The sequence below is a fragment of the Pseudoalteromonas sp. B62 genome (assembly GCF_037162565.1).
In the GTDB taxonomy this organism is placed as follows: domain Bacteria; phylum Pseudomonadota; class Gammaproteobacteria; order Enterobacterales; family Alteromonadaceae; genus Pseudoalteromonas; species Pseudoalteromonas fuliginea.
In genome coordinates this window covers 2,940,032-3,055,374 of the sequence record NZ_JARLVB010000002.1, presented here as the reverse complement: position 1 = coordinate 3,055,374, position 115,343 = coordinate 2,940,032, and the positions used below count along the sequence as shown (strand labels likewise).

112 protein-coding genes and 16 pseudogenes (2 of these 128 running past the window's edge) are annotated in these 115,343 nt (G+C 39.3%); 74 read left to right on the top strand and 54 right to left on the bottom strand.

The genetic code is table 11. The features are described from left to right. From bioB to htpX, 7 genes are all read left to right on the top strand, one after another. On the top strand, positions 1-795 hold the 3' portion of the coding sequence (gene bioB, locus P4S71_RS18300; protein WP_442961696.1) for a biotin synthase BioB. Its footprint begins 120 nt before the window's first position; only the last 795 of its 915 coding nucleotides appear in the window; its start codon lies off the left edge, out of view; it ends in the stop codon at positions 793-795. Continuing rightward, on the top strand, positions 792-920 hold the full coding sequence (locus tag P4S71_RS23195) for a hypothetical protein (protein ID WP_442961695.1): 129 nt from the start codon (positions 792-794) through the stop codon (positions 918-920). The genes bioB and P4S71_RS23195 overlap by 4 nt, the downstream gene beginning before the upstream one ends. Before the next feature lie 12 nt (positions 921-932). Continuing rightward, positions 933-2,084 carry an aminotransferase class I/II-fold pyridoxal phosphate-dependent enzyme gene (locus P4S71_RS18295; RefSeq protein WP_337151231.1) on the top strand — a complete coding sequence of 384 codons (1,152 nt, stop codon included), beginning with the start codon at positions 933-935 and terminating at the stop codon, positions 2,082-2,084. After that, positions 2,081-2,944 (top strand): methyltransferase domain-containing protein, encoded by an 864-nt coding sequence (locus P4S71_RS18290; protein ID WP_337151230.1) that lies wholly within the window; start codon positions 2,081-2,083, stop codon positions 2,942-2,944. The genes P4S71_RS18295 and P4S71_RS18290 overlap by 4 nt, the downstream gene beginning before the upstream one ends. A gap of 28 nt (positions 2,945-2,972) precedes the next feature. Continuing rightward, positions 2,973-3,656, top strand: a complete 684-nt coding sequence (bioD, locus tag P4S71_RS18285) for a dethiobiotin synthase (RefSeq protein ID WP_337151229.1) — start codon at positions 2,973-2,975, stop codon at positions 3,654-3,656. A gap of 121 nt (positions 3,657-3,777) precedes the next feature. Next, positions 3,778-5,337, top strand: coding sequence for an FAD-dependent oxidoreductase (locus tag P4S71_RS18280; RefSeq protein ID WP_337151228.1), 1,560 nt, complete (start codon positions 3,778-3,780; stop codon positions 5,335-5,337). 212 nt (positions 5,338-5,549) lie between these two features. Next, positions 5,550-6,413, top strand: a complete 864-nt coding sequence (gene htpX, locus P4S71_RS18275) for a protease HtpX (RefSeq protein WP_007375793.1) — start codon at positions 5,550-5,552, stop codon at positions 6,411-6,413. A gap of 54 nt (positions 6,414-6,467) precedes the next feature. Here htpX and gloA read toward each other — a convergent pair whose 3' ends face one another. Then, positions 6,468-7,028 (bottom strand): lactoylglutathione lyase, encoded by a 561-nt coding sequence (gene gloA, locus P4S71_RS18270; protein ID WP_337151227.1) that lies wholly within the window; start codon positions 7,026-7,028, stop codon positions 6,468-6,470. A gap of 121 nt (positions 7,029-7,149) precedes the next feature. On the opposite strand from gloA, the gene P4S71_RS18265 reads away from it, so the two are divergent. From P4S71_RS18265 to P4S71_RS18240, 6 genes are all read left to right on the top strand, one after another. After that, the gene (locus tag P4S71_RS18265; protein WP_337151226.1) at positions 7,150-7,590 is read left to right on the top strand and encodes a GNAT family N-acetyltransferase; all 441 of its coding nucleotides are present in this window, start codon (positions 7,150-7,152) and stop codon (positions 7,588-7,590) included. Positions 7,591-7,681: 91 nt separating this feature from the next. Next, positions 7,682-8,185: a DUF421 domain-containing protein gene (locus P4S71_RS18260; RefSeq protein WP_337151225.1), complete on the top strand. Its 504-nt coding sequence runs from the start codon at positions 7,682-7,684 to the stop codon at positions 8,183-8,185. Between the two features lie 156 nt (positions 8,186-8,341). Then, the gene (locus tag P4S71_RS18255; RefSeq protein ID WP_337151224.1) at positions 8,342-8,980 is read left to right on the top strand and encodes an excalibur calcium-binding domain-containing protein; all 639 of its coding nucleotides are present in this window, start codon (positions 8,342-8,344) and stop codon (positions 8,978-8,980) included. Between the two features lie 413 nt (positions 8,981-9,393). Further along, on the top strand, positions 9,394-10,014 hold the full coding sequence (locus tag P4S71_RS18250) for a hypothetical protein (protein ID WP_337151223.1): 621 nt from the start codon (positions 9,394-9,396) through the stop codon (positions 10,012-10,014). 8 nt (positions 10,015-10,022) lie between these two features. Further along, positions 10,023-10,742, top strand: a complete 720-nt coding sequence (locus P4S71_RS18245) for a Kiwa anti-phage protein KwaB-like domain-containing protein (RefSeq protein ID WP_337151222.1) — start codon at positions 10,023-10,025, stop codon at positions 10,740-10,742. Then, complete coding sequence (locus tag P4S71_RS18240; protein ID WP_337151221.1) at positions 10,736-11,056, top strand: hypothetical protein; 321 nt, start codon at positions 10,736-10,738, stop codon at positions 11,054-11,056. Before P4S71_RS18245 ends, P4S71_RS18240 begins: the two co-directional genes overlap by 7 nt. Before the next feature lie 515 nt (positions 11,057-11,571). Here the strand turns inward: P4S71_RS18240 and P4S71_RS18235 are convergent. Continuing rightward, entirely contained in the window at positions 11,572-12,606 is a 1,035-nt protein-coding gene (locus P4S71_RS18235; protein WP_337151220.1) for an IS110 family transposase, read from the bottom strand. A 155-nt stretch (positions 12,607-12,761) separates the two neighbouring features. On the opposite strand from P4S71_RS18235, the gene P4S71_RS18230 reads away from it, so the two are divergent. Then, on the top strand, positions 12,762-13,736 hold the full coding sequence (locus P4S71_RS18230; protein ID WP_337151219.1) for a transposase: 975 nt from the start codon (positions 12,762-12,764) through the stop codon (positions 13,734-13,736). A gap of 245 nt (positions 13,737-13,981) precedes the next feature. Here P4S71_RS18230 and P4S71_RS18225 read toward each other — a convergent pair. Further along, positions 13,982-14,340: pseudogene (locus P4S71_RS18225) on the bottom strand (transposase); the annotation flags it as partial. A 608-nt stretch (positions 14,341-14,948) separates the two neighbouring features. Here P4S71_RS18225 and P4S71_RS18220 point away from each other — a divergent pair. Continuing rightward, positions 14,949-15,221: a hypothetical protein gene (locus tag P4S71_RS18220; protein ID WP_149605304.1), complete on the top strand. Its 273-nt coding sequence runs from the start codon at positions 14,949-14,951 to the stop codon at positions 15,219-15,221. Positions 15,222-15,437: 216 nt separating this feature from the next. Here P4S71_RS18220 and P4S71_RS18215 read toward each other — a convergent pair whose 3' ends face one another. Continuing rightward, the gene (locus P4S71_RS18215; protein ID WP_337151218.1) at positions 15,438-16,040 is read right to left on the bottom strand and encodes a thiamine biosynthesis protein ThiC; all 603 of its coding nucleotides are present in this window, start codon (positions 16,038-16,040) and stop codon (positions 15,438-15,440) included. 252 nt (positions 16,041-16,292) lie between these two features. Continuing rightward, positions 16,293-16,993 (bottom strand): annotated as a pseudogene (locus P4S71_RS18210) (metal-dependent hydrolase). Positions 16,994-17,298: 305 nt separating this feature from the next. Here P4S71_RS18210 and P4S71_RS18205 point away from each other — a divergent pair. The 4 genes and pseudogenes from P4S71_RS18205 to P4S71_RS18190 all read left to right on the top strand — a co-directional run bounded on the left by P4S71_RS18205 (position 17,299) and on the right by P4S71_RS18190 (position 23,016). Next, entirely contained in the window at positions 17,299-18,123 is an 825-nt protein-coding gene (locus P4S71_RS18205) for an ABC transporter ATP-binding protein (RefSeq protein WP_337151217.1), read from the top strand. After that, positions 18,123-19,571, top strand: coding sequence for an ABC transporter permease (locus P4S71_RS18200; RefSeq protein ID WP_337151216.1), 1,449 nt, complete (start codon positions 18,123-18,125; stop codon positions 19,569-19,571). The genes P4S71_RS18205 and P4S71_RS18200 overlap by 1 nt, the downstream gene beginning before the upstream one ends. Beyond that, positions 19,568-20,872 (top strand): DUF3526 domain-containing protein, encoded by a 1,305-nt coding sequence (locus tag P4S71_RS18195; RefSeq protein ID WP_337151215.1) that lies wholly within the window; start codon positions 19,568-19,570, stop codon positions 20,870-20,872. The genes P4S71_RS18200 and P4S71_RS18195 overlap by 4 nt, the downstream gene beginning before the upstream one ends. Before the next feature lie 33 nt (positions 20,873-20,905). Then, positions 20,906-23,016 (top strand): annotated as a pseudogene (locus tag P4S71_RS18190) (TonB-dependent siderophore receptor). 83 nt (positions 23,017-23,099) lie between these two features. Here the strand turns inward: P4S71_RS18190 and P4S71_RS18185 are convergent. Both P4S71_RS18185 and msrA read right to left on the bottom strand, forming a co-directional pair. Then, positions 23,100-24,014, bottom strand: a complete 915-nt coding sequence (locus P4S71_RS18185; RefSeq protein ID WP_337151214.1) for a 2OG-Fe(II) oxygenase — start codon at positions 24,012-24,014, stop codon at positions 23,100-23,102. Between the two features lie 227 nt (positions 24,015-24,241). Further along, a complete protein-coding gene (msrA, locus tag P4S71_RS18180; protein ID WP_337151213.1) occupies positions 24,242-24,841 on the bottom strand; it encodes a peptide-methionine (S)-S-oxide reductase MsrA in 600 nt (199 codons plus the stop codon). Positions 24,842-25,059: 218 nt separating this feature from the next. On the opposite strand from msrA, the gene P4S71_RS18175 reads away from it, so the two are divergent. Both P4S71_RS18175 and P4S71_RS18170 read left to right on the top strand, forming a co-directional pair. After that, complete coding sequence (locus P4S71_RS18175) at positions 25,060-25,254, top strand: CPXCG motif-containing cysteine-rich protein (RefSeq protein ID WP_007586729.1); 195 nt, start codon at positions 25,060-25,062, stop codon at positions 25,252-25,254. A gap of 237 nt (positions 25,255-25,491) precedes the next feature. Beyond that, positions 25,492-26,670, top strand: a complete 1,179-nt coding sequence (locus tag P4S71_RS18170; protein WP_050484169.1) for an IS4 family transposase — start codon at positions 25,492-25,494, stop codon at positions 26,668-26,670. A 194-nt stretch (positions 26,671-26,864) separates the two neighbouring features. Here P4S71_RS18170 and P4S71_RS18165 read toward each other — a convergent pair whose 3' ends face one another. After that, positions 26,865-27,065, bottom strand: coding sequence for a hypothetical protein (locus P4S71_RS18165; protein ID WP_002962626.1), 201 nt, complete (start codon positions 27,063-27,065; stop codon positions 26,865-26,867). 105 nt (positions 27,066-27,170) lie between these two features. Here P4S71_RS18165 and P4S71_RS18160 point away from each other — a divergent pair, with 105 nt between their 5' ends. The 3 genes from P4S71_RS18160 (at position 27,171) to P4S71_RS18150 (ending at position 29,339) form a co-directional block, all read left to right on the top strand. After that, positions 27,171-27,653, top strand: a complete 483-nt coding sequence (locus tag P4S71_RS18160) for a GNAT family N-acetyltransferase (protein WP_337151212.1) — start codon at positions 27,171-27,173, stop codon at positions 27,651-27,653. A gap of 162 nt (positions 27,654-27,815) precedes the next feature. Beyond that, a complete protein-coding gene (locus P4S71_RS18155) occupies positions 27,816-28,427 on the top strand; it encodes a MarC family protein (protein ID WP_033039113.1) in 612 nt (203 codons plus the stop codon). Between the two features lie 30 nt (positions 28,428-28,457). Next, positions 28,458-29,339, top strand: a complete 882-nt coding sequence (locus P4S71_RS18150; protein WP_337151211.1) for an alpha/beta hydrolase — start codon at positions 28,458-28,460, stop codon at positions 29,337-29,339. 787 nt (positions 29,340-30,126) lie between these two features. On the opposite strand, the gene P4S71_RS18145 is transcribed toward P4S71_RS18150, so the two are convergent. Further along, entirely contained in the window at positions 30,127-31,335 is a 1,209-nt protein-coding gene (locus tag P4S71_RS18145) for a porin (RefSeq protein WP_337151210.1), read from the bottom strand. Positions 31,336-31,963: 628 nt separating this feature from the next. On the opposite strand from P4S71_RS18145, the gene P4S71_RS18140 reads away from it, so the two are divergent. From P4S71_RS18140 to P4S71_RS18120, 5 genes are all read left to right on the top strand, one after another. Then, positions 31,964-33,553, top strand: a complete 1,590-nt coding sequence (locus P4S71_RS18140) for an ABC-F family ATPase (protein WP_337151647.1) — start codon at positions 31,964-31,966, stop codon at positions 33,551-33,553. Between the two features lie 151 nt (positions 33,554-33,704). Continuing rightward, positions 33,705-34,187: a 5-(carboxyamino)imidazole ribonucleotide mutase gene (purE, locus tag P4S71_RS18135; RefSeq protein WP_002962540.1), complete on the top strand. Its 483-nt coding sequence runs from the start codon at positions 33,705-33,707 to the stop codon at positions 34,185-34,187. A gap of 2 nt (positions 34,188-34,189) precedes the next feature. Beyond that, complete coding sequence (locus tag P4S71_RS18130; protein ID WP_149605294.1) at positions 34,190-35,341, top strand: 5-(carboxyamino)imidazole ribonucleotide synthase; 1,152 nt, start codon at positions 34,190-34,192, stop codon at positions 35,339-35,341. 112 nt (positions 35,342-35,453) lie between these two features. Beyond that, entirely contained in the window at positions 35,454-36,617 is a 1,164-nt protein-coding gene (locus P4S71_RS18125) for an endonuclease/exonuclease/phosphatase family protein (protein ID WP_008135168.1), read from the top strand. A gap of 123 nt (positions 36,618-36,740) precedes the next feature. Continuing rightward, entirely contained in the window at positions 36,741-39,245 is a 2,505-nt protein-coding gene (locus tag P4S71_RS18120; protein ID WP_337151209.1) for a S9 family peptidase, read from the top strand. An 88-nt stretch (positions 39,246-39,333) separates the two neighbouring features. Here P4S71_RS18120 and rrtA read toward each other — a convergent pair whose 3' ends face one another. After that, complete coding sequence (rrtA, locus tag P4S71_RS18115; RefSeq protein WP_337151208.1) at positions 39,334-39,951, bottom strand: rhombosortase; 618 nt, start codon at positions 39,949-39,951, stop codon at positions 39,334-39,336. A gap of 64 nt (positions 39,952-40,015) precedes the next feature. Here rrtA and ggt point away from each other — a divergent pair, with 64 nt between their 5' ends. The 3 genes from ggt (at position 40,016) to P4S71_RS18100 (ending at position 44,504) form a co-directional block, all read left to right on the top strand. Beyond that, positions 40,016-41,788 (top strand): gamma-glutamyltransferase, encoded by a 1,773-nt coding sequence (gene ggt, locus P4S71_RS18110; RefSeq protein ID WP_337151207.1) that lies wholly within the window; start codon positions 40,016-40,018, stop codon positions 41,786-41,788. A gap of 141 nt (positions 41,789-41,929) precedes the next feature. After that, positions 41,930-43,624: an NAD-dependent malic enzyme gene (locus P4S71_RS18105; protein ID WP_337151206.1), complete on the top strand. Its 1,695-nt coding sequence runs from the start codon at positions 41,930-41,932 to the stop codon at positions 43,622-43,624. A 154-nt stretch (positions 43,625-43,778) separates the two neighbouring features. Continuing rightward, positions 43,779-44,504 (top strand): SIMPL domain-containing protein, encoded by a 726-nt coding sequence (locus P4S71_RS18100; RefSeq protein WP_337151205.1) that lies wholly within the window; start codon positions 43,779-43,781, stop codon positions 44,502-44,504. A 134-nt stretch (positions 44,505-44,638) separates the two neighbouring features. Here P4S71_RS18100 and P4S71_RS18095 read toward each other — a convergent pair whose 3' ends face one another. Continuing rightward, on the bottom strand, positions 44,639-45,985 hold the full coding sequence (locus tag P4S71_RS18095; protein WP_337151204.1) for a DUF2254 domain-containing protein: 1,347 nt from the start codon (positions 45,983-45,985) through the stop codon (positions 44,639-44,641). 157 nt (positions 45,986-46,142) lie between these two features. Here P4S71_RS18095 and P4S71_RS18090 point away from each other — a divergent pair, with 157 nt between their 5' ends. The 5 genes and pseudogenes from P4S71_RS18090 to P4S71_RS18070 all read left to right on the top strand — a co-directional run bounded on the left by P4S71_RS18090 (position 46,143) and on the right by P4S71_RS18070 (position 49,840). After that, complete coding sequence (locus P4S71_RS18090; RefSeq protein WP_149605286.1) at positions 46,143-46,514, top strand: MAPEG family protein; 372 nt, start codon at positions 46,143-46,145, stop codon at positions 46,512-46,514. 14 nt (positions 46,515-46,528) lie between these two features. Next, positions 46,529-47,221 carry a sulfotransferase gene (locus P4S71_RS18085; protein ID WP_337151203.1) on the top strand — a complete coding sequence of 231 codons (693 nt, stop codon included), beginning with the start codon at positions 46,529-46,531 and terminating at the stop codon, positions 47,219-47,221. After that, positions 47,209-47,780 (top strand): annotated as a pseudogene (locus P4S71_RS18080) (tRNA-(ms[2]io[6]A)-hydroxylase). The gene P4S71_RS18085 and the pseudogene P4S71_RS18080 overlap by 13 nt, the downstream one beginning before the upstream one ends. Positions 47,781-48,109: 329 nt before the next feature. Next, positions 48,110-48,562, top strand: coding sequence for a response regulator (locus P4S71_RS18075; protein ID WP_337151202.1), 453 nt, complete (start codon positions 48,110-48,112; stop codon positions 48,560-48,562). A gap of 453 nt (positions 48,563-49,015) precedes the next feature. After that, the gene (locus tag P4S71_RS18070; RefSeq protein ID WP_337151201.1) at positions 49,016-49,840 is read left to right on the top strand and encodes an alpha/beta fold hydrolase; all 825 of its coding nucleotides are present in this window, start codon (positions 49,016-49,018) and stop codon (positions 49,838-49,840) included. Positions 49,841-50,208: 368 nt separating this feature from the next. Here P4S71_RS18070 and P4S71_RS18065 read toward each other — a convergent pair whose 3' ends face one another. Beyond that, positions 50,209-50,487: a hypothetical protein gene (locus tag P4S71_RS18065; RefSeq protein WP_064666337.1), complete on the bottom strand. Its 279-nt coding sequence runs from the start codon at positions 50,485-50,487 to the stop codon at positions 50,209-50,211. A gap of 234 nt (positions 50,488-50,721) precedes the next feature. Here P4S71_RS18065 and P4S71_RS18060 point away from each other — a divergent pair, with 234 nt between their 5' ends. The 17 genes from P4S71_RS18060 (at position 50,722) to P4S71_RS17980 (ending at position 59,418) form a co-directional block, all read left to right on the top strand. Beyond that, positions 50,722-50,985 (top strand): hypothetical protein, encoded by a 264-nt coding sequence (locus tag P4S71_RS18060; protein WP_337151200.1) that lies wholly within the window; start codon positions 50,722-50,724, stop codon positions 50,983-50,985. 946 nt (positions 50,986-51,931) lie between these two features. Further along, on the top strand, positions 51,932-52,141 hold the full coding sequence (locus tag P4S71_RS18055; protein WP_064666244.1) for a hypothetical protein: 210 nt from the start codon (positions 51,932-51,934) through the stop codon (positions 52,139-52,141). Between the two features lie 172 nt (positions 52,142-52,313). Beyond that, positions 52,314-52,457: a hypothetical protein gene (locus P4S71_RS18050; protein WP_337151199.1), complete on the top strand. Its 144-nt coding sequence runs from the start codon at positions 52,314-52,316 to the stop codon at positions 52,455-52,457. Then, entirely contained in the window at positions 52,454-52,879 is a 426-nt protein-coding gene (locus P4S71_RS18045) for a hypothetical protein (protein WP_337151198.1), read from the top strand. The genes P4S71_RS18050 and P4S71_RS18045 overlap by 4 nt, the downstream gene beginning before the upstream one ends. Continuing rightward, a complete protein-coding gene (locus tag P4S71_RS18040; RefSeq protein ID WP_337151197.1) occupies positions 52,845-53,495 on the top strand; it encodes an ATP-binding protein in 651 nt (216 codons plus the stop codon). The genes P4S71_RS18045 and P4S71_RS18040 overlap by 35 nt, the downstream gene beginning before the upstream one ends. A 3-nt stretch (positions 53,496-53,498) precedes the next feature. Continuing rightward, on the top strand, positions 53,499-53,756 hold the full coding sequence (locus P4S71_RS18035; protein WP_337151196.1) for a hypothetical protein: 258 nt from the start codon (positions 53,499-53,501) through the stop codon (positions 53,754-53,756). Between the two features lie 357 nt (positions 53,757-54,113). After that, complete coding sequence (locus tag P4S71_RS18030) at positions 54,114-54,923, top strand: major capsid protein P2 (protein ID WP_337151195.1); 810 nt, start codon at positions 54,114-54,116, stop codon at positions 54,921-54,923. Between the two features lie 9 nt (positions 54,924-54,932). Then, entirely contained in the window at positions 54,933-55,298 is a 366-nt protein-coding gene (locus tag P4S71_RS18025; protein WP_227008914.1) for a hypothetical protein, read from the top strand. Continuing rightward, on the top strand, positions 55,298-55,420 hold the full coding sequence (locus P4S71_RS18020) for a hypothetical protein (protein WP_264373506.1): 123 nt from the start codon (positions 55,298-55,300) through the stop codon (positions 55,418-55,420). The genes P4S71_RS18025 and P4S71_RS18020 overlap by 1 nt, the downstream gene beginning before the upstream one ends. After that, positions 55,420-55,596, top strand: a complete 177-nt coding sequence (locus P4S71_RS18015) for a hypothetical protein (RefSeq protein WP_337151194.1) — start codon at positions 55,420-55,422, stop codon at positions 55,594-55,596. Before P4S71_RS18020 ends, P4S71_RS18015 begins: the two co-directional genes overlap by 1 nt. A gap of 4 nt (positions 55,597-55,600) precedes the next feature. Further along, complete coding sequence (locus P4S71_RS18010; protein ID WP_337151193.1) at positions 55,601-55,873, top strand: hypothetical protein; 273 nt, start codon at positions 55,601-55,603, stop codon at positions 55,871-55,873. Positions 55,874-55,952: 79 nt separating this feature from the next. Then, positions 55,953-56,858, top strand: a complete 906-nt coding sequence (locus P4S71_RS18005; RefSeq protein ID WP_337151192.1) for a hypothetical protein — start codon at positions 55,953-55,955, stop codon at positions 56,856-56,858. A 2-nt stretch (positions 56,859-56,860) separates the two neighbouring features. Further along, entirely contained in the window at positions 56,861-58,279 is a 1,419-nt protein-coding gene (locus P4S71_RS18000) for a hypothetical protein (protein ID WP_337151191.1), read from the top strand. Continuing rightward, complete coding sequence (locus P4S71_RS17995) at positions 58,279-58,743, top strand: virion protein (RefSeq protein WP_337151190.1); 465 nt, start codon at positions 58,279-58,281, stop codon at positions 58,741-58,743. The genes P4S71_RS18000 and P4S71_RS17995 overlap by 1 nt, the downstream gene beginning before the upstream one ends. Then, on the top strand, positions 58,736-59,116 hold the full coding sequence (locus tag P4S71_RS17990) for a hypothetical protein (protein WP_337151189.1): 381 nt from the start codon (positions 58,736-58,738) through the stop codon (positions 59,114-59,116). The genes P4S71_RS17995 and P4S71_RS17990 overlap by 8 nt, the downstream gene beginning before the upstream one ends. Positions 59,117-59,119: 3 nt before the next feature. Next, complete coding sequence (locus P4S71_RS17985) at positions 59,120-59,269, top strand: hypothetical protein (protein WP_167542967.1); 150 nt, start codon at positions 59,120-59,122, stop codon at positions 59,267-59,269. Further along, positions 59,263-59,418 carry a hypothetical protein gene (locus P4S71_RS17980; protein WP_167542968.1) on the top strand — a complete coding sequence of 52 codons (156 nt, stop codon included), beginning with the start codon at positions 59,263-59,265 and terminating at the stop codon, positions 59,416-59,418. Before P4S71_RS17985 ends, P4S71_RS17980 begins: the two co-directional genes overlap by 7 nt. Before the next feature lie 51 nt (positions 59,419-59,469). Here P4S71_RS17980 and P4S71_RS17975 read toward each other — a convergent pair whose 3' ends face one another. The 7 genes and pseudogenes from P4S71_RS17975 to P4S71_RS17945 form a co-directional block, all read right to left on the bottom strand. After that, positions 59,470-59,982, bottom strand: a complete 513-nt coding sequence (locus P4S71_RS17975) for a DUF3653 domain-containing protein (protein ID WP_301562227.1) — start codon at positions 59,980-59,982, stop codon at positions 59,470-59,472. Positions 59,983-60,328: 346 nt separating this feature from the next. Further along, positions 60,329-61,288: a sugar-binding transcriptional regulator gene (locus tag P4S71_RS17970; protein WP_002960874.1), complete on the bottom strand. Its 960-nt coding sequence runs from the start codon at positions 61,286-61,288 to the stop codon at positions 60,329-60,331. Positions 61,289-61,536: 248 nt separating this feature from the next. After that, a complete protein-coding gene (locus P4S71_RS17965) occupies positions 61,537-62,538 on the bottom strand; it encodes an ABC transporter ATP-binding protein (protein WP_337151188.1) in 1,002 nt (333 codons plus the stop codon). A gap of 10 nt (positions 62,539-62,548) precedes the next feature. Further along, the gene (locus P4S71_RS17960) at positions 62,549-63,379 is read right to left on the bottom strand and encodes a carbohydrate ABC transporter permease (RefSeq protein ID WP_337151187.1); all 831 of its coding nucleotides are present in this window, start codon (positions 63,377-63,379) and stop codon (positions 62,549-62,551) included. 2 nt (positions 63,380-63,381) lie between these two features. Continuing rightward, positions 63,382-64,254, bottom strand: a complete 873-nt coding sequence (locus tag P4S71_RS17955) for a carbohydrate ABC transporter permease (protein ID WP_002960879.1) — start codon at positions 64,252-64,254, stop codon at positions 63,382-63,384. Between the two features lie 146 nt (positions 64,255-64,400). After that, positions 64,401-65,706 (bottom strand): annotated as a pseudogene (locus P4S71_RS17950) (ABC transporter substrate-binding protein). Positions 65,707-65,859: 153 nt separating this feature from the next. After that, the gene (locus P4S71_RS17945) at positions 65,860-67,188 is read right to left on the bottom strand and encodes a hypothetical protein (RefSeq protein ID WP_337120368.1); all 1,329 of its coding nucleotides are present in this window, start codon (positions 67,186-67,188) and stop codon (positions 65,860-65,862) included. Positions 67,189-67,716: 528 nt separating this feature from the next. Between P4S71_RS17945 and P4S71_RS17940 the strand changes: the two genes are divergently transcribed. From P4S71_RS17940 to P4S71_RS17920, 5 genes are all read left to right on the top strand, one after another. Beyond that, entirely contained in the window at positions 67,717-68,100 is a 384-nt protein-coding gene (locus tag P4S71_RS17940; RefSeq protein WP_007377149.1) for a response regulator, read from the top strand. 13 nt (positions 68,101-68,113) lie between these two features. Then, complete coding sequence (locus P4S71_RS17935; RefSeq protein ID WP_149614160.1) at positions 68,114-69,019, top strand: AAA family ATPase; 906 nt, start codon at positions 68,114-68,116, stop codon at positions 69,017-69,019. 128 nt (positions 69,020-69,147) lie between these two features. Then, on the top strand, positions 69,148-70,011 hold the full coding sequence (locus P4S71_RS17930; RefSeq protein ID WP_337151186.1) for a DUF58 domain-containing protein: 864 nt from the start codon (positions 69,148-69,150) through the stop codon (positions 70,009-70,011). Continuing rightward, entirely contained in the window at positions 70,011-71,981 is a 1,971-nt protein-coding gene (locus tag P4S71_RS17925; protein WP_337151185.1) for a transglutaminase family protein, read from the top strand. The genes P4S71_RS17930 and P4S71_RS17925 overlap by 1 nt, the downstream gene beginning before the upstream one ends. 8 nt (positions 71,982-71,989) lie before the next feature. Then, positions 71,990-73,312, top strand: coding sequence for a Na+/H+ antiporter family protein (locus tag P4S71_RS17920; RefSeq protein ID WP_337151184.1), 1,323 nt, complete (start codon positions 71,990-71,992; stop codon positions 73,310-73,312). 272 nt (positions 73,313-73,584) lie between these two features. Here the strand turns inward: P4S71_RS17920 and P4S71_RS17915 are convergent, their stop codons facing one another. From P4S71_RS17915 to P4S71_RS17905, 3 genes are read right to left on the bottom strand one after another with little or no spacing between them, the layout of a single operon-like run. Further along, the gene (locus P4S71_RS17915) at positions 73,585-74,016 is read right to left on the bottom strand and encodes an acyl-CoA thioesterase (protein ID WP_002960891.1); all 432 of its coding nucleotides are present in this window, start codon (positions 74,014-74,016) and stop codon (positions 73,585-73,587) included. A 5-nt stretch (positions 74,017-74,021) separates the two neighbouring features. Beyond that, the gene (locus P4S71_RS17910; protein WP_007377144.1) at positions 74,022-74,840 is read right to left on the bottom strand and encodes a M23 family metallopeptidase; all 819 of its coding nucleotides are present in this window, start codon (positions 74,838-74,840) and stop codon (positions 74,022-74,024) included. Further along, positions 74,833-75,690 carry a 6-carboxytetrahydropterin synthase gene (locus P4S71_RS17905; protein WP_096793082.1) on the bottom strand — a complete coding sequence of 286 codons (858 nt, stop codon included), beginning with the start codon at positions 75,688-75,690 and terminating at the stop codon, positions 74,833-74,835. Before P4S71_RS17905 ends, P4S71_RS17910 begins: the two co-directional genes overlap by 8 nt. Before the next feature lie 203 nt (positions 75,691-75,893). On the opposite strand from P4S71_RS17905, the gene fabA reads away from it, so the two are divergent. Beyond that, positions 75,894-76,409 carry a bifunctional 3-hydroxydecanoyl-ACP dehydratase/trans-2-decenoyl-ACP isomerase gene (gene fabA / locus P4S71_RS17900; RefSeq protein WP_002960896.1) on the top strand — a complete coding sequence of 172 codons (516 nt, stop codon included), beginning with the start codon at positions 75,894-75,896 and terminating at the stop codon, positions 76,407-76,409. Positions 76,410-76,474: 65 nt separating this feature from the next. On the opposite strand, the gene rmf is transcribed toward fabA, so the two are convergent. Next, entirely contained in the window at positions 76,475-76,645 is a 171-nt protein-coding gene (gene rmf / locus P4S71_RS17895) for a ribosome modulation factor (protein WP_002960897.1), read from the bottom strand. 410 nt (positions 76,646-77,055) lie between these two features. On the opposite strand from rmf, the gene acuR reads away from it, so the two are divergent. From acuR to P4S71_RS17880, 3 genes and pseudogenes are all read left to right on the top strand, one after another. Beyond that, positions 77,056-77,691: an acrylate utilization transcriptional regulator AcuR gene (gene acuR / locus P4S71_RS17890; protein WP_033029609.1), complete on the top strand. Its 636-nt coding sequence runs from the start codon at positions 77,056-77,058 to the stop codon at positions 77,689-77,691. Positions 77,692-77,740: 49 nt separating this feature from the next. After that, positions 77,741-78,733 (top strand): acrylyl-CoA reductase (NADPH), encoded by a 993-nt coding sequence (acuI, locus tag P4S71_RS17885; RefSeq protein ID WP_337120362.1) that lies wholly within the window; start codon positions 77,741-77,743, stop codon positions 78,731-78,733. Positions 78,734-78,805: 72 nt separating this feature from the next. Next, positions 78,806-79,221, top strand: a pseudogene (locus tag P4S71_RS17880) (VF530 family DNA-binding protein). A gap of 98 nt (positions 79,222-79,319) precedes the next feature. On the opposite strand, the gene P4S71_RS17875 reads toward P4S71_RS17880, so the two are convergent. Next, positions 79,320-79,751: a DUF3859 domain-containing protein gene (locus P4S71_RS17875; RefSeq protein WP_007377140.1), complete on the bottom strand. Its 432-nt coding sequence runs from the start codon at positions 79,749-79,751 to the stop codon at positions 79,320-79,322. A 206-nt stretch (positions 79,752-79,957) separates the two neighbouring features. On the opposite strand from P4S71_RS17875, the gene P4S71_RS17870 reads away from it, so the two are divergent. Together P4S71_RS17870 and P4S71_RS17865 are read left to right on the top strand one after the other, a co-directional pair. Beyond that, positions 79,958-80,962 (top strand): YHYH protein, encoded by a 1,005-nt coding sequence (locus tag P4S71_RS17870; RefSeq protein WP_337151183.1) that lies wholly within the window; start codon positions 79,958-79,960, stop codon positions 80,960-80,962. A gap of 13 nt (positions 80,963-80,975) precedes the next feature. Beyond that, positions 80,976-81,506, top strand: coding sequence for a hypothetical protein (locus P4S71_RS17865; RefSeq protein WP_337151182.1), 531 nt, complete (start codon positions 80,976-80,978; stop codon positions 81,504-81,506). Positions 81,507-81,611: 105 nt separating this feature from the next. On the opposite strand, the gene P4S71_RS17860 is transcribed toward P4S71_RS17865, so the two are convergent. The 7 genes and pseudogenes from P4S71_RS17860 to P4S71_RS17830 form a co-directional block, all read right to left on the bottom strand. Then, positions 81,612-83,429 (bottom strand): protein kinase domain-containing protein, encoded by a 1,818-nt coding sequence (locus tag P4S71_RS17860; protein ID WP_337151181.1) that lies wholly within the window; start codon positions 83,427-83,429, stop codon positions 81,612-81,614. Positions 83,430-83,948: 519 nt separating this feature from the next. After that, a complete protein-coding gene (locus P4S71_RS17855) occupies positions 83,949-84,320 on the bottom strand; it encodes a hypothetical protein (protein ID WP_337151180.1) in 372 nt (123 codons plus the stop codon). 45 nt (positions 84,321-84,365) lie between these two features. Continuing rightward, entirely contained in the window at positions 84,366-85,025 is a 660-nt protein-coding gene (locus P4S71_RS17850; protein ID WP_337120357.1) for an NADPH-dependent FMN reductase, read from the bottom strand. A 163-nt stretch (positions 85,026-85,188) separates the two neighbouring features. Next, positions 85,189-85,425 carry a hypothetical protein gene (locus P4S71_RS17845; protein ID WP_008136419.1) on the bottom strand — a complete coding sequence of 79 codons (237 nt, stop codon included), beginning with the start codon at positions 85,423-85,425 and terminating at the stop codon, positions 85,189-85,191. A 72-nt stretch (positions 85,426-85,497) separates the two neighbouring features. Further along, positions 85,498-85,686: a DUF2914 domain-containing protein gene (locus P4S71_RS17840; protein ID WP_337151646.1), complete on the bottom strand. Its 189-nt coding sequence runs from the start codon at positions 85,684-85,686 to the stop codon at positions 85,498-85,500. A 111-nt stretch (positions 85,687-85,797) separates the two neighbouring features. Continuing rightward, positions 85,798-86,468 (bottom strand): annotated as a pseudogene (locus P4S71_RS17835) (DUF5924 family protein); the annotation flags it as partial. A gap of 178 nt (positions 86,469-86,646) precedes the next feature. Next, positions 86,647-87,395, bottom strand: a pseudogene (locus P4S71_RS17830) (spermidine synthase). Positions 87,396-88,024: 629 nt separating this feature from the next. Between P4S71_RS17830 and P4S71_RS17825 the strand changes: the two are divergent. Further along, positions 88,025-89,001: pseudogene (locus P4S71_RS17825) on the top strand (DUF1852 domain-containing protein). 78 nt (positions 89,002-89,079) lie between these two features. Continuing rightward, positions 89,080-90,141 carry a methionine synthase gene (locus P4S71_RS17820; RefSeq protein ID WP_337151179.1) on the top strand — a complete coding sequence of 354 codons (1,062 nt, stop codon included), beginning with the start codon at positions 89,080-89,082 and terminating at the stop codon, positions 90,139-90,141. Positions 90,142-90,229: 88 nt separating this feature from the next. Here P4S71_RS17820 and P4S71_RS17815 read toward each other — a convergent pair. From P4S71_RS17815 to P4S71_RS23190, 4 genes and pseudogenes are all read right to left on the bottom strand, one after another. Then, positions 90,230-90,654 (bottom strand): annotated as a pseudogene (locus P4S71_RS17815) (aspartyl protease family protein). A gap of 88 nt (positions 90,655-90,742) precedes the next feature. Continuing rightward, positions 90,743-91,336 carry a hypothetical protein gene (locus tag P4S71_RS17810; protein ID WP_337151178.1) on the bottom strand — a complete coding sequence of 198 codons (594 nt, stop codon included), beginning with the start codon at positions 91,334-91,336 and terminating at the stop codon, positions 90,743-90,745. A gap of 43 nt (positions 91,337-91,379) precedes the next feature. Continuing rightward, on the bottom strand, positions 91,380-91,643 hold the full coding sequence (locus P4S71_RS17805; RefSeq protein ID WP_337151177.1) for a hypothetical protein: 264 nt from the start codon (positions 91,641-91,643) through the stop codon (positions 91,380-91,382). Further along, a pseudogene (locus tag P4S71_RS23190) lies at positions 91,626-91,810 on the bottom strand (hypothetical protein); the annotation flags it as partial. The gene P4S71_RS17805 and the pseudogene P4S71_RS23190, both read right to left, overlap by 18 nt. A 143-nt stretch (positions 91,811-91,953) precedes the next feature. Between P4S71_RS23190 and P4S71_RS17800 the strand changes: the two are divergent. Then, a pseudogene (locus P4S71_RS17800) lies at positions 91,954-92,276 on the top strand (IS110 family transposase); the annotation flags it as partial. 28 nt (positions 92,277-92,304) lie between these two features. On the opposite strand, the gene P4S71_RS17795 reads toward P4S71_RS17800, so the two are convergent. From P4S71_RS17795 to P4S71_RS17790, 3 genes and pseudogenes are all read right to left on the bottom strand, one after another. Continuing rightward, positions 92,305-93,315, bottom strand: a complete 1,011-nt coding sequence (locus P4S71_RS17795) for a DUF4062 domain-containing protein (RefSeq protein WP_337151176.1) — start codon at positions 93,313-93,315, stop codon at positions 92,305-92,307. Between the two features lie 236 nt (positions 93,316-93,551). Then, positions 93,552-93,706 (bottom strand): annotated as a pseudogene (locus P4S71_RS23185) (transposase); the annotation flags it as partial. Positions 93,707-93,966: 260 nt separating this feature from the next. After that, entirely contained in the window at positions 93,967-94,941 is a 975-nt protein-coding gene (locus P4S71_RS17790; protein WP_337151175.1) for a transposase, read from the bottom strand. 155 nt (positions 94,942-95,096) lie between these two features. On the opposite strand from P4S71_RS17790, the gene P4S71_RS17785 reads away from it, so the two are divergent. Further along, positions 95,097-96,131: an IS110 family transposase gene (locus P4S71_RS17785; protein WP_337151174.1), complete on the top strand. Its 1,035-nt coding sequence runs from the start codon at positions 95,097-95,099 to the stop codon at positions 96,129-96,131. A gap of 402 nt (positions 96,132-96,533) precedes the next feature. Here P4S71_RS17785 and P4S71_RS17780 read toward each other — a convergent pair. Both P4S71_RS17780 and P4S71_RS17775 read right to left on the bottom strand, forming a co-directional pair. Next, positions 96,534-96,953: pseudogene (locus P4S71_RS17780) on the bottom strand (transposase); the annotation flags it as partial. A gap of 211 nt (positions 96,954-97,164) precedes the next feature. Continuing rightward, positions 97,165-97,551, bottom strand: coding sequence for a hypothetical protein (locus P4S71_RS17775; protein ID WP_337119309.1), 387 nt, complete (start codon positions 97,549-97,551; stop codon positions 97,165-97,167). A gap of 641 nt (positions 97,552-98,192) precedes the next feature. On the opposite strand from P4S71_RS17775, the gene ltrA reads away from it, so the two are divergent. Further along, a complete protein-coding gene (gene ltrA / locus P4S71_RS17770; RefSeq protein WP_337151172.1) occupies positions 98,193-99,548 on the top strand; it encodes a group II intron reverse transcriptase/maturase in 1,356 nt (451 codons plus the stop codon). A gap of 233 nt (positions 99,549-99,781) precedes the next feature. On the opposite strand, the gene P4S71_RS17765 is transcribed toward ltrA, so the two are convergent. The 7 genes from P4S71_RS17765 to P4S71_RS17735 all read right to left on the bottom strand — a co-directional run bounded on the left by P4S71_RS17765 (position 99,782) and on the right by P4S71_RS17735 (position 103,641). Next, positions 99,782-100,048: a hypothetical protein gene (locus tag P4S71_RS17765; RefSeq protein WP_337151171.1), complete on the bottom strand. Its 267-nt coding sequence runs from the start codon at positions 100,046-100,048 to the stop codon at positions 99,782-99,784. Between the two features lie 181 nt (positions 100,049-100,229). Next, entirely contained in the window at positions 100,230-100,658 is a 429-nt protein-coding gene (locus P4S71_RS17760; protein WP_337151170.1) for a hypothetical protein, read from the bottom strand. A gap of 119 nt (positions 100,659-100,777) precedes the next feature. Continuing rightward, complete coding sequence (locus P4S71_RS17755) at positions 100,778-100,996, bottom strand: DUF6500 family protein (protein ID WP_337151169.1); 219 nt, start codon at positions 100,994-100,996, stop codon at positions 100,778-100,780. Between the two features lie 160 nt (positions 100,997-101,156). Beyond that, positions 101,157-101,606, bottom strand: a complete 450-nt coding sequence (locus P4S71_RS17750) for a hypothetical protein (RefSeq protein ID WP_337151168.1) — start codon at positions 101,604-101,606, stop codon at positions 101,157-101,159. A 117-nt stretch (positions 101,607-101,723) separates the two neighbouring features. Then, positions 101,724-102,128, bottom strand: coding sequence for a hypothetical protein (locus tag P4S71_RS17745; protein WP_337151167.1), 405 nt, complete (start codon positions 102,126-102,128; stop codon positions 101,724-101,726). A 142-nt stretch (positions 102,129-102,270) separates the two neighbouring features. Continuing rightward, complete coding sequence (locus P4S71_RS17740; RefSeq protein WP_337151166.1) at positions 102,271-102,435, bottom strand: hypothetical protein; 165 nt, start codon at positions 102,433-102,435, stop codon at positions 102,271-102,273. A 369-nt stretch (positions 102,436-102,804) separates the two neighbouring features. After that, on the bottom strand, positions 102,805-103,641 hold the full coding sequence (locus P4S71_RS17735; protein ID WP_337151165.1) for a hypothetical protein: 837 nt from the start codon (positions 103,639-103,641) through the stop codon (positions 102,805-102,807). A gap of 249 nt (positions 103,642-103,890) precedes the next feature. On the opposite strand from P4S71_RS17735, the gene P4S71_RS17730 reads away from it, so the two are divergent. After that, positions 103,891-104,859: an integron integrase gene (locus P4S71_RS17730; RefSeq protein WP_096793066.1), complete on the top strand. Its 969-nt coding sequence runs from the start codon at positions 103,891-103,893 to the stop codon at positions 104,857-104,859. Between the two features lie 246 nt (positions 104,860-105,105). Here P4S71_RS17730 and P4S71_RS17725 read toward each other — a convergent pair. From P4S71_RS17725 to P4S71_RS17695, 7 genes and pseudogenes are all read right to left on the bottom strand, one after another. Then, positions 105,106-105,875: pseudogene (locus P4S71_RS17725) on the bottom strand (SDR family oxidoreductase). Positions 105,876-105,884: 9 nt separating this feature from the next. Continuing rightward, positions 105,885-106,784 carry a 3-hydroxyisobutyrate dehydrogenase gene (mmsB, locus tag P4S71_RS17720; RefSeq protein WP_337151164.1) on the bottom strand — a complete coding sequence of 300 codons (900 nt, stop codon included), beginning with the start codon at positions 106,782-106,784 and terminating at the stop codon, positions 105,885-105,887. A 10-nt stretch (positions 106,785-106,794) separates the two neighbouring features. Next, positions 106,795-107,946, bottom strand: coding sequence for an enoyl-CoA hydratase/isomerase family protein (locus P4S71_RS17715; protein ID WP_337151163.1), 1,152 nt, complete (start codon positions 107,944-107,946; stop codon positions 106,795-106,797). Further along, complete coding sequence (locus tag P4S71_RS17710; protein WP_337151162.1) at positions 107,946-108,737, bottom strand: enoyl-CoA hydratase; 792 nt, start codon at positions 108,735-108,737, stop codon at positions 107,946-107,948. Before P4S71_RS17710 ends, P4S71_RS17715 begins: the two co-directional genes overlap by 1 nt. Positions 108,738-108,747: 10 nt before the next feature. Beyond that, positions 108,748-109,905 (bottom strand): acyl-CoA dehydrogenase family protein, encoded by a 1,158-nt coding sequence (locus tag P4S71_RS17705; RefSeq protein WP_002961869.1) that lies wholly within the window; start codon positions 109,903-109,905, stop codon positions 108,748-108,750. 162 nt (positions 109,906-110,067) lie between these two features. Continuing rightward, entirely contained in the window at positions 110,068-111,558 is a 1,491-nt protein-coding gene (locus tag P4S71_RS17700) for a CoA-acylating methylmalonate-semialdehyde dehydrogenase (protein ID WP_337151161.1), read from the bottom strand. 125 nt (positions 111,559-111,683) lie between these two features. Further along, entirely contained in the window at positions 111,684-112,865 is a 1,182-nt protein-coding gene (locus P4S71_RS17695) for a thiolase family protein (protein WP_008135263.1), read from the bottom strand. A gap of 330 nt (positions 112,866-113,195) precedes the next feature. On the opposite strand from P4S71_RS17695, the pseudogene P4S71_RS17690 reads away from it, so the two are divergent. The 3 genes and pseudogenes from P4S71_RS17690 to P4S71_RS17680 form a co-directional block, all read left to right on the top strand. Next, positions 113,196-113,629 (top strand): annotated as a pseudogene (locus P4S71_RS17690) (MerR family transcriptional regulator). Positions 113,630-113,685: 56 nt separating this feature from the next. Next, positions 113,686-114,861 (top strand): isovaleryl-CoA dehydrogenase, encoded by a 1,176-nt coding sequence (locus P4S71_RS17685; protein ID WP_197113844.1) that lies wholly within the window; start codon positions 113,686-113,688, stop codon positions 114,859-114,861. Between the two features lie 10 nt (positions 114,862-114,871). Further along, a protein-coding gene (locus tag P4S71_RS17680; protein WP_337151160.1) for a carboxyl transferase domain-containing protein crosses the window boundary here: on the top strand, positions 114,872-115,343 show its start. Its footprint extends 1,136 nt past the window's final position; 472 of the gene's 1,608 nt are visible here — the first part of the coding sequence; it begins with the start codon at positions 114,872-114,874; its stop codon lies off the right edge, out of view.

Genomic DNA, 115,343 nt, shown 5'->3' with positions numbered 1-115,343 from the left:
AATGAAGTGCAAATTTCTACGTTGTTATCAATTAAAACAGGCGCTTGCCCAGAAGATTGTAAGTATTGCCCGCAGTCGGGCCATTACCGAACAGATTTAGAACGCGAACGCTTAATAGAAGTAGAAAAAGTAGTAGAGCAAGCACGCCTTGCAAAACAAAAAGGCGCTACCCGTTTTTGTATGGGTGCTGCATGGTCAGATCCAAAAGACAGAGATATGCCATACATTTCGCAAATGGTTAAAGAAGTAAAAGAGCTAGGGTTAGAAACCTGTATGACGCTGGGTAAACTCACAAACGAAAAAGCGCATGAACTTAGAGACGCTGGGCTTGATTACTACAATCACAACCTTGATACGTCACCTGAGTATTACGAGCAAATTATATCAACCCGTACTTTTCAAGATAGATTAAATACCATTGACCACGTACGCGATGCCGGTATGAAAGTATGCTCGGGCGGAATAGTCGGTATGGGCGAGCAAGCAAGCGACCGTTTTGGACTACTTATGCAACTAGCTAATTTGCCACAACAGCCAGAAAGTGTGCCTATTAATATGCTCGTTAAAGTTAAAGGCACACCGCTTGAAAACGTAGACGATTTAGATCACTTTGAATTTATACGTACCATAGCAACAGCGCGTATTATGATGCCACACAGCTACGTACGTTTATCGGCAGGGCGCAACGCCATGAACGAGCAAATGCAATCTATGTGCTTTTTGCAGGCGCTAACTCAATATTTTATGGCGATAAACTACTTACCACCGAAAACCCAGACGCTGATGCCGATATGAACCTAATTAAAAAATTAGGCATGAACCCAGAAAAGCGTCACGACTATTCAGACGAAGCAGTAGAAGCCTCGCTTTCATCGCAAGTAGCCGACAAAGCAACCTCTGAATTGTTTTACGAAGCGTAGGCTTTTATATCTATGCCTTTTGATTTTATAAAAACGCATCTGCAGGCTCGCCAGCAAGATGCACTGCTTCGTAAACGCCATGTAGTACAACACGCTACAGCGCGCACCATAACGATTAATAACAAAACCTACCTTAACTTTGCCAGTAACGACTACTTAGGTTTTGCAGATGAGGCTGTTAACCTTAATGACTCCAACGCATTAGGCAGTCACAGCTCAGCATTGGTTACCGGTTATCAGGCGCAGCAAAAATCGCTTGAGCAATACTTATGCGAGCAATTTGGTTATGGCGCAGGAATGCTATTTAACTCAGGGTTTAGCGCTAATAGCAGCGTAATTAAAGCGTTGTTTCAAGATAAAGCCGCTGCGCAAAACAGCGCTATTTTTCAAGATAAGTTAAATCATGCAAGCTTGATTGACGGTGCTATGCACTCTAACGCGGCTTTAGTTCGTTTTAATCACAACGACATGAACCATTTACGTTCACGGCTCGAAAAATCAAAAGCGCAAAACAAGCTTATTATAAGCGAAGGCGTATTTTCGATGGATGGCGATATAGCGCCTCTTAAAGAATTACTCGCACTTGCAAAACAGCACAACGCATGGCTAATGATTGACGACGCACACGGTTTTGGTGCATTAGGTAAAACTGGTTTGGGCAGTTGCGAAGCGTTTATTACTCAAACGCTGCCAGATATATTAGTCATTACCTTTGGTAAAGCAGTTGCCAGTAGTGGCGCGTGTGTATTAGGCAGTAAACAGTTTATTGATTACATGCTGCAATTTAATCGCGATTACACGTACTCAACCGCTATGTCGCCGCTTATGGCAAGCCACACACTTGCGCGTATTAAAAGCATAAAAACAGCTGATGATAAACGCGATAAGCTAAATGCCAATATTGCATTATTTAAGCAACTAGCTAAAAGCCATAATATTGCAGTAATGGAGTCAAACACAGCCATACAGCCCATTGCATTAGGCTGCGCTGAGCAAACGTTGCAAGCGGCCGATAAACTTAAACAACAGGGTATTTGGCTCACTGCAATTAGACCGCCCACGGTTGCACATAACACCTCGCGTTTACGCATTACTTTAACCGCCGCACATACCGAGCAAGACATAACGCACTTAGTTAAGCATTTAGTAGGTGCAATAGCATGACTGCTCAGCCAGTATTAAAAACAGACTTAATGCAAACACAACGAGTTAAACCGTGCCTAGTAAGTGGCGAGTTAAATAGGGAGTCAAATCGAGAGCTAAGCAAGGAGCTTAAAAAGTCTACACAAAGTAAGTTTTCAAAAGCGGCGGCGAGTTATAACACCCATGCAAATGTACAAAAACATGCTGCGAGCGATCTATTTGCGCTAATAAAACCAGGCATTAATAAAAATAAGCTTTGTGTTGATTTAGGCGCAGGCCCGCTTGTTAATACACAACGCTTACAAAGTATGTTTGCAAGCGTTATTGCCATGGATTTGAGCTTAAACATGCTGCAAAGTAGTGATTTAACCACACCCAAAATATGCGCCGATATGGATAACTTACCGCTACAAGCAAACAGTGTTGATGTTATTTACAGTAACTTTGCAGTGCAGTGGTCTGCTAATTTTTCGGCTTTAATGCAATCACTTTACAACATATTAAAACCAGGCGGGCGGGCGTACATAAGCACTGTGGTAGAGGGCTCACTTAACGAAATAAAAACAGCCTTTGCTGCGCTTGATTCTAACAGCCACATAAATACCTTTAATAGTGAACTGCATATAAACCAATCAGTCCAAAATGCAGGGTTTACTATTAATAGTGCTAAAAAACGTATTTACACCGATGAATACACAACACCTTTAAAAGCTATTGCTTCAATTAAGGCTATTGGCGCTACTACGCAAAATCATACCAATACGCGCCAAGGGTTACTTACCAAATCGGCTCTTAAACAAGTATGCAGTGCGTATCCGCTTATAAATAACAAAGCATGTGTGTCATATCATGTGGTGCTGTTATCATTAGAAAAACACTAAATAAGCCCAAAGACATTAAAGGCAACGCATGAAAGAATTTTTTATAACAGGCACCGACACCGATGCCGGAAAAACCCACGTTACCAGTTTGCTATTAAAGTTACTTGCCCAACACAAAAAACAAGCCATTGGTTTTAAGCCTCTAGCTGCTGGCTGCGAAATGGCGTTCGATCAACTAGTAAACGCCGATGCTCTCATACTAATGGAAAGTGCAACAGTGAGCGCTAAATACGATGTAGTAAATCCGTTTGCGTTTGCACCCCCTATTGCGCCGCACATAGCCGCTGAGCAAGTTGGAGTTAGTATTACTATTGATAAACTTAGTGATGCTTATAAAAACGTAAAACAACAGGGCGCTAATTACATACTTACCGAAGGTGCTGGTGGTTGGGCATTACCAATTAATAAAAACGATTATTTATACGACTGGGTTAAAGCAGAGCAACTGCCGGTAATACTCGTTGTTGGTATGAAACTAGGTTGCTTAAATCATGCGTTACTAACCGCTGTGCATATGCAAAGTATGGGTATAAACTGCGTTGGCTGGATTGCAAACCAAGTTGATAAAAACATGGACGAATACCAAGCAAACCTTGATTCACTTAAAGCACGTTTACCGTTTCCAATACTTGCTATAAGCCCATACAGCGAGCAAACTCCTAAGTTACAAATATACAAAAGCTTGCTTAGTGCGTTATCTATTAACACTTAAGTGGTTTTAAAAAAGTTACTTTTTTAGGTAAATCTTGAAATAGTCAGCCTTAGTACACATATAAACGTTTATAAATACATAGCTTGCTTAAAAACAATGTTACTAAGGACATAACGACTATATGACGCACCCATTTATTGAAAACTACGCCCCAGATGCGCACGTAAGCGCTGAGCCAAAAGCACTAAACTATGGCTTACCTAAAAAACGCGTAGGCATAATAGGTGGGGGCACAGCTGGCGCCACAATAGCCATTAGGCTTGCTGCGTTAGGGTTAGAGACTTATGTACTTGAAAAGAAAAAGTCGTTAATTGATGGCCCACCAATGTGCCATTTGCATGCAGGTGGCAACTTATATCGCGAAATACCCGACGAAGACTGCATAGATTTACTCAAGCAATGTATAGATATTGCGCGCCTTTATCCTCACACCATCGATGTTCGCCCCACAGTATTTGCAGTGCCTAAGCGCGATGACGACGCCCCGGAGGATTTATTTCCGCGTTTAAATAAATTAGTAAAAGCCTACAGCGAGCTTGTAGAGCAAGACAGCGCTAATAAAGTATTAGGCGAGCCAGAGCATTATTATCAGTTATATAGTTATGAGCAAATGCTGAAGCTTGCTAAACAAAAACAAGTAGCCAAGCCCACGTCGTTAGATGAGTGGATGATACCCGTGGCTAAGCATTTAGATTTAGATAAGTTAAAGTTCCCGCTCATAGTTGCACAAGAATATGGTTGGAATATATTTCGTTTATCGGCCAGTGCACAACTCGCCCTTGCACAGTACAAACACGCCCATGTTTTAACAAGCACCAGTGTTAAAAATGTATCGCCAGTTATAAATACCAATAAAGATAAGCAAACACATAAGTGGTGCATTGAATACCAATCAGAGCCAAGCCTTGATGAACAATCTGATACACAAACCATTGAGGTAGATTACCTAATTAATGCGTGTGGTTTTCAAACAGGTATTATTGACGACTTGGTCGGGGTAGATGTAAAACGTATGGTCGAATTTAAAGCCTCTTACATTACTCATTGGCAAGGTGCTGGTGGGCAAATACCCGAAATTATTATTTACGGTAACCGTGGTACGCCAGAAGGTATGGCGCAGCTAACCCCTTACCCTAATGGTTACTTTCAAATACACGGAATGACTAACAACATTACATTGTTTAATGATGGGTTATCTGATGCCACGCCAATGAGCGCACAACCTAAACTTCCTAATAAATACCTGCACTATATTAAAGATGGCTGGGATGAAGCAGCATTGCAAACACGCACCCAAACAGCAATTGATTATGTAGCCGAGTTTGTTCCTGCGTTTAAAACCGCTAAAACACAAATTAATGCCTTGTTTGGCGGACAACAAATCCCAGGGGATGACGACACTTTACGCGTAGCTGATGTAAGCTTATATTCTCATATTAGTTATGCACGGGCTGAAAATGTTAAAGCATCGTCAACGTTAATAGCGGCAGATCAAATAGTGGATGAGTTTATAAAATTGGGAATAATAAGCAGCGATCCTGCTGTAAATCATCACCGCAGTACCCATCAATGGTCGTACCTTAAACATAATTGCGGCGATAAAATTGACGAAGTTGCACGCATATTGGCACACGAGCGTGGTTTTCCAATTGATATGGCAGAGCTAAATAACAGCTTGTAATAAGCTGACTTATAAAGAAACTTTAGTCTTAAATTTGCTGTAAAACACTTCTTAAAAAAATTATCAATAAACACATAAATAACACTTGTGTTATGACATAGTTTGTCACAGAATAGCGTTAACGTTATGACATAGTGTGTCATGGCGCAGTGATTGCTTTAACCTAATTTAATTTTATGTTCGGTGATCAAACCTATTTTTGTGAGGACAATATGAAACGTATATTTTTGTTTTTATTAACTAACCTAGCGGTTATGTTGGTATTAGGTGTAGTGCTTTCAATAATAATGAGTGCGCTGGGCTTAAGCCATCGTAGCCTTGGCGGAATTTTACTTATAGCCACCGTATTTGGTTTTGGTGGATCGTTTATTTCGTTATTTATGTCGAAATGGATTGCTAAAAAATCAACAGGCGCGCATGTAATTACACAGCCCCGCAACGAAACCGAACATTGGCTTGTACAAACGGTATCTGCACAAGCAAAAAAAGCAGGTATTAAAATGCCAGAAGTGGCTATTTACGACAGCCCAGAAATGAACGCATTTGCAACGGGCCCAAGTAAAAACAACTCGCTAGTGGCAGTAAGCACAGGCTTAATGCACAACATGACCAAAGATCAAGCCGAAGCCGTACTTGCCCACGAAGTATCGCACGTGGCTAACGGCGACATGGTAACGCTTACGCTAATACAAGGCGTGGTAAACACCTTTGTAATATTTGCCGCAAAAGTACTGGCTGGCATAGTAGATAACTTTATTAATAGCGATGAAGAAGAGGGCGGCAGTAGCTGGACATACTTCTTATTCGATATGTTATTCCAAGTGCTATTTGGTGTACTAGCAAGCATAGTGGTTGCTAGTTACAGCCGTAAACGTGAATTTGCAGCCGACAGCGGCGCGGCAAAACTAGTTGGTGCCGATAAAATGCGATCAGCCCTTGAGCGATTAAAGCAAAACCATCCTTCGCAATTAGAAGGCTCTATGATGGCCTTTGGTATTGCAAGTGGCAAAGGTGTTGCTGAGTTGTTTTCATCTCACCCACCGCTTGATGCACGAATAGACGCACTACGTAAGTAATGTTTTAAGCATTACTTGCTACATACCCAAAGCCTGCTTTTTAGCAGGCTTTTTTTATCCGTAATATTTTAGCAATTGAAAAGAATAATTACTGAGAAAAATAATTTCAGTAATACCTTCGGCAGACAGTATTTCTATCCAGTAGCCGTCAGGATCTTTAATAAAGGCTAAGCCTTTCATTGAACCATCATCTGGCTTTTTCACAAATTCTACATCGTACTTTGCAAAGCGTTCACTGGCTGCGTATACATCGGGTACACTAATACCAATGTGACCAAAGCCTTTAGGTTCTTGGTTACCGCTGTGGTATCCCTCAAAGCTGTCGTCGTTTTCTGTGCCCCAGTTATGGGTAAGCTCAATGAGTGCAGGGCGACCAAATACCCATTTAGCTTTGGTTTTATCATCACCTTCTGGCTGCTCTGGCTCGTAGCCTAAAAAGTACAATGTAAACTTCATTTCAGGAAAGTCATACTTACCTAACAGCTTCATACCTAATACATTTTGATAAAATTCGAGCGACGGTTTGGGATCTTTAATACGCAACATAGTTTGCTGCATCACATAGCCTTTAGTGGCTTGTTCAATTTGTTCTGGAGATTCGTTATAGTTAGACATGGTGATCCTTTCAAAAATGATAAAGCGAAAATAGAGATATAATGCTTAAGTTATCATAATCAACCATAAGTTAAATTTAAACTGCCTAGGTCAAATCATATAATAAAAAACAAGGAATTTTATGGCTATAACTATAACCACAGGCACAATTGATGATGTAACCGCAGTGAGTGAATACGTCCCTGAACTGCTAACAACCATTGATAGTGACACTTTACGTAATCGTTTAGAAAACAAAAAAGCATTGATATTAGTAGCACATAAAGAAGATACATTAGTAGGTTTTAAAATTGGCTATGAGCTATCTAATACACAATTTTATAGTTGGCTTGGCGGAGTGCATTTTAACTATCGTCGATTAGGTGTTGCTAAAAAATTACTTGTTCAACAAGAAAAGTGGGCTTATGAACAAGGCTTTACCAATATACACGTTAAATCGATGAACCGGTTTCCTCAAATGCTGACTATGCTAATCACCAATGATTATCACGTTTGTGGCTACGTTGATAAACAAAGCACAGAGCAAAGCAAAATTAAGTTTGTAAAACAACTAACAAAGTAAATGCAGGCACTTTATTCATCGTTATTTAACTTAGCGCCATGAAGGGTTATAAGTAAAAGCTAATTGCCAACTTTAATAGCAAGGAACCACTATGTTTTATGATGATATGCAGGGGTTATTACGTGTACTTACAATAGGTGTACTGGGTTATGTAGCACTGGTGTTTTGGCTGCGTATATCGGGTAAACGTACGCTTTCAAAGTGGAACGTGTTCGACTTTATAGTCACCATTGCGCTGGGCTCTATATTGGCGTCTGTTATTATTTCTAAAAGTATCCCTTTAGCTGAGGGCATACTTGCCTTTGTCGTATTAATAGGGCTGCAATATGTTATTACGTGGTTTAGTGTGCGCTCGTCAAAATTTGCAGCGCTTATAAAAGCAGAGCCCACGTTTTTAATGAGTGATGGTGAATACTGCACCGCTGCACTTAAATTGCAGCGGGTAACAAAATCAGAAATTCGCGCCGCTATTCGTGGCGCAGGAATACTAGCCATTGAAGATGTAGCCGCAGTCGTGCTCGAAACAGACGGCAGTTTTAGTGTAATAGCGCACAATAACAGTGGCTCTAAAACTGCGTTAAGTGATGTTTTTTAGCTATTTAATCGGCTGACAAATACCAATAATTTGAAGATTTAAAATAACTGTAAATAATATTACTTGTTGCATGGTTTTAATTCTGGAACGTATAATAACAAGTGTTAACTAAATGGAATTTGCGTAAATTGCAGCTTAAGCAGAACAGGTGGATAAATGAACAAAGGATTGTTAAAGTCGTGGAAAACCGACAAAGGTTTTGGTTTTATTAAATCAGACACCCTAGAACACGACACGTTTATATACATATCAGCGCTCAAGCACATGAGCCGTAAGCCAAAAGTTGGCGACACTATTTACTTTGAAGTGGCAACACAGCCCGACGGTAAAACCAAAGCAATTAACTGCCGCATAGAAGGCGTTGCAGAGCTTAAATTACTTAAAGCACCTAACCAAAAAAACAATAACCAGCCGCATCGCATTGCCAAATCTAATTTTGCCAGTAGCTTTTTAGTCAAAGTTGCCTCAATTACGCTAATTGCAGCACTTTGCTTTTATGCGATTAATAAATACAACACTCACTCAAGCAGCCAAACACCTGTTATTACTAATGATTTAGCCACCAATGACGATTTAGCTACTTTTGATGAAAAATATCCTAAAGTCGTTATTCCTAAAATCATTATTCCTAAAAGCACGCAAAATTTTACCTGCGATGGTAGGCAATATTGTACTGAAATGCGCTCACGCGAAGAGGCGGTATATTTTATTAATAATTGCCCAAATACAAAAATGGATGGCGATAGAGATGGTAACCCTTGTGAGAGAGATACAAGATTTAAAAATGAATGGTAATTTTATAAATCGTTTACTTAAAGGTTTGGGTGAATAAAAAAAGAATTAATTAATGGCTGTGTATAAATACAGCCATGTAATTTTTGTCCCATAACATTATTAAAAGTCGTTTTGGGGTTAAATTACAAAAGCTACTGAGTAGCTATTGTAATTATCTATAATCTAGAAGCGAAAAAGTTCTCTAGGTGCGAGATATCAAAGGGGCAAAAGGCAATAGAGATAAATGACAAAGAAATAGTCGTTGTTGAAAAGTTAAGTGGGGGTTATTCGTTTTCTCCCAAAATTTGTACGGCAATACTTAAGCCTAACAAAAAGCTCAACAAAGACGCAGAAAAAAACTCTGCGCCTGTTAGCTAAGTGTTACACCTATATCATATTTCGCATAGTTTCATATTTTTAAAACAGGGATATTAATGATTAAACATAAACCAAAGGAGACGGCACCGGCATTGTGGTTAGAAGCAATTGTCTTTATGTCGTCATATTATCCTTTGTTCCTGATCTTATTTATTAGAGATGTTGATGAATCTACCGCTGGAATACAATTCGGACTAGATTCATGGTCGGTAAATGTTAGCTTTTGCGCATTAACATTACTAACAATATCATCTTTTTCTACATTAATTATCGGGCCGTTGATGAGGAAACTCCTAACTTATCAAGAAGGCGGGCATGCAATAAAAGTTGAAGACGCAAATCAGGTTCGGGGTGATATGTTGAATTATACCCTTCCATTTTTAATTGGATTATTTGCATTTGATTATAATAGTTGGCAGTCAATTTCATCGCTATTGATATTTCTCATGTTCATATTTTCATTTGTACATAAAGAGCAAATTTCTTTGCTAAACCCTATGTTTTTACTTATGGGCATTAGACTGTACAACATTAAATATAAAGAAGTTGGCAGAGAAAATTACAGTCAAAAAATCGTACTATGTTGGGGTAAGTTAGAAAAATCCGACATAAAAATAGAATTAAAAGAAACTGTAGGAATTCACTTTGTGTTTCCTGAGCTTAAACCAAAGGATTAAAAATATATATGCCAAGTACACAGACACAGCAGGTAGCTTTAGTTGAAGCTCAAATACAACTTGATCAAGCATCCCTTAACCACAAGTTACAAGCATTAAAAAATTTTGGGTTGGATGATGCTGTTGTTAATTTATATGTCACTAAAATTAGTACTTCAAATAAAGAAAAGCGCTTTGTGGAAGTGAAACGATTAAATGTACACAGTGATGACAAGCCCTTATTTAAAAATTATGTTACTGAGTGTATTGATGGAAATGATCATATCTGTGAATTGAAGTCTATTAATACAACTCAAGATAATCGATTCTTTTATGTAGAGAAATCAGCTACAGATTTTTCTCAAATGGAAGCTTTAGTAACGACAGGGCAAATAGACTTTGTAACAGAAAAATCTGAACTTAATAGTTTTAACTCCTACGTAATACAGCTTACATTTGGTGAGCCAGAACAAAGTATCTTTGCATTTAGGTATATAAGTGGCGCATGGTCAGCAAATAAAACATCAGGTAAGTTTTTTGGTTTCGATACTTTTAATAATGAACTGATTGTTAAGATTAAAGAAGATCCTCGTTTTCAAATTACTCCATACATTGATTTCTTACAATACGGTGATGACATTTTCATCGCTGATATTAAACAATTTGAAACAGCAATGAACTTTCACGAACGGTTGAAAGAGAAAAAGTTGAAGCGATTACCGCACTATGCGCTAGCTCTGCGATGTTAGAAGTAGCTAAAGAGCCACTAACAAGAGTTATAGGTAATGATAAATATTTAATGCGTCAATTGGCATCCGTACATGAAAAAGGGCATTTCACAGATGATATTTGGTTAGCGAAGTTAAAAATAAAGTCAGAAGAGGCTGGGAATTGGAAAATTAAATTTGATGAGTCAGGTAAAATAATAATTGATGAAACAAAAGATTATGTGAAAGAAGTTTTAACCCTTTTACAAAATAAACGAGTCATAACTGTTGTTGATGAGAAGATGTTTGATGTTGATGGAGAATTTATTACTCCTGATTTTACAACAACACCGTAATATAAAGCTTAAAATACGTGTAACAACACGCCCTGAGGTGGACGACTAGTAAAATTTAGCTATTAACTGCAAATTTTAACAAGTTAACAGTGACATATATGGACGCTCCCTTGAAGTCAAGACGAGCTAATGTATAAACATCAAAATTGATGTCTTTATTCTATTATCACGTATCTCATATCACAGTAATGATGCGTCACAAGCTTGCTAAAAAGCAAAGGTACTGACATATATTCGAGCTATGGTGTCATGATTATCATGCGCCATGCTCCTAATGAACTTCGTACCAAGGGACCTAAAAAATATTCACCCAAGCGAGATTAAATCTCGTGTCTTTATCTGGTTAACCTTGGTTAGCGTGCGCTTTTTATTTCATTATAAGTGAAGTACATACAGGATAAGTGTATGTTACGACTTAAGTGCCCAAACACCCACTCAGGTTTTAAAACCTATGTCATAACCAGGCTGTCTTAAGTCGTAAACTCGGGTGTGATTGGCGTGTAAAATACGCATAATTAAGCATCCTTCTGTGTATTTTGCACAAACTGAGGTGAATAGAGGGTTTGCTTGGTCAGCAATACCCACATCAGCCGCGCCAATCTGTGCGCGGTGGCAACCACCACACAATTAAAGTGTTTTTTCTCGCGTAATTGATTTACCCATTGGCTTAGCGCATCTGTCTTATGGTGACTTCTGGCGATAATGGCGCGAGCACCGTGAATAAGTTGTTTTCGTAAGTAACTGTTACCGCGCTTAGTAATGCCTGACATTTTACTTTTATCGCCTGACGCGTATTGTTTAGGTGTTAATCCTAGCCACACCCCGAGTTCTTTTGCATTCTTAAATGCCTGACCGTTCCCGATTGATGCCGCATAGGCTGAGGCATTGAGTACACCTACGCCAGGAATGGAGTGAAGTATTTTAGCGTTTGTATCCCGTTCAACGTGTGCAGTAAGCATCGCTTCAATGGCTTTAATGCGTTTAACAAGGGTTTTGTACTCAGTGTAAATATCACTCACCATTGTGCGCAGTATTGGGCGAAGCTCAGAATCACTTTCTAACGCAATGAGGCCTTGCTCAAATACCTTCATACCGACAGGAAATACATACCCAAAATCGACCAATAAACCGCGTAACTGGTTGGTTGCAGCAATCCTGTTTTGCAGAAGCCGCTCGCGTATTTTATGAAGCGTGAGTATTTCTTGCTGAGCTTCGGTTTTAATAGGAACGAATTTAATATTAGGGCGTAAGCTTGCTTCGTAGATAGCAAGGGCATCGTTACTATCGTTTTTATTACCGCGAACAAAAGGAGTAACGTGTTGTGCTGGAATAAGGTCAACGGTATGACCGTAAGACGTAAATACTCTCCCCCAATAGTGGGAAGAATAGCAGGCTTCCATCACGACGCGGCACGGTGGTGTATTTGCAATGAAGGCGTTGAGTTTAGGTCTGTTTAAGCGTTTATTGCATTCTCTTTTATGGTTAGAATTAAAGCCAGCGACTTGGAATACATTTTTTGCCAAATCAATTGATAATGTGCTAATTTTCATGGTGGACGTTCCCTTTAACTGAATGTGAGTTATAACCAGTTTGGCGCATTGACGCCGTTTTGGGGAGCGTCCATCTCATCACCCATCCTAAATTTTGCTCTTTTCAAAATAAAAGACTACGTTTTGATTAGTGCAAAAAATAAACAGGGTGTCTTATGGCAATTGCAAGAAAGCGCCAAGTAAGTTTGGTTGATACAAAGTACTACCATTGCATATCACGTTGCGTACGCCGTGCATTTTTATGTGGGGAAGACCACTTTACAGGTCAATCCAACGAGCATCGACGAGGCTGGGTTGAAGATAAGCTGCTTGAATTAGCTAAAGTATTTTGTATTGATATATGTGCTTATGCCGTAATGAGTAATCACACCCATTTAGTACTGTATGTAGATGATAAGAAAGTAAATAGGCTGAATGATAAAGCGATTGTTATTCGCTGGCATAAACTCTGTAAAGGCACAGTGTTAACGCAAAAATATGTACAAGGTGAAAAGCTAAGTAAAGTTGAACTCATCTTTTTCAACCAAACGGTTAAACAATACCGCGAACGCCTAGCAAGTATTAGCTGGTTTATGCGGTTGTTAAATGAAGACATTGCGCGCAGAGCAAATAAAGAAGATAACTGCACAGGTAGGTTCTGGGAAGGGCGATTTATGTCCCAAGCATTATTAGATGAAGCTGCACTTGCTGCTTGTATGGCGTATGTCGATTTAAACCCTATTAGAGCGAAAAAGGCTGATACGCCCGAAGAGTCAGACCATACCAGTGTACAAAAGCGCTTAACATGCGCGGCAGAGGGTAAACAGCCTAAACAGTTACTACGTTTTGCAGGCATGTCTCGTCAGGTTATGCCCAAAGGGCTGCCGTTTGAGGTTAAATCGTACCTTGAACTTGTTGAATTAACAGGACGTTGTATACGAGAAGACAAACGCGGTTATATTGATAGTATACACTTGCCTTTATTAGAAAGGGTGAATATATCTTTAGAAAACTGGTTAAAGCTTACAACCCAATTTACGCGCGTATTTCATGGCGCAGTTGGCAGGCCAGCCTCACAAGCAAGTTATTGTGAAAACTTAAAGCGAAAGCGGCGAGCGAATATCGGTAACTGCGAAAAGCTACTGACATAAAATTTAAACTACTCAGTAAAATTATTCAGTAATAAATCACAACTGCATCATGCAGTTATTACGATGCGTGTAATTTAGGTTTAAGTGTGATAATGAGTTATTTTATGGATAAAAAGTAAGTAACCGAGTAATAAAAGATAAATTCTTAACCTGAAGAGCGAATTTTTTGGCATTGTTTTGTTTGTTCAATTAAAGTGGCTGTCTAGTTTAGTTTGTTAAGTGGCTGTCTAGTTTAGTTTGTTTCTACACAGCAGACTAACTGGATAACGCTCTCGTTGATTTAACTTCTCGATTAACGAGAATTGTTCAGGGAGTCGGACATCAAGAGAGCGGTAGCCTTTTTTAATATATCCTTTTCTAATTCAATGCGTTGGATTTGCTTTTTAAGTTCGCGGATTTCAATTTGTTCGGGCGTCATTGGTGAAGCTGATGGTGACTGACCATTGCGTTCTAGCTTTAATTGAGTAACCCACTTACTTACGGTTGATTTACCCACCCCCATCGCTTTTGCTGCGTCTTCTTGCGTATAACCTTGGTCTACTACAAGCTGAGCCGTTTCTAATTTAATTGCCGCTGAATATGTTGCGCGTTTTAATTTCGTCATTTTTTCACCCAAATTTGTATGCTTAGTTAGCATAACATTTCTTTCTTAATGGGTGGCCAAAATCACTGTACCACTACACACTTACTACATTAGCAAATACTTCAGAATGTCATATTTATTGGTGGGTTATGGTCAGTGGTGCACTTGCATAATGAATTCGGGTTTAACGGATGAAATAAAGTGACCCAGTTATAAAAGATAAATTCTTAACCTGAAGAGCGAATTTTTTGGCATTGTTTTGTTTGTTCAATTAAAGTGGCTGTCTAGTTTAGTTTCTAACCTCTGAAAGCGCAGCGTCTCTTACCCTCTTTGTGAATCGGTCTTGAGAGAGTTCTTTGTATTTCGATCATGGTGGTTGATTTAGTCGTGTAAAAGTTGAGACATTTTAAGTGCATATGATGAAAAACTACTACGAGACAACAATTAGCTTTAATAGCATTGAATTTTTGCCATATGTGCTTTTTATAGTTATAAGTTTAATCTTTATTGGGAGGCTCAAAAAATTATACGATTTATATATTAAACGGTTTTTTAAGTTTAATTTCTTCGTCTTATTTTTTATTTTTATTCTTTACAATCTCGTTTCTATAACTTCTTTATATTCAAAAATGCAATATATAGCTAAAATAAAATCGCATGAGCAGAGAGTTGTAACAGGCGAAATTGAAAAATTAGTAGAAAAAGAAGGGGCAAGTCGAACACAGAGTTTTTCAGTGTCAGGAGTATTTTTTAAATATAATAACTATCAAACAGCGCCATATTTTTTTGCAAACCGGAAATATAACGATAAGGTTATTTTTGATGGAGGTTATGTTGAAATACATTATATCCAAGATAACGGCAAAAATTATATTACCAAGTTATTTATAAAAAATGATTGAGCATTTACATCTAAAGAAATCGTCTACCGATATAAACTTTGATTCAATCTATTATCCCCTCTAAAAGCGCAGCGCCTCATACCCACTTTGTGAATTAGTCTTAAAAAATAAGATGGCTGTCACATTAAACGTAAAACATCGGCGAATTAGCACTCTAATACACGCCGATGTTTATAACTTATTTAAGTAACTACATTACTAATAAGTTATTAAGCCTTAGTCTTGTTTACGGTAAAGGCTTATTAAGCATATCGCCAAAAGTAACGTTGCAATCATGCCCGAAGCGCCAGCAACACCTGATGGAAGGAATCCATCACGGCCAAAGGTTATTAAAATACCATTGGCCAACATTGCAACTCCGCCTGCTAGGGATGTAAGGCCACCAATTGCTTTGCCACCTTTAGCGATAAAAGACAGTCCAAAAACAAGTGCTGCTAATCCTAATAATACCTTGGCTGCGTAGTAAATCATGAATGACAAAGACACCACACCACTAATTAAAGGTTGTGCGCCTTCTACGGTACCCGCAACTTTTCCAAATGTAGAAAACAAAGTTAGGCCAATGCTTACCTGAACTATGTTAAGTACTGCGCTAAACGAGATAGCTGACCATCCCAGCTGAGAATTTTTTGCTTGCACCATGGCAGAACCCGCAAAGGCAACAAGTAAAGTAAAAACGAGTGCTTCTAGTCCCCAAGCGAACTGTCTTGAAAAGCTAATTTGAGCACTGTAAAGGGCAGAAAAAATAGCCTGTGATATCGCTAACACCAACAATAAAGATGCTGTAATTAGGATGGTGCGTTTATTCGTAAATTCCATTTGGACCTCTTATAATTTTATATTTAATGCTTTTAAAAGCTGTAATAGCTCTCATACTTGGGTAAAAGACAGGTAAAACGAGTTAATTATTTCACGTAAACCTATAAAAGTATTAATTAATAAAAAATAGCCTAAAGCTATGACTTTTTGAATCAAAATTTAATTGGCAAAATCGTTTTAATTCAAGCAATGTGTGGTCTAAAAGCGCAGCGCCTCTTGAGTATGTGGTTAAACGGCTTATTACTTAAAACGTTATGATAAAAACGTAAAATGAGACCAGTCACTTAACGCTGTAATAGTTTGCTTTGTAGGGGGGCAACATAGATTAAACCTGCAATGGCAATAATTGAAGCTAGCGTAATTAATTTATTATCAAAGTCAGCTATTTTTAAAGCAGTGCCGAAAGAGCGTTTAATGGTGACATTACTTAAATCGACACTGTAAATTTCATCCAGCAATAAATGAATTAACCCGCCGAGTAAAATAAACCCACCTGCTAACCAAGCAAAGACGGCTGCTTGTGTAGTTGATTGGTCATTTAGTTTCCATGTTACTTGAGTTGTTAATAGCGCGCATAACAGTATAAATAGTAAAGAGTGGCAACTACCTCTGTGTACTGTGATCCATTCAAAAATGGGTCTAATAATGTATTTCATAAATCCGTAAACCAATAAGGGCACTACGATTAACTCAACAAAGCTAATTTCAATAATGAGCTTGGTGGTTATGTAATGCAGTACCAGTAATACAGCGCTGAGTGCAAATAAGTTAAAAATAGTATCGAGTGACGTGGAGTTATCTGAATCTATGTCGGGTAATAAGCCGCCAATTGAGCCTAAAAACCATAACCAGAGTGCGCCCTTTAAATCAATATGGCCTGCAGATAATAAGGTGGCAGAGCATAAGCCTGTGATGATTACGGCAGTATTAAGATGAGTATTGAAATTTGCCATTGTATCTCTTGATAATAAAATAGGTGGGCATTCTAACAATTGAAAAGTTTATTGTTCACTATTCTTTATAGATTGGTCTTTAAATATGTTTTATCACTTTGATTAGTTGCTGCTTTTTACAATTTTTATTCTTTATCGTGCTTAGTTGTTCCACTAAATGGTAATTTTGGATAGAACAACTTTTCGTTAATTAAACCCAGCACGATGTATCTATTGTTAATTATTAATATGTTATAGTGTTGCAATTGGTGTTTGATATAGTATAACATTCACGGTATTCTAATTTCCCTTAATAGAGTTTGAATGTGACAACATCAACAGCAATTAATCAAACATCACCAATAGAACCTCAGCGTGTGGAACAAACACATAATAAAGCATCAAATACGACCCAAGCCACTAAAAACGAAGCGGTTATTGAAGTAGAATCGTTAAGTTTTGGCATTAAAAACAACACCATTTTAAAAAACTTAAGCTTCAGCGTGGCGGCAGGTGAGGTTTATGCGCTACTAGGGGGAAATGGCGCGGGTAAATCAACCACGTTAAAAACGTTACTTGGCTTTAATAAACCAACGCAAGGCTCTGTAAAAGTAGCGGGTAAAGAGGTGAGTAAAGCACTTGATTTTGTACGCGGTAAAACGGCGTACTTACCAGAGTCGGCTACGTTATACCCGCATTTAACAGCACGCGAAAACGTAGAATATTTTTTATCACTCGCTGATGTTAAAAAATCGTTTGAGCAAATTAACGTGGCTTTTAATCGTGTTGCATTGCAACAAGATGCATGGGATCGCAACATGCAAACTTATTCAAAAGGCATGAGGCAAAAAACAGCGATTGCACTTGCGATACTGCGTGAAGCACCGATATTTTTACTTGATGAGCCTACATCGGGCCTTGATCCTGTTGCTATTGATGAGTTTAACCAGCTAGTACGTGAGCTTGCATTAACGGGTGCCACTATTTTAATGGTTACACACGATGTATATGGCGCATGCCAAGTAGCAAACCGAATTGGTTTACTAAGAGCAGGTGAGCTGGTGGGCGAATTTGATGCACCTGAGAATGGGCGTATTAATACCGAACAAGTTCATGCTGCCTTTGGTGATTATAAGAGCCGAGGCAATTAATGAGTATAAATAACGTTTCAAAAGTAGTGCTAATAGCCAAGGATGAATGGCGTTATTGGCTACGCTCTAAATTGGCAGTCACTGTGCTTGCTATTGGTTTGATCCTTACACTTTCTTCGGTAGTTGTAACGGCCATTACCATGCTGGAATTAAGCCATACTAGGCACGAACTGCAAACAACAAGCGATAAAAGCTTTGTTGATCAACCCGACCGACATCCTCACCGAATGGTGCATTACGGGCATTATGCGTTTAGAACGCCTGCGCCGCTTAGTACGCTCGACCCCGGTATTGACGCTTACACAGGCAACTCTATATTTTTAGAAGGGCACAGACAAAATAGCGCAATGTTTGCAGATAGTCGCCAAGGGACTGCATTAACTAAATTAGGCAGTTTAACGCCTGCCTTTATAGTGCAAACATTAGCGCCGTTATTACTGATTTTAATTGGTTACAGCGGTATTAGCCGAGAGCGCGAATCGCAAACGCTTTCGTATTTGTTATCGCAAGGTACATCTGGTGTAACGCTAATTGCAGGTAAAGGATTAGCGCTACTTTCTGTTGTGGGTTTAATTTTGACTCCGCTTACGGTATCGGCTTTATTCACACTTGGTACAGGTGAAAGCTTACTGGCAGTTGTAAGTTTTGTTGTTGGCTACACTTTATATTTAACTGTGTGGGTATTACTTATTTTACTGGCCTCTAGTGTGTTTACTAAAAACAGTGGCAGTTTTACCGCACTTGCCTTTGTATGGATTTTACTGTGTATTGTTATGCCACGCGTAGCGAGTACGACAGCAGCTACAGTTGTGCCATCTGCCGGTAAAATAGAAACAGATTTTGCTGTAAAAGCCGAGCTTAGAAAGCTAGGCGATGGCCATAACACTAACGACCCTGCCTTTGAGCAATTTAAACAATCACTTCTTAAAAAGTACAACGTAAATAGCATTGACGAGCTGCCGGTAAACTTTAGAGGGTTAGTGGCAAGTGAATCAGAGGCTAAGCAAACTGAAGTACTTAATCAATTTGCCCAGCAACGTATGCAAGCTGAGCTTAAGCAAACGCAGGTATCGCGTTATTTTGGTTGGGTTTCACCAATGGTAGCGATTCGCTCGCTCTCTATGATTGTGGTTGGTACAAGTATAGAAACGCATCATCGCTTTTTACGCGAAACCGAGCAGCTACGTTTTGATTTTGTGCAAGGGCTTAACAAAGTTCATATTGAAGAACTTGATTACCAAGACGACATGAACCGCAATGCTGATGCCGCAGCCACTAAAAAAGCACGTGTTAGCGCTGATAATTGGAAAATACTGCAAAACTTTACCTTTCATAGCGATAGTGCGTTGGTGCGAGCCCAGCGAAGTACATCTGCATTTTTACAGCTATTACTGTGGATTGCAGTGTTGGCCGGCGGTATTAAGTTTGTAGGGAAACGTTTGTTATGAGCTATTTATTTTTACACCTCAAGCGAGAATTTGGCTTTTTACTTCGTCAAAAATATTTAGTGGTGCTTTTACTTTGTACATTTGCTGTGTCTGCCTTTGCCGTTATCAGTGGGTTGAGTGAAGTAAGTCAGCAACGCGAAACTATTGAACGTTTAAAATCAGCTGATTTAACCGAACGATTAAATGTGCAAACGCAGCAAACTGATGCAGGTATGTTGGCTTATTATACTTTTCATTTAACGTATTCAGCGCCTTCAAATTTAGCGTTTGCTGCTTTGGGTGAACGCGATATTTACCCATGGAAACACCGCGTAAACTTACTTGCTCTGGAGGGACAAATTTACGAAAGCGATGCGCAAAACCCTGAGCTAGCCCAAGCAGGTAAAATTGATTTTGCGTTTGTGTTAAGTGCTTTGGCACCGCTGATAGTGATTTTGCTGTTCCATGATTTATTTGCCAACGAACGTACCAGTGGTCGTTACGATTTATTAGTCACAACGTCGAGCTCTTACTTTGCTTTATGGGGCGCACGCATATTGGTGAGGTTTATTTTATTACTCGTGTGTTTAATGTTGCCATTCTATGGTGGCGCTTATGTAGCTGGTAGTTCAATTTATGATGTTTTATTGATAACAACTATGTGTGTTGCCTATCTAGTTTTTTGGGCTGCACTTTGTATTTGGATGGGCAAGCAAGCAAGTAGTGCGCCGCGTGTTGCCTCCGCTTTAATAGGTATATGGGTGCTAGTTGCTTTTATTATTCCTATTTTAGGTGATTTAGCGATTAACAAAATAGTGCATTCACCTAAAGGTGGCGAAATTGTACTTACTCAGCGAGAGGCGGTTAACGATGCATGGGACTTACCAAAACAAATTACAATGGACGCCTTTGTAGCTAATAATCCCGCATGGAAAGATCATGTTGATATGCAAAGCGAGTTTGAGTGGAAATGGTATTACGCCTTTCAACAAGTAGGGGATGAAAAAGCGGCTGAACTTTCGCATGCGTACCGCGATGCAGCACGCAAAAAGTATCAGTTAGCTGGAATGGTATCGTGGTTTTCGCCTGCATTATTGTTACAACGCAGCTTAACGCGAAAAGCCAAAACAGATGCAATAGCGGCATTTAGATACGAGCATCAAATACGAGGGTTTCATAAATGCCTAAGGGAATTTTACTACCCTTGGTTATTTATTAAAGGTGAGCCCACTAAAGCTGCGCTTAACAACATGCCTAGTTTTAGTAAAACAATACTGAATAAAAAGGATGAGCCTGAGGTCATAGGCGTTCAGTTAAAATAAAATTTATGAGTCAACTAATTAACAAGGTTTATAATGAATACTAATAAAAAAGGGCTGAAACTTACTTATTTAAGCACATGTTTAGTGAGTTTATTTAGCAGTCAGGTAATAGCAGCTGATAAAAGTGAGCAAGTTGATAGTGTAAATATGAGTGTTATTGAAAGGTTTGCTGTTACTGGAACACGCCAAGCTTATCAAGGAAATTTTAGCCCTTTAGAAACGCCGCAGTCAGAATTAAAAATAGATTTAGAAGCACTTGAAAACGCGGGTGCGATAAATTTAAATCAAGCGCTTGATTTATCGGCGTCGGTAGCGCGTCAAAATAACTTTGGCGGACTTTGGAATAGCTTTGCGCTACGTGGCTTTGTCGGCGATGAAAACTTACCAAGTAACTACCTTGTTAATGGGTTTAATGCCGGGCGTGGCTTTGGTGGCTCACGTGATTTGTCGGGTATTGAATCGGTTGAGGTGTTAAAAGGTCCACGTGCTGCTTTATTTGGCCGTGGTGAACCTGGCGGTACGGTAAACTTAGTAACTAAACGCCCAACGTTTGATACGAGCGGCGAGCTAAAGCTAAGCGTAGGAAGCTTTGATACCTACCGCGCTGATGTAGATTACACAACCCCCTTAATGACGACGTAGCAATTAGGCTGGTTGGTTTTTATGAAGATGCCAAAAGTTTTCGAGATACGATAGAAACAACAAAAAAGGGCTTTAGCCCTTCAATTACATGGAACATTAATGACAACAGCCAATTAATATATGAGCTTGAATACAGCGACCAAGAAGTTCCTTTTGATAGAGGCGTATTAGCAATAGATGGCGAGCTTGGGCTTATTCCTGAAAGTCGCTTTTTAGGTGAGCCAGGTGATGGTCCAATAGAGGCTGACGTACTGGGTCATCAATTGGAGTTTATTCATGACTTTAATGATAATTGGAGCGTATTACTGGGCGCTAACTACCGTGATACGTCGCTTGAAGGGTTTGCTACCGAAACCGGTTTTGCGGGTGTAGTTGATGCAGAGGTAAATCGCTTTAGACGTTTCCGTGATTACGATGCAAAATATCAGGTGTTTAGAGCAGAAGTGACGGGTAATTTAGAGGTTGCAGGATTAGAACACCGCTTAATAGTAGGTGTTGATTCTGATAAGTTCGAAAATGATCAATTTGTTCTTCGTGTTCGTGGCGATCAGTATATAAATGTTTTTAATCCTGTATATGGGGCGTATGAGTTACCTACGCCGACGGCCAATACCGATAAGTTAGAAGTGCAAGAGTCGTTAGGTGTATTTATACAAGACCAAATAAGCCTAACCGATAAGCTTGATATTCGCGTTGGTGTACGTTTTGATGATTACGAACAAACACTCAATAATCGTTTAGCTGATACGCAATCAAAACAAAATGAGTCACGTGTTAGCCCCCAGTTGGGTGTTGTGTATGAGGCGAGCGAGTTTGTATCTGTTTATGCTGCTTATGGCGAAAACTTTAGGCCTTTATCGGGCACTGATACAAATGGCGATGGGTTTGAACCAAATCAATCTACTTCAACAGAGTTGGGGGTTAAATTTACTTTAAACGATGGCGCTTTATTTGGCACCATTGCGATGTTTAAAGTGGAACAAGACAATATGCTGGTGGTTGACGATCCTACTGCATTTACTTTTGCTGCAATCGGCGAAGCACAAAGCAAAGGCATAGAAATTGATATAAACGGTGAGCTAACGGATGATGTAAGGCTATGGCTATCGTATGCGTATGTTGATGCAACTATTGAAAACTCATTTTTTGATGCTAACTTTGGCTATACCGTTGAAGCGGGTAGTTCTTTATTAAATATTCCTAAGCATCAACTCAGTTTACAGCTTGTTAAATCAGCCGAGTTATATGGCAAAGCAATTAAGTTTGGCGCAGGTTTAGTTTATGTAGACTCTCGAAACGGCTTTTTTGGTACCGATTTTGAGCTACCAAGCTATTCAACAGCACGTACATTTATAGATGTTGATGTAACCAAAGCAATTGGCTTGCGTGCAGAGGTAGATAACCTGTTTGATGAAACCTATTACACTAACTCATTTGCTGATGCGTGGGTTCAACCGGGCACCCCCAGAAGTGTAAGGCTATCTGCAACGTATAAATTTTAAACGTAAACTAAAACGATATTAACAAAAAGGCTGCTTAAATTAAGCAGCCTTTTATTTAGTTAAAAACTTAGTTAAAAACTCAATTAAAACGGTGCATAGCCGTCGTTAGTTTTTTTAGGGTTAATCCAGCGCTGTTTAGCATCAATAGGAATCCGTGGAGCCTCTTGTGCTGGTAATCGACCGCGCTTTCCATACAGCCACAATACAAAGTTAGTTCGCTCACCACTGGTAATAGGTTTAGCTGCGTGTGCAATATTGCCACGATGTAACATGGCAGTACCTGGCTTAAACGTAAGTGATTTAATGTCACCTGTGTACGGGTGATAAAAGTCAACTTCTGACCCTGTAAACTCTTCACTTGGTAAATTTAAGTTAATGTTAAGCGTTACAGCTGATGCGTCGGTATGTGGGCGAATTGACGCATCTGTACTTGGGTCGTAATAAATAGAAAAGCCAAATGTTTGTGTATCGTAGCCAATTATTTCAGGAAACAATAAGCGCGAAATAGGGCGCATATAAGTGTTTAGTATTTCGTTATAAAATGCCTGAAAGCTTGGCGCGGCTAAATAACCTTCTGATCGGCTATCAAGCATGGCACCACGGCGATTTAACACTATGCCGTATGGCGGGCGCATAGGAATTTGCGAATTCCATACTTGTTCTAAATATCCGCGTAATACTGCTAGGCGCTCAGGATCAAAAAATTGAAATTGAAACACATCAGGCGCTACTTCGTGTAATAACGCTTTTACGGCCAGCTCTTTGGATGGATCTTCCCATGCTTGTTTTACTGCTTCACGTAGGTTTTTATCAAGTAGCGTGTCGTCAAGCGTAAACGTTGAGCTATCTATTGATGTTGTTTCCCATTCGCTCCACGCGTTTGTAATTAGGTCGGTGTTGCTATTCCAAAAGTGTTGTACTGATTGTTCACGGTAAAGCATGGCTTGTCGTGTTGGTAATTCTAGAGCACGCGCTAGCTGTAATTGGTTGGCAAACATTTTGTGTCACTCCAGTTGTTTAATTTTGTTTATATCAATCTAGGGGTGCAATTTATTGCATTTGATTTAGTAGATAAACAGCCTGCTTTGGGAAACAGAATATACTATTTATTGATAATGAAGGTTTGTATACTTATTTGAAGCAGAGAAAGCTAGTTTTGTAGATAAGTAAAAGGCTGCACAATATGCAGCCTTTTGTTGGTGTAATTTAAGTTGCTTAATAAATACTAGTGAGTTGCTCTGTCGCCCCAAATTTCTTCTAGACGGTTGTCGCGACCACAACGCCAACGATAAGTGTTGTATCGGATTGGGTTGTTTTTGTAATAATCTTGATGAAAGCTTTCCCTACCTTTAATAGGGTAAAAGGTACTTGCGTTTAGTATAGGTGTAACCACAGTTTGATTAGGAAACTCGTCTACAACAGCTGCTTTTGTTTTTTCAGCTAATTTACGTTGTTCGTCGTTTTGTACAAATATAGCGCTTAAGTAACTAGGGCCTTTATCGCAAAATTGGCCTCTTGCATCAAAAGGATCAATATTTACCCAGTAATGATCAAGTATACCTTGATAGCTTACTATGGCCGGATCGTAAGTAATTTCTACGGCCTCGTAATGGCCTTTATGATTACCATTGTATGTCGGGTTTTTAAGTTTACCGCCAGTAAAGCCCGATATTACATCGGTTACGCCTTCTAGCTTTTCAAAATCACTTTCCATACACCAAAAACAACCTCCAGCTAGAACGGCTTTTTCGGTTTTAGCTGCATGAGTAAATGTGCTAAACAATATTGCGGCAGATGTTAATGCTAATGCGAGTGATTTTTTCATAAAATTATCCACCTGAAGTGTGAGTTTAAATACTTAAGAAGTTAGACCCGCTAAGTGCTAATACTATTTCGTGCTTTGACAAGTTATATGGTCACTATTTAAGTTAGTAGCACGGTTTAATTGGGTTAGCCAAGTATGCGTTATTTAATGGGGTGTTGAATTATGCTTACGTGTTCATTAAAGTGACAACATTCGTGATATAAATTAGCAGGTGATAAATGAACCAGTTAACAGAAACATCAATAAGCTGCCCTTATTGTGGAGAAAGTATAGAAGTATTACTTGATGCAGCAGATATTGATGAGCAATACATAGAAGACTGCCAAGTGTGTTGTAAGCCTATTTCGTTTGTGGTATTTGAAGATGAAGACGAGTTAAACGTTAATGTTTACAGCGAAGACGAAGCATTTTAACTAGTTAATTAAATACTAGGGTCTGTTGATCTTTCAAGGTTGAATTTGCAGCAGTCTGTTTGGTATTTAGGCAAGGCAGAGCCTATACAGTGTGGTTATTCCCCATAAATAGGCGATAACGTAGCATTAATGCCAAACAGGCGCTGCCCAAAGGGCTGACGAATCCCCAAAACGTGACAGGCACAGCAATTTATGATCTTATGTAAATCACCACAACCCACATAAGTCACAACTGCTATGCCTGACACATCAGTTTGCCATAAGTACTTTAAACATGCATTAGCGCCATTCAATAATGCCAGAGTAAAAACATTACTAAGCTGCAGTAATGCATTAATTTCGGGTAATAAACTTACCTTAACTGAAATCGGCAGAAATTTGTCTGGCGCTGTGGATGTAAAACATAAAATAAAACGCGTTGATCGCTTCTTAAAAAATACTCACCTCTACAATGAAAGGGTCGCTATCTATAAAGCATTAGCTCATCCTATTATCGACTCTTTACCAATGCTTGCAATTGCCGTTGACTGGAGCGGTGCCTGTGGTCACGACTATCACTTACTGCGAGCAAGCTTACTTGTGGATGGGCGCTCTATCGTGATTTATAACATGATTGTTGAGCAGAAGAATTTTGATAGCCCAGCAACCAACAGCCTGTTTTTAGATGAACTTTATGAAGTGCTTGGACGACATCCTAGTGTCTATATTGTAACAGACGGCGGCTTTCTTACGCCTTGGTATAGTAAAGTACGCGAACTTGGTTGGCATATGATAGGTCGATTAAGAGGCTCAATGAAGTGTAAACTAGCCATGCAATCACAATGGCATACATTAAAACAACTTAGGGCTGGTGCCAGCGATATACCAAAGGCGTTAGGTCAAGCAAGACTAACTCAGTCCAGCCCGACAGCATGCGATGCATTTTTACACGTATATCATGGAAAAAATAAAGGAAGAAAAGGAAAAAGCAGATTTACGAAAGATACAAAAATGTATCAAAACTTAGCGAAAGAGCCATGGTTACTCGCGACATCAGACAATACAATGACGAGTAAGCGAGTAGTTGGTTTATATAGTAAAAGAATGCAAATAGAGCAAAATTTCCGCGATGACAAAAGTTTGAGATATGGTTTTTCGTGGCGTTTTAGTAAAAGCACCGGCATAAATAGAATAGGAATATTATGCTTGATAGCCACAATAGCGAGCACTGCGTTATGGTTTATAGGGTGTGAAGCAGAAAAAAGAAAGTGGCATATAAAATTTCAAGCAAATAGTGTTAAGAATCGCCGAGTTCTTTCATTTTTAACCTTAGCCAAGCAAGTCATAAAGCTATGTAAGAGACGTATTACACAAAGCTATATAGAAAAAAGTTTAAAAAACTTTATTTCTAATTATCAAAAAGAGGCCGCTGGATAAAGTGGGGATCCCTCAGCCCAAAGGGTTCTTCCTAGGGGCTATTTACTCTTTGTTGCTCGGTTTTGACTTAGCCCACTAGGTTACAAACCTCGCGCCGCGATTAAATAACCCCTAGTTTGAACAAATTTCAATCCGCAAAGATCAACAGACCCTAGGCTGCAAAATTGCAGCCTTTTTACTGTGTATGTGTTTGGTTAGCTATTTTGCTCACGCGCTAATTGGTTAGGGAGAAGTTCTTCTACTATTTCGCGTGCTGGAAGTGTATAGCGTGTGCCGTCAAACATTACTGAGGTAAACTCGTTAATATTAGTAATGCCTGTTAAGGTCCAGCCTTCGCCGCGCTTTGGGCAATATACTGTGGTAGTGGGTTGTATTACTTTAAAATCGTCACTCATTACGTTATCCACTCTTTTTGCTTAAAGATAATGCTTGTTAATGGCGTATGGTAAGTTAATAATGCGTGCCCATAAAGAGCTAATTTAACTAACCACTTAAATAAAATGTTTAATACCACAAAGCTTGAACGCGTTACGCTGCGTTTAATTACCCACAAACACGCTGCGTGTTTATTTAATATTTTAAACCACCCACACGTGTCAGAATTTAACGACTACGAAACACCACTTAGCAAAACGCAAATCAAACAATTAATACAAGATGATATTAGTGCATACTACGAAGGCGAAGTGATTAGAGTCGCAATTGAACATAATACATCAGTGAAGTTAATGGGTACTTGTGGGCTTTATAATTTAACGCCGTGTAAAAGTAGTGCATTTATAGGATTTGAGCTGCACCCCGACTTTTGGGGTAAAGGCATAATGTTTGAAGTAGTGAGCGGTTTTATTGAAACCCTAGTTAAGGATATTGCGCTTAAACATTTGTCGGCCGAGGTGAGTGCACATAATGCACGTTCCCATAATTTACTTATTAAGTTAGGTTTTAGCTTAAGAGAAAATTCTATTTGGCATAAATCACTTTAACTCAAGACGGCAATTATAAGTGCTTATCTTTTTTTAATCCTCAATCCTTAAAGCTCAGTAAATAAAATACAAAAAATAGCGGCTTTCTATTATAGTTAAGCGTGAGCAAATGAATTTGTTACCCGTGTTTTATTAAACATTTACGCTTAACAAGGATTTTATATGCTAGATAAACTCTCTCAAGATGCGCTTGTAATTTGGGCGACCATTGACCCAATAGGCACTATGGCGCTGTTTGCCGCACTTACTTCTCATTTAACTGATCAACAACGTCGTAAAACTGCATTTAAAACGGTGCTTTATGCCGGGGGCGTATTATTAGGTTCTATTTTAATAGGACAACTAATACTAAATGCGATGGGAATTAGGTTGGTGTCGTTTCAGTTAGGGGGCGGAATTATATTATTTTTGTTTGGCCTGCAAATGATTTTTGGAAACGATTCTAACAAAGCTAAACAAGACCCCGATCACGATATTGCGGTGTTTCCGCTTGCTATACCTGCAACGGCGACTCCTGGCGCTATTTTGGCGGTAATACTACTTACCGATAACCACATACACCCAATTACTACTCAAATAGGCACAGCGCTTGTTACACTTGGTGTGTTGGGTATTACTTTAATACTGTTGCTGCTTTCGGGTAAAATTATTAAGCTAATTGGTACTGGTGGCGCGTCTATTTTAACGCGTGTGATGGGGATGATTTTAGCCGCGTTTTCGGTTGAGCTTATTATGACCGCGCTGGAAATAAAACAATGGGTTAAGCTCGATTAAATAACTCCTAAACATTGAAAGGAATGCCGCATGGCAATAAAAATAACAAAACACTATATTATTAATTTAAGTTTAGCCGTAGTCATTTTTGCTATTGGTATTTTAGCCATACGTTATTATAACCATTATGTATCGGCCTATACAGATGTAACAATTAACTCAAGCGTGCTTAATGAGTCGCGCAAAGTGTTTATAAGATTGCCCGCTAATTACAATCCTAAAAAAGCGTATCCGTTAATTATTAAAACCGATGGTAACTTTAATTTAGATACATGGGACAAAGCACTTACAAAACAAGCTAAGAGCGAAAAAGGGGATAAGGCTATATTGGTGTCTATTCCTAATTTGTTTTTTACAGATACACGTAATCGCGATTTAGTACCTCCTTATGCCCGCCAAGATGTAAATACACAAGCGCGTCCAGAGCATGAAACACTTATTGAACCAAATGGCGAAGCCGACAAATTTTTAGCGTTTATTGAAACTGAGTTACTCCCTTATTTATCAGCAAAATATAAGCTTAGTAATAACCGTGTATTAAGTGGTTTTTCGGCAGGTGGTAGCTTTGTACTTTATACACTGCATACAAAACCTGAACTGTTTAATGGCTACTTTGCATTTAGCCCAGCGGCTTGGTACGACGACATGACCGTAGTTAATAATGTAAAAGCATTTTTAACTACTCAAGCAAACAAAGTTAAGGTGCCTACTTATTTATATCTATCGGTGGGCGGGGCAGAGCATCCGTTAATGTTAAAAGCGTTTAATAATTTAGAGACCGCTTTAACAGCCAACCCTAATAATAACCTTGTGTGGCAAAGCGCTGTAAATGAAGGTGCTGAGCACTCAGATAATCCACCACTTAGTGTAGCTAAGGCATTAGCTGGTTATAGTACGTTTATTAAAAAGTAGATTAGATTGATTCAAAGTGTTAACTGTGTGTATATACAGTTAACGTTGTTCTGTGTATTTAGAATGCTTAATCAGCTTTATAGTACTTTACTTAGTTTAATATTATCAACGGCTTACAAAATCAAGCTGGTTTAAATTATTTTTGTCAGGAAATACGTGTACTGTGTTTATATACAGTACGCGGCTATTGAGTTAGAATGCAGTCAGTACCTATGAGCATAAACACATCTATTTGTTACTGCTTTTAATCAGCCTTTCGCCTTTGTGATCAGCAATAAGCAGTGTAAGTACTTTGCTATTTCAATATAGTTTCAGCATCTTTTTATACTCTTAATGGAGCCAATAGAAATTGGCTGGTGGCTTTTTATCAAAAGAACACATCATACCAATATTGTTATAATGCTAAACTTAGCAATAGAGTCAAATTAAAAAAAGTGATCAAAGAGGTAGTCAAAATAATAAAGCCTGCGATAACTACATCCACTAAAAATATAAATGCCGAGTAGTGGATTATGAGTGCTTAATTAAAGTTTTCCTCGCTCATAGTAATGGGCTGCAAAATGGTAAACGTAAAAATAGGGGCATCGTGAATGGTGCTATTACAAATTAAAAATCTGATAGCAATGCGGCTGTTAATGTATTTGTTGAAATAGCCTTAAATGCAAAATTCAGTATTGAAAAAAGTATGGCTGAATAAAAAAAGCCCAGTTAAAAAAGTTAAAAGGGCTAAAAGGGTTGTGCTTAGGGAAGTTGTAGTCTTTTTTAAACTTATATTTAGAGCTTATATTTAGAACTTATATCTAAAACCAAATGCTATACCGTCATCTTCCGACTGCTCCATTTGTGCTTGTTGCTCCTTGTTATCGCTTTGAAAGTCGCTAAAGTCTTTACGCGCTTCTACGTAGGCAATAGTGTCTTCGTCAATTAAGTAGTGAAGGCCAATAACAGCAAACTGACGCTTAAATATATCGTCTGGGTCGGCGTTAAAGTTTGGCTGAATTACGTAATCATCACCGGCATCAAACATGTTGTAGGCAATAAAAGGGCGAAAATCGTTATCAAAGCGGTAAGATGCAAATGTTTCTATACCGATTGCGTCTTTAATTAAGCGACCAATGTTATCTGTGTCGTGATTTTTGTTTTTATTTACGTTGGCAGCAATGTATAGGCCGGGCTTATCAATGTTGCCCCACATAATACCTGCACCATAAATTAAATCTTCAACATTGCGAGTAGAACCATCGCCAAACGTTAAATCAAACTCACCACGGTTAACACCTGCTGTAAGTGTTAGCATGTCAGTTGGGGTATAAGTTACAGACGCACCAAATGTGTAATTAAATTCAACTTCTTGGGCTGCACTATCGCCAGAGTTCCATAGCGCTTCACATTCTTCTTCTGAAATGTCGGTTACGTCACAGGTATAGAATTCGCTGTTTTTAAGCTGTGCTTGTACTGCAAAACTAAAATCGTTATAGCGATTGCGGTACTGCACTAATTTATCTCCACGGCCAGTGCCATTAACAGCGCCATCGTCTTTATTATAGGTGTAAACACCAGCCGCATTACCATCCCATACAAAGCTATTATTTGTGCCGTAAACCACGTCGTACCATGCACCCCATTGTTTACCAATAGTTAGTTGCCCGTACTTTTCGTGCGAAAGGCCTGCGTAACCTAAACGGTTATACAAAAACTCATCCTGAATAGACTCAAAACGATTGTTATAAATAATATCACTGCTGCCAACAGGGTTTACACCCCATTCCACGAGTGCAAGGGCAGTCCAGTCTTTCTTAAGCTTTCGGGTAAATCCAAAGTTGATGCGCGAAGTACCGTTAACAACTTCGGTTTCGTTTTGTGTATTAATTACACGTACATCAAGATATCCACCTACTTCAACAGTGTTTTTATTATCTTTGTATAACTCTACTGCCGAAACAGCGGGTGCGAATACAATACTTGCGCTAATAAGTGTTGCTAATTTTTTGCTCATCTTGTGTGTTGCCCTGTGTAAATTGGTCAGTTTTTTACGTAGGTAAAAATTCAGATTCAAAGGTTAACAAAGCAATAAACAGCTCAAAAGTGAAAAATACTCACTAAAATTAAGCGTTAAACTTAATAGATATTCACTAAAGGTTAATTTTGTTTTTCAAGTGTTGCTGAGGTTTGTTTTTTTAGTTGTTTTGTAGGGAAAAAGGATTGGTAATAAGTGGTGTGTTAAAATTATAATTTGAATTAATTTCATCTTGGTTAAAAAATAGTAACTAGTGCAAAAGCTCTAAAATCGTTTTATTTTCATAAATATAACTTTTTATTTTTATAGGTTGTAGCAAAATGAGTTAAGTAAACACACAAACACGTTAAAAGTGCTTTTACTCTAATCTGTATCCCTATTTCTAACCCCTCATGCCTGTTTATAAAAAATAATTTTTGGATTTTAATTTGCATAAAAATTAACGAAACCATTAAATCTAATCCGTTATTTTAGCTACCAACTACGTAGTCATAATAAATGGCTAAAACGTAGTGGTCTGCCTTTAAACTTTCATAGAAAAACAGGCCATTTTGGTTTAAACTGCGCGCAATTTAAATACATCATTACTCCTTTGGAGGGTAGCGCTATTATTAGTACAGCTAATGTCACCATGCAATTTGGTGCTAAACCATTATTTGAAAATATCTCAGCAAAATTTGGCGACGGAAACCGTTACGGTTTAATCGGTGCAAATGGTTGTGGTAAATCAACATTTATGAAGATTCTAAGTGGTGAGCTCGAAGCGTCTTCAGGTAATGTAAGTACTGATCCAAATGAACGTGTTGCTAAACTAAACCAAGACCAGTTTGCCTACGAAGAATACTCAGTAATTGATACTGTGATCATGGGTCACAAAGAGCTGTGGAAAATAAAACAAGAACGTGACCGTATTTACTCTTTACCAGAAATGAGTGAAGAAGACGGTATGAAAGTAGCCGATCTTGAAACTGAGTTTGCTGAAATGGATGGTTACTCTGCTGAATCTAAAGCAGGCGAGCTTCTGTTAGGCGTAGGTATTGGCACTGACCAACATTTTGGCCCAATGTCAGAAATTGCACCTGGTTTTAAACTACGCGTGCTACTTGCACAGGTGTTGTTTTCAGACCCAGATATAATGCTACTTGATGAGCCTACCAATAACTTGGATATTTACACCATCAAGTGGTTAGAAGACGTGTTAAACCAACGCGACTGTACCATGATAATCATCTCGCATGACCGTCACTTTTTAAACTCTGTATGTACTCACATGGCCGATATTGACTACGGTGAGCTACGGATTTACTCAGGTAACTACGACGAATACATGTTTGCAGCAACGCAAGCACGTGAGCAATTACTTAACGAAAACGCGAAAAAGAAAAACCAAATTGCTGAACTTCAACAGTTTGTATCTCGTTTCTCTGCTAACGCATCTAAAGCTAAGCAAGCAACATCGCGTGCTAAACGTATCGACAAAATCCAATTAGACGAAGTTAAAGCATCTTCACGCCAAACGCCGTTTATCCGTTTTGATCAAGAAAAGCAGTTATTCAGAAACGCACTTGAAATGACAAACTTAACACAAGGTTTTGACGACAATACGTTGTTTTCTGGACTTGAAGGTTTAGTAGAAGTTGGCGAACGTATTGCTATTATTGGTGAAAATGGTGTTGGTAAAACAACATTACTTAATACATTAGCAGGGCGCTTAGCCCCTAAAGCTGGTGAGTTTAAGTTCTCAGAAAACGCGAATATTGGTTACTACGCGCAAGATCACGCTGATGAGTTTGCAACCGACATGAACTTGTTTCAGTGGATGGAGCAATGGCAACAAGAAGGCGACGACGAGCAAGTGGTTCGTAGCTTCTTAGGTCGTATGTTATTCTCTCAAAACGATATTAAAAAATCAGTTAAAGTAATTTCAGGTGGTGAGCAAGGCCGCATGTTGTTTGGTAAAATTATGATGCATAAGCCAAACATATTGCTAATGGATGAGCCAACCAACCACATGGATATGGAATCTATTGAAGCGCTTAACTTAGCCCTTGAAGCTTATGAAGGTACATTGATGTTTGTCTCGCACGACCGTCAGTTTGTATCATCGGTTGCGACCCGTATTTGGGAAATTAAAGACGGTAAAGTTATCGACTTTAGAGGCAACTACGCAGAATACCTAGCGAGTAAAGAAGCTTAATTAGCTATTTACCCGTTAACTCTAAAAAGCCATGTTTAAACATGGCTTTTTTTGTTTTTGTGAGTCGCAATTAAACTTGGTTTGGGTATAATACCCGCCTAAAACCGGACATAAGTCCGCTATTTTTAAAATACATTACTGAGGAGTATTTATGACTGTTGGCATTATTATGGGTTCTAAATCAGATTGGCCAACCATGGAACATGCAGCACTTATGCTAGAGCATTTTGGCATTAAGTACGAAACCAAAGTCGTGTCTGCACACCGCACTCCTCAATTACTTGCTGATTACGCAAGTTCAGCCGCAGAACGTGGTATTAAAGTTATTATTGCTGGCGCTGGCGGCGCTGCGCATTTACCAGGTATGGCAGCTGCTTTTACATCGCTTCCTGTACTTGGCGTGCCTGTAAAATCAAAAGCATTAAATGGTGTTGATTCACTTTTATCTATTTGCCAAATGCCTAAAGGCGTTGCAGTAGGTACGCTAGCAATTGGTGAGCCGGGCGCAGCAAACGCGGGGTTATTAGCTGCACAAATTTTAGGATGTCAAAATCCAGAAATTTTTGCAAAAATTGAAGCGTTTCGTAAAGCGCAAACCGACACTATATTAGCTAATCCAAACCCTGCAGAGTAATAATGAATATTTTAATATTAGGTGCAGGGCAACTTGCACGTATGATGAGTCTTGCCGGCGCGCCGCTTAATTTAAACGTTGTGGCGTACGATGTAGGCAGCAAGCAAATTAAGCACCCACTAACAGGCGATGTTTATAGCACGTCGCTTGAGCAAGCTATATCAAACGCTGATGCCATTACTGCCGAGTTTGAGCATATTCCTGATGACGTACTAACACTTTGCTGTAACAGCAATAAGTTTTACCCAGGTAAAGCTGCAATTAAAACCGGTGGCGATCGCTCGCTTGAAAAAGCATTGCTTGATAAAACAAACGTAACTTGTGCGCCGTACCAATTAATTACTGAAAAAGCGCATTTAGAACTTGCCGTTAAAACCCTAGGTAAACCACTTGTAATTAAAACATGCCAAGCGGGTTACGATGGAAAAGGCCAATGGCGTTTAAAATCGGATGATCAAATAGACGAAATTTGGTCACAAATGGCTGATTTTATTGCATCAGGCACGCAGCTTGCGCCACATACGATAATTGCTGAAAAAATGATCCCGTTTGATCGTGAAGTATCTATTATTGGTGCGCGCGACAAACACGGTAATGTTGCTATTTATCCGCTAACAGAAAACGAGCACACCAATGGTGTATTGACGCTCTCTATTGCCGGTAAAAATAATCAAAATGTTGAAGCTCAAGCAAACAATGCATTTACAAAAATAGCAAACGAGCTTAACTACGTTGGCGTATTGGCTATAGAGTTTTTTGATGTTCAAGGCACATTACTCGTTAACGAAATTGCACCGCGCGTACATAACTCTGGCCACTGGACGCAACAAGGTTGCCATTGCTCCCAGTTTGAAAACCACATGCGTGCTGTTGCAGGTTTACCGCTTGGTAATACAGAACTTAAACACGTTACAGCAATGATTAATGTATTAGGACAATCAAGTATACCGAGTGAAATTTTACATATAGCGAATGTTACAAGTCATTGGTACGGAAAAACAGCAAAGCCAGGGCGTAAAATGGGCCATATAAATGTATCGGCTACAAATATAAATGAACTCGCCGATAAGCTTGGCGAACTTTCAGAATACCTACCTGAACAAGAGTACCCTGGTATTTTAAAAGCAGCTGCCAATTTAGTACTCAGTGAATAGTTATCATACCTTTATATAAATACCGGCTTAAGCCGGTATTTATTTGTCATAAAAATGGGCTTTGAATATGTAATACTGTTAAAGTCTAATTTTAAATTTGTGAAGTAAAACAATGAAACTAAAAACAATATCTGGCGTGCTAGCTATTACTGCATTATTTAGCTTAAATACATTTGCATCAGACTCTCTTCGTGTTGCTACTTTTAATGTAAGTATGGATGCAACTAATCACACACCTAAAGGCGAGCAAGTTAAAAGTGATGCCTTAGTTAACTCACTTAAAGCAAACCACCAGCAAATTAAGAACATAGCGGAAATTATTCAGCGTGTTCGCCCTGATATTATTTTACTTAACGAATTTGATTACATCCCAAAAGAGCAGGGCATTGAATACTTTAATAAACATTATTTAAATGTAGGTCAGCAAGAACAAGCCGCTATTAACTATCCTTACTCTTATATAGCCCCAGTAAATACAGGCCTAGCCACCGAGTTTGATTTAGATAATGATGGCAAAAAAAATGGCGTGATGGGCGATGCACAAGGCTTTGGCTTTTTTGAAGGGCATTATGGTATGGCTATTTTGTCAAAATACCCAATCGATTTTGATAAAGTAAGAACCCTTCAAACTTTTAAATATAAAGACATGCCAAATGCTCAAATGCCTGTAATGCCTAAAACAGGCGAAAACTGGTATAACGCACAAGAATGGCAAGCACTCAGACTAAGCTCTAAATCGTTTTGGGATTTACCTATTAGCGTAAACGATAAAACCATTCATGTTATTGCATCTCACCCAACACCGCCTGTATTTGACGGTGAAGAGGACAGAAACGGCAAGCGTAACCACGATGAAGTAAGGTTAATTGCCGATTACGTTTCAAACGCTAAGTATATTTACGATGATAAAGGCGAAAAGGGCGGTTTAAAAGCTCGCTCTCGTTTTGTTATTTTAGGCGATTTAAACGCAGCCCCTGAAGGCGATAAAGCCCGTACAAATACCACCGACCAATTACTTAAAAACCCATTAATAAATGCTCACTTTGTTCCAAAAAGTGAAGGTGCTAAAGAGCAGTATGATGTGCCTTATGCACAAAATTACAGTGCTAATTGGCAAGCCCGTGTTGATTACGTTTTACCGTCAAACTATGGCTTAAAAATTAAGGACGGTGGGGTATTTTGGCCAACTAAAACCAGTAATGAATACCGTTTAATTAAAGACAGAAACGCATCAAGCGATCATCGACTGGTGTGGCTTGATTTAGTAATTGAATAACGTCTATTACAATTAGTAAACTGAGCTTTACCCTGTTTAATGGCTATTTATCTTAAATAATTGCAATAACTTGAGTGCTTCTGCTTAAATACGGCCTAATTATAATAACCGTATAGAAGCACTATGATTTTTAATTTTTCTTCATCTAAAACATTAGTGGCCTTAGCCGTTGCCTCAAGTATCATGCTTGCAGGTTGTAGCGCTACCGCTAACACCTCTTCAACACAGCAAAGTGCTTTACCAGCAACCAAGGTTGCTGCGGTTGTAAACACACCAGCAGATATCGGCTCACAAAAAATAACGCTAGAACAAGCAATGGCCGCTCCCGATTGGATGGGTAATCAGCCAGAGAGCGCTTATTGGTCAAGCGATTCAGCTACTATTATTTATGCTCAAAAAGAGCAAGGTAATACATTACGCAATTTATTTAGCCAATCTGTTAACAGCCAAACAGCAGAGCAGGTAGCACTTAATAAACTTCATACTGTGGGTTCAAATAAAGCTGTTTATTCTAAAAATAAAACAATGGCGGCCTACACGTTTAAAGGCAATGTATTTGTTAAAAACCTAAAAACAGGTGAACTTAAACAAATTACAGCGACATCAACAAGTGAGTCTAAACCACAATTTTTAAACAATGGTGATTTAGTTTACCGCCAAGGTAATGTGTTTTTTAAAGTTGATTTAAAAACAGGCTTAACCAATGAACTTGCTAACTTAAAACTTGCTGATGAGCCAAAAGGTATTGAAGAGCCAAGCACCTATATTGCTAAAGAGCAGCATAAACTGATTAAATTTGTGGCGCTTCAACAAAAAAATAAAAAAGATAAGCAAGCACGCAATGAGAAAATTAATGAACAAAATGATTCAATTGCTAACACGGCTTACTACTTAGGTAACGGTAATAAAGTTGCAGAGGCACAGCTTTCGCCAAATGGTGATGCGTTATTAGTCGTAGTTAAAGAAAAAACTGATTGGCGCGCAGATGGCGATATTATGCCAAATTACATCACTAATGATGCAACCATTGAGCCTAAAAAAGCACGCCGCCGTGTAGCTGACGCTAAAGAAGAAACCTCACAGCTTGTCTACATCAATTTAACTAACAAAGAGCAAACATCACTTAGCTTTAATACCTTACCAGGTTTTGATGAAGATGTTTTAGCCGCAGTTAAAAAAGAAAATTATGCACGTGATGGTAAAACATATAAGTCTAAAAAGGCGCCTCGTGGCATTAACGTTATTATGGACTGGGGTTTTGAGCAAAGCCCAATAGTATGGAACGACGACGGCTCACAAGTGGCTGTCATGCTTGAAGCGTGGGACAACAAAGATCGCTGGCTTGCGTCTGTCGATTTTAAAAACAACAAACTTGTGTCGCAACATCGCCTACATGACGATGCATGGATTGCTTACGCATTTAACGACTTTGGTTGGTTACATAACTCAAACACGCTTTATTACCTTTCAGAAGAATCTGGTTACAGCCAGCTTTATAAAAAGCCAGTCAATGGTAGTGCAACTGCGCTTACACAAGGCCAATTTGAGGTTTCTAACTTAACGCTTACCAGCGACGACAGCGCAATTTATTACAAAGCGAATGTTGAACACCCAGGCCTATACGAAATTTACCGTGTTAACCCGCAAACCGGTAAGAGTGAGCAAGTTACTGATTTAAACGGCATGACCGATTACGCGTTAAGCCCAGATGAAACCAAGTTACTCCTTAAGCACTCTACTATTACCATGCCTAATGAGCTTTATGTAGCAGACGCACAAGCCAACGCAAAAGCAACGCGCTTAACGCACACAGTGTCGGATGAGTTTTTAGCTAAAAAACTAACTGCACCTAAAATTGTTGCCGTGCCATCGAGCCATACTGAACAACCTATATACGCAAAAGTATACTACCCAGCTGATTACGTTGAAGGTGAAGTAGGTAAAAATCGCAAAGCGGTTATTTTTAACCACGGCGCGGGTTACTTGCAAAACTCACATATGGGGTTTTCGGTTTATTTTCGTGAATTTATGTTTCATTCATTGCTCGCTGATGAAGGTTATATAGTAATGGATATGGATTACCGCGCATCTAAAGGCTACGGGCGTGATTGGCGGACTGCGATTTATCGTCAAATGGGCACACCTGAAACACAAGATTTAGCCGATGGCGTTAAATGGATGGCGCAAAATGCCAACGTTGATACCAAAGCAGTCGGTACTTATGGTGGCTCTTATGGCGGCTTTATGACCTTTATGGCATTGTTTACTGCGCCTGAGTTATTTCAATCAGGTGCGGCACTACGCCCTGTTACCGATTGGGCACATTACAACACAGGTTACACGGCTAATATATTAAACCATCCTGATGTTGACCCGATTGCGTATGAACGCAGCTCGCCAATTTATTACGCTGAGGGTTTAAACAAACGTTTACTCATTAATGCCCCCATGGTTGACGATAACGTGTTTTTTCAAGACTCAGTGCGTTTAGTACAGCGCTTAATAGAGCTTGAAAAACAAAACTTTGAAACAGCTATATTTCCTGTTGAACCACATGGTTTTGTACAGCCTTCAAGTTGGTTAGACGAATACCGCCGTATTTATAAGTTATTTAAAGAAACGCTTTAATCTTTACGCTTAAATTATAAAAACAAAAACGCCGCATTGGTTGACTAAACTAATGCGGCGTTTTTATTGGGTTGAACAAAATCTAACTTTATTTTTTCTTTTTAAAGAGCTCTATAATCAGTGGTATGGCAAGCAGAGTCCCGCCAATAACACCAATTAAATGTGCATCAATAGCTACAGTTGAGTTAATAAGCTTTCCTATATCAGCATTAGGGCCGCTAAATTGCTCAAACGCTATTTTAATCCATACGCCTATAAATAATAAATACCCCGACTTAAGCCCTACAGTTATATCTTTAACTGCCCCCCAAATAATTACGCCATGCAGCAGAGCACTTAATCCGGTATAAATATGTATGCTTGGGCAAAACCAATACACGCCAAGTCCACACCACAGTGCCAGCGCACTTATATTAACGGCGTAACGAGTAGGTGATGTGTATTCGCCATGCAGTAACCAAATTAATAAAACACCACTGGCATTTAATCCCAAATGAGCCCAATTAGCATGAACAAATTGGCTAGAAAAAATTCGCCACAGTTCGCCTTGATTAATTAGCTCTCGGTTAAATTCAAGTAAACTATTTAAATCAAATGCAGCAAAAATGGTACTAAAAAGCAGCAGAATAATAGGCGGTAATATATAACGAGGTTGAATAGGTAAATTAAGCATTTTATTGTAATTTTTTAGTATAAATTTTTGCATATTGTGCCCGTTTAACTTTAAGATGCCAATTACCTTATCGTTATTAAGTGTTTTTAGACTTTTTATGCATTTTAAACTTAACTCATTATTTGCTATTGGACTGTGCGCAATAACATTGCCTTCTTTTGCACAGCAACCGATAGAAACTCGCGAACCAGAAGCAGCAACGGGCCTTAGTCACAAGCAAGTTGTGGTAGGTGACAAGTACATGGTTGCAGCGGCAAATCCGTATGCTTCAAGAGCCGGTCAACAAATTTTAGCCCAAGGCGGCAGTGCCGTTGACGCTGCAATAGCAACTCAACTAGTGCTTACTTTAGTTGAACCGCAATCCTCTGGTATTGGCGGTGGTACATTTATGATGTATTACAACAAAGCGAACAATAAATTGACTAGTTTTGATGGCCGCGAAACCGCACCTGCAAATGCAGATGAAACGCTGTTTTTAGATAAACACGGTAAAGCCGTTAAATGGATTGAAGCCGTTGTAGGCGGACGCTCTGTTGGTGTACCCGGTATTTTGCATGCCTTTGCAAGTGCGCATAAACAATACGGTATATTGCCATGGGAAGAACTTTTTAAACCCGCTATTGAACTTGCTGAGCAAGGCTTTGTAGTTTCGCCGCGTTTACATGGCTTATTAGCCCGCCAGTTAAACCCCGGTGTAATGAGCATGCCAATAATTAACGAATACTTTTACCCAAATGGTAAACTGATTGAAGCGGGCACAATTAAAAAGAATCAACCGCTTGCAGATTTATACAAAGACATTGCAAAGCAAGGCATTGATGCATTTTACAAAGGCGAAAACGCTAAACAAATGGTTAATGCTGTACAGCGCTCTAAAATTGCCCCAGGCAAATTAAGCGTACAAGACTTAGCAGATTACAAAAGCAAAGAACGCGATGCGGTATGTATACAATACCGTGCCTATAATGTGTGTTCAATGGCTCCACCAAGCAGTGGCGGTGTTGCGGTACTGCAAATGCTAGGCTTACTTGAACATAAAGATATGAGCGCACTTAAGCCAAACGGCGAAAAGGCGATTCATTACTTTAGCCAAGCTTCGCGCATAGCATTTGCCGATCGCGATATGTACATGGGCGATCCCGATTTCACCCAAGTACCTACAAAAGAGCTCCTAAACAAAGATTACATTGCCTCGCGCGCTAAATTAATTACAGAAACAGATCAAAAAGCCATAGCTGGTAATCCTGTAGGGTACTTAAGTTATGCAATGGATGATTCATACGAATTACCTTCTACCTCACACGTATCTGTTGTAGATAGTAAAGGTAATGCAGTTTCGATGACCAGTTCAATTGAAATGGCGTTTGGCTCTACGGTTATGGTTAATGGTTTTATTTTAAATAACCAGCTAACTGACTTTTCGCTTTCGCCACGTAAAAACGGCAAGCTTGTAGCAAACCGTGTAGAGGCTGGTAAACGCCCGCGTAGCTCTATGTCACCAGTAATGGTATTTAACAAAGATGGCAGCTTACGCTTAGTTGTGGGTTCTCCTGGTGGTAGTCGCATTATTGATTATGTTGCGCAAGTGGTTGTTGGCGTTATTGACTGGAACTTATCAGCGCAAGACGCTATAAACTTACCACGTACAACAAATCGTAACGATTACACCAGCCTTGAAAAAGGCACAACGCTTGAAGCTATTGCACCTTTGCTTGCTAAACGCGGACACAAAGTACGTGTTCTCGATTTGAACTCAGGCTTACATGCCGTTGAAATTAAAAATAACAAATTGTATGGCGGCGCCGATCCGCGCCGTGAAGGTGTTGCATTATCTGATTTAACTGATAATCACGTCACTATCAAATTTTAATTTATGTATAATACACTTGCAGGCAGTGCGGCTTGCAAGTGTTTTTCTCAATGGTCTGACCAACTTAATTGTCATTGCAATTAAACTTCTAACAATGATAATGACAGATCATAACTTAAGACTCCGTTAAAGCTTGGAAATATGACAACAAATACTGATCCTAACTACTTATATATTCATCATTCTGGCCCTGGCCTAATTGAAACGCCGCTATTAAACAAAGGCAGTGCCTTTAGTAAAAAAGAACGCGAAAATTTCAATCTTGCTGGTTTACTTCCTCCACGCTTTGAAACAATTGAAGAGCAAGTGGAGCGTTGTTATCAGCAGTATTCTAGCTTTACCGAAAATTTGAATAAGCACATTTACCTACGTGCAATCCAAGATAACAACGAAACACTGTACTACCGTTTAGTGCGTGACCATCTTGAAGAGATGATGCCTATTATTTATACGCCTACAGTTGGCGACGCTTGTGAAAAGTTTTCAGACATTTATCGCAGTGCACGTGGCTTATTTATTTCGTACGAAGACCGTTTTCAAATTGATGACATTTTACGCAACGCTACCAAAGGTAAAGTAAAAGTTATTGTTGTTACCGATGGCGAACGTATTTTAGGCCTAGGCGATCAGGGTATTGGTGGCATGGGTATCCCAATTGGTAAATTGTCACTTTACACAGCGTGTGGTGGTATAAGCCCAGCATACACATTACCTGTAATGCTTGATGTAGGTACTAATAACGAGAAGCTTTTGAACGATCCTATGTATATGGGCGCACGTCATAAGCGTATTGCTCAAGACGAATACGATGAGTTTTTAGATTTATTCATTAAAGCGGTTAAACGTCGCTGGCCAAATGTATTGCTGCAGTTTGAGGATTTTGCACAGCCAAATGCAATGCCATTACTTAAGCGCTACCGCAATGAAATTTGTAGCTTTAATGATGATATTCAAGGTACTGCGGCTGTAACGGTTGGTTCTTTACTTGCTGCGTGTCGCGTTAAAAATTCAACACTGAGCCAGCAAAAAGTGGTATTTGTGGGTGCTGGTTCTGCTGGTTGTGGTATTGCTGAGCAAATTATTAGCCAAATGGTTTTTGAAGGCATTACGGAAGCACAAGCGCGTAGCCAAGTATTTATGGTTGACCGTTTTGGCTTGCTTAGTGAAGGTATGGAAGGCTTACGCGACTTCCAACAAGCACTTGCACAACCGCAAGGCTCGTTAAGTGATTGGACTTACAGCGGTGAATACGCATCACTTCTTGATGTGATGCACTGTGCAGAACCTGATATTTTAATTGGTGTTTCAGGCCAACCAGGTTTATTTACCGAGCAGGTAATTCGTGCAATGCACGCAGGTTGTGAGCAACCTATTATTTTCCCATTAAGTAACCCATCTAAGCAGGTAGAAGCATACCCAGAAGATGTAATTAAATGGACAGATGGTAAAGCGCTTGTTGCAACCGGTAGCCCATTTGCACCCGTTGAGCACAATGGCGAAACGTTCCCAATTCCACAATGTAACAACAGTTATATATTCCCAGGTATTGGCTTAGGGGTTATTGCCGCTAAAGCAACGCGTATTACGGATGCAATGTTAAGTGTGTCTAGTGAAATGCTTGCAGAGTCGTCGCCGCGTGCCAATACAGGTAAAGGTAGTTTGTTACCTGCGCTTACTGAAATTGAAACGCTAAGTAAACGTATTGCATTTGCTATTGCTAAAAAAGCGATTGAAGAAGGTGTTGCACTTGAGATCACTGATGATGCTTTATGGGCCGCAATAGACAAAAATTACTGGTTACCAAAATACCGTAACTATAAGCGTTGTAGTGTTTAATTAGATTTATACGTAATTAAAAATAAATAACGTTGTAGGCACAGTTACAATGCTTAACAAAAAACAGGCAAATGCCTGTTTTTTTGGGCTTGTTCATATTTAATTAACCGCGTACGGTGTTTACTGGGTTTAACAAAATTAAAGGATCGACTTAATGAAAACTCTTACCCTTGTTTTAGGTAGCGCGCTGGCTTTAAATGTACTTAGCTTTGATGCACTTGCTGCAGCTACTCCCGATGGCCCTCATATTTACGTAAAGGGCGAAGCCACTCTTACCACAATACCGGATTACGTACAGCTTAGTGTAGGTATTACCGAAGTTGATAAGGATTTAATTGCAGCTAAAAATAAAACCGATTTAACCATCGCTAAAGCAATTAAGCTCGTAAAAGAAGTAGGGGTTAGAGAAGGTGATATAAATGCTGGGCAAATTTCAATAAACCGTGATAGTCAATATAACCGCACAACCGGTAATCAAGACTTTAAAGGCTTCAAAGTTTCTCGCACATTAACAGTAAAACTCAGCGATATAAACAAATACCCAGAGTTACTACAAAGCTTAGTTAACAACGGAATTAACGAAATTAACCAAACGCAATTTTTAGCAAGTAACTACAACGAACTACATAAAAAAGCGCAAAAATTAGCAATAAAAGATGCACGCGATGCAGCAAAAGAGTTTAGTGAAGATTATGGCGTTGATTTAAAAGGTTTGTATAGCGCATCACTAAGTCCACTCAATGTGCAATCTCAGCCTTATATGCGCGCAGAAAAAGTAATGATGGCTGATAGCGCACCAAGTAATTATGTACCTGATGCCTACCATGCTGGAGAGATTAAAGTAACAGCTTCAAGCTATGCTGTGTACTACATAGATTAAAATATAGGTTCTTCCTAGGGACGATTAACTCTATGTTGCTCGGTTTTTACTTAGCGCACTAGGTTACAAACCTCGCGCCGCGATTTAATCGCCCCTAGATTGAACAAATTTCAATCCAAATAATTCAACACGCCCTAGTGGTGCTCAAAACGTGCCACCAACTTCTCACCTTGCTCTTCGCTAATGCGGGCAATTGCATTGAGCATATTAGTTATTTCTCTCCTGTCGTATTCATTTGTGACATGTTCATTGATGTCATCAACAATCGCATTTAAATAATTAAACAAGCTGTTTCGTGCATCAGTGTCTTTGTGTGCAATAAACAAAATGTTTTTAAACGCCTCAAGCACGTTTGTCATTACGTATGCATCGCCTTTGGCGTAATTACGCAGTGGTGTAAAGTTGTCGTGTAATAATTCGTCAAAGCTTGTTTCATGAAGGTATAGCAATGGGGCATTGTCACTGTGCTTAAACGAGTAGTTAATATCGTTAATTGAAAGCCTTTGAATAAGTAAAATACTCAGCATATCAATTGATTTAACCGCAGTACCTGGATCGTTTATGCCTGGGCTCATTGCTTTAACCGCAATTTCTGATATTTGCGTCAACCCATAACGATAATGATCGCTAATGTATTCTTCTATATAAAAAATAAAGCAGTCGAGAATTTTATTTATCAGCGCTTCATCGTTTGCTATGTCTTTATTACATTTTAAAAACGGGTAACCTTTAACTGTAAAATAACCTTGGTTTACAGATATATATACCTTTATATCTTGCTCTGCCAAAATGGCACACAGCTTATCGGTATGTACGCCTTTATAATATCCCTCTGTTTTACTGACAACAGAGTGCCACTTGCTAAAGTCTGGAAAGTCTTCAACTGGGTGATCTGATTGCCTTTGTATTATTGTTTTAATTTCGTTTTTAGTTTGGCTAAATAAGCCATTTAACACATTATCAACCTGAATAGCACGAGAGATTGAATGTATAAAAAATACAAATAAACCTAATGAAATCAAGCCAAAAATAAGTGCGAATAACACACCAATTGAAGGAATTGCCGTACTGCCACCATCAAGCTTATTAATATTTATAAGCATAATAATTGAGTAAATTATGCTGCCTAAATAAAAGCCCAAAACCATTTGGTGTGATTTACGCGTAATAAGCCCTGGCACTACGCGAGGCGATAAACTCGCACTGGCCGAATTTAAAACCACCATTACCATCGAAAAACTAAACACGGTAAGCGAAATAATACTGCCTGCTAAAGTGCTTAAAATAGTACGCGCGTTTTCGGCGCTATCAACAAGTACAACCGATATAAACGATTTTAGCTGCTCAATAGGGGCTAAATATTCAACCGACATAGTTATAATGGCAAATACTAAAAAGCCCACTGAAAGCATAGAAGGGTAAAAGCCAATACTGTTAATCATTTCACGGTAACTGTCGGCTACTTTGCGAGGTACAAACATAAAATCCTTATGTAATTTTCTACTTACTTAATACCCTTAGCTTAGCTTAGCATAGGCATTTATTAAACTTCTGATAATGCTGCTCAAATTTATATGTTATTATCACGGCCACAATAATAAAGCGCATGCTTATGCGATAAAATAACAGGAAAACGCCATGATCATTTCAACTTATGCTGCATTACTTGCATTGTTTTACATTTATTTGAGCTTTAACGTAATAAAAGTGCGCCGCGCGGAGCAGATATCACTTGGTGATAATGGTAACGCAACGCTGCAACGTGCTGTGCGTGCCCATGCTAACTTTATGGAGTACGTGCCAATTGCTTTAATTTTACTTTTTTTGGCAGAATACCAAGGGCTTGCTAGCCATTACTGTCATATATTAGGTGGTGCGTTATTAATAGGGCGTGTGTTTCAAAATATAGGCATAGTAGAAAAAAACCTGAAATATCGCCAAATTGGTACTATTGCGACATTTTTAGTGATTATTGTTAGCGCCTTTGTATTGCTAGTAACACGTGGCTAATTAAAGAAAAGTTAATGAGCAAAATATTTATAATAGGTTTACCGCGTACCGGCACAACCAGTGTGTGCCACGCATTTTTAGAGCTTGGTATTACAACGGCGCATACCGCGTATACTAATGCTTGCTTTGAAAATGCCAGCGCAATTGCCGACACTCCCATATTTAACGATTTTAAAGCGCTTGATATTCATTATCCAAACTCTAAGTTTATTTATTTAGAGCGCGAATTGAGTGCGTGGCTTGCATCAATAAAGCAGCTTTTAACGCGTATGCACACTAATTTAACGCGCGGCGACGGGGGCTTTAATATTCATATAAAACGCTGTTATTTAAACACATTTAGTGAGCTTTCGCTTAATAATATTAGCGACGATAGTTACTTAACTCACTGCTATAAAACACATTTTAATGACGCTCAAACGTACTTTAATAACCGCGACAACGATTTTTTATCCATTGATATAGCAAAACCAGAAAGCTACAAAAAGTTATGCAACTTTTTAGCATTAAAAAGTGATAAAACTGATTTTGAAAAAATGAATATGGGCGGCAAAGTCACCGCATGGAACGATATTAAACACCCGTTAAAAGTTGAATCTACGGCTAAAGGGCGCATAGATAAATTACTGCCTTACAAGATTTTTAAATCAAATACGTTAAAATCCCCCGCATTATTATTTAAGTTGTACAGAACATGTTTGAATTAAAATATCACACCCCATTTGAATGGACCGAAGTTGTCCTTGCTGACTTTAATACTTTTTTACAAGATCACGCTGCTGCAGAAAAAAAGCATCGGGTATGGCTATGTCTATGCTTTCGCATTACCCAGACAAACGTAAATTAGTAAAAGCTATGACCGACTTAGCGCTAGAAGAATTAATACATTTTAAACAAGTACTTAAATTACTTTTAGAGCGTGATGTAAACTTAGGCGATGACAAAAAAGATCCGTATATAAAACAAATTCGTGCACTGTTTAGACATGGTCGTGATGGTTTTTTAATGGACCGATTACTGGTTGGCGGTGTAATTGAAGCAAGAGGGCACGAGCGTTTTTCTTTAGTTGCACAAGCACTTCCTGAGGGTAAAGAAAAAGACTTTTATGTTGCTATCGCTAAATCAGAAGAAAAGCATAAAAATCTTTTTGTTGAACTTGCTTACGAGTACTTCGAAAAAGAGGAAGTGGATATACGTTTAGAAGAATTGCTTATAGCTGAAGCAAAAATCTGTGAAAGCATCCCGTTCACGGCAGCACTGCATTAAAACTATTTTAGTTAAACTGTAAAACATAGATAATCAAGTCTGTGTTTTACTTCCTATACAGTAAAAACACCCGCCTTTCTGAACCTCACGGATAACAGCTTAATAAAATTAATTTTGCATCGCAATTTGCTAATCACAATTAAAAATCTTATTGATCAGTAAATAAGTTACTAATTTTAAACATAAATTACTTGGGCCAATAATTGCTTTATATAAAGAACAGTGGTTATATATTATTAAGTAAATTCTTCAAGCTGCCGATATATACCTACATAGTAAGTAATTTTATATAAGTTACAAACTCAAAAAATACTAGGAGTAAATTATCAATGTCATCAGAAAGTAATGTTAAAGAGTTTGTAAAACCAAAGCCAGCTACTAAAGCGATGCCGAATAACATTTCCTCCATAACACAAAGCCAAAATAAACTTATCAATGTATTGTTGGTAGATGACGATCTTTTAATTGAGATTGTTATAAAAAAAATGCTTGAAGATGAATTTTTTAACGTTGATTTTGCTTCAAGTGCAGCAGAAGCACTTATTATGGTTTCACAAAATAATTATGACATTATTTTAATGGATATAATTATGCCTGAATTTACGGGCACAGATGCGATGCTAAAAATAAGAAAGCACATTGATAAAACCACAACAAAAATTATTGCACATACTTTTAGTGATAATAAATATATCAATTTAGGTTTTGATGGCCAATTATTAAAACCAGTTAAAAAAATGTGCTTATTGAAAATATTAAATCCTTATTGGTCTGATTTATAAAAAACAGCAGGGCGGTTCACTGTTTTTATTTATAGCTTACTAAAAACTTAAATTGTAATTTTCAAAGCGCTAATATTATTTAGCGATTTTGTGTATATTAAACCTTTAATTTATTTAAACTTGTAAAAATCCTTTAATAAGAATAATTACTTCAAATTATTCCTTTAAAGTATTAGCAACTTCGCTTTTGTAATTGTTGCATATATAAGAGCAAACGTTTCACACTTCTTAAAGTGGTTTAACAATCACAATTATCAAACTCTATAATAATAAAAAACAAATAAACTTATTTAGCCTAGAGCCCACGTATCACAAGGGTTTAACTTTTAAAACATTAATATTTTTTAATAATTAATAGATACTCATCTTGGGATGGAATTTGCTTTATAAGGTTATATTCTAATTTTATAGTTTATTAAACATTATAATTTTTAAAGTTAACGAGGCAAAATTATGAGCAAAACACAGTACGTTACAGTAGAAGGTCATCAAATTGCTTATCAAGAAATGGGACAAGGCACACCTTTATTATTAATACATGGCATACCAACTAACAAATTTTTATGGCGAAATGTGATGCCCAAACTCGCACCAGAACATCGAGTAATAGCGCCTGATTTACTAAACTTTGGTGAATCAGATATGCCAATTAACACCGATGTATCTATAAATGCGCAATGTAGAATAATGTGTAAGTTTATGGAAGAACTCGGTATTTCTAAAGTTAATATTGCTGCACATGATATTGGTGGTGGTGTTGCTCAATTAATGGCGGTAAATCATCCTGATAAAGTAAACGGATTAGTTTTAATAGATAGTGTATGTTTTGATTCTTGGCCAATACCAGAATTTGAACCTTTGCTAGAACCTGGTGTAGAAGAAAAGACAAGTGTAGCTGAATTTGTTGATACATTAAGAGATTTCATGCCTAAAGGTGTATACGATTCTAGCGTAATGACTGAAGAGTTAATGGAAATATACTTAAAACCATGGAGCAACGAGCAAGGAAAAGCCGCTTTATTTAGTAACATGCGCAGACTCAATAAAGAATATACACAAGCTATTGCAGGCGATCTTAAAAGCTTACCTCATGAAGCACTCATATTATGGGGTGAAGAAGACAAATTTCAAAAGCCAAAATATGCGCCGATGTTAGAAGAAGCAATTCCAAATTCATCATTGGTTTGGATAGATAAAGCCGCACATTGGGTTGTTGATGAGTATCCAGATAAAGTATCTGAGCTTATTGGTGAATTTATGAATGATAAAACATTCTAGTGAATTACTAGGTTTATTAAAAAGCTATTTATTTCAATACGTTAAGTTTGATTGGGTAAAGTAGCTATTAGATAATCATTGTTTATACCGCTTGATAATATTAATAACCAAGCGGTATTTTTATATGTTCAAGAAGCTAATACCGTAAATGGGTAAGGCACTAACCATTAAGATAAGTAGGTTAATGCTTATTAAATAGTCAAAATATCGCGTTTGTACGTTAATTAATGAAGGTGAGGAACTTGATTATATATTTATTTATACTATTTAACATAATGTCCCCTTTAGGCTGCGACCGTAGCTGTAGGGTGCAGCACAAAAGGGATTGTACATTTCTTACCCGCCATTCTGACGGGGGGTAAAATGGCCTAAGCGACATATTGGCGCCATAATTTAGCGCGTTCAGTATCACCAGCCTTTTCAGCTTTAGCTAACTCAATTGTAGCCACTATTTTCAAGGGTTCAGGGTGTTTACCTATCGTTGCGATCATTAAAGCGTTATCTTCACTAAATTCATTGATTCCTTGTCTAATCTTGGATATCGCTTGTTTTGATACACCTAGCAAGCTGGCTGTCATATAGTCGGACTCAATGTCCACGGTGGCTTTAAACCAATCGAGTAGTTCAATCGAATTGCTTATTTTCATAACTTTTCTCATTCAGGCCGCAGGTGCAGAAGCATAAAATAATCTAATTTCAGGGCTTTGCAAGGTAACTTGGCAATTGACTTGGTCGATTGGCAAGTTACTATTAAGTGGCCTCGGCAGAGGTATCATTCAGGTCAGCGGGGCGGCTGAGAGGGTCGCAGCTTTCAGTTTAGCCCCGTTCTCTTAATTTGACATGAATGGTTACTTAAAACGTCCCTGAATGGATTAGAAGCGATGACAGATGCACCACAAAATATTTTAACTCTCTCCACAGTTTTCGACACAACGATTAATGTAAACCTTGATCATAAGTACATTCACTCAACAGGTGGTGTAACTGCGTTTTTTGATACGTTGACGTTTGATGACGAAGTTCAATTAATCAGTTGCTATAAGGCGCTTAAAGGTTGTCATGTTAATTGTGGCTGCTTCCAAGTATTACCTAATGAATTTGTAAAGCTTAGAGAACAAGCTAAAGCCCTCGACCTACTTACCTAACCAGCCTTGTGCTGGTTTTTGTGTTTATAGCTAAAGCTATCAAGGTAGCTTTAGCTATAAATACACTCGTTAAATAAACGGTTGCGGAGCTTTAGCGCTTAAATTGGATCATAGAGTTTTGTGGTTTAAGCGCACCGCAATAGTGGGAGTTGAGTGCTCCAATAGGGCTATCACGGGAACAATACCAAAAGCCCTACCTGTACGAAGCGATAACATTACTGGCTAGGATAAGCGCCCAACTGGGGTAATTGGAGACTCGCAATCTCCCGCACATAACCGTTAGGAACACGGCCAACGTTATGAGAGTGAGCAGGGGTATCAGGGGTGCGTAGGTTGAAAGCACTTGAATAGTCACTCTTGCGGTAAGTTTACCAGGACGAACCGCCATCCGAAGCAACGGCTTACCAGTACGCACTAAATTAGCGTGTACTGATAAGCCCCTCAAGCGGCTTAGGGTGCAGCGCCTACATTGCAATTAGCATAAGTACCGATTCAGTTCGGTTAATCTTATAGCGGTTTGCAAGGGGCTTGCTGCACCCGAAGCGCAGCGAGGGGCAGCAAGACTATTAAGAGTCCTCAGCCCTTTTAGGGCGCGCATCATAAACAAGGAGAATAGCCCCGCAGGGGCCATCCTTTTACTGGGCTGCAATGGCTCTTTATTGCGGCCCATACAACCGAAGGGCGTAAGTGAGGTGAAAAGCCCCGCAGGGGCCAGCATTTGGCCCGCCGCAGGCGAATAAAAAAACTGACCTGTTTTGATAAAAATGCAAATAAAACTTATTGGGCGGTGCGGTATGTGCGTCAACAAGGCGCGAAGCGACTTTTGTCCACATATCCACGGCTTATTGTATTGTGCGGTAAGTGTGGCAACAAGACGCGAAGCGGCTTTTGTCCACTTATCCACAAATTTCGTTTTTTTCGTTAAAAAACAGGTGGTTAAAGTTAAATGTCTGATTCTAAAGAAAAAATACATGCACAATTTGAATCAATCCTGGTGCTTGAAACAGAAGTGGCCGCAAGTAGTGCATTCAATGTCAAAGCTAAAGCCCTGGAACTCGCTAAAGCCCAACGCAGGCTGTGTGCGTTGCTTATGAAAGAAGTGATCACACTGACTCACAATGTAGAGCAGCTACAACGGGAGCGCAGCAATGGGTAAAGCCGTACTAGGTAAAATCACCTGTCCGCACTGCGGCAGTGAAGACGCAACCGTTCACGAACAAGCGAGCCGCTCAGCGCGATTATATTACCGCTGTATGGACGGCCCACACGGGCCATGCGGCACCATTCAATGCACGTTACCAGGCGGGCAAAAATTCATTCGTGACAACGTGCGCCCGCTTAACGGCGTAGAGATTGACGAAGCCGCCCACGAAGCCGCCGAAGTTGCCCGGGAAGAGCAGACCAAAGCCGCTACCACTGCAACCCGTAAAAAAACATTTATGGACTCACTATTTGGAGATGATGACGCATGAGCCTAGAAAATGACGTACAAGAGCAAACAATTGACGATATTGCGGCCCGTTTAGGTAGCCCCGACTTTGGTGATTTTGCTGATGATGAAAAAAGTCCCGAAATAACTGATCAGGTTATGGCCGAGAAGGGCGAAACCCCCAAAATTAATGCTGGTGATCTACTTAGTACCATGGTGGTGTTCGGCACTAATTACCTAGCGGCTCGCCGTGGTGAGCATTGGGTACTAAGCGAGGATGAAGCGCGCGGGCTAAGCCATGCCATTGATGAAGCTATGCCAGACGTTGAAATGTCGCCTATGTGGGCGCTGGGGGCTGTTTCAGTGGGAATATTTGGCCCGCGCATAATGACCGATATTAATCTAAGCAAAATTGAGGAGGAAAACGAGGATGAAGAGACCACCGACACCACTAAAGCGCCATGATGCCAGTTTAGAAAACCGTAATGTGTTAATCGTAGGCGCGTCAGGTAGCGGTAAATCAGCATTTTTGCGTGAGAAAGTCGATTTTAAACAAGAGCGGATCATTGCGTGGGACCCTGACGAAGATTATTCATTGCCCCGTATTCGTACTATGGCCGCGTTTGAAAAGCTGGTTAAAAAGTGCGGCTTTGGCCCTATTCGTTGCGCGCTTACAGTTCGGCCCACAGAGGAAAACTTTGAAAAGTGGGCGGCCCTGGTCTTTGCTATTTGCCACCAAGCGGCGCCAATGGATATTTTAGCGGATGAAATAGCCGATGTTACCCGCGTTGGTAAAGCCCCGCCTAATTGGGGGGAGTTATGTCGTAAGGTGCGTAAATACGGCGGTAGGTTGCTTGCAATCACCCAGCGCCCACAAGAATCAGATAAAACCATCTTAAATCAGGTTGAGTTTATGTGGTGCGGCGCGCTTAAATCCGCAGCCAGTTATAAATACATGGCAGCAGAAATGGGGGTGACTGTGCAGCAGCTGCAAACGATTAATAACATTCACCGTAAGCAAATTCAGTATTGGATCCGCAAAGGAACCGACGCGGCCACACTCGAAACCATTAAGTTTTAAATTATGTGCCAATTAAAAAAAGGTGAGTTATTTAGAATTAAGCGACTTAAGGTTAACCGCCTTAAATGGATTTTAACTGAGATTAGGCAATATAGACGTATGTCCGGTTATCAGAAGCTGAAACGACATGATGCTTTAAAAAATAAGATAAAGGTCGTTATCATCGGCTTAATTGGTCTGGATGAAATGCAACAGGCTAAGTTTATTCGTTCACGCGCTGAACGTGCAGGAGTGAGTTTTTATGTGGAAACTAATTTGTGACATGTTAGATGACATGGTTTGTAGCGTGCTCGATTTCTTTGAGTGGCTGGTAAGAAGTGGATTAATTATTTTTGTCGTTTTTATGATGGGATTAATTTTTTTAGCTAAAGCTATAAATTAAAAATGTTTAACAGGCCGTTTTAGCTATAAGTAAAGCTAAGACGGCCTTTTTAATTCCCCTTTACGCTCCAGCTTCCACAAACGTGGCTTTATCAACGTGCAACCAACTGGAGCAGCACTTATGTTTAACAAAAATCGCTTGATCACTATCGGCATGGCTTTAGCCGTTTTTGCCGCAATCAACAAAGTACGCGCTTTGCGTCCTGTTAAAAACTTAATTAACTAGGAGCTGCATACATGCGCGAAATTTCAAAAATGCCAAGTATTACGGGTGTAGAAGCTGGTAACACTGTATCGCTTGATGTCCCCGTTGGCCTGACTTACGACAAAATCCACCTGCATTACACAGGTGTAACCGCCGCACAGCTTAAAAACATTCGTATTGAGCTAAATGGTAACTTGCTGACTGAATACAAAACGTTGCAAGACTTACTGAATGAGAACAACACCTTTAAACGTGAAACTTTAGGTGACTATGCAACCTTCCACTTTGTACGTGATGAACTTAAAAGCGCACAAGGCCCGCAGCTGGTTGAGCAACGCTTTTTTGCATTGGGTACCGTTGGCCTTTCAACTGTACAAATCAAGTTTGATATTGATGCCGCAGCAGCCGCGCCAGCACTTCAAGCATATTGTGAAAAATCAGCGCCCGCTGTGCCTGGTTGGTTATTCAAACGCCGCTCATTCATGAAAAACTTAATTGAAGGGCGTACAGAAATTGAAAACTTGCCACGTCCGCCAGGTGCGCACATCGGCCAAATTCTCATTAAAGCGCCAGGCATTACAGGCGTAGAGTTTTTGATTGATAACGTGAAATGGCGTGGTGATATTCCACTGGAACTACATAACCACATTCTTAAACAAAATGGCCGTAGCCCACGCGTTGACGAGTACTTGATTGATTTCATGCTTGAAGGCGATATGTACGGCAGTTTAAAACTTGATCAGGCAATTCGTGACATGCGTTTACGTATCGATTCTGATACAGGTGGTCAATGTGAAATTGTTGTTTACTACTTCTCAAATTACGCACAATCGACTTTCTAAGGGGGTTGTATGTTTTCAAGCATGTTAGGTGCAACAGGGGCCGCAGCAGCAAATAATATTTTGCCTGTTGGTGCTCCTCAGCCCTCAAGTATTTGGGGGGATATGGGCGGTTTCTTATCTCAGGCGGTCAATACTTACGGCCAGTTTGAAGCCATCAAAGCGGCTAAAAACAGCACAGGCCAAGGGCGTGTTGAGCACACTAGCACGCCTGAGCTTAAGAACGGCGCAGCGCGTTTAGTTGATGCGCCAAAGGTGCCACAAGTACCAGGTTCTCAAGCAGCTGAGCCAATGGTATTTGGCTACCCACAAAAAACGGTGATTATGGCGTTTGGTGGGTTACTTGTCCTGGGCTTAGTTTTGCGAGGTCGGAAATAATGCAACAACCATCAGGAAAAGGCCTTAAGTTTTTTGCTTACGGTGTGGCCGTAGCGGCCATTGGTGCAATCGTGGCTGAGTATGCCCGCGATTGGATCCGTTCTCGTAAGGCGAGTAAGTAATGGGCGGCGGTGGCATGAGTGCCTCAAACTCCAGTGCTGCAAGCTCGGGTACGGGTGACCAAGCGGCGAATATAGGATTCCAAGGCGGGGCGGTTAATTTTGGGTCGAATAACAACAATCAGTTGTTAATTCTCGGCGCAATTGCCCTTGCTGCATTGTTCTTATTCAAAAAGTAATTTTATGCGTATTGCACACAGTAGCGAACTTGAAAACATCAAAACAGCAGCTGGAAACCTCAACGATTACGCTGATATACAGCGACAAATAGAACTTAGCCAGGCTTTATTAGTTGAATTTCAAAACTGCTACTGTGTGCTCCGTCTTGATGATGACGGTTTATGTGTGGTCTGTGCCGAGGGTAAAAACTTGCTCAAAATGGCCCCGCACATCGTTAGAATTGCGCGAAAATTAAAAACCCCTCCATTGTGTACCACACAAAGCGAAAAGCCTTAGCGCGTCATTTACGTGCTTACAATTTTAACTATGAAATGACCGATACCAACGGCCATTTTGTTTATAGGATGGTTTTATAATGGGTAGTAAATCCAGCTCAAACAGCCGCCAGGATACCAGTAACACCAGCACGTCTTTGGGCGTACAAGGTGATAACACCGGTTATATGACCGTTGGCAACGGCAACACGTACAACATTCAACAAACAGACCACGGTTTAGTAGACGGCCTAGTCGGCATTTGGGGGGATATGTCGGGCAATATGGACAGCATGGTTAGTGCCGCTAGTGATATGACTTATCAAAACAACATCATGACCGAGAACGTCACCAGTGATGCGTTTAACATGGCCCGTGATGTAAACAGCGACAGCTTAGATTTTGCCAATAACAGTTTAGGCGAAGCGTTCGATTTTGGCCGTGATTCACTCGACTTTGCAGAACGTTCTCAACAAGGTGTATTTGATGCAGTTAATAGCGCGTTTGGTTTTGGCACTGATGCGTTAGACGCTAATACTAATTTAGCCCGTGACAGTATCGATGCACAGAACAACTTAGCGCGCGATAGCATAGAGGCACAAAGTTACCTAGCTGAAACCTCCATTGATGCGAATAGTAGCTTGGCCCGTGATGTAGCGAGTCTGTCCGAATCCATGCACGCAACCAATACCGCCTTTGCTAACAACGCCATGTTAAACACCATTGACGCAATCGGTGATAGCAATGAACGGGTATCAGAATTAGCCTATTTTACCGCGAACAACAGCAGCGACTTAGCCCGTGATTTTGCCACCGGTACCGCTTCGGCTTATGCGGATGCGGCTAAAAGTTCACTGTTAGCCAGTGAGCAAGCATTGCAGTTCGTTGATGACATGAGCCGCAGTGATGACAGCCAATTGGCCAAAGACACAAACAAAACCATGGTTTATGTCGTTGTCGGCATGGCGGGCGTTGTCGCCCTGGCGCTAACCGTAGGGAGAAAATAAAAATGCTTTACAAACAAACCATTCGTGCTGGTGAAGTGCGAGAAATTGCAAAAGTAGGCCGTCAAATTAAAATTATTAATTGTGAATCGACATTACAATTGCGTGTGTTTTTAAAGGGTGAAAACTTACTCGATACAGAAGTTAGAAGCGGCTTTGATGTCACTTTTTCTAAATTTGATTCAATCACGTTGCAATCAGACCAAGAGCAACGAATCGAAGTATGGGCTAGCCCAAACCCATTAGGCTATGAAGCGCCAACCAAAGGCAGCAATTCAAACCTCAGTGATGTAATTGATCACTATGGTGGTTCACAACAAATTCTACCTTTTGAGCGTAACCGCGTAGCCATTACTTTATTCAGTGATACCGAGCCTTTTTGGTACGGGGGTCAAGGTGTAACCATTGCAAATGGTATTCCTGTCGCCGCAGGTGTGCCTCATAAAATTGAAGGTTCGGGCGAGTTTCACATAGCAATAAATAAACCGCCAAAATTTGGAATTACAGGTGTTTTGGGTGATATAGATTCCGAATATAGCGCGTCATTGGCAGACGAACCGCAGATTGTTAATGATGGGTTTATAGATAACCAATCATATAGAGTTAATTTTTTTACTAACAAATACGGGTCAAGTGTTTTTGAATTTTCAGACTTAGATGCAAAGTTTTTTGCAAGTGATGGGAATGGGGATTTAATCGGTGTATCACAAGCGCGGTTTAATTATAAAGGGCAAGTTATTACGGCCAATACGATTGGTGCAACTGGGTTTGGTTGTGTTAACTATTCAAACGGGCGGCTTTTTGTTGGTGGTTGGGTTGACAATTTTGCCACAATTTGGGAGTACGACTATGCGACAGAACGGTTAATAGTGGTAAAGACAACAAGCTTAGCAAGTGTAAGATTTGCGTATGCTGTTTTTTGTACTTTGGAAAATGAGTTATTTTGCTTGGCAGGTACAAATGGCGAAGGTTATGTGTATAAGGTAGGCGGTTCGGATTTTGAAAAAGTGGCAAATATGACCACATCAATGGAAGGGCTGAGCGCAATAATAACCGAAGCAGATGGGTTCTTATGTGTTTCTACTAATAAAGACCGAGAAATCATAGACAAAGCACAAAGCGCCAGAGTAGATATTTTACCAAGCTTTTTGTATGACGTAAGTATCACCCCTGAAAAGTGGGTGGGTATTAACTCTACAGAAGTATATGAAAGCCTAGATGCAGGCACAAGCTGGCGGCTTGCAGGTGATTTTGGGCGCTCAATTGGTAATAGCAATTACAAGCCGCGGTTAATTAATGTGGGTGTTGATTGGTATGTAACAACTAATAACATTCCAGAGCCTGCTGGTTTTGCCCTACTTGAGCAAGTGAAGCTAACAGAAACAGCTATAGCCAAAATTCGCATGTTAAAAGAGGTGATTTAATGTCTCAAAACAATGTAATCACCTTAACGTTTGTCACTATTATCTTGCTATCTGGAGCGCTGTACATGGCTAAATCTAAAGGCTTACGCAACAATAACCCACTCAATATTGAAGAAAACGGCACTGATTGGGTTGGCCATGCAGGCGATGATGGCCGCTTTGTGATCTTCGAAACCGTAGAGCATGGTTTAAGAGCGGCGGGGCGCATATTACGCACCTACGCCACCAAATATCAGCTAAACACGATTGCGGGTATTGTATCGCGTTGGGCGCCACCGTCCGAAAATGACACACAAAATTACATCAACTTTGTGAGCCAAAAAACAGGGATTGCCCATGACCGACCTTTAACGCGGGAGACTTATCCGCAGGTATTGGCCGCTATGATACACATGGAAAATGGATCGCAACCGTTTAGCCTGGACGAAATACGCCAGGGCTTCGAATGGGGGTTTTATGGCTAAATTTCTTAACACCAATTTTAAATGGTTGCTACTGGCCGCCGCAGCCGCTTACTTTTACCGTAAGACTGACGCTGCAGTGAAAACGCTCACAAGGCCAGTTGCGGCGGCGCTTGCAGAGGTGCAATTTGCCATAAACGGCAGCAATTACATCAAATACCCTAATCCTGGTTTCTATTTAAATCCTGACAAGTTAGATAGTGATCAACGTGTCAGGGATAAAACCTGGCTCAAAGCCATGTACATGACCCATGACGACCACGGCGATTATATTGAGCAAATATTCGATGCCAGCTTACAGCTCAAAGCGCCCTATATACCGCTGATTGGTGGGCTAGTTGATGCGTCCAGTATCGTTACAGCGCTTAAGGGGTAACGTATGGATTCAAGCACATTGATAGTAATAGGCGTACAAATAGGGGGCTTTATTGCCACCGTAGCCACGTTAAAAAATGATATTAACTGGCTAAAGGTGATCATCAACGCCCAGGACGAACGAATAAAGAAGTTAGAGGAAAAACTATGTTAGCAACACTCGGCAAATACTTAGCAGTAAAGTTAGTCACTGAAGCGTTTTTAAAGCGCGTTTGCTTAGCCACGGCCAAGCACTTAGCCAGCAAAACAACGAATGACTTGGATGATGAACTTGTCAGCGCCTTAAGTGATGCGCTAAAGTAACGCCTCCTAAAGGTAAAAAGCCCTGGCATAATCGTCAGGGCTTTTTTATTACTACGCCTTTTTAAGCGGTGCAATCACCTCTAGCTCTGCCAGTTCCTGCGTTTGCTCAGCCATTTGTTTTTGCATTTGCTCTACAAAATTCCAGTTAGTAGAGATTTCTATCAGCTCATGGCCCATCTCCTTTAAGCGCTCCCGCGTAGAAACCAGGTTCTTTAAATGCGTAAGCTCAGTCTTTAAGTTTAAAATCGTTGCATCCTTAAAGCGGGTGCTTTGCTGTAAAATCCACACACGTTCTAAATACAACGGCTCAAAACGGCGGCCGTTAGGTGTCCACAAATACCCCTGATGGCAGATAAAAAAGCCGTTCCAATTGCCATGTTGAACAATGCCCGCAATCTTTTGTTCGAGTAATTTTAGGGCGCGTTTGCATGGTTTATTGGTTGTGATCCAACGCTCCAAAGTGCGTTCAGAGGTCAACAAATACTCAATTGCCGCTTTTCTATCAATCAATCCTGTAGCTGTAACAAAGCCAGCTTTACGCAGTGCGGTTTTAAAATCGGTCATTTTTTACTCCTTTGAATGTCGATTTAATGGTTCCGCGTAGGGTTGTTTCATGAAATTGATCCAAAATTTGAAAAAAGATCGAAAAAAAATGAAAAAAGATCGTAAAAAAAGAAAAGTTATAAAAATGGGGCTTAGGGCTGTCATTTTGATTGAACTGCAATAGTGGCCTGATTAGTGACAAAATAACGGTATTTAACATAATATAAATTATAGGTAGTTTATGCATATATAGAAAGAGCGCTTAAATGCGCCCTTACTATGTCCAATACTAGACGGTATCGGACATTAAGTGATTTTATTACAATAACAGGTATTATTAATACAGATACTTTATTTCTCAATTTGTTTAATCAATACTTAATAAACGCTCAGCTGTATATTCGTTAGTGATTAATCCACTGATCATGTTTGACCTTACTGCGCCCAAAATGGCTAACACTTTTTCTTCACCAGCAGCTATCGCATAAATCTGTTTGTTAGCATTTGTTTTTAATGGCGTACTTGCTACACGCTGATTAACTGTGCAATCTAAAAGCTTACCGTTTTTATCAAACACCCAACTAATCATTTCACCAACAGCACCAAGATCTTGTAACTCTTTAAGTTCTTGCGCATCAATAAAACCATCTATATGTAATGGCGACTTTTCACCTAAGCTACCAATACCCACAAATGTTACATCGGCATCTTTAGCGAGTTTTAAATTACCGGTAATATTTTGTTGTGCGTGTAACTGTTCTTTTTCTTCAATGCTTCTGGGTAAAACTGGCAATGGCATTGGATAATGTTTTGCATTGGTGTGTTCGGCCATTCTTACTACAACATCATAAGGTGAAGCCGATCCATCCAAAGCCATATTACCTAGCATGGCTACAATTTTATGTTGCGGACAATCGACGGTTCTTAGTTCATCTACACATGAACGTAAAACTCGACCGGTTCCCATAGCAAGTACTTTGGGTTGTTCTGATTTTAAATGACGTTCTATTTCTGCCGCGCCAGCTTGAGCCAAACCTAATGTAGACGATGGTTCAGACGGATCGCTCGGTACAACTTCACACGAATCTAACCCAAAACGGCTTTTTAATTTTTCGGCCAAATCCATACATTTGGCAATCGGGTGGTCAAGTCTAACTTTAATTAATCCTTGGCTCACAGATAATGCGACCATTCTTTGTGCAGATTGGCGAGATATATTTAGCTTTTTAGCAATTTCATCTTGTGTGTTACCGCCAACATAATATAACCACCCTGCTCTGGCTGCATCATCTAGCTTTCTAATTTCTGTATTTGATAGCTTTACCACGTAAACCTCTTAAAATAGAAGGAAAACTAAGTCCTTATTTTCATTACATAATTTCAATTATATGTGCTGCTATATAAATTATTTTATTAATTTTGGAGTATCTATTTATTAATAACGTTTTTGTTATTTATAGTTGTAAATATACCATTCCTTAATAAAAAATACCTAGGTTTCATAGGATTATGTAATTAGAATTTAGTTAATAGCACCCTTATAAAGGTGCTATTTAAGGTAATTAAAGATTGGCTCTAGCGAATTGTTAAACCGTTATTATCAAACTTTAATACTTTATCAGCCGGTGCGCTTAGGTAAATACTGTCGCCATATTTTAACGGACAATCACCATCTGCTTTTACTGTTACGGTCCCTTTGCCTTCAATATTTATATGTAAAAAGCTTTCCGATCCTAAATGCTCAATTACACCGACAGTACCAGCCCACGTTCCTTGCTCAGTAGAGAGTGTTATATGCTCTGGTCGTATACCAATACAACTAACATTCGCATCTTCATTTTGTGGAGCATCTATAAAGTTCATTTTTGGAGAGCCAATAAAACCAGCTACAAATTTGTTTACTGGGTTTTTATAAAGCTCTAAAGGTGTGCCTACCTGTTCAATAATACCGGCATTAAATACCGCGATTCTATCTGCCATTGTCATAGCTTCAACCTGATCGTGCGTAACATAAATCATTGTTGTAGCTAAACTTTTATGTAATTCAGATATTTCTAAACGCATATTTACACGTAGTGACGCATCAAGATTTGAAAGCGGTTCATCAAATAAAAATGCCGAAGGCTGACGAACAATTGCGCGCCCTATCGCTACACGCTGGCGCTGACCGCCCGATAATTGCCCAGGCTTTCGGTCTAAATAATCGGTCAAATTAAGAATTTTAGCGGCTTTAGCAATTTTACTTTCGATTTCTGCAGGGCTAACTTTGGCTCTTTTTAAAGGAAAAGCAATATTGTTACGCACTGTCATATGCGGATATAACGCGTAGGATTGAAACACCATTGCTAAGCCTCTTTTTGCAGGCGGTGTTTTTGTAGCGTCAATGCCGTCAATTTCTATATTACCACTGGTGGTATCTTCAAGCCCTGCGATCATACGAAGTAATGTCGATTTACCACAGCCCGACGGACCAACAAATACGATAAACTCACCGTCTTTAATTTCTAAGTCTAGCGGTTTAATTACGTTAACTTCATCAAAGTTTTTAGTGACTTGTTTTAGTGTGATGCTGCCCATGTGTATTCTCCTATTTTACTGCGCCGAAACTTAATCCACGCACTAATTGTTTTTGACTAAACCAACCAAGTATTAAAATTGGCACAATGGCCATGGCAGATGCTGCCGATAACTTAGCGTAAAATAACCCCTCAGGGCTTGAGTAACTGGCAATAAATGCCGTTAAAGGTGCAGCATTTGCAGCGGTTAAAATAAGTGTCCAAAATGCTTCGTTCCATGACAAAATTACATTTAACAATAGCGTTGAGGCTATACCCGGTAAGGCTATTGGTAATAAAACATGGAATATTTCTTCACCAATTGTTGCGCCATCCATACGTGAAGCTTCAAGTATTTCGTTTGGTATTTCTCTAAAGTAGGTGTACAGCATCCATACCATTATTGGTAAGTTAATGAGTGTCATTACAACCACTAAACCTAATTTTGTATCGAGTAGCGCAAAGTCTCGAAACAATAAATAAATCGGAATAAGTACCCCTACTGGCGGTAACATTTTGGTTGAAAGCATCCACATTAATAAATGCTTTGTTTTTTTAGTTTGTACAAAAGCCATAGACCAAACTGCAGGTACAGCAATTAATAAACCCAGCAAACTTGAACCTAGTGATATAACTACAGAGTTCCAAAAATGGTTAAAGTATGGCGAACGCGACAGTACATCTCGGTAATTTTCGAGCGTCCAATCGAATGCATATAAGCTTGGACTTGCTGAAATTGCTTCAGCTTCTGTTTTAAAGCTTGTGATTAACGTCCATAAAATTGGAAAGAAAATCATGCCGCTTATTGTCCATGCAGTAATGGTATAAATTAGTTTGGAACGACGGCTATTTTTTATAGTCATAATTAACCTTCCAAGTTTTTGCCAATTAAGCGCATTAAAAATATAGCGACAATATTTGCAATAATAACTGCAACTATGCCCCCTGCCGAACCGCCACCTACATCAAATTGAAGTAGTGATTGCGTGTAAATTAAGTACGTTATATTGGTTGACGAATAACCAGGGCCGCCACTAGTTGTAACTAATATTTCAGCAAAGATTGACAGTAAAAATATAGTTTCGATTAAAATAACAGCCGTTACAGCGCGCGATAAGTGCGGTAAAACGATGTAAAAAAACTTACTAAATGGCCCAGCGCCATCTAAATCAGCCGCTTCTAATTGCTCGCGGTCTAATGATTGTATTGCTGTTAGCAGTATTAATGCTGCAAACGGTAACCACTGCCAAGAAACAATTATGATGATTGAAAATAACGGCATTTGAGCAAAAAAGTCGATAGGTTCAAAGCCAAGCCAAATCGCGAAATGTGCAAATAAGCCATTAACTGGGTTCATTAGCATGTTTTTCCATACCAATGCCGACACAGTTGGCATTACAAAAAATGGGGCTAATACCATAATGCGAACGTAATTTCGTCCCCATATGGCTTGGTCTAGTAAAATAGCTAAGCCAATACCACCACAAATAGTGATAAGTAAAACCCCAGTTACTAAGTAAAGCGTGTTAAAAAATGATTCAAAAAAAGCCGGATCAGTTAAGAAAAATTCATAGTTTAAAAAGCCTACAAACTCTTTATCCCCAGGAACGAGTAAGTTGTAATCAATAAATGAAAAATACAGTGTCATACACAGCGGAACTATCATCCAAGCAAGTAATAAAATTACACTAGGAAGAAGCATAAACCGAGCAAGCGTGCGCGAGTTAGTTGTTGCCATAAAGGTGACCTTAAAAAAGCCAATTCTATTTACTTGTTAACTATCAAGTGAAAATCAGAAACCCTTGATAGTGTTTATAACTAACAAGTAAATAGAATTGACATAAAATATTGGGTAAGTTTGAGTACTTACCCGCCCATTACATGCTATTTAGGATAGCGAGCTTTACGCATTGTTCGCTCAACGAGGTGCTGAGACGTACTAAGCGCTTGCTTAACGGTCATTTGGCCAGTTAATGCTGCTGAAAATTGTTGCCCAACAGCTGTACCAATTCCTTGAAACTCAGGAATAGCAACAAACTGAATACCTACATAAGGCACCGGTTTAACGGTTGGATTTTTAGGATCTGCAGATTGAATAGAATCTAAGGTAATTTGCGCAAACGGTGCTGCATCCATGTACTTTTGATTACTGTAAAGTGATTTACGTGTACCTGGCGGTACTTTTGCCCAACCTTTTTTGTCGGCTACAAGTTGAGTGTATTCTTTAGATGTTGCCCAGCTAATAAATTTCATTGCGGCATTTGGTTTTTTGCTGCTTGCCGGTACGGCTAAAGTCCAAGACCATAACCAGTTACCGCGTTTACCTAGGCCGTTATCTGGTGCAAGTGCAAGCCCTACTTTATCGGCAACTTCTGAGTCTTTTTTGTTGGTAACAAATGCACCTGCAACGGTTGCATCAATCCAAATACCACATTTTCCGGTTTGAAATAATGCAAGGTTTTCATTAAAACCGTTTGCAGATGAACCAGCAGGACCAGATTCTGTCATCACATCTACATAATACTGAAGGGTATTTTCCCACTCTGGGGTATTAAACTGTGGCTTCCAATTTTCATCAAACCAACGAGCACCAAACGAATTTGCCATGGATGTAATAAGCGCAACGTTTTCGCCCCAACCTGCTTTACCACGTAGACAAAGGCCATAAACACCTTCTTTTTTATCTGTCATCGCTTTAGCAGCTTTGCGTATAAAGTCCCATGTTGGGGCTTTAGGCATTGTCAGCCCTGCTTTTTCCATTAAGTCAGTGCGGTACATAACCATTGAGCTTTCGCCATAAAATGGCGCAGCATAAAGTTTGTCATTAATCGTTAAACCGCTTCGAATTGCCGGAATTAAATCGTCTAAATCGTAGTTTTCACCTAAATTATCCAGCTCTTTTAGCCAATTTTGCTTGCCCCAAATTGGTACTTCATAAGTACCTATGGTCATAACATCGTATTGGCCGCCTTTTGTTGCAACATCGGTTGTGACACGTTGGCGAAGAATGTTTTCCTCTAGAGTAACCCATTTTAGATTCTATATCAGGGTTTTGGCTGGTAAAGTCACTGCTTAATTCTTTCATGGTGATCATGTCACCATTGTTAACAGTCGCTATTGTAATTGTTTCTTTTGCCGCAGCGCCCATACTTATAAAGCCACACGCGAGCATAATTAATTTATTTTTCATCGGGTATTCCCCATACACGTTATGTTTTAACAAGTGCTATTAAATTTCAATCTATTGCCAATTCTATTTATGGCAGTTTTAACGCATAAAACTGCCCGCAAAGTGCCTTTTTAGGTCCTTTGTTTAAATAGTTAGACTAGTTTGGATAATGATTTAAAATTTAACAGATATTTCAGAAGTGAAGCCGTCAAATCCTTTACCGATTTGACCGCCCGAATTAACATCTTCTTCTTGGTTAACATACTCAACTTTTAAAAGCGTTTTATCGTTAAACCAGTAACCTGCGGCTACTTGAATACGCTCTACTGTATTGTCTGTTTGTTCAATTAAGTCGGAAGTGTTTTCGGCTTCTGCATAACGAGCCGCTACATATAGCTTTTTAGGAATAATATATTGTTGTGCTTCAAACACGAAGTACTCAACCGATGAGTCGCCTTCTATTACACTGTTTGAATCAAAAGTAGTGCCATTTTCATCTGCTATACCGTTTGTACCAAAGTAGGTAATACCGGCAACTGCATTACCAGCGGCATCTGCGAATGTGTAGTCATCAGATGATTTACCAACCATAAAAATTAAGCTAGTTTCGTCAGATGGTTGATAAGCTAAGTTAAGCTGGATGATTGATTGCTCAAGCCCTGGCATTGCACCAACGTGAGTGTCACGCTCGTTCGAAGGTGACGCTGAGAAATTATAGTTTTCACCATCGCCAAAGCGATAGTTTGTTGTGGTTACACCATCAAGACTTGCTACGCCATTTTCAAAACGTAACTGGTCGCCTTGATTGGCTTTTAATAAGTTTAAACCTGCTTTAAAGCCACCTTCAAATTCTAGAGTACCTTGAAGTCGGTAGTTATAACCTCTGTCTTCTTGAAATGCTTCACCGAAACTTGAAGTCGTAATGTGACCTGTAACATTATAAGCACGTACTACACCACTATCGAAAGTTTCGCTGTAACTTAGCTGTGCACCGTTTTCTGCGGTTGCGTAATCGGTAATACCATTACCTATAAGTGCATTACTTTGGTTATCTGCGCCGTCTTGAAAACCTTTAAATTGAAAAGGCGATCCACCAATGTTACCTAAACGCAGTGTTAAATTTGCGTTTTCTTTTGGTGTGCCATAAAGACCTAGTAAGTCAAATTCAACACCTGCAAAATCGTTGTGAAATGAAAAGTCACGATCTTCGCCACCAAAGTCATTAGGCTCTTCTGCAATATCTATATCGGCAGTAATGAACTCGTTAATATGAAATTTAAGCATTAGATTTGCTCTAATACGCCCAAATCCTGATTCTTGTTCTTCATCTTCTGGACGAAATGCACCGTCTTTAGCCTGAATTGACTGAAAGTTTTGCATTAGTAAAAAGTCTACGTCAACGCGATCTAAATATTCAGAAATATCAGCCTGTGCTGGAGCCGATGTAGCCATAGCTGCCGCTATGAGAGAAATTGCAAATTTAGTCTTTTTATTATTCAACATAATAAGCTCTTTATTTAGTGTGGTGTGTGATGCCAACTTTATTAAATTGCATTTTCATTTAATGAAATTGGTATTAATTCAGTGTGTATAGATGAGGCTGGCTGAGCAAAACATTAAATGGTTAATGAAATTGCACTTATGAGCATAAGCCCATCCGGTGAGCATAATCACAGAATGAATTTAGAAGGTCAACGATTTTTTATTACAAAACGTTTACAAAAATCGAATTTATATGTAAATATTTTTGAATCAATAAGTTAAGTAGCAAATTTGTTACATCAAATTTTGAGGAAATAAGGTTCTGGATTAAGGAATTTGTTGTAGATACATCATTATTGCTCAATACAATTCATGTAAACATAAGTTAGTAGAAGATATAAAAGCAGGTGATCCTTTTAAAATAGGCTGTTGGTCAGACCTATAAACTGTTTATTTATTAGTGTTTTTTAAGTAACGTTCTTGAGCTTATGAAGGGGTTAGCTTAGTATTAAAGCACTTAGATGTATTCAAAATAGAAGTAACCTACATATGGAATTTGTTCGCCCGCTAGAGCCCATCCTCATCATTGACGATGTTAAAGAAATACGTGATTACCTAAACCAGATTTTAACCGAACTAGGTTATGAAGATATTTTAGAAAGTGTAGACTTTAGTTCAGCTAAACCGGTTATTGATGAAAAATCGCCTAACGTAATATTTTTAGATGTAGATTTACCTGACTCTGATGGCACAGATATCCTAGAGTTTATTAATATTACCTACCCTCACGCACACGTTGTAATGTGCTCTGGTCATAACAGTTTTGAAAATGTGCAAAACACGTGGGAGCTAGGTGCTAAAGGGTTTATTGCGAAACCATTTAATGCAAAAAAAGTAGACACCGTAATGAAGCGCCTCGAACTAATAGAATAATAATAAGGTTAGCATGCAAAGTACTGTTACTGCGATTATAGAAGATCTTTCGAGTGTTATATTTGGTAAACAACAACAAATAAAACTGGCACTTACATGCTTATTTAGCGAAGGGCATTTACTCATTGAAGATTTGCCAGGTATGGGAAAAACCACTCTTTCTCATGCATTGTCAGCTGTGTTAGGTTTATCGTATCAGCGTATACAATTTACCAGTGATCTTCTGCCTGCCGATATTTTGGGTACTAATGTTTTTAACTCTACCGAGCATAGCTTTACGTTTCATAAAGGCCCTATTTTTAGCCAAGTTGTTTTAGCTGATGAAATAAACCGCGCAGGGCCCAAAACACAAAGTGCGTTGCTTGAAGCAATGGAAGAGCAACAAGTAACAGTTGATGGAAAAAAATATACGCTGCCAAATCCATTTTTTGTGATTGCAACACAAAACCCGCTTTACCAATCAGGTACCTACCCGTTACCTGAGTCGCAATTAGATCGGTTTTTAATGCGCATTAGCTTAGGTTTTCCACCTAAAGAAGCCGAAAAACGCTTAATTTTGAATATGCAAAAACGAGATTACAGTCAGTTACCTAAGCGTATTAACCAACAAGAGTTAGCGGCAATTCAAAGCCAAATAAACCAAATTACTTTAAGTAGCCCGGTTATTGACTACATTATAGAGCTTGTTAATTACACACGCACAAGCAACGCTTTTGCTGCATCGTTATCACCTCGAGCCAGTATGGCTCTGGCTAAAGCGGCTAGGTCGTGGGCCTTTATTGATGGTCGTGATTTTGTAATGCCAGAAGATGTTCAAGCCGTATTTGCAAGTGTATGTCAGCATCGATTAGGTTTGCATAATGAGTCAGGTGAAGCGCAAGTAAACGATATTTTAAAAAACGTTTTAGTTCCGGTATAAATTTTTATGCCAAAAAAACAGCTAAGCGCCCTTCTTTATTTAAGTCATTTAAGCGAAGTGTATTTAATAAGTTATTAAAAAATAAACATTTAAAAAACTCAATTACACTTGAACACAGAACAATTTATGTGTTGCCATCGTCCCTAGGTTGGTACTTTTTAATTGTGGCTATTTTAAACTTTGTGATGGGCATTAACTATCAAAATAATTTAATTTTAATAATGTCTTATCTTATGTTTGTGGTAATGATTATTGCTGTATTAATGGGCTACAGTAACGCTAAAGGCTTAACAGTTAAATTTAAAGATGCATTTAGTAGCTACGCTCCTCAAAAACCGAGTATTATATTTGAATTACAAAGCCCTTCTGTTACCCAATCTATTAATTTAACATATCAAGGTAGTGAGCAAACTCACAAACATACCGGCCAAGTTGATAGTATACCTCAGTTACTTACACTCCACTTACCCTACAGCTCACGCGGTAAGTACTCAGTACAACGTATTAAAATAGCGAGTAACTATCCCTTTGGCTTAATAACTGTTTGGAGTTACATTCAATTACAAGAAGATGTATTTGTATATCCGTCGCTTGAACAAGTACACAGTGATGCGAATGTTTCTATGCTTGATGAGCAAGCCGATAAAGGTATTTCTACACAATCTGGTAGCGAAGAGTTTGAGTCTCTTATCCCACATTTACCAGAGATGGGCTTGCAAAGAGTGTCGTGGAAGCATTACGCAAAAACACAGCAGTTGTTAGTTAAAGAGTTTGTAGACTTTAAAACAGCAAATGCGCTTCTCGATTTTACGTTAATAAATGGAGATACAGAGCAGCGCTTAAGCCAGTTATGCTTTTTAGTGTGTGAAGCAACCGAGAAAAACACCCCTTTTATGTTAAAGCTACCGAATAAAACAATAAATACAAATACCGGACAGCAACATAAGCAGCAATGCTTAGAATTATTATGCTCATTTAATGGTGATGTGTAATGGACATACTTAAAAACGAAAAAGTAATAAATTATTCGCTGTCTTTTATATATGCATGTTTGATTGTATTTTTTGTATCACATTTACCGCTTGTTTTTGTAGGTGTACTTTCACTTATTTGTGCATGGAACTTTTACATAACGCTGAGTAATAAACCAAAGCCAAATGCTTGGCTGGCCAATATACTCGCAGGTGTGTCACTCGGTTTAATGCTCTTCACAGTAGGCATGTCGGATACGGTTATTTTATTTGTGGCCATGCTGCTACTTGCTAGTTTATTTAAGCTGCTACAGGCTAAAACCAAAAAACACTATCATGTAATTACAACGCTTACGTTTTTTTCACTCTCATCTGTGTATTTATTTAACCAAAGCATTTTAACGACTTTAACTGTTAGTAGTTTATACATATTAAACTTTGCAGTACTTGGCCTACTCGAGTCCAAACATAATTTAAAAATCGCTTCTAAGCAAAGTGGTAAATTGCTACTTTTAGCGCTTCCTTTAGCTATATTTTTACTGCTTTTTTTACCAAAAATGCCCGCCTTTTGGCAGCTTCCTGGGCCTAAGCTTGCTAAAACAGGGCTTTCTGAACAGGTCGATCCATTCGATATTGCAAAGCTGTCAAACTCAGATGAACTTGTGTTTAGAGCTAAATTTAACGAAGAAAAACCTGTAGCGCCTTATTATTGGCGAGCAATAGTCCATGATGAGTTTAATGGTAATGCGTGGCTTACGTCTGACTTTTTAAAATATAATAATGTAAAAACAAATACGCAGAGCGAAAATGATGAGCAACTTATTGCAAGCTACTCAGTTATTACAGAGCCTGCTACACAAAAATGGCTCTATGGTTTAGCGTATTCCAGTAGTAACTCACCAAATGTTGAAGGTAATTCGCTAGGTTTATTACGTAAAAAAAGTCGCCAAGCTAAAAACTTACAATACGATGTAAATAGCTTTAACTTCACAGCTTTACCGCTTGGCGAATTTGAAGAAAAACGCTATAAATACCTCGCTTATAAAAAGAATGTAAAAACATCATCACTTGCTAAAACCTTAAAGCAAAATACACACTCTGATCGCGATTTTTATAACCGCTTATTACAATACTTTGCAGGTACGGGATTTACTTACACATTAACTCCCACACCTATGAGCGGCGATAACACCATAGATCAATTTTTATTTGATAACCAACGTGGCTTTTGTGGCCACTATGCCAGTGCCGCTGCGTACATTTTTAGAACCGCAGGTATACCCGCTCGACTAGTAAGTGGCTATTTAGGTGGTGAATTAAATCAAGATAATAATACGCTCACTGTTCGCCAATACGACGCACATGCATGGGTAGAAGTATTTTTACAAAACGAAGGTTGGGTTATTTTTGATGCAACCGCCGTTGTTGCACCAGAGCGTTTAAATGGCTCACTTTCGCAGAACGAAGAGCTGAATGACGAATTTAAAAGTAACCTTGATTTTGGTTTAGTGAGTTTAAGTAATTTCCCTGCTATTAATTGGTTAAGGTTGGAACTTGAAAATCTCGATTATCAATGGTCTAGCTGGGTACTTGGTTTTGACGAAGAAAAACAAAATGATTTTTTAAAATCAATTTTTGGTAGTAAAAATATTTGGCTTGTACCATTAATGGTTTTACTAACAGTTGGTTTTTGTTTTATATCTTATTTTATTTATTTAAACTTGCCAAAACGCCCGTCTAAATTAGCGCCTATGGTTAAAGAGTTTTATGAAGTAAAAGCATGGGCGAAAAAACAAAAAATAAACACACCCGATAATTTAACACCGAGTCAGCAGTTACATTTTTTTGCTGATCAACTTCCTCATTCTGCACGATCTATAAACACTTTTAGGCAGTTATTTAACCAAGTACGCTATGGTAAAAAACCTTTTACGAAAGAGCGTAAAACTCAGGCTAAAGATCTGATAAAATTAATTAAAATTTCCAAATAGAGAATACTATGAATGCTGTTGTTATAGGCGTTATTTTAATGCTCGGGCTATCTCTGGCTCGCGTTAACGTCATTGTTGCCATGATAATAAGCGCGTTAGTTGCAGGTCTTACTGCAGGCTTGGGTATAAAAGAAAGTGTTGATGCATTTAACTCTGGCCTTTCTGCCGGAGCTGAAATTGCACTAAGTTATGCCATGCTCGGTGCATTTGCCGTTGCAATTTCTAAGTCGGGTTTAACACGCATTCTCGCTGATAAGTTACTTGCTAAAGTAAATACTAAAGGCAGCGGGAATGAAACGTTTTTAAGTTACTTCATTTTATTAATTATTTTAGGTTGTGCGATTTCTTCGCAAAACTTAGTACCCGTACACATAGCGTTTATTCCTATTTTAATCCCGCCGTTACTTGTTGTTTTTAATCAGTTAAGATTAGACAGGCGTGCTATAGCGTGTATTTTAACATTTGGGTTAGCAACGTCTTACATGGTGCTACCTTATGGTTTTGGCGGTATTTATTTATACTCTATTTTGCACAAAAACCTGGTCGATAACGGCTTAGAGATTGTAAATACACAAGTTCCTATGGCGATGATAATTCCTGCATTAGGTATGTTTATTGGATTACTTATTGCGGTATTTATTACCTACAGAAAACGTCGCGAATACACAGAGCTCCCATTAACAACTGTGAGTAAATCGGCTGAGGTAGAAAACCCTAAAAAAGTAATGATTGTAGGACTTTTTGCAGTACTTGCCTCCCTTGTTGCACAAAACCTAAGTGGCTCAATGATTTTAGGTGGCTTAGTAGGTGTAATGATATTTAGTGTTTTCGGTGTAGTTAAGTGGGAAGAAAACGGCGACGTATTTAGTAAAGGCGTTGCGATGATGGCCATGATTGGCTTTATTATGATATCGGCACAAGGTTTTGCATCGGTTATGCAAGCCACTGGCGATGTAGCAAGCTTAGTACACAGCGCAGCCGCCCTTTTTGATGGTAATAAACCTTTGGCCGCTGGTGTTATTTTGTTAGTCGGGTTATTAATTACAATGGGAATTGGCAGTTCGTTTTCAACAGTGCCTATTATTGCAACTTTGTTTGTTCCTTTATGTTTAGACCTTGGGTTTTCTGTTATGGCTACCGCTGCGCTTGTTGGTACTGCGGGCGCTCTAGGTGATGCAGGCTCCCCTGCTTCAGACTCAACGCTTGGCCCAACATCGGGTTTAAATGCCGATGGCCAGCACGACCACATTAGAGACTCTGTTATTCCAACGTTTATTCACTTTAACATTCCGCTGCTGATATTTGGCTGGATTGCAGCAATGGTGCTTTAAGATGTATTTATATAAGTGTTAATAAATGTGATTAAAAGCTAAATATAACCAAAAAGGTATGTTAAAAGCATACCTTTTTAGTATCCAAATCCAGCAACTCACACCCCTATCAATTCCCCCAGTTTGATTACTTTCTTTTAGTTAATATTAGCTCTGTTGTTGAGGTTATACTTAATGAATATTTAGTATGATGTGTTCTTTTACTGGTTTTATATAAGCACCAATTAAGGTGCTTATATAAATTTACTTTAGCGTATATTCAAAGCTTTAAGTTAATCAAAACCATAAATCATTTTGTCGCATACTACCGGAGTCGGTCTGTGGTTATCATCAACTGCAACAAACGTAAAGCTGCCACTAATGGCTGAATGCTTATCGTCTTTGTGCATAGTTTCTAATAATATATCTACATCAACTTTTAAGCTGGTGTTACCTACATGCACTACTTTAGCTATTAACTCTGCAAAAGTACCTGCTGGTATGGCCTCTTTAAAGTCGACTCTATCAGAAGATATAGTTACCAAAGGCTTACGGCAAAAACGAGTCGCTGCTATAAATGCCACTTCATCCATCCACGCCAGTGCATCACCACCAAATAAAGTATTGTGATGATTAGTACGCCCTGGAAACACGGTTTTAGTTACCGATGTGGTTGAGTCTTCAATACGCTGAGCAATTATTGCATCGCGATTTACGTCAGTCATAATCTCTACTTTTTGTTTGCTAATGTATCTTGCATTAGTAATGCTGGATCAAGGCGTTCGCCTTTCCAGTTAAAACGCCAATCTAGGTGAGGACCCGTTACACGCCCTGTTGCACCAATTTCAGCCACTTTGTTACCTTGCTCAATTTTATCACCCACTTTTACATCAAGCTTACTTAAGTGAATGTAAGTTGAGGTAATACCATGGCCATGATCAATAATTAATGTACCGCCTGAGTAGTATAAATCAGGTTCAGCAAATACCACGGCACCACTAATAGGCGCGTAAACAGGAGAGCCTGTTTTATTGGCAATGTCTAAGCCAAAGTGCGGACGACGTGGCTCGCCATTAAAATAGCGCTGACTGCCGTAAACACCCGATATGCGCCCTTCTGCAGGCTTTAAAACAGGGTCTAAAAAGTACAATAAATCAGACTCTACTTCTCTCGCTTTTCGCACAGCAACTGCTTCGCGGCTTATACGCGCACTAACCTCTTTTGGTGGAGATACATACTTTTTAGCTACGCCGGTAATTTTATCAATTTTATATTCGCGCTTAGTGATAGCTATTGATTGTGAATGCGATTTACCATTGTTATCTACCCATTTTAAAGTATGAGTAGTTTCAGCGTCACGCCCAAAACCAAATACAAAATCACCCTTTGGTGAAAGTTTTAAGCTTTTGCCATCTAAGCTTACTGATTTAGCGTTTTCTAGCTTTCCAGTAACTAAACCGCCTTGTGTTAAATGTCCTTTTAACTCAAGCGCCATAGCACTAAAGCTAGCAGAGGCAACAAGCGCTGTTGCTAAAAGTGTTTTAAACATAACTAATCGATCCTTTTCCAACACCTTCATAAGCGGTTACTTTCACTGCTTTTTCTGGGTATTGGGCTTTAATTTGGCCAGCTACATGTTCAGCAATACATTCTACAGTAGTATCTACTGGCAAAATGTCGCAACGAGACTCGCTTATAGCCATTTCAAAATAGCCTTGTGCCGATGTATAAGCAAAACATACATCACCCGCTTTGGCTGGTATGTGTTTTAAATCAGCTGCATTAATTTGATCTTCACTGGTGGCTAAGTAAATATCTTCCCACTTTTGAGACCATTCTTTTTGCAAGCGCGGCATAGAGATACCATCTAGGCTAATACCAATTTGAGAACGATGCCCATGAATAATACGCTGGCAATTACCGTCATGTTTTTTAAGGCCATGGCTATAATGATAGTAAAAACTTTGGCTGTGTTCAGGCTTAAGAGACAGCTCTATTTTTTCAATGTTATCTGGTAGCTTCGGTAAAATAGTCGCAATTAAAAATTCGGTAACCGATTCAACAGTTACTTCGCCTGCGTTAATCATGCAATAAGCTTGATGAGGAGCGCTCATAGCTAAGTGATTATTTTCACCAAATGTACAGTCGAGTGTTTTATGCTCGTCAAATTCAGATACTGTGCCATTAAGCCCTGTAGGAATTGCTAAACGGTGATCAATACACTCATCTATAATGCCTTTAATTTGCTTTTTAACTAAACCAAAGTCTAAAACCATAGACTCTTCGTTAAGTTTACCGTGCAAAGTTAAATCAACAATCCAGCTCTCGCCAACGGCGCCGCGTTTGTTACATAAGTAAGAAAAATCAATCACAGTTAGTGAGTTAACAAAAAGGATCATAAACTTCCTTTAGACTGGTTATAAGACAGCGTTAATTATAATGATTTCTGATTGTAATTGCGCGGTTTTATAGTGCAAAAACCAATCGCGTTGATTGATTGATGATTTAATATGCAATATTTTGATTTTTTAACTGCTCCGAGTTGTTTAGCGTACAAGTGTACGCTAAAGTACTTGGCAATTTCTAAGCGAAGATAAGTGTTATGGAACCTAAAAATAGCTATACAAAAGAAGAGTTGATCCTGTGTGGTCAAGGTGAAATGTTTGGTGAAGGTAACTGCCGTTTACCAAGTGACAACATGTTAATGATGGATCGCATTACCTCTATTACTGCTGATGGCGGTATTCATGGGAAAGGCGAAATTGTTGCTGAGCTTGATATTGACCCTAGCCTTTGGTTTTTCGATTGTCATTTTAAAGGCGACCCAGTAATGCCTGGTTGTTTAGGCTTAGATGCTATGTGGCAACTAGTTGGTTTTTACTTAGGTTGGTCTGGTGGCCCTGGTCTTGGCCGTGCGCTAGGTGTGGGTGAAGTTAAATTTACTGGCCAAATTTTACCAACTAATAAAAAAGTAACTTACCGCCTTGTAATGAAACGCGTAATTAAACGTAAATTGTTCATGGGCGTTGCAGATGGCACTGTAGAAGTAGATGGCCGAGTAATTTACGAAGCAAAAGATTTAAAAGTGGGCTTGTTCCAAGACACTAGCGCGTTTTAATTTTTAAATGCGTACAAAAAGGCCTCCAACGTGGAGGCCTTTTTGCTTAAATTCGATTATTGATTTTAGGTTTTGTACATGTTGCGGTTTTCAATCGCTTCACGCCAACCTCCTAACCACTCTGATTTGGGATCTACTTGTTGATAAGGGCATAGCTCTTTTGAGCGACCTGCTAAACCTGCTTTAAAACCTTGAGAATGAGCTCTTTCTAAACGATCTCTTTTCTGTCTCTTCATCGGTAATATCCTCACCTTTTTTATTTATATATTGTGTAGCATTAGTGAAATCTACATTTAATGAATAGTTAATAAAAATGTAAAATTCAAATCATAAAAGCAATTAAATTGTTTGACTTTAACTAAGCTGCTGATGCAAAAATGAATTAACATTTAAAAAAGTAAGTGGTCATACAACATTTAATTTGACCGGTTTTATGCTAAATAAAATGCGACTCAATAATCGCTAAAAAGCACTTATGTGCTTTAATTGTGACCGACTAATATAGACTAAGTTCCAAACAAAAATGTAATCGTGACACTTTTATTTCATTAATCTTAAATTAGTAGCCCGCCCCTAACTTGAAGTATTTTTAAACAATTTGAATTTATACTTGATTATTTAAAGTCGACCGGTCTAATATGTGTGCATGAACAAAAATACATCAACACCAATACGCCGTGGTCGCCCACCTAAAATAGCCAGAGAGAACGCCGATACCAAAGCGTTACTTATTCGCACGGGCCTAGAAACCTTAACTGAATTTGGCTTTAGCGCCACGGGGCTCGATACTATTTTAAAAAAAGCGGCTGTACCTAAAGGCTCCTTTTATCATTACTTTAAAAGTAAAGAAGCCTACGGCATTGCGTTAGTTGATGCATACGACAGTTATTTTATTGCCAAGCTTACCCATTACCTGCAACAAGAAGATGTTCCCCCACTTGAACGCATCGTTAATTTTACCCAAAGCGCAATTAAAGGGATGAAAAAATACGATTACAAACGTGGGTGTTTAGTGGGTAACTTAAATCAAGAGCTTAACCATTTAAGTGAAGAGTTTAAAATCAGGTTAATGCAAAGCTACACTGCTTGGCAAAACCAGGTAGAGGTTTGCTTAAATCAAGCTAAACAACAAGGCACAATTGCAAGCCATGTAAATACAAAACTGATGAGTGAGTACTTTTGGATTGGTTGGGAAGGCGCTGTTATGCGCGCCAAGCTCACAAAATCAAATACCCCACTTACTTTATATACAGAAATGTTTTTACGCGCATTACTAACCTAATGCGTTTTTATTTACCAATTAAAAGACGATCGGTCTAAAAGGATATCCAATGAGTACCCCAATTAAAGCCATTGTTATTAATAAAGAAGATAATAACTACAGCGCCTCATTATCGACTATAGAAAGCAGTGATTTACCAAACGAAAACGTGTCTATCGACGTGCTATACAGCACACTTAACTATAAAGATGGTTTAGCAATTACGGGGAAAGGCCCCGTTGTACGCAGTTTTCCTATGGTGCCAGGTATCGATTTAGTGGGTACGGTTACAAATTCCACCAGCGATGAATTTAAAAATGGCGATAACGTAATATTAAATGGCTTTGGTGTAGGCGAAAAACATTGGGGCGGGCTTGCTCAAAAAGCAGCACTTAATAGCGATTGGTTAATCCCCTTGCCTACAGGTATTTCACCAAAACAAGCAATGCAAATAGGTACAGCCGGTTATACCGCTATGCTAAGTGTTATAGCACTTGAAAAACAAGGAATAACTCCTGAATCTGGCGAAATACTGGTAACAGGTGCCAATGGTGGCGTAGGCAGCTTTGCTATTTATTTACTAAACCAACTTGGCTATAACGTAACAGCGGCAACGGGTCGATTAGATCAAAGTGAGTATTTAAAAGAGTTAGGCGCTTCACAAATAATTGACCGAAATGAGCTTTCAAACCCGGGTAAGCCTTTACAAAAAGAGCGATTTGCAGCGGCAATAGATTCGGTAGGTAGCCATACACTTGCTAATATTTGTGCATCATTAAAGTATGGGGGTGTAGTAACCGCCTGCGGACTTGCACAAGGCATGGATTTACCTGCCTCAGTTGCCCCGTTTATATTACGTGGCGTATCTCTTATAGGCATTGATAGCGTAATGCGCCCTAAAGCCGACAGAATTGAAGCGTGGGATCGTTTAGCAAAATTAGTTAGCGCCGATTATTTAGATAAAATTTCAACAGAAATTTCACTAGAACACGCCATTGATAACGCAGAGCGACTTATGCAAGGCAAAATACGCGGTCGTGTTGTAGTTAATTGCCAAAGTTAAGCTATTTACTCTGTTAAAGCCTCGTTATTAAATTTATAATGCAATTTGTATTTTAATAACGAGGCAACACCTATGAGCAACCAAGAACTTTTCAGTAATAACCCACTGCAAGGCGTTAAATTAGAACAAGTGGTTGAAGAGCTGGTTGAACAATACGGGTGGGAGCTCCTACACGCTTATTTACAACTTAACTGCTTTAAAAACAATCCTGATATAAAGTCAGCGGTTAAATTTTTACGTAAAACACAATGGGCACAAGAAAAAGTAGATAACTTTTACCTTTATCGCCTTAAAAACTTACCTAAGCCTGATGATGTTCAATACGAATTACCGCCACGTGATCGCGTGATCCCAGCTGATCATAAACCGGGGGAGCCGTGTGAACTTAGTTTTGTTGATGCTAAACGTATTATAGAAAAAAAGCATCAAAGCAACGTGCTCGCGATCGTAAACAACGCTCTAATTCTAGTAACCCTTGGGGTAACTAAACACGCTAATTTAATTTTGTAGAGCTATTTTAAATGGCTCTACAACTCTCTTTTATTAATTTTTATTACATCCACACCATATAGCTAACAAATAGAAATCAATACCCTCGGTTTTTCCAAAAATCTGTTTCAGTACGCTCTGCCTCTAATGCCACCTTAAAAGTTTTATCAGCAATAATTTTCCCATTTAGCTCAATAGTCATACGCCAATCACCCAATTTATTCTCTATTGGCAACCAAAGCGTGTCGCCTAAATAAAAGTTCCAATCACTGTTTTTAACGTATACATCGCCTTCAAAGGGGTCCATTACATCACCTTCACTGTCTGGAATATCTGGATGGTATATACAATAGTGAAGCTTTTCGCCTTTACCCTTTTTAATATTTACGATTAAGCCAAACTCAACATCTACCTCAGCTATTACATTTGTTGTAAATTGCTCTATTTGTGGCAATGCTTTACTTTCGCTGTCCCACTTAGAGTAAATACCGTGACTTTGTAACGTCACTTCAGGTTTTGTTTTAGCCATTAAGGTAACCTTTTATATTAGCTATTTTTGCATTAGTTTAACTTTTTGAAATTTTAAAATAAAACACAATCCAATAAAGTTAAATCTCAACTTAGCTTTAATACTTCGCCTATTTACATCATTGCTAATTTGTCATCATTGTTTACACACTATTTGCACAATTGCTGATTATTGTTTGAGTAACTTAATTGATCAGGTATGCAGCAATGAAACTACACGCAGTTAATATTAAAAACTCAAATCGGGTAAATGCTATAAAGCTAAGCACCTTGGCTCTAGTTGTTTCATCGTTAGTTGCTTGTGGAGGTGGAGAAGGCATAGTTGATACCTCAACAACTACAGATTCATCACCAACCACCTCAGATAACGGTACAGGTACGAGTAGCTCAACCCAAGGCGTGCTTTGTGAATATAGCTACAGTGAATATAACGAGTCAGAATCAGTACAAGCCACCAGCGCTGCAGATTGGTCATGCACAGGAACTACACGCGACTTAGTCGCTAATGGCATACCTGATCACGAAGTAGGTACATTCCCTAATGCAGATAACCCAAATACTATTTCTGAACAATCAGTAAATGAAAGCTACACACTTGAGCCTGTAGAAACAACACAAGCAACCATGCTTGGGGGGCCTCGTGGAATGATAGGCGTTGTACTTAACGGCATTAAAATAGACGCCGGCACAGGCGGAAGTTGCGATGATTCAGGCACCGATTGTGATTTAGGCGACAACAGCGGTAATTGGAATATAGAAGCTTTAAGCCAAGACACGTTTAGTTTTGGAACAGACGACAACAATGCACACGTACAACCCGATGGCACATATCACTATCATGGTATGCCTGAAGGCTTTGTAACACTGCGAGGTGGCAATAGCTCCACTATGACTCTAATAGGCTGGGCAGCAGACGGCTTTCCTATTTATGCACGTTACGGCTATGCAGACTCAAATGATGCGTCTTCAGCGCTAACCGTAATGACCGGCAGCTACCAACACATAACATCTGTAAGCGCAAACCGCCCTTCTACCGATATATACCCATTAGGTACATTTGCACAAGATTGGGAATACGTAGCAGGCTCTGGTGATTTAGATGAATGTAATGGCCGCGTTGGCGTAACACCTGAGTTTCCTGATGGGATATACCACTACTACGCAACAGACACTTACCCGTTTTTTCAACGCTGCGTTAAAGGCGAAGTTTAGTTAGGAGTAAGCTATGCCTTACATAAAAAAATGTCTATTAAGTATGGTTACGTTAGGTTTATTGAGCACACCAACCTTAGCAAACGCGCATTTAATGGTTGCAGAACACGGAACATTAAACTTTGTAGATAATAACGTGTTTATTGTGCTTTCAATCCCTATGTCGGCTTTTAAATGGGTTGATGAAAACAAGGATGGCAAAGTGTCAATAATTGAGTTTAACGCTCATAAAAAGCTAATAACTAAGCGAATTAAAAAGAACGTTTATTTAGCGGATCATCAATATAAATTTACTATTGACGGACTTTTGCTAAACCCAGAAGCGTCTCATACACATAAAAACGACAATATAGACCAAGTAACCATTACTGGGCGCTACTCTTTGCCTAGTAAACTAACCAAGGTTAACTTTAACGTTAAGCTATTTAGTAACAATGAGCACAAGCAGCACTATCAAATTACAGCGATTAAAAAAACGCAAAAGCTAACTCATCAATTTGAGCTATCACCAACGTCGCCCTTTAGCAAGGTGTTTAATAATTAGTAATACTTACCTAAATAATTAAGTAGCAAAGAGTACAAGTTAAACCAATTTGTGCTCTTTTTATCTTTGTCTTCTTATTTAACACTCTTTAGTGAAGGGTTCTTTCTATAAAGATACAAGCTTGGGATTTTTAGGAAAGTAATGCTCTTGTTGCTGCTCACATAAACTAAACTCACGGGTGTTTTTATATGGGAGTTTCATGAAGCCCGCAACACCCACGTCCGTAATATTTACCGCGTATTGCATAAGTTTATTTAGCAAACGTTTAAACTCAATCTCTTTGCTCGAATCGAGTAAGCGGTAGTAATGGTGAATCTTCATTCTGTCGGGCAGTGCTTCAAAAATAATACACCCTGTATGATGAATTTGGTTAAGCTCAAATACGCATTTAATAACTTTTTTAGGTAGCTGTAGTTGCTCATCAGGGTCTTTGCCGTCTTCAAAGTATGAATGCGGGCGGGTTATGTCGTTTGCTTTCATGCTTACAACTTCGTATTCAAGCTCTGGTAGGCTATCAAACTTAAATGCACCGGTGCCATCTCGCTCTAACTGGATGGTTTTACGGGCATCAAACAAACAACACTTAAATAACCCTTTTTGATTAATCGCTTGAGCAAGCATTACCGTGTTATTAATCGCATCGCTAAACGCATCACCCAATGATTCGTCATGCATAATTAAAGACGATTCAACAAACATCGACTCATCCTTCCAATGAAAACTAAGCCCACCTACTACAGGGTACTTAGCTAATCGACTTATCGATGCCAAAAATGCTTTTTCGGTATCGCCTGTATCAAACAAAAACTCTTTATAATAACGGTCAAGTTGCGCGTCGTTTATATCTAGTAATTGCTGGTTATGATCGGCTTGGCGTAAAAACTGTTTTCGTGAACTATATACTACCGTGTCGGGCTGCTCGTCGTTGCCATACCAAAAAGGGATATCTGCTTTTCTTTGTTTTTTATCAAGCTCAGGTAAATACATTTTAGCCATAGTTGTAATGTTACGCATAAAGTAATCACCAGCACCATCACGTATGGCCTTACTTTTTGACAGCATGCCATCAATCACTTTAGCCAGTTCTTTGGGGAGCCCTAAGCTGCTTGCAGGGATGGCTTGCGCACCAAAGCGACACGACTGCGCCGACGCTAGCGCATACAACGTAGCGGCTACACCTTGCTCGTCGAATCGTGGGGATGATTGCTCCCCCGACATTTGCGCTTCACCAATAAAATATACATCGCCCATACGAGCATTCGTTGTGCTTAAATCACCCGACATTAAATCCATAAAGTTACTGGCAACAGGGTTACCATCACTATCGAGCTGTGCATACACAGAGCTGCCCCAATCCACTAACGACAGCGCATCAGTGTTTGCATCCCAAACAAGGTTTGAAGGTTTTATATCGCCATGCACTATAGGTTGTGGGCTAACGCCATTTTTGTGGCTACGTAAATCAATTAATACATTACGTAATCTAACAGCTAACGCCATTATTTGCGCGGCACTAAAGCGCCCTGTTTTAAGCGATACTTTTTCAAGGTCCTCTCCAATGGCACGCGCCATCATTAAAATCCCTTGTTTTTTAATTCGCTCAAACGCATAAAAGGTAGGCACTAAGGGGTTATTAATTTGCGAAAGCATATACGCTTCGTCTTCTAGGCGGTCGCGTACACTTTGGGCAAGTGTAATACGCGAAAACTTAAATACCCAAGGTAAGCCGTTATCGTCATCACCTGCAAACACAAAACCAAAAGCACCCGAGCCAATCATTTCAACGTTTTTGTAGCCCAGCAGTGTTAGCTGCTTAATACAAATATTAAGCCACTGGCGGTGTTTTTTAGCATCGCGGTGCGAAAGCAAATAAACAGATTGCTCTTCGTTGATATAAAAATTGCGGATTTCTTTGGCTTTCAATACAGGTACTCAAATTTATAAAACTAACTAGGGCGTGTTGATCTTTGTGGATTGAAATTTGTTCAATCTAGGGGCGATTAAATCGCGGCGCGAGGTTTGTAACCTAGTGGGCTAAGTAAAAACCGAGCAACAAAGAGTTAATCGTCCCTAGAAAGAACCCAAAGGGCAGCGCATGTTTGGTCTTTATGCTGCGTTATCGCCTATTCATGGGGAATAACCACACTACATAGGCTCCGCCTTGCCTAAAAACCAAACATACTGCTGCAAATTCACCCACCAAAGATCAACACGCCCTAATTATTAGTTTTATGTAATGAAATTACAATAGGTTAAATAAGAGTTTTGAAATCGTGAAATAAAACAGCGCTAAAGTAGCGCCATAGCAGTAAATTTAAGTGTAAACGTTAAAGCTCAAAGTAAGCTTTTTACAATGCACTGTATATAAACACAGTCCATTGCTTTTTGCTAACTTTCTATAACACGAAGCTGCTTAATAGATGACACAGCTATGTGCGTTTGCTAATAATATTTATTAGTGGCTCTTCTACGGCTCATAAAATCGATAGTTACTCGTTTAGCTTCGCCTGTTACTTCTATTGTTTTATCAATAAAAAAGGTGTCTGCTGGTTGTCCGTATTTACTTTGAAGCTCTGCTACCACATTAGGCTGTATTGATACCGTAATTGAACGCCTGTCGCGATAATCAATTTCGGTATTTAAATATAACCAACGACCCTGAGCTCCCGCCGCTTTAATTTGAAACTGGTAAGTGCCAGCAACACCCTTCGGTGCACTTTGCTCAGTAAAAGCGATAAGGTTCATATTTGCAGCCGTACTTTGGCTCATTTCAATTTTATGGGGAACAGAACTACATGTACTAAGCGTTAGCATACTTAGTAAGGCTAGATATTTCAAGACACAATTAGTTAGCGGGTATTAAGGTGCATTGCGCTGAGAAGGATCTGTTTTAAAGCTTTTTAGCAAACTTTGTGGGTCAACCACCTCGGTATGCTCTTTAGCAGCCTGCGCCCACCATATTAGTTGGCCAAAGGTGCGTGAGAAATAATTAAACCACGATGATTGACTCTCTCCTGCAACAGGTTTGCCATCCTCACTAAACACATCTTGCGCTTTTGGCACGTGGATCATCGCCGATACAGGCAAACAGCCAAGTTCAGATAAAAACGTGCGCATACTAATGGCCGCTCTTACACCACCCCACTGTCCTGCTGAGTAAGTTACTATTGCACTTGGTTTATACGAGAACAGTGAGCTACCAAAATGATTAAGCAAGTCAGCGAGAGCTGGACTCATACTGTGATTGTACTCAGGGCTAATCATTATATATCCATCTGCGGCTTTAATTTTATCAGCTAATAGAGTGAGCTCTGTAGGTGCATTACTTTTAGCATATGCAAAGTGCGGTTTAAATACGTTTTCGCTAGGAAAGTCCAACGCATCAATTAGCTCAAACTCATGACCGCCAAAATGCTCTGTTAAGCATTCTATACAAGCCCTAGAAACCCTTAAGCCTAAGCGAGCTGGTTTTGGTGGAGTGCTATCGCGTACTGTGCCTAAAAATACTAAAAACTTCATATGTAATTCTCAACTTTTTTAAACGATAGCTAAACACTAACATTTTTTAGTTATTGTGTATTACACATACGCATTGTTTATTGATTCAAAGCATAATAATAATTAAATTTAAAACTGAGCTTTAGTAACCATTGGTCTGTTGATCTTTGTGGATTAAAACTAGCTAGTGAGTCAAGTAAGCCATAAGGGTAATCAGTGCAACATAAAAACCAAAACCGAGTAGGAAGGTTAAGTCGACTCTTCTAGCTTTACTCGCTTTATAAGATGCAAAATCTTTAAACTCGCTTTTATACAGCCCAAACGTAACCACTTTTAATAACAGCCAACCGGTCGAGTAAAATAAAAAGCTCAAGCCAGTATCAACTATTAGCCAAATAAAAATCTCAAATGCAATACTCATTAACTATGTCCATTAGTTTGTAATAGAAAAACTATATCAGCTATGTGTTTAAAATACAGCCGGATTAGTTAATTAAGGTGTAACAGTAAATTTCGTTAAACCTATTAACTGACCTGATTCAGTGACTACTTTTACCTGCCACTTACCAACAGAGTCGCTAGGAAAATTTACCTTGTGGGTCCATGCTCTGTAACCAAGGTCTCTCCCGCCGTTTATATTTAACGTGATCCGATCAACTTCTTCTTTATTATGAAGCCACACATGAAATATTTTTTCATTTAAGCCTCTAGGTGCTTTAACAGCGGTCCAACTATATAAACCTTGATGATGCAGTGTATAGGAGTCTAACTGTTTGATACTCCCTACTGGCTTTTTATGCTGTAAATCAACTTCATGAGCTAACGTAATATCGGTTAATCGCAGCGCTGCAGGAGGCACATAGCTTCTCAATTGCCACACAGCAGTGCTCAAAGCACATAAAATAAATACAAGAATAGGAAAACGCCACCAGCGTGCATTAGGCATTAAATTGTTTAAACTCGGTAGAGTAACCACTACAGCCGTTACAAGGGCTGCGGCTAAGCTTTGGCTCGTTGTAAGGTTTAACAAAATAGGTAAGGTAACAAGTAAAACAACAAATAAAGCAAAGTTATGAAACACACTAAATAACGTACGGTTTTTAGCAAGCTTCTTATAATAAAAGGGGTCGATTACCGATATAACCGCACACAAAACAATGAGGGAGGTAAAAAATGCTTGAGGATGATCCCACTGCGTAACCGCTAAAAAAACGGCAAAGCAAAAAATAGGCTTTCTTGTTGCACCATTTGTAGCGCAAAACGCATTACATTAGGAGATACAGCCACACCAAATTTTTCTTCTACTTTGTCTCGTAGCCAATTATCAATAATTAGCCACAACCAACTAATAAGTAAAAATATCGCAATAACTTGCGAAAAAGACTCTTTTCTATCTACAAGTGCAAAGCTGGCAACGCCCGACAAAAACGCCAATACAGCCAATAATCCAGGCCGCTTTTGCATCGCGCTTATAAATTTAGCGATTATATTTTTACAGTAATCCATGTATGAGAGTTTCCGTACGGGTACGTACTTTATTATTTTTATTCAGAGTATGATTAGTTTAACTAAGTTTAAATGAACAACAGATAGACGGATGGATTTAAACGCGCCATTTAACAGTACATCAAACTAACCATTTTTAATTAAATAAAAGCCCAGCATAGCGCGTCATTGGTACGTTTATTAATTTTTGTAACGCGTGAGCCTTAGCAAGTAATTTATCCTCACTAAGTACAGGCATTGTATTGTTAAAAGCAAAAACAATTTTATTGCCGCCTTCAATAATAAAACTAAGAATCTTTCCTGCAAATTCTTTCTCAAGAAGTTGATCGAACGCTTCTCTTTGCCCAACTTTGGTATGGCAAATATTAAGTACTAAAACCCCATCAAAAGTGAGCGCATTTTTACAATCGCGTAAGTAGGATGATTGCACCTGATCTGACTCCATCCCTTCTGAGCTGTATAAATCAGAAAAAATAACATCCGTTTTTATCTGCGTGTTTTTCATGTAGTTTGCCGCATCATCAATATGAATAAACAAACGTTCTGACACAGGCAGTTCAAAATATTTTATAGCCATATCAGCCACGGCTTTACGGTATTCAACGGTATGTATGGTCAGTGCAGGAAACGCATGATAAAGACTTTTTGCTATAGAGCCCGCCCCAAGTCCCATTATCATCGCGGTTTTTAAGTGCGGAATAAAAAAAGCGCAGCCATCATAGCTTGCGTATAAGCTAAGCTTAACCCGTTAATATTATTTAATTTAATACAGCTTTGATAAATTTTTCCGTCAAAGCTGAGAATTAGATTCTTTTTTGTTTGATATACATAAACAGGGCCATGCTCATCAATAGTTGATGCAATACAAGTGCCTTTGATATCCACGAATACTCAATAGGTGAGGTGATGAAAAACGAGTATAACTTAGTTAACGTACTACCATTGCTACTAATATGGCTAATAACGCTTTTATTAATTTACAAGCATTTATATCCGTACTCAAAAAAGTCGGTTTATCATTTAGGTTAGATGAGCTGAAGTATCTGCTTTTATAGCTAATTAAAACTTATCCAGTGATGAATCTTAGTAAAAACAACGACTTAACATACTGAAATTTGGCTAATGTACTGTTATAGCTATAAAAAACCCCTTTGAATATTCCTCATGTTCAACATGAATAAAGTGCACACCACCACCAAAGAAGTCTAAACGGCTAAACATCCATCCGTTATTTTTACTGATTTGTGCCTTTTTTTCGTCAACTGCTACGTAATCAAATCTAACAATAATGATTAATGAATATGACTCATGTTTTATGTGAAATTAAACCGTTTTTCTTCATATACCAATCAACGTATAAATTACTCATCCCTTAGCGCTAAACACTATTTAACAACTTAAAGCTGCTGAATACCTAAACCAGCTAAGCCAGCTAAGCCAGCTAAGCCAGTTGCAAGGTTAATAAAGCGCAAAGCATCAATCAGGTTTAAATTATAAAATTGGATATAAACACGATGAAAAAAGATTTTACATTTAATATAAAGAGCGTTTCACTCGACGAAAATTATCATCCATCAACTAATACGCGTATCACAACCAACTTTGCTAATTTAGCCAGAGGTGAATACCGCAAAGCAAACTTGCGTAACGCCTTAAACATGATTAACAACCGTTTTAATGCCCTAGCCCATTGGGATAACACCAAAGGTGAGCGTTATGCTGTTGAGCTTGAAATTATCTCTGTTGAGATAGGTATTGAAGATGGCGGCGAAAGCTTCCCTCTATCGAAATATTAAAAACAAATATTGTTGATCATAAAACTAATAAGCGCATTGAAGGCATTGTAGGAAACAACTTTTCATCGTATGTACGCGACTACGACTTTAGCGTACTCCTACAAGAGCACAATAAAGGCAAGTCTCAATTTAGTATTCCTGATGACTTTGGGGTATTACATGGCAAGCTATTTCAGTCATTCGTAAATTCGGGTACATACAAACAAAACTTTAAAAAACCACCGGTTATATGCCTAAGTGTGTCAGATAACAAAACCTATAACCGCACCGAAAACCAACACCCGGTACTTGGCGTTGAATACGAGCCAAATGAATCGTCTTTAACTGAGCAATACTTCAAAAAAATGGGCTTGCAGGTACGTTACTTTATGCCGCCAAATAGTGCCGCGCCTTTAGCATTGTTTTTCTTTGGTGATTTACTTAATGATTACAGCAATCTTGAGCTTATAAGCACTATTAGTACGATGGAAACGTTTCAAAAAATCTACAGACCAGAGATTTATAATGCCAACGCAACAGCGGGTAAATCATATAAACCAAACTTAAAAAACTTGGACCACTCACTAACGCAAATTGTGTATGACCGAGAAGAGCGCGGCAAGTTAGCAAACGAGCAAGGCAAGTTTGCGCAAGAGCATTTTATCAAGCCGTATCAAACAGTTCTTGAGCAATTCTCTACTCGCTATCTGTCATAACAACTAATAGTAACAACCAGTAATAACACGCTTAACGCTACGTTTAATAATTAACTAAAATATACGGCATTATTTATTATGAAAAAATTACTACCTACATCTACCGCTGGCAGTTTACCTAAGCCTTTATGGCTTGCAGAGCCAGAAACACTTTGGTCACCTTGGAAATTACAAGGTGATGAATTAACCCAAGGAAAACACGACGCCCTTCGCTTGTCATTATTTGACCAACAACAAGCAGGTATTGATATTGTTAGCGATGGTGAGCAAACAAGGCAGCATTTTGTAACTACATTTATAGAGCACCTAAATGGCGTTGACTTTGAAAAACGTAAAACAGTAAAAATTCGTGACCGCTACGACGCAAGCGTACCCACCGTTGTGGGCCCTGTTAGCCGTCAAAAGTCTGTGTTTGTTGAAGACGCTAAATTTTTACGCAAGCAAACCAAACAACCTATTAAATGGGCATTGCCAGGCCCAATGACAATGATTGACACGCTTTACGACGATCATTATAAAAGCCGCGAAAAACTAGCGTGGGAATTTGCCATCATTCTTAATCAAGAAGCAAAAGAATTAGAAGCTGCAGGCGTTGATATCATCCAATTTGATGAGCCCGCGTTTAACGTATTTTTTGATGAAGTAAACGACTGGGGAGTTGCCTGTTTAGAGCGCGCAATTGAAGGGCTTAAATGCGAAACCGCCGTGCATATTTGCTATGGCTACGGCATTAAAGCAAATACAGATTGGAAAAAAACATTAGGATCTGAATGGCGACAGTACGAAGAAGCATTCCCTAAGCTTCAGCAATCTAATATCGATATTATCTCACTAGAGTGCCATAACTCCCATGTACCAATGGATTTACTAGAACTCATTCGCGGTAAAAAAGTAATGGTAGGCGCAATTGATGTAGCAAATCACACTATCGAAACGCCAGAAGAAGTAGCTAATACGCTACGTAAAGCACTGCAATTTGTAGATGCCGACAAACTCTACCCGTGTACCAACTGCGGCATGGCTCCACTACCCCACCATATAGCCAGAGGTAAACTAAATGCCTTGAGCGCTGGGGCTGAAATTATAAGAAAAGAGTTATTAGAAAAAAATAGAAAAGTAGCTTTGAAATACAAATTGTAAACAATAACAGCTGTCGCACCATGTCATAGTAAAATCCATAAACATGGTGCGTTAGCTAAAACCGACTAAAGAACAAAGTTTAGGTTAGTTATTTAATTTTTTTATTAAAAAGCGCTAACCTATTTTTTGAAAAATCGATAACTGCTTGGTATTGAGTAAAAAAGGAGAGCCTAACAAGCCATGTACTCCCTTTTCACCACCCGCGACCTGAACATGGTCAAGATTAAGTGACACAAAGTCAGGACTTTCAAACAAGGCATTTCCAAACTCAATTGAATGAACTTCTATATCTCCCATAGCGTGATCCGAAGTACCTAAGCCTGCTGCATTCTCAATATTTAGTGTCTCTTCAATGCCTAGCTCACTTAGGCATCCCCTGTCTAAAACAGATGCCCCAGCGCCAGTATCTAAAATAAAACGTAACAATTTACCGTTAATTTTAGCTTCAACAATTTGGTGGCCTGTTTCTGATATTTCAAACTCAATTACAGTTTTGCCTTCAGATAAATTCATATACGTTCCTTGTTATAAAGTTTTTAAAATCTTACTTACTATTTTCAGCTACCCACAATTAATAGCCAAATTTTACTAGTCGCCCACCTCAGCGCGTTTTGTTATATGGCTGTTTTCTATCTAGCCAACATTTTTCAAACACTACTTGGTTTGAATTAGAAACAATTAACTTATGAACAAAACTCAAGTCATCCAAGGGAGCAGGATCATTGCCTACCATGTAAGTAACGCTTGATGAATTTACCCAATTACCATTAATACTAACTGACGCCTCATTTTTTAATAGTAATCCCTCGAATAGCCCTTGATATCCAGCCATAACATGAATGGCTTTACTCAACTCTCGTCCTTGCAAGCCATCTGTTGGAATTAAGAGGTTTGAGTGGTCTATAAGTTTGTTTTTTGGCATTTTAGATAAGCTTTCAAGTATGTAAGCTTTAGCGTCTTTTAAATATGCCTTATGGTTTGCCATATTATTTTTAACAAAGTCTATCGCTTTTGATACAGGTAAAATTACCTTTGAATAATTAGTTTTGTAGAAAATAGCTGGAAGCTCATAAGATTCGGGATGCACTAATTCAGATTCCCATTTAACTGGGTATTGGGTTGACTCACAAGGATCAGATTCTGCTTTCACAAAACCAGAAACTAAAATAACCGCTAAAACTAAAATTTTCTGCATACTTTCCCTAGCTATAGTCCAGCTTAGTTGGCTTGTTATGTGTTTATACCACTTTGTTTTTATTAGAAAAGCGACTGAACAAATAAACTATACCATACCAAGAAATACAACCAACAACATATACAACTATTTCGCGAAAACTGTAATAAGGTATAGCTCCGCTCCTTAAATCACCTATTGCGCCAATAAATAAACCAACTGAAATTAATGAACCGATGGCTAAACTTATGGAAGTATTGAGGAGCTTAGAAAATAAAAATGTAATGCATGCTGAAAAGAAACCTAAATAAATGATTATATTATGCATCCCTTTATTCACCGTAATATTTCGCTTTTTATTTAAAGGAAAGCCGGTTCGATACAGCCGAGTCGTTTGCTATTCTTTAATAAACCACTATCGTAGCCCGATTGGGCTGTCTATTTTTACTTTCACTTTGTCTACATAGCTCAGTTTTCACGTGATTCATTATTTATAACAATACACCCATCACACTGTTTTTGTTGGATTTTTTCGTAATAATTAGTATGGGTGCCATCCTAATTTCCTAATTATTTTTATCCGCTATGGGGTCAAATTGTGACCGTTATAAATCGATGCTAACATACAAAATACGCATACCGAACGCAGTGGGAAGAAGGAATGGATACACTGGCGATACTCATGCACTAAATTTTAAGGCAAACATTTGTGGAATGGACAGGATTATCTGTGCGTTATTCATTTTGGGCAAAAGCATCGTTACTTGGCCACGATAGTTGGCAGCAAGAAGCCAAAGGAAAACCTCATAATACAATCATCAGATCATTAGCATTTAAGTGGATACGAATCCTATTTAGGTGCTGGAAAACACATACGCCCTATGATGAATCAACTTACTTAACTGCATTGAAAAGTAAGGGATCACCGCTGTTAAAATTTGCGGTGGAAAGTGAGCTTTAGCGCTTGCTGTCCACCTCAGAGCGTGTTGTTAGAGTTCCTTTTTTAATGCCCTAATTTGAATTAAATACCTTTCACCAAAAGGAGTTAGCCTCCAATATGTTTTATTATCTGATACTGCGCGCTTTTTAATACCTGACTCCATAAGGCCCAAAGCTTGAAATTGAACATGAATTTGATCTTCACAAATACGTTGTAGGATTATGTCACTGTAATGAATAAACTCATCATATTCCTCAGGTAACGAATGAAAATATGCTAGCCTTATTTTTTCTGCTAACTCTTCAGTAGAGCACTCACCTGATAATTCAGTTCCACAATATGAGAATAACTTATCCCAAGTTGCTTCTAAAAATACCACTTCTTTTTTCTGTCTTTTTTTATCTATATAAAGATTTGCGTATAATGTATGAATGTCTTCGCCGTTTTCTAATTCGTCATAGTTTGATGGTTTACCATCTTTTCTACTTAATGCTTCCACTTCTAATTCAGCAATTCTGGTTCTCAGCCTTTCCATCTCAGACAGCATTTCTTGATCGGCAGCATATTGTCCAGGAACCCAACCATCAGAAGGATGTTTCTTCCTTAATTGAATTAAACTTCGAGAAACTTTACCACCTAAATCATGAGCCGAAACCCAAAACTTACAATGTTTTGACTGTGCTTTGTCTCTAAAAGCATTTAACCTATTTTTCCCTATTTCTGTACTTTCGACTTTGTTCGATTTAAGGTCATCAATATTTTCATGAACAAAACAAATTACAGGCTTATATTGGCTAATAGCATAATCAAATTCCATTTCCGTATAACCAATACCTTCAGTGTTCACAGAACCATATTTACCTGCGATTATAAGTAAATAATAATCGCAACCGTCAATAACCTCTTTGATCAATGACCATGCATCTTCATCAGTTGCAGGAAAAAGCTCCATACCCGCAGGAATGCAGTCTAATTCTAATAATGCATGGATAACTTCTTTACGTTCTGCAATTAAGTCTTTGTAAGTTGAAGATACAAAGACTTGGTGTTTCCTTTCCAAATTAAATACTCCTGTATAGCTATGGAACAAGTAACTCTAACGAGCCTGTAGATTAACTCGTTTTTTTATTTGTTTTTATTGATAAACAAACCATAGCTGAGTTCCTATTTTGATTCAATTGATTACTGTATTTTTCATAGAATATAAAAGCTGGTTTGGTATTGTTTTAACTAGCTTTTTGGAAGGGATTACGGTTGTTTGAGTGGCTTTTATTTAGAGTAAAAGGGCTCCCCTTCTTAATGCATCGTGTTTTGTAGCTTTTCTATATTATGAACAAGGCAATACAGTTGCCGCAGCATAAACTAAAGGCATTCACTTTCGTTTGACCCCGTAAGGTCAATTTATTCATCCCTTTATTCACTGTAATGTTTCCGAACACTGGCTCAATACAGAACTAAACAAGACAGCCACTCTATTTTTCTGTAATGTTTCCGAACACTGGCTCAATACAGAACTAAACAAGACAGCCACTCTATTTTTAATCTGGCTATTCACTTTTAGGTTGAGAATTTATCTTTTAATATTGGGTTACTTTTATTTCATCCATTAAATAAGTTATTAGCACGTTAAAACCTGAATGACACGCATGATAATAACTACATAATTGCAGTTTTAATGTTTACTGAATGGTTTTACTAAGTAGCTTAAGTATTATGCGAGTAGCTTTTCGCAGTTGCTAATATTTGATCGCCGTTTCCGCTTTAAGTTTTCACAGTAACTTGCTTGTGAAGTGGGCCTGCCTACTGCACCATGAAATACGCGCGTAAATTGCGTAGTCAGTTTTAACCAGTTCTCTGGGGAGATATTAAGCCTTTCTAACAAAGGTAGGTTCATGTTATCAATATACCCGCGTTTATCCTCTCGTATTATTCGCCCTGTTAGCTCAACAAGTTCAAGGTACGATTTAAGCTCAAACGGCAGCCCTTTAGGCATAATCTGACGTGGCATACCGGAAAAACGTAGTAACTGTTTAGGTTGTTTACCTTCTTTCGCGCATGTTAAGCGCTTTTGTACACTGGTATGGTCTGACCCTTCTGGTGTGTTAGCCATTTTAGCCCTAATGGGATTTAAATCGACATAGGCCATACACGCTGTAAGTGCTGCTTCATCTAGTAATGCTTGCGATTTGAATCTACCCTCCCAAAATCGTCCTGTGCAGTTATCTTCTTTATTTGCTCTGCGCGCAATGTCTTCATTTAACAACCGCATAAACCAGCTAATACTTGCTAGGCGTTCGCGGTATTGTTTAACCGTTTGGTTGAAAAAGATGAGTTCAACTTTACTTAGCTTTTCACCTTGTACATATTTTTGCGTTAACACTGTGCCTTTACAGAGTTTATGCCAGCGAATAACAATCGCTTTATCATTCAGCCTATTTACTTTCTTATCATCTACATACAGTACTAAATGGGTGTGATTACTCATTACGGCATAAGCACATATATCAATACAAAATACTTTAGCTAATTCAAGCAGCTTATCTTCAACCCAGCCTCGTCGATGCTCGTTGGATTGACCTGTAAAGTGGTCTTCCCCACATAAAAATGCACGGCGTACGCAACGTGATATGCAATGGTAGTACTTTGTATCAACCAAACTTACTTGGCGCTTTCTTGCAATTGCCATAAGACACCCTGTTTATTTTTTGCACTAATCAAAACGTAGTCTTTTATTTTGAAAAGAGCAAAATTTAGGATGGGTGATGAGATGGACGCTCCCCAAAACGGCGTCAATGCGCCAAACTGGTTATAACTCACATTCAGTTAAAGGGAACGTCCACCATGAAAATTAGCACATTATCAATTGATTTGGCAAAAAATGTATTCCAAGTCGCTGGCTTTAATTCTAACCATAAAAGAGAATGCAATAAACGCTTAAACAGACCTAAACTCAACGCCTTCATTGCAAATACACCACCGTGCCGCGTCGTGATGGAAGCCTGCTATTCTTCCCACTATTGGGGGAGAGTATTTACGTCTTACGGTCATACCGTTGACCTTATTCCAGCACAACACGTTACGCCTTTTGTACGCGGTAATAAAAACGACAGTAACGATGCCCTTGCTATTTACGAAGCCAGCTTACGCCCTCATATTAAATTCGTTCCTATTAAAACTGAAGCTCAGCAAGAAATACTCATGCTTCATAAAATACGCGAACGGCTGCTACAAAATCGCATTGCTGCAACGAATCAATTACGCGGTTTATTGGTCGATTTTGGGTATGTATTTCCTGTCGGTATGAAGGCGTTTGAGCAAGGGATAATTACGTTAGAAAGTGATTCTGAGCTTCGCCCTCAGCTGCGCATAATGGTGAGTGATATTTACACTGAGTACAAAACCCTTGTTAAGCGCATTAAAGCCATTGAAGCGATGCTTACTGCACACGTTGAACGGGATACAAACGCTAAAATACTTCACTCCATTCCTGGCGTGGGTGTACTCAATGCCTCAGCCTATGCGGCATCAATCGGGAACGGTCAGGCATTTAAGAATGCAAAAGAACTCGGGGTGTGGCTAGGATTAACACCTAAACAATACGCGTCAGGCGATAAAAGTAAAATGTCTGGTATTACTAAACGCGGCAACAGTTACTTACGAAAACAACTTATTCACGGTGCTCGCGCCATTATCGCCAGAAGTCACCATAAGACAGATGCGCTAAGCCAATGGATAAATCAATTACGCGAGAAAAAACACTTTAATTGTGTGGTGGTTGCCACCGCGCACAGATTGGCGCGGCTGATGTGGGTATTGCTGACCAAGCAAACCCTCTATTCACCTCAGTATGTGCAAAATACACGCAAGGATGCTTAATTATGCGTATTTTACACGCCAATCACACCCGAGTTTACGACTTAAGACAGCCTGATTATGACATAGGTTTTAAAACCTGAGTGGGTGTTTGGGCACTTAAGTCGTAACATACGCTTATCCTGTATGTACTTCACTTATAATGAAATAAAAAGCGCACGCTAACCAAGGTTAACCAGATAAAGACACGAGATTCAATCTCGTTTGGGTGAATATTTTTTAGGTCCCTTGGTACGAAGCTCATTAGGAGCATGGCGCATGATAATCATGACACCATAGCTCGAATATATGTCAGTACCTTTGCTTTTTAGCAAGCTTGTGACGCATCATTACTGCGAAATGGAATACATGATAATGAATAAAAGCACCAACTTAGATGTTTATACATCGGCTCGTTTTGACTTCAAGGGAGCGTCCATATATGTCACTGTTAATTTCATCACATATCATCAGCACTTGCGTAAAAATCGGTTCAATCTGTTCATGCATTTTAGCAACGAAGCCTGCTATTGATGTGTAATGCGGCTGGATATCTCCCGACACACTCATAAATAAAATGTTCGTCTCACACGCTTTAGCAATTCGGCGGCTACTAATTAAACCATGTGCATAGCCCAGTAAAATAATCTTTAGCATTACCGAAGGCGGATACGCCGCCGCGCCCGTTTTATCGTTGTTATACCACGCGTCAAAGCCCGATAAATCAAGTTTATTTTCGACGATATAACAAAGGGCATACTCAAAGGTGCCAGGCAAAATTTGCTCAGCGAAATTGATAGGAATGAATTTATTTTGACAGGATAAGTCAGGCTTATAGTTAGCCATAACAGTTTACCGTGGGTGAATAATATCTATTAGATCACACCGAACAGATGGATTCAAGGTTAAAAAGCAATCAATTTGAAATAGTACAACACGTTCCTAAAAAGAGTAATTCTACAGCCACAACGCCCTAATAATGGGCAAAAAGTGGTTGGCTAAAATGTTGAGGAACGAAAACAGCCAACTGTTTTTTTGTCCTTATTAATTTAGCTTGTTAGCTGGCATTAGCACCAAGCCTTTTAATAGTGAATGCTACAGGAACCCCAACAACATTTATATCATTTGTACTTATTGGAGCCTCTAAAGTAGTAAAGCCCACATCAACAAGTACATCAGGTTGAATTTGCGTAACAACGCCATAAGCGCGATAACACCAACCAGATTGATGCACTAACTGTTTTTTACAATCTGGATTTGAATTAAACATTGATTCCCAACTTTCGTCTTCGAAAGCTAAACCAACAAATATATCTAATTCAATTTCTGTATCGGCCGCCAACATAGAGCCACCAAACTCATCCATAACGCGTAATTCTATATCACCAACCTTAACGGTAGCTTCTAAATATTGACCTTCTGAATCGATAAATGTGGCTCGCATATTCCTTGCCTGCTAACGCTTTGCTAAGCGGAAAATAACGGTTGGCTATAATCGCGAAGCGATCGCCAACTGTTATTTTTCCGTTTAAGCAACTTGTGTACGCCCGACATGGGCATTGACTTATGAGGTGAAAGTCCTCTGTAGGAAGATCACCGTTTAAATAACATACTGTTATTAAACGATAGACACTCGCAAATGGCAAGGGCTAAATCGTGAGAGATAGTCTAGAGGAAGCCGCTAGCAAATCTGCGAGCTGATGAACAAAAACATCATATGAGGCGTAGGCTGGAGACGAGCTAGCACAAGATAGCGAAGTCATGTGATCTAACGGCCACCGTAAATGATGCAGTTGTGCAGAGAAAGTCGATGCACCTTATTCGGGGAGATCTGATAAACACGCATCCGCGCTAACGCTTGGACATTACCAGTTAGGGACTGGTTTTTCAACCCTTGGCGCTTTGGTTGCTGCGACCTACAGCGAGCGAAATAGCAGTAAACAAGCGTTAGTTTAGACGCGCTTTATCGAGTAATCGCTAGAGTGATTTATCAGAAGTCAGCAGACGGCATAGTAGCCCAACACTTATCGTAATGGATAAGACATGGTGAAGGCCTGAACATCTTAACCAGAGGAGATACTACAATTGAACTTGAATTCACATAGATCACCGTGTTGTGATAGTGATGAACAGCGTTCTGCTGTGAATAATACCTCAAATGAATATAACCAAACAAATCATGACCTGATGGCAAGTGTACTGAGCAACCACAATATTGGCACGGCATGGCAACATGTTAAGCGAAATAAAGGGGCTGCGGGTATTGATAATATGAGTATTGAAGAATTTAATCACTTCGCTAAGTTACATTGGCTGGGTATTAAACACCAATTACTTAACGGCACTTATCAACCCTTGCCAGTCAAACGCGTGATAATACCCAAACCCGATGGCGGTGAGCGAATGCTTGGGATCCCCTCTGTTATCGACAGAGTGATCCAACAAGCTATTGCTCAAGTGATTAGCCCTTACTTTGAGCCTCTATTTTCACCACATAGTTATGGTTATCGCCCTCATAAAAGAGCCAGCCAAGCAGTAAATCATGTTCAATCTTGTGTTAAACAAGGTTATAAAACAGCAGTTGATATTGACTTGTCTAAGTTCTTTGATGAAGTAAACCATGACATGCTGATGAATCGTGTTGCTCGTAAAATCAAAGACAAAGCACTCATGCGCCTACTCGGTAAATACCTCCGAGCAGGGGTAGCAGAACGCGAAACAGGTCTGTGGTTTGAGTCAACCAAAGGAGTCCCTCAAGGTGGGCCATTATCCCCTTTGCTTTCCAACATTTTACTCGATGAATTAGATAAGAAGCTAACCTACAAACACCTTAAGTTTGCACGTTATGCTGATGACATAATCATTTTAGTAAAAACGAAAAGTGAAGGGCTCATAATCCAACGGGACATTACTGCGTTTATCACTAACCGATTAAAACTCAAAGTGAATGAATCGAAAAGTCGAGTCGGTCCCGTATCAGGCTCGAAATTTCTTGGGTTTACCTTCCGTTACGCTCAAGTGCAGATCCACGAACAGGCGCTAAAGAAATTTAAAGCAAATGTAAGAGAACTCACTAACCGCAACTGGGGGATCTCAATGACCCTACAAATTCATAAACTCACGCAGTATTTACGTGGCTGGGGACACTATTACCTAATAGCCAACGCTTATCAGTTAACGGTGGATTTAGATCATTGGATACGCCGTAGGATAAGAATGTGCTACTGGCGGCAATGGCGTAAACCACGCACGAAAGTACGCAGTTTAATAAAGCTGGGTGTTAGCGAACGACTCGCCATAGCCTGTGGTATCACCAGCAAAGGCCCTTGTCGAAGCTCGAAAACAAAAGGAATTAACATTGCATTAGGTAATGACTATTTAGCGTCACAAGGTTTAGTGTCATTGAGAGATATTTGGATCAATATTCATTACGGGAGATGAACCGCCCATTGCGGACCCGCATGATGGGTGGTGTGGGGGCTGGAGGTTAGAGACCTCCGGCTACCCGATTATAAAGTTAAACGCTCAATACTGAGCAAATTAAAATTTAAGTAAAAGAGGAAAATAATATGCAAGATTTTATTAAACTAGCTAAGGGCGTTAAACTTTTAGAAGAGTACATTACAAGCCGAGAATACCAGACGGATGATGATGGTATTGCAATGTACTTTGCTTTAAATTTGTTGGTCGGGAAACTTACTGATAAAAACACATAGGGCTTTCATTGTTTCAGGTATGACCGAAACTTCGTTTATCTCTTTAAAGTAGGATTGGAACTCGTTCAGTAACTCAGTGTTCTCTTTTTGCCAAGAGCACAAGTTAACAAATTGGTTTTTAGATTGGTAGAGTTTGTCTATTGAAGGCACAGATTGTGCTTCATAGTTACCTTCAGTCTCTCTGTCGAGTAAGTTATAGATAGTTTCAAATAGTGTTTCAGTCATTTTAATATCCTTATTAGGAGGTTGTGGTTTAATAAGATTAACATATCACACTGCCGTGTGAAAACTTTATAACGCATTTGTCAGTTGCGTTTTGGTTGTAGTGGAGTTTTTGGGTAAAGTGGCGAAGCCGTCCAAAAACGGAGCGTAGACCAAAACGTCAGCTGGACAAACTTGTTAGGCGCTATGATGGTATCCACATTTCCCCCAAGTTTTTCTCATTGAGCTTTACTGACCCCTTAAATGGATTTGGCTTCGCTTTTTCGTTGTAATAATTAACATCCTCAGAAATAACCTGCAAAGAAACCTCAATTTCTTTCTCAGATATTACTTCAAGGTGTATGATTGCTTCTACCTCACATGCGTGAAAAGTAGTATATACATAGACATTAGGAGGCTCGTCATCTGGATTCGTCGCAATTTCAATTTTCGAGCTCTCTAAGCTAGTTTTTATGGGAAAGCCATCAATTGCAAAGTAGTAGCAATCTGGAAATCCATCCTCTTCTAAAGCTTTTGATTGAATGGATAGATACAGCTTCGAGTCTATTACAGCGAAACCGCCTTTTTCGAACTTGTATTCTATATTTCCATCTTGATGTTCAAGGGTAAACACGATTTCTCCTTTTCGCCTAACGCCGCCTTAAGCGGTGAGTAATAGTTGGCTATAATGTGGAGCGAAGCGAAACGTAGCCAACTGTTACGAATCCGACTTTAAGGCATTGTTATATGCCGCTACAGCCCATTCTGAATCATTTCTTTAATTTTATATGCTTTAACAAAATGATCTAATTTATGAACTTGTATCCACCAGGTGGCAGCTTCCATAAGCAATTCAGGATTATCATTTTTATTTGCGAAGAAAGCATAAAAAGATAGCCCTACATTATCGCCTTTAGTGTCGATTTTTTTATTACAAACGTCGATGATTTTAGCTCTTAACTCTTCTCTCATTATTTCCTCATAACTCAGAATGCTCACAATAATTGAAAGGCATATAACGCCTTAATAACTGGCGTGTAGGTTGGTATCATTTTTGCGCCTTATTCTTTTGAAAAAATGATGACAACCGTAATACGTCCAGTTGATTAACTTGTTATATTTTTATAGCCGATTAGATACTCTCTATTTCCTTTAATAAAGGATTTTTTTCAACCATATTTTGAATGCAGTTATAATCTGGGGTTTGTCCCGATTCTAGCTGAGAAGAGAATAGTGCAACGTTAGACTTGGCTAATTCAAACATTTCATCAGCAATGTGCTTAGAATCTGGATTGTTCCATAAAAAATCGCCCCTTTTTAACAAATCCCTACTACATGAACCGAACAAATAATCATAAGCATCACAGTAGTGCTTAGTCGGCTTAGATAAGTTTTCTTTTCGAATAGCTATATATACTAAAGAAAATATATAACAAGAAACATATTCTTCAGATAGCCAATACTCCCGCATAAAATTCTGATACTCAGAGGACTGTTGATAATATGAGGTTGCTTCAATTTGTGGCTTAACAATGAGCTTCAAGTAAGTTTTTAAAACTTTATTCATTCCGAAGAAAAACATAAATACCCTTATAGGTTGATGTAAATGTTAACAATATAAAGCCCGCTTAAGCGGACAAAAATTATTGGCTAAAATTATGTAGCCAAGTGGGACTAACCAATTTTTTTGAAGATCATGTTATATTTTCAATGACGATACTACTCGAGACAATTCGTTTATATTTGAAATAAGCATTTCATGACTCGAAACGAATTTAACTGGGTCGATTAATTCATAGTCAGAAAAAACTTTATGATTCCAATCTTCTGTGATTCCAAAAAGTAACTCTCTGCCAAATTGATCTGCTGTAATATCAATAATGCTTCCTTCATCCTCAAGCCAAAAATGCCAAATATCATTAGCTTGATCGTAACCTTTAGCAATAAGGTATTTACTATTTAGCTTGTTTTTAGATGCAGCTATAGCAAGAATCAATGTAGTTACTTCACAGCAATCATGAGGAAATTTATGAATAAAGGGCAATTCAATATTATTGTGATTTACTTCTAAATAAGACCTTAAACATTTTGCTAAGTTGATCATTTTACAGTTTCCCATTTAAATATAACGCCTCACTCAGAGGCTAAAAATTGATGGCTAAAATAGCGAGGCACGAGCAATAGCCAGCTGTTTTTAGTCCTTTGCAGTGACTTGTTATATGCAAATTATCACAAAACTCTAATATTTAATTTGCAACTGAACTCTCTGGCTCTTTACCCGAACCTTTACAATGCTGGCATTCGATAGGCTGATAATCTATTCCACCATTAGATTCAATATCTTTGTTGCTTTGTGGATTGGCTTTACCAACTCTAGAGCCATTACAAACACTACATATTTCATTCGCCATACTGATAATTCACCCTATTTATTAGTTATTTCTGCAAGTATATATTGTTTTTGAGTCTCTAATATTGATATCGCAGCTTCTTCAGGAGTATACCCGTGGGCTTTATGCATTGGCGCAGAATCTTTTGCCAGTTAATACCCAGTCTGGTAATTGGGATGTGTGTACATTTAGGTGATTAGCTATATTTTTAACAACTTTGGCAGCGAATATACCTTCAGAAATAGATGAAAAAAAGCCCATGAATTACTCCCTTAAAATTAATAACATTGCTTAATCATGCCCGAACTATGCGTTTTGCATATAACGCCCGCAACAGCGGAAAATTGGGAGCGCAGCGAGTAATTTTCCGACTGCTTGCGCTTGTTAAAGCTAAGCCCTCTTTCGCTCAATCATTCTTATTCTTTCAATCGCATGGCGAGTCAAATCACCTTCATCATCGATGAGACCATGCATCTCAAGATCCCTTATAGCTTCTCGGGGCAGATCATTTTTTAACTTTCTGAAAATATTTCTATAACTTGATATAGGTGATTTCAACGAGATTTCCGGATCTCTTACATCAGAAAAACGCCTAACCAAATATTGAAGCACTTCAAAAGAACCCTCACCATGTTTCATTTCGTTCATATGCATAATTTTTTGTAGGCGTCTTGCCTCTAATTTTGACTCTTCAAGATCCCGGTTTAGCATTTCCATGTGCTCAAAAAGCGCTGTTTTCTCGCTTTCTACGAGATGTGCTTTTTGTGCTAGTTCTTCTAGAGTTTTGCGCTGTTCAGCCTCTTTTTTCTTAATTTCTTCGTTCTCTTTTTCGATTTCTTCCATGGCTTTAGCGGAGTCAAAAGGTAGTTTATCAAATCGATCTCGGATACCTGTGTACCCTTCATCTAAGTGTCTCAGTCTCTCTCCAAACCCTGCTTCCATTCGGCCTAATATTTCTGAGACATCCTTTGTAAATGCGTATGAATTATCATAGAAGCGATTACTAGTGTCTGTAGCCTTAAAGTAAAAAGCTACTGATAAAGCAATAGCAAAGAATGCGACTAACATTGAAAGCAAATCAGTAAACCCAAATTCTTTAATATTAAGTGACAAGTCAATGCTGAATAGTTTGTACGAAAGGACACCAAAAAATATTAATACGACTAAATCCCTTACATTCCTTAACGACAATATTGACGGTATATTCTCTTTAGCTTTATCAGTCACTTATTTTCTCCTTGGTATTGTTCGCTTTAACAGCTTTATCAGAGGACACTTTCCTCTTTTTATGAGTAATGTATGTCCCCTTAATTGTTTTTCATATTAATAACAAATCCTGTAACACATTGCCAGCTTTAAACTTTAAGTCAGGCTGTTCTTTTATTAAAATGCAGAAAAGAGGAAAACGTCCTCATTTCTTGACTTAGGAGGAAAAACACCAATACTGTATATAAATACAGCTAATTGAGATTTAAAATGAAAACTAAGTCCCCTTTCCTTAATAGTATTATCAACTATATGTATAGCCATCATTATGCTAAAAAATCTATTGAAACTTATGTCTTTTGGATTACTGCCTATATCCATTTTCATAATAAGCGGCACCCTACCAGTATGGGCAATAATGAAGTAGAAATATTTTTAAATCACTTAACAGTTACTAAAAAAGTGGCAGCGAGAACACAAGCAACCGCTTTAAATGCACTTGCTTTTTTATATAAACATATTATCAAGAATGAGCTTTCATTAGATTTAAATTTCATCAAAAGTAACCGTCAACAGAAACTTCCTGTCGTACTTACACAAAATGAGGTATCGCTATTTTTTAGAAATATAAATAAGCGACATTATTTGATAGCAAGCCTGCTATATGGAAGTGGTTTACGGCTGATGGAAGCAGTAAAAATAAGAGTTCATGATATTGACTTCGACTATAAAAACATACGCATTTGGAACGGCAAGGGTAATAAAAATCGTATTGTGACACTTGCTGAAGAATTAATACCAATGCTAAGAAATCAAATAATTCAGGTTGATGAATATTTACAGTTAGATTTAAAAAATAATGCGTACGCCGGTGTATGGATGCCTTATCGACTTAGTAAAAAATACCCAAGCGCTAATAAGTCATTACAATGGCAGTTTCTGTTCCCATCACATAAATTAAGTACAGACCCTGAAACAGGAGAAATAAGACGTCATCACTTAGATCATTCAGGGGTAAGAAAGGCAGTTAAACTGTCTTCAACAAAAGCCGAAATTAACAAACACGTTACCCCACATACTTTGCGTCACTCATTCGCTACGCATTTGCTGCAAAGCGGTGCTGATATACGTACAGTACAAACACAGCTAGGTCACAGTGACGTGCGTACTACACAAATTTATACTCATGTACTACAACAAGGTGCCAACGGGGTTATTAGCCCTTTTTCAAGATTATAAATATCTCAGTAACAAGGCAAAAATTTAGTTATATTGTTTGTCTATATGAGAAGTTTTTAACGCAGTTAATTAGAACGCTAAAATGTTCTACGCTTTAATTCAACGGGTATCCTACTCATGTTTTACAACAAAAATGCCAACGCCGTTATTAGTCCTTTTTCAAGATTATAAATCTCCCCGATTTAAAACAAAAAAGCACAGCCCAAAATAGCCATGCTTTTTTAATCAACCTTAATCCAGTTCGGTTTACAAACGAATACCGCCGTCTATTTCAACCACACGGCCGGTAAAAAAGTCGTTTTCGATTATGTATTGTGCGGTATGGGCAATTTCGTCGCTTTCGCCTAAGCGCCCTACTGGCGTTACTGCGAGCATACGTTGTTTGGCTTCGGGCTTCATGGCGTCGGTCATGGCGGTGCTTATAACACCTGGTGCAATAGCGCCTACGCGTATACCAAAGCGGCCAAGTTCTTTAGCCCATGTGGTGGTAAGTGCCACTACGCCTGCTTTTGATGCCGCGTAATTTGTTTGGCCTATGTTACCTGCTCGCGCTACGCTCGACATATTGACTATAACGCCGCCTTTGCCTGATTCAATCATATGGCTTGCAGCTTCCCGCCCTGCTAAAAACACACCGGTTAGGTTTACATCAATAACTGATTGAAATTGATCAAGAGACATTTTTTTACCACTTTGCCGTCTTTAGCCTTTATAAACATGCCGTCGCGTAAAATACCGGCGTTGTTTATAAGCACACCAATATGGCCAAAATCGCTGTTGATGGTATTAAATACGTTTTCTACTTCGCTCTCAGTGGTTACGTTTGCGGCATAACCTTTTATGTTGCTGGTTACACCTTCAAGCTGTGTGAGTTCTTCGCATGCGGTGTTTAATAAGTCTTGTGCCATATCTATTAAAGCAATGTTAGCACCCATAAGTGCAAATTTTTGCGCCATTGCAAAGCCTAAACCTTGTGCGCCTCCGGTTATTACTACCGTGTTATTTTTAATTTCCACGCGTTGCTCCTACTTAGAAAACAGTTTAAAAATGGCACTAAAGTCATCACTACCCGCACCTTGGTGCTGTAGCATAGTGTATAAATTTTTAGCCATTGAACCCATTGGGGTTGATGAATTACTTTGCTGCGCGGCTTCCATGGCAAGGCCTAAATCTTTAGCCATTAAATCAACCATAAAGCCTGGTTTGTAATCGTTACTAGCAGGGGCTGTATCCATTACACCTGGGCAAGGGTTGTAAAGTTCAAGCGTCCAGTTACGGCCAGAACTTGCGGTCATTATGTCGCTAAGTACGCTAGGATCGAGGCCGTTATTAATACCCATTTGCAGTGCTTCGCTGGTGCCTGCCATTAAAATGCTAAGTAGCATGTTATTACATATTTTTGCTACTTGCCCTGCGCCAATATCGCCTGCATGAAATATGTTTTTACCCATATCACTCAGCACTGTATGTGCTTTATCAAACGCGGCTTTTTCGCCGCCTACAATAAAAGTAAGTGTGCCTGCGGTTGCGCCTGCAACACCGCCCGATACCGGTGCATCTACAAAGCTTATGCCTTGTTTGCCAAGTGCACTGCCTACAGTGCGTGCTGATTCTGCATCGATTGTTGAGCAATCAATTACTAATGTATTATTGCTTAGCACGTTAATTAAGCCGCTGTCGTCGTTATTTCCTAAATACAGCGATTTAACATGCTTGCCTGCAGGTAACATACTAATAAGTACGTCAGCATTGGTTGCGCACTGCTTTGCATCAACTACTGCTTTTGCGCCTTTGCTTGCAAGTTGATTTACGACCGACTGGTTTAAATCGAACACACTCACAGTATGTCCAGCTTTAATTAAGTTAGCCGCCATTGGGCCGCCCATATTACCTAAGCCGATAAAACCAATATTGAGTTTAGTCATCGTCTTTCCTTTATTTGTGTGTTGGCGTGTCTAAGCCATTGAGAGGGTGGTTTTCGCCAAAGCGATTAGCAAAAAAGCTGTCGATTATTGTTTGTGGTACATCACTAAGAGTTTTGTACTGCCAATTAGGCGCGCCGTCTTTATCTATTAATAACGCCCTTACGCCTTCTTGAAACTCACCTACTTCGCCAGCGCGAACCGACATACCCAGCTCCATTTTAAAACACGCTAATAAGCTTTTGCCTTTACTTGTTTTTAATTGCTCACTAACGAGTGCGCAGCTTAGTGGGCATCCGTGTTTAAGTGACTTTTGGGCGCGTTGTAGCCATTTATCGTCAGTGGTTAGCCCTAAAACATAATCTACTTGCGCTTGCAAGGTTGTAAATTCACCCAGCTTTTGAATCGTTTTTAAATTAGCTTTTATATTGCCTTTAGGCATACGCGCAGATTGGTTGTCTAAATCGGTGAGTAAATCGGTTAATCGCTCATGATTTAAGCTCGCAGTTTTGCCCCACTTTGCAGTTAAAATTTGTGCAAGCATGGAATCATATTTAGTGCTGTCGATAAAGTGATCGGCAAGCGATACAAAACGCGCGTCGTCACAGTTAATTGATGCCGACGTTAGTCCTAAAAATAGCCCCACACTTTGTGGCATTTTATGTAAAAAGTAACTGCCGCCTACATCAGGGTATAAACCTATGGTTTGCTCTGGCATGGCAATGCGTGATGTTTCAGTAACAACGCGGTGGCTAGCACCGGCCATCAGCCCTAAACCGCCGCCCATCACTATGCCGTTACCCCAAACGAGGATAGGTTTATCAAAGGTATGAATAAGATAATCAAGCTTGTACTCTAGTGTAAAAAACTCTTCAACTAAGCTTGTTGGTTTACCTTGCGCCATTGCATGATGAAGGCTTACAACATCGCCGCCTGCACAAAATGCTTTATCGCCTGCGCCTTTTAACAAGACCATTACAATAGCATCATCATCTTGCCAAGCTCGCAATTGCGGTTCAAGTAACTTGATCATCTCAAAATTAAGTGCATTTAAGGCTTTTGGCGCGTTGAGTGTAATAAGCCCAATTAAACTGCCATTTTCTGCGGTTGCGGTTTCAAATACCACGGGCTCATCGGCGCTATTTAATAATGTTAAAGCACTCATTAGCCGTTTACCCAGTTAGCGCGGCGTTTTTCTAAAAAGGCATTTACGCCTTCTTGTTGATCTTGTGTATCAAACAATCCAACAAACAATTCACGCTCAAGAGGCAATACACTTGCCATCGGTTGATGACGCCCTTTTTGAATCAATGTTTTACACGCAGCTACTGAGGTAGGGCTTTGATCGGCTACTTGGTTGGCAAGTTTTAATGCCGCTGAAAAGCTTTCGCCTTGTGGTACTACTTCTTCTACTAAGCCAATTTGCAGGGCTTTATCGGCTTTTAAGCGCTCACCGCATAAAATCATGCGTTTTGCCCAGCCTTCGCCAACTAACCATGCTAAATTTTGTGTACCACCCGCACACGGTAATAACCCAACTTTAGCTTCAGGAAGCGCCATTTGTGCTTGTTCTTCCGCTATACGTACGTCGCACGCAAGTGCAACCTCTAAGCCACCGCCCATTGCATAACCGTTAATGGCAGCAACCGACACGCCTCTAAAATTAGTCAGTGCTTCAAACGCTTCACCAAATACACGCGACATATCGGCGGCAACGCCTTTATCGCCACCTGCAAATACGTTTAGGTCGGCACCTGCGCTAAAAAACTTCTCGCCTTCACCAGTCAGTACTAATGCATAAATATTTTTATTATTATTAAGCGCGTTAACTTTGTTTTTTAAATCAACTAGGGTGTCTTTTGTCCAGGTGTTTGCTGGCGGGTTAGACATAGTTAAAATAGCAACATGACCTTCGGTTGTAAGTTCAATACTCGGATTAGATTTAGATTCTGACATACATTGCTCCTTATAAAACGTCGCTTGCAGACTCAGCCAAAATACGGCGCGCTATAATCACACGCATAATTTCGTTAGTGCCCTCTAAAATTTGATGAACGCGTACATCACGTACATGGCGCTCAAGCGGGTATTCTTTTATGTAACCGTAACCACCATGAATTTGCAGTGCGTCGTTACACACAGTAAAGCCAACATCGGTAGCAAAGCGTTTAGCCATCGCGCAGTAAGTCGTTTTTTCAACGTCGTTATTATCAAGTTTAAATGCAGCAAGCCTTACCATTTGGCGCGCAGCTACAAGTTCGGTGTTCATATCGGCAATTTTAAATTGCAATGCTTGAAACGCAGCCAATGGCTTACCAAATTGTGTACGTTCTTTTAAATATTCACGGGCTGTATTAAGCGCCGCTTGCGCTGTACCAATTGAACATGTGGCAATGTTAATTCGGCCGCCATCTAGGCCTTGCATCGCAAATTTAAAGCCTTCTCCCTCTGCGCCTAATAAGTTATGCGCAGGAATGCGTACATCTTCAAAGCTAATTAGCCGTGTTGGTTGTGCGTTCCAACCCATTTTTTCTTCTGCTTTACCGTATTCAACGCCTTTTGCGTCGGCAGGCACTACAAATGCCGAAATACCCGCAGCGCCTTCGCCGCCTGTACGTGCCATTACCACTAATACTTCGGTTTCGCCAGCGCCCGATATAAACATTTTTGAGCCATTAATAACGTACTCATCACCTTCAAGCACGGCTTTGGTTTTAAGTGATGCGGCGTCTGAGCCCGAGCCTGGCTCTGTTAAACAGTAAGAGGCAAGTAACTCGCCCATTACTAATTGCTCTACGTATTTGTCTTTAACGGCATCGGTACCAAAACTTGCTACCATCCAGGTAGCCATATTATGAATGGTTAACATAGCCGTTGTTGCGGTACAGCCCATAGCAAGTTGTTCAAAAATAATGCTCGAATCTAAACGAGATAAACCAAGGCCGCCTGCTTCCTCTGGCGTGTATAAACCACAAAAACCAAGCTCGCCCGCAGCTTTAATCGTGTCTTTAGGAAAAATATGTTCGCGATCCCACTTTGCTGCATGGGGCGCAAGTTCTGACTCGGCAAATTGGCGTGCTGTTTGAGCAAAGGCTTGTTGATCTTCTGATAAGTTAAAGTCCATGGTAGACCTCTTTAATTGTGTTAGTTGTGTTGTTAGTGTTTCCCGTTACAGGGATAGTTTGTGACGAGCGGCGAAGGCTTATGTGTGTGTTGTGTGTGAAGTAGCCTTCGCGCCCATCTTTTTTATTAATTATTCTTTTATTTACTCATTTTTTAATTACGATTATTTTAAGTTAATACTCATGTTTGGACCCGACGCAATGTCGTCTTCAAACCAACGTGATGTAATCGTTTTAGTTTCTGTATAAAAACGAATACCTTGTTTACCGTACGTGTGAGTATCGCCATAAAATGAGCCTTTCCAACCAGTGAACGAAAAGAACGGAAGTGGCACCGGAATTGGCACATTAATACCTACTTGGCCTACTTCAATTTCGTGTTGGAATTTACGAGCCACTGCGCCGCTTGAGGTAAATAACGATGTGCCGTTACCGTAAGGGCTGTCGTTAATAAGTGCGATTGCTTCATCAAGCGTGTCTACAAACATACACGCCAGTACTGGACCAAATATTTCTTCTTTGTATAAATCCATCTCTTTGGTTACATCGGTAAATAACGTTGGGCCAACCCAGTTACCTTGCTCATACCCTTCAACCGTAAAGTCAGAACCATCAATTAAACAAGTAGCGCCTTGCTCTTTACCACCGGCAATGAGTGATAAAATACGTGCTTTTGCTGCTTTTGATGTTTGTGGACCGTATGCCGCGTTTGCATCATCCCACACGCCTGGGCGTACATTTTCAAAGCCTGCTTTTATTTCATCTACCCACTGACTTGCTTGACCTACAAACACAGCAACCGAAATACCCATACAACGCTGGCCAGCAGCACCGACAGATGCGCCTACTAGGTTGTTTACAACGTGCGATTTACTTGCATCAGGCATAATAACCATGTGGTTTTTAGCGCCAACACACGCTTGCACGCGTTTAAGATTTTGTGTGCCTTTAGAATAAATATAAGCACCTACACCACACGAGCCTACAAACGAAATAGCACGCACTGCTTTATCTTCTAGTAAGCGGTCTACTTGTGGTTTTGTACCATGAACAACCTGTAATACGCCTTTTGGTGCGCCGGCTTCAATAAATAGCTCAGCTAAGCGCATTGGTGTAAGTGGATCTTGCTCAGACGGTTTTAAAATAAAGGTGTTACCACACACAATAGCCAGCGGGAACATCCAAAGTGGGATCATTGCAGGGAAGTTAAACGGAGTAACGCCCGCACACACGCCAAGTGGCTGCATATAAGAATACGTGTCGATTTTACGCGCTACGTTCTCCATTGTTTCACCCATCATTAATGATGGTGCGTTCGCTGCTTGTTCTACTACTTCAATACCACGCCAAACATCGCCTTTTGCATCTTCAAACGTTTTACCCAGCTCATGACAAATAATGGTAGCAAGCTCATCGTGGTGTTCTTTTAATAGCGCCGCGTACTTCATCATAATGCGAGCACGTTCAGTGATGGGTACGTCTTTCCATGTTTTAAACGTTTCAGAGGCTGAGGCAATTGCTGCGTCCATTTCTGATTCTGTGGTACATGGCACTTGTGCAAGTACTTCTTGAGTCGCTGGGTTTACAACATCGATAAGCTCTCTAGACGCTGATTGAATAAATTCGCCATTAATAAGTAGTGGTACTTGGTGCATGATTAAATCCTAGTGTGTGAGTTGTGTGTTCTCTTTTAAAATTGGTAGCGCCGCTTTGTTAGTATTATGAGTGCAGCGCTTTTATAGTTATTCGTATAACTTTCTTATAACTATTTAATACCTAGTTAATACGCTTCTACGGCCATAGCAACCGCTTCACCGCCACCAATACATAAAGACGCAATGCCTTTTTTAAGGCCTCGGTTTTTAAGGGCATGAATAAGCGTTACTAAAATACGCGCGCCGCTTGCACCAATTGGGTGGCCAAGTGCACATGCACCGCCGTTAACGTTTACTTTGCTTTCATCAAGTTTTAACTCGTTAATAGCCAGCATGGTTACCATGGCAAATGCTTCGTTAATTTCCCAAAGGTCAACGTCGTTTACAGCCCAACCTGCTTTTTCAAGCACGCTGTTCATAGCCCCTACTGGCGCTACTGTAAATTCACTTGGTTTTTGAGAATGCGTGCTGTGCGCCACAATTTTACAAAGCGGTGTTAAGCCCTGCTCTTTTGCTTTTGATTCGCTCATTAATATAAGCGCTGCGCCACCGTCTGAAATTGACGATGAATTAGCCGCTGTAATAGTACCGTCTTTTTTAAAGGCTGCACGTAAGGTAGGAATTTTTTCTGGGCGAGCGTTACCTGGTTGCTCATCAATCGATACTGTTACATCGCCTTTGCGTGTTTGCATTGTATGGGGTGCAACTTCGTTATCAAAGCTACCATTTTGTATCGCGGCTTTAGCTTTACTTAATGAGCCTAATGCAAACGCATCCATTTGCTCGCGGCCAATGCCGTATTCATCGGCGGTGTCTTGTGCAAAACAACCCATAGCTTTGTTGTCGTAAGCGTCTTCAAGGCCATCGCTCATCATGTGATCTTTTATTTCGCCATGTCCCATGCGCATACCGCCACGCGCTTTTGGAATAAAGTACGGTGCGTTTGTCATGCTCTCCATGCCACCAGCAATAGCAGATTGAATAGAGCCGGCTTTAATTAAATCGTTTGCAAGCATGGCCGCTTTTAAACCAGAGCCACATACTTTGTTAATTGTTGTAGCGCCAGTGCTAAGTGCAAGGCCTGCTTTTAACATTGCTTGGCGTGCAGGTGCTTGTCCAAGCCCTGCTGGTAATACGCAGCCCATAATTACTTCGTCTATTGCATCATTAGCTAAACCAGTTTGTGCAAGTGCGCTGGCAATGGCGGTAGCGCCAAGCTCGGTAGACTGCGCATCACTTAACGCTCCCATAAAACCACCCATTGGGGTGCGTTTTGCTGCTACAATTACCACTGATTCTAAAGTCATAACTAACTCCATTGTATTTATATGCAAATAGTTGTTAGTATATTTGCTCTATTAATTTAGTATTCATTTATTGTTTAATACCCTTACACAATACTAACGTTTACGCCAACGTCAACTAAAAACAGCTTAATTTTTAGTTTTATAAGTGTAAGGATTATTTACCATCGGTTAGACTACACTGACAAAATATAAATAACCCATTGAATATTAATAATATAAATCAACACCTCGCTTAAACATCCCTTTATAAATAGTTTCAAATCACACCAAGCTTTACCTTTACGTAAACTTCACTTATATTGGAGTTATTCGAATGAGGTAAATACAATTATGAAACCAGATAATCAAACAAACTTTGCAAGCTCAGCCAAAATGCCGGCCAGTAATGAACAAACATTTAGCATTAGCGAACTCGCTAAAGAATTTGACATTACAACCCGCTCTATTCGCTTTTACGAAGACCAAGGGTTAATAACGCCTGATCGTAATGGTCAAACCCGTATTTATTCAAAACGCGATAAAGTGCGTTTAAAACTAATATTACGTGGTAAGCGCCTTGGCTTTACATTGGCCGAAACCGGTCGTTTGTTTGAACTGTACGACGCAGATAAATCAAGCGCTAAGCAGTTGGTTACTATGCTTGACCTTATTTCAGAAAAAAAGCAGACCTATCTCAACAAATGGACGACATTAAAGTTGTTCTTATGGAGTTAGTGACGGCCGAGCGCCGCTGCAGAGACACGCTTAATAAAATAGACGAGTAAGTTTATTTTTAAAATAAAAACACACTGACAACACACACGTCACACAGGAATGAATCATGAGCACTATTTCACTATATAAAGAAATGAACTTTGGCCTTGGCGAAACCGCCGATATGATCCGTGACCACGTAAACAGTTTTGCGAGTCAGGAGATTGCCCCGCTTGCTGAAAAAACGGACTTAGATAACGCTTTTCCAAATCAACTTTGGACTCAAATGGGCGAAATGGGCGTACTAGGTATGACCGTATCTGAAGAACTTGGCGGCGCCGGTTTAGGTTACTTAGAACATGTTATTGCTATGGAAGAAATTAGCCGTGCCAGTGCCTCTATAGGTTTAAGCTATGGAGCACATTCTAACCTGTGTGTTAATCAAATTAACCGTAACGGCACACAAGCTCAAAAAGAAAAATACTTACCTAAGCTTATTAGTGGTGAGCACATTGGTGCCCTTGCAATGAGCGAGCCTAATGCAGGCTCTGACGTTGTATCAATGAAACTTAAAGCCGAAAAAAAAGGCAATAAGTACATTTTAAATGGCAACAAAATGTGGATCACCAATGGCCCCGATGCACACACACTAGTAATTTACGCTAAAACAGATTTAAACGCCGGCGCTAAAGGTATTACCGCGTTTATTGTTGAGAGCAACTTTCCTGGTTTTTCTACGGCGCAAAAGCTCGACAAACTGGGCATGCGTGGCTCAAACACCTGTGAGCTAGTATTTGAAAACTGTGAAGTACCCGAGGAAAACATTTTAGGTAACTTAAACGAAGGCGTTAAAGTACTTATGAGTGGCCTTGATTACGAACGCGTAGTACTTGCAGCTGGCCCGCTTGGCATAATGCAAGCGTGTATGGACATAGTGGTACCGTATATTCACGAGCGTAAACAATTTGACACTCCTATTGGTCAATTTCAGTTAATTCAGGGCAAAGTAGCCGACATGTATACACAAATGAATGCGGCGCGCTCATATGTATATACGGTAGCTCGCTCTTGTGACCGTGGTGAAACAACCCGTAAAGATGCAGCAGGTGCCATTTTATATGCCGCAGAGCTTGCGACTAAGATGGCGCTTGATGCGATTCAAATTTTAGGCGGAAATGGCTACATAAACGAATACGCAACAGGCCGCCTGCTTCGTGATGCTAAATTATACGAAATTGGTGCAGGTACATCAGAAATACGCCGCATGCTTATTGGCCGCGAACTTTTCACTGAAAGCCGTTAAGGATTAAACCATGACGATTTTAAAATCGAGCGTTAATCCTCACGATCCAACGTTTGTTCAAAACCATAAAAACATGTCGGCGCTGTTGGATGATTTACGCAGCAAAGTAGCCACTATTAGCCAAGGCGGAGGCGCTGCGTTAAAAGAGCGCCACGAAGGCCGTGGTAAATTATTTGTACGCGACCGTATAAGTACATTAATTGACGAAGGCTCACCGTTTTTAGAAATATCGCAATTTGCTGCCTTTGGTGTGTACGAACAAGCAATACCGTGCGCCGGTGTTGTAGCCGGTATAGGCCGTGTTAAAGGCATTGAATGCATGATTATTGCAAACGATGCCACGGTTAAAGGCGGTACGTATTTTCCGCTTACCGTTAAAAAGCATTTACGCGCACAAGACATCGCAGAGCGCTGCCACTTACCGTGTATTTATCTTGTTGATTCGGGCGGTGCTAACCTGCCTGAGCAAGACGATGTATTTC

Excerpts from the sequence above, each read along its gene's own strand:
- P4S71_RS17865 (WP_337151182.1), top strand. The coding sequence starts at position 80,976 with ATGCCTTACATAAAAAAATGTCTATTAAGTATGGTTACGTTAGGTTTA.
- P4S71_RS17710 (WP_337151162.1), bottom strand. The coding sequence starts at position 108,737 with ATGTCAGAATCTAAATCTAATCCGAGTATTGAACTTACAACCGAAGGT.
- P4S71_RS18160 (WP_337151212.1), top strand. The coding sequence starts at position 27,171 with ATGTTTAATACCACAAAGCTTGAACGCGTTACGCTGCGTTTAATTACC.
- P4S71_RS17820 (WP_337151179.1), top strand. The coding sequence starts at position 89,080 with ATGAAAAAATTACTACCTACATCTACCGCTGGCAGTTTACCTAAGCCT.
- P4S71_RS18095 (WP_337151204.1), bottom strand. The coding sequence starts at position 45,985 with ATGTTTGTACCTCGCAAAGTAGCCGACAGTTACCGTGAAATGATTAAC.
- P4S71_RS17695 (WP_008135263.1), bottom strand. The coding sequence starts at position 112,865 with ATGACTTTAGAATCAGTGGTAATTGTAGCAGCAAAACGCACCCCAATG.
- P4S71_RS18100 (WP_337151205.1), top strand. The coding sequence starts at position 43,779 with ATGAAAACTCTTACCCTTGTTTTAGGTAGCGCGCTGGCTTTAAATGTA.
- P4S71_RS18045 (WP_337151198.1), top strand. The coding sequence starts at position 52,454 with ATGAGCCTAGAAAATGACGTACAAGAGCAAACAATTGACGATATTGCG.
- P4S71_RS18240 (WP_337151221.1), top strand. The coding sequence starts at position 10,736 with ATGTTAGAAGTAGCTAAAGAGCCACTAACAAGAGTTATAGGTAATGAT.
- ggt (WP_337151207.1), top strand. The coding sequence starts at position 40,016 with ATGCATTTTAAACTTAACTCATTATTTGCTATTGGACTGTGCGCAATA.
- gloA (WP_337151227.1), bottom strand. The coding sequence starts at position 7,028 with ATGTCTAACTATAACGAATCTCCAGAACAAATTGAACAAGCCACTAAA.
- P4S71_RS17985 (WP_167542967.1), top strand. The coding sequence starts at position 59,120 with ATGGATTCAAGCACATTGATAGTAATAGGCGTACAAATAGGGGGCTTT.
- P4S71_RS18200 (WP_337151216.1), top strand. The coding sequence starts at position 18,123 with ATGAGTATAAATAACGTTTCAAAAGTAGTGCTAATAGCCAAGGATGAA.
- P4S71_RS18025 (WP_227008914.1), top strand. The coding sequence starts at position 54,933 with ATGTTTTCAAGCATGTTAGGTGCAACAGGGGCCGCAGCAGCAAATAAT.
- P4S71_RS18280 (WP_337151228.1), top strand. The coding sequence starts at position 3,778 with ATGACGCACCCATTTATTGAAAACTACGCCCCAGATGCGCACGTAAGC.
- P4S71_RS17730 (WP_096793066.1), top strand. The coding sequence starts at position 103,891 with ATGAAAACTAAGTCCCCTTTCCTTAATAGTATTATCAACTATATGTAT.
- P4S71_RS18065 (WP_064666337.1), bottom strand. The coding sequence starts at position 50,487 with ATGAAAATAAGCAATTCGATTGAACTACTCGATTGGTTTAAAGCCACC.
- P4S71_RS18020 (WP_264373506.1), top strand. The coding sequence starts at position 55,298 with ATGCAACAACCATCAGGAAAAGGCCTTAAGTTTTTTGCTTACGGTGTG.
- P4S71_RS17920 (WP_337151184.1), top strand. The coding sequence starts at position 71,990 with ATGAATGCTGTTGTTATAGGCGTTATTTTAATGCTCGGGCTATCTCTG.
- P4S71_RS18175 (WP_007586729.1), top strand. The coding sequence starts at position 25,060 with ATGAACCAGTTAACAGAAACATCAATAAGCTGCCCTTATTGTGGAGAA.
- P4S71_RS18295 (WP_337151231.1), top strand. The coding sequence starts at position 933 with ATGCCTTTTGATTTTATAAAAACGCATCTGCAGGCTCGCCAGCAAGAT.
- P4S71_RS17790 (WP_337151175.1), bottom strand. The coding sequence starts at position 94,941 with ATGGCAATTGCAAGAAAGCGCCAAGTAAGTTTGGTTGATACAAAGTAC.
- P4S71_RS17980 (WP_167542968.1), top strand. The coding sequence starts at position 59,263 with ATGTTAGCAACACTCGGCAAATACTTAGCAGTAAAGTTAGTCACTGAA.
- P4S71_RS17915 (WP_002960891.1), bottom strand. The coding sequence starts at position 74,016 with ATGACTGACGTAAATCGCGATGCAATAATTGCTCAGCGTATTGAAGAC.
- bioD (WP_337151229.1), top strand. The coding sequence starts at position 2,973 with ATGAAAGAATTTTTTATAACAGGCACCGACACCGATGCCGGAAAAACC.
- P4S71_RS17875 (WP_007377140.1), bottom strand. The coding sequence starts at position 79,751 with ATGGCTAAAACAAAACCTGAAGTGACGTTACAAAGTCACGGTATTTAC.
- P4S71_RS18040 (WP_337151197.1), top strand. The coding sequence starts at position 52,845 with ATGAAGAGACCACCGACACCACTAAAGCGCCATGATGCCAGTTTAGAA.
- P4S71_RS17740 (WP_337151166.1), bottom strand. The coding sequence starts at position 102,435 with ATGGCGAATGAAATATGTAGTGTTTGTAATGGCTCTAGAGTTGGTAAA.
- P4S71_RS18010 (WP_337151193.1), top strand. The coding sequence starts at position 55,601 with ATGCGTATTGCACACAGTAGCGAACTTGAAAACATCAAAACAGCAGCT.
- P4S71_RS17715 (WP_337151163.1), bottom strand. The coding sequence starts at position 107,946 with ATGAGTGCTTTAACATTATTAAATAGCGCCGATGAGCCCGTGGTATTT.
- fabA (WP_002960896.1), top strand. The coding sequence starts at position 75,894 with ATGGAACCTAAAAATAGCTATACAAAAGAAGAGTTGATCCTGTGTGGT.
- purE (WP_002962540.1), top strand. The coding sequence starts at position 33,705 with ATGACTGTTGGCATTATTATGGGTTCTAAATCAGATTGGCCAACCATG.
- P4S71_RS18155 (WP_033039113.1), top strand. The coding sequence starts at position 27,816 with ATGCTAGATAAACTCTCTCAAGATGCGCTTGTAATTTGGGCGACCATT.
- P4S71_RS18000 (WP_337151191.1), top strand. The coding sequence starts at position 56,861 with ATGCTTTACAAACAAACCATTCGTGCTGGTGAAGTGCGAGAAATTGCA.
- P4S71_RS18185 (WP_337151214.1), bottom strand. The coding sequence starts at position 24,014 with ATGTTTGCCAACCAATTACAGCTAGCGCGTGCTCTAGAATTACCAACA.
- P4S71_RS17940 (WP_007377149.1), top strand. The coding sequence starts at position 67,717 with ATGGAATTTGTTCGCCCGCTAGAGCCCATCCTCATCATTGACGATGTT.
- P4S71_RS17700 (WP_337151161.1), bottom strand. The coding sequence starts at position 111,558 with ATGCACCAAGTACCACTACTTATTAATGGCGAATTTATTCAATCAGCG.
- acuI (WP_337120362.1), top strand. The coding sequence starts at position 77,741 with ATGAGTACCCCAATTAAAGCCATTGTTATTAATAAAGAAGATAATAAC.
- P4S71_RS17750 (WP_337151168.1), bottom strand. The coding sequence starts at position 101,606 with ATGTTTTTCTTCGGAATGAATAAAGTTTTAAAAACTTACTTGAAGCTC.
- P4S71_RS17765 (WP_337151171.1), bottom strand. The coding sequence starts at position 100,048 with ATGACTGAAACACTATTTGAAACTATCTATAACTTACTCGACAGAGAG.
- P4S71_RS17755 (WP_337151169.1), bottom strand. The coding sequence starts at position 100,996 with ATGAGAGAAGAGTTAAGAGCTAAAATCATCGACGTTTGTAATAAAAAA.
- P4S71_RS18235 (WP_337151220.1), bottom strand. The coding sequence starts at position 12,606 with ATGAAAATTAGCACATTATCAATTGATTTGGCAAAAAATGTATTCCAA.
- P4S71_RS18125 (WP_008135168.1), top strand. The coding sequence starts at position 35,454 with ATGAAACTAAAAACAATATCTGGCGTGCTAGCTATTACTGCATTATTT.
- P4S71_RS17785 (WP_337151174.1), top strand. The coding sequence starts at position 95,097 with ATGAAAATTAGCACATTATCAATTGATTTGGCAAAAAATGTATTCCAA.
- P4S71_RS18070 (WP_337151201.1), top strand. The coding sequence starts at position 49,016 with ATGAGCAAAACACAGTACGTTACAGTAGAAGGTCATCAAATTGCTTAT.
- P4S71_RS18165 (WP_002962626.1), bottom strand. The coding sequence starts at position 27,065 with ATGAGTGACGATTTTAAAGTAATACAACCCACTACCACAGTATATTGC.
- P4S71_RS17975 (WP_301562227.1), bottom strand. The coding sequence starts at position 59,982 with ATGACCGATTTTAAAACCGCACTGCGTAAAGCTGGCTTTGTTACAGCT.
- P4S71_RS18085 (WP_337151203.1), top strand. The coding sequence starts at position 46,529 with ATGAGCAAAATATTTATAATAGGTTTACCGCGTACCGGCACAACCAGT.
- P4S71_RS18075 (WP_337151202.1), top strand. The coding sequence starts at position 48,110 with ATGTCATCAGAAAGTAATGTTAAAGAGTTTGTAAAACCAAAGCCAGCT.
- P4S71_RS18215 (WP_337151218.1), bottom strand. The coding sequence starts at position 16,040 with ATGGAATTTACGAATAAACGCACCATCCTAATTACAGCATCTTTATTG.
- P4S71_RS17960 (WP_337151187.1), bottom strand. The coding sequence starts at position 63,379 with ATGACTATAAAAAATAGCCGTCGTTCCAAACTAATTTATACCATTACT.
- P4S71_RS17990 (WP_337151189.1), top strand. The coding sequence starts at position 58,736 with ATGGCTAAATTTCTTAACACCAATTTTAAATGGTTGCTACTGGCCGCC.
- P4S71_RS18230 (WP_337151219.1), top strand. The coding sequence starts at position 12,762 with ATGGCAATTGCAAGAAAGCGCCAAGTAAGTTTGGTTGATACAAAGTAC.
- P4S71_RS17810 (WP_337151178.1), bottom strand. The coding sequence starts at position 91,336 with ATGCAGAAAATTTTAGTTTTAGCGGTTATTTTAGTTTCTGGTTTTGTG.
- P4S71_RS18255 (WP_337151224.1), top strand. The coding sequence starts at position 8,342 with ATGAACAAAGGATTGTTAAAGTCGTGGAAAACCGACAAAGGTTTTGGT.
- P4S71_RS17745 (WP_337151167.1), bottom strand. The coding sequence starts at position 102,128 with ATGATCAACTTAGCAAAATGTTTAAGGTCTTATTTAGAAGTAAATCAC.
- P4S71_RS17805 (WP_337151177.1), bottom strand. The coding sequence starts at position 91,643 with ATGCATAATATAATCATTTATTTAGGTTTCTTTTCAGCATGCATTACA.
- P4S71_RS17685 (WP_197113844.1), top strand. The coding sequence starts at position 113,686 with ATGAGCACTATTTCACTATATAAAGAAATGAACTTTGGCCTTGGCGAA.
- P4S71_RS18055 (WP_064666244.1), top strand. The coding sequence starts at position 51,932 with ATGTCTGATTCTAAAGAAAAAATACATGCACAATTTGAATCAATCCTG.
- msrA (WP_337151213.1), bottom strand. The coding sequence starts at position 24,841 with ATGAAAAAATCACTCGCATTAGCATTAACATCTGCCGCAATATTGTTT.
- P4S71_RS17845 (WP_008136419.1), bottom strand. The coding sequence starts at position 85,425 with ATGAGTATTGCATTTGAGATTTTTATTTGGCTAATAGTTGATACTGGC.
- rmf (WP_002960897.1), bottom strand. The coding sequence starts at position 76,645 with ATGAAGAGACAGAAAAGAGATCGTTTAGAAAGAGCTCATTCTCAAGGT.
- P4S71_RS18195 (WP_337151215.1), top strand. The coding sequence starts at position 19,568 with ATGAGCTATTTATTTTTACACCTCAAGCGAGAATTTGGCTTTTTACTT.
- P4S71_RS18245 (WP_337151222.1), top strand. The coding sequence starts at position 10,023 with ATGCCAAGTACACAGACACAGCAGGTAGCTTTAGTTGAAGCTCAAATA.
- mmsB (WP_337151164.1), bottom strand. The coding sequence starts at position 106,784 with ATGACTAAACTCAATATTGGTTTTATCGGCTTAGGTAATATGGGCGGC.
- P4S71_RS17775 (WP_337119309.1), bottom strand. The coding sequence starts at position 97,551 with ATGCGAGCCACATTTATCGATTCAGAAGGTCAATATTTAGAAGCTACC.
- acuR (WP_033029609.1), top strand. The coding sequence starts at position 77,056 with ATGAACAAAAATACATCAACACCAATACGCCGTGGTCGCCCACCTAAA.
- P4S71_RS18035 (WP_337151196.1), top strand. The coding sequence starts at position 53,499 with ATGTGCCAATTAAAAAAAGGTGAGTTATTTAGAATTAAGCGACTTAAG.
- P4S71_RS18220 (WP_149605304.1), top strand. The coding sequence starts at position 14,949 with ATGCAATATATAGCTAAAATAAAATCGCATGAGCAGAGAGTTGTAACA.
- P4S71_RS18170 (WP_050484169.1), top strand. The coding sequence starts at position 25,492 with ATGCCTGACACATCAGTTTGCCATAAGTACTTTAAACATGCATTAGCG.
- P4S71_RS18250 (WP_337151223.1), top strand. The coding sequence starts at position 9,394 with ATGATTAAACATAAACCAAAGGAGACGGCACCGGCATTGTGGTTAGAA.
- P4S71_RS18130 (WP_149605294.1), top strand. The coding sequence starts at position 34,190 with ATGAATATTTTAATATTAGGTGCAGGGCAACTTGCACGTATGATGAGT.
- P4S71_RS23195 (WP_442961695.1), top strand. The coding sequence starts at position 792 with ATGAACCTAATTAAAAAATTAGGCATGAACCCAGAAAAGCGTCACGAC.
- P4S71_RS18105 (WP_337151206.1), top strand. The coding sequence starts at position 41,930 with ATGACAACAAATACTGATCCTAACTACTTATATATTCATCATTCTGGC.
- P4S71_RS17905 (WP_096793082.1), bottom strand. The coding sequence starts at position 75,690 with ATGATCCTTTTTGTTAACTCACTAACTGTGATTGATTTTTCTTACTTA.
- htpX (WP_007375793.1), top strand. The coding sequence starts at position 5,550 with ATGAAACGTATATTTTTGTTTTTATTAACTAACCTAGCGGTTATGTTG.
- P4S71_RS18120 (WP_337151209.1), top strand. The coding sequence starts at position 36,741 with ATGATTTTTAATTTTTCTTCATCTAAAACATTAGTGGCCTTAGCCGTT.
- P4S71_RS18265 (WP_337151226.1), top strand. The coding sequence starts at position 7,150 with ATGGCTATAACTATAACCACAGGCACAATTGATGATGTAACCGCAGTG.
- P4S71_RS18260 (WP_337151225.1), top strand. The coding sequence starts at position 7,682 with ATGTTTTATGATGATATGCAGGGGTTATTACGTGTACTTACAATAGGT.
- P4S71_RS17855 (WP_337151180.1), bottom strand. The coding sequence starts at position 84,320 with ATGCTAACGCTTAGTACATGTAGTTCTGTTCCCCATAAAATTGAAATG.
- P4S71_RS18290 (WP_337151230.1), top strand. The coding sequence starts at position 2,081 with ATGACTGCTCAGCCAGTATTAAAAACAGACTTAATGCAAACACAACGA.
- P4S71_RS18090 (WP_149605286.1), top strand. The coding sequence starts at position 46,143 with ATGATCATTTCAACTTATGCTGCATTACTTGCATTGTTTTACATTTAT.
- P4S71_RS18005 (WP_337151192.1), top strand. The coding sequence starts at position 55,953 with ATGGGTAGTAAATCCAGCTCAAACAGCCGCCAGGATACCAGTAACACC.
- P4S71_RS17910 (WP_007377144.1), bottom strand. The coding sequence starts at position 74,840 with ATGTTTAAAACACTTTTAGCAACAGCGCTTGTTGCCTCTGCTAGCTTT.
- P4S71_RS18015 (WP_337151194.1), top strand. The coding sequence starts at position 55,420 with ATGGGCGGCGGTGGCATGAGTGCCTCAAACTCCAGTGCTGCAAGCTCG.
- P4S71_RS18145 (WP_337151210.1), bottom strand. The coding sequence starts at position 31,335 with ATGAGCAAAAAATTAGCAACACTTATTAGCGCAAGTATTGTATTCGCA.
- rrtA (WP_337151208.1), bottom strand. The coding sequence starts at position 39,951 with ATGCAAAAATTTATACTAAAAAATTACAATAAAATGCTTAATTTACCT.
- P4S71_RS18030 (WP_337151195.1), top strand. The coding sequence starts at position 54,114 with ATGCGCGAAATTTCAAAAATGCCAAGTATTACGGGTGTAGAAGCTGGT.
- P4S71_RS17925 (WP_337151185.1), top strand. The coding sequence starts at position 70,011 with ATGGACATACTTAAAAACGAAAAAGTAATAAATTATTCGCTGTCTTTT.
- P4S71_RS17850 (WP_337120357.1), bottom strand. The coding sequence starts at position 85,025 with ATGAAGTTTTTAGTATTTTTAGGCACAGTACGCGATAGCACTCCACCA.
- P4S71_RS17945 (WP_337120368.1), bottom strand. The coding sequence starts at position 67,188 with ATGTTGAATAATAAAAAGACTAAATTTGCAATTTCTCTCATAGCGGCA.
- P4S71_RS18060 (WP_337151200.1), top strand. The coding sequence starts at position 50,722 with ATGACAGATGCACCACAAAATATTTTAACTCTCTCCACAGTTTTCGAC.
- P4S71_RS17870 (WP_337151183.1), top strand. The coding sequence starts at position 79,958 with ATGAAACTACACGCAGTTAATATTAAAAACTCAAATCGGGTAAATGCT.
- P4S71_RS17955 (WP_002960879.1), bottom strand. The coding sequence starts at position 64,254 with ATGGCAACAACTAACTCGCGCACGCTTGCTCGGTTTATGCTTCTTCCT.
- P4S71_RS18150 (WP_337151211.1), top strand. The coding sequence starts at position 28,458 with ATGGCAATAAAAATAACAAAACACTATATTATTAATTTAAGTTTAGCC.
- P4S71_RS17705 (WP_002961869.1), bottom strand. The coding sequence starts at position 109,905 with ATGGACTTTAACTTATCAGAAGATCAACAAGCCTTTGCTCAAACAGCA.
- P4S71_RS17995 (WP_337151190.1), top strand. The coding sequence starts at position 58,279 with ATGTCTCAAAACAATGTAATCACCTTAACGTTTGTCACTATTATCTTG.
- P4S71_RS17935 (WP_149614160.1), top strand. The coding sequence starts at position 68,114 with ATGCAAAGTACTGTTACTGCGATTATAGAAGATCTTTCGAGTGTTATA.
- P4S71_RS17965 (WP_337151188.1), bottom strand. The coding sequence starts at position 62,538 with ATGGGCAGCATCACACTAAAACAAGTCACTAAAAACTTTGATGAAGTT.